The sequence below is a fragment of the Phenylobacterium sp. genome (assembly GCF_030693405.1).
In the GTDB taxonomy this organism is placed as follows: domain Bacteria; phylum Pseudomonadota; class Alphaproteobacteria; order Caulobacterales; family Caulobacteraceae; genus Phenylobacterium.
In genome coordinates this window covers 1-81,811 of sequence record NZ_JAUYAW010000009.1, presented here as the reverse complement: position 1 = coordinate 81,811, position 81,811 = coordinate 1, and the positions used below count along the sequence as shown (strand labels likewise).

Sequence of the window (81,811 nt, the reverse complement as noted above, 5' to 3'; positions counted from 1 at the left end):
CGCCTCGCGACCACTGGGGAATGCTCCCCGTGAATATGGGCGACAGGCACCTCGACCTTGGGGGGGCCTTCGGTGACCAGGGCGTTCATGGCGCTGCGGTCGAGCTTGTTCCACATGGCCGGGTCGAACATCCAGGTCCAGCCTTCGCCTGACCCGTCCTCCAGCGGCGCGCGCTTCAGGGATTTCCGCGCAATAAAGTCGGCGACGAACAGATGGCCGGCCGCCTGGGGCGGCATGAAGCGGAAGCGGGCGAGCGCCTGCTCCAGGGTCGCGTAGACCCGCTTGGGCCGGTCGGCGGTGGGGATGTTGCGCACCTGCTCCATGCGGCGCTCCATCTCCTCGCGCTCCTTGGGCGGCGGGCCGCCGAAGCCGGTGTCGACGAGGACGGCGGCGGCCATGCGCTCGGGGTGCCGACTGGCGGCGTAGAAGACCTGCGATCCGCCGAAGGAGTGGCCGATATAGATGGGCTTGCGGCCGCCCTCATAGAGTCCTGTGGCCTGCGCCACGGCTTCAGCGTCTTCGGCGAAATCCTGGAAGGCGTAGGTTTCGCGCCAGTCCGAGGCGCCCATGCCCGCCAGCGACATCGACGCCACCCGATAGTCCTCGGCCAGATAGGGGGCGATGAAGCTCCACCAGTCGGCATGGGCGCTGTTACCATGCACCAGGAGCAGGCCGGGCTTGCCCACCTCGCCCCAGGTCAGCACCTCGATCTGGGCGCCCATCGAGGTGACGAAGCTGCGTTCCGGCGCCTTGGCGATGACCGCCTCGAACCAGGCCGGAGCCGGCGGCTTCTCGCCCTTGAACGGCGCCAGAGGGGCCTGGATTTCCGGCGGCAGCTCCCCAGGCTTGGTGGGGACGGGACGGTCGTCATCGAACTCGGCGGCGGCGACGGCGGGGGTGGTCTTGCTCTGATCGGTCATGGGTTCAGGCCTGCCGCGCCTGGCGATCGCCCGGCGTCCGCTTGATGTTGCGCAGGCCCTTGAAGACGCCGGAGCCGGTCATCAGCAGCCGCTCGCCGCACCAGATCTTGCCCCGCACGGTGAAGATGTCGTCCTGCTCGGAGACGATCTCGCTGCCGCCCTCGACCCAGTCGCCCATCTGGGCGCCGGAGAGGAAGTCGGTGGTCAGGCGCACTGTCACCCAGCCGATCTCGCGCTGGTTGGAGATCACCCGGCCCCAGGCCATGTCGGCGAAACTCATCAGCATGCCGCCGTGGCAATTGTTCATGCCGTTGGCGTGATGCTCCTCCACGCGAAAGGCCATGATCTCGTTATTGGCCTCGTCCCGCTTGGAGTAGAAGGGGCCGACCGTGCGGCCGAAGCCGCGCTGCCAGAGGTTGATCACATAGCCGTCCGGAACGACGGCGGCCTGCAGGGGGGTCAGATCATCGGACATGCCCTGCTGACTAACGCCCGTTTGAAAAATGACAAGGCTTGAGGCGAGATTCGCCCCTTCACCACCCCAGGATCAGACCAGGGCCTCGAACTCGTCCACCAGACGTTCCAGCTGGGTCATGCCCGCCGCCCAGAAGGCCTTTTCCCGCGGATTCAGGCCGAAGGGGGCGAGGGCCTCGACGTAGGTCTTGGAGCCGCCGGCGGCAAGCAGGTCCTCGTAGAGCGGCGCAAAGCCCTCCGGATCTTCCCGGCGCTTCTCCATCAGGCCCCGCACCAGCAGGTCGCCGAACGCGTAGGCGTAGACATAGAAGGGGGCGTGGGCGAAGTGGCTGACATAGGCCCAGTAGTGCTCATAGCCGGCGTTCAGCTTGATGGCCGGCCCCAGGCTCTCGCCCATCACCGCCATCCAGATGGCCGAAATCTCCTCGGCGGAGACCTCGCCCTGCTGGCGGGCGGCGTGGAAGGCGGTCTCGAACTTGTGGAAGGCGATCTGGCGGACCACCGTGTTCAGCCCGTCCTCGATCTTGCCGGCCAGCAGGCCGCGGCGCTCGGCGTCGGTGGCGCCGGCCATCAGGCGCTCGAAGACCAGGCCTTCGCCAAAGATCGAGGCGGTCTCGGCCAGCGTCAGCGGCGTGTCGGCCAGCAGGGTGCCGAGCGGCGCGCACAGGGTCTGGTGAACCGCGTGACCCAGCTCATGGGCGAGCGTCAGCACGTCTCGGCGCTCGCCCATATAGTTCATGAACACATAGGGGTGCCGGTCGGCGCTGACCGGATGGGAATAGGCGCCCGACTGCTTGCCGGCCCGCGGGCGGGCGTCGATCCAGGGCTGGGTGAAGAAGGTCTGGGCGGTGTCGGCGAACCGGGGCGCGAGCGCGGAGAAGGACTCCAGCACCATCTCCTGGGCCTGGGGCCAGCTGTAGGTCCGGGGCGCCGCGGCGTCGAGGGGGGCGTTGCGGTCCCAGTAGTCCAGGCTCTTGCGGCCCATGACCTTGGCTTTCAGGGCGTAATAGCGATGGCTGACGGCGGGATAGGCTTCGGTCACGGCCTCCACCAGGGCCTCGACGGCGTCGGCGTCCACCTCGTTGGCCAGGTGGCGGGAGGCCGCGGGGCTCGGATATTTCCGCCAGCGGTCGTCCACCTGCTTTTCGTAGGCCAGGGTGTTGAGGCACAGCGCCAGCGTCGAGGTCCGCGCCTCCAGCGCCTTGGCCAGCCCCTGGGCGGCCTGTTTGCGGCGCGCGCCATCCGGATCTGACAGCCGGTTGAGCGTTTCGGGCAGGGTCAGGGTTTCGGAGCCGACCTTGGCGGTCAGCTTGGCGAGCGTCTCGTCATAGAGGCGCACCCAGTTGGCCACCCCTGGCCCCCGGTCGATCATAAGGCGCTCAAGCTCGGCGCTTAGCTCGTGGGGTCGCGAGAGGCGCACCCGCCGCAGCCAGGGCAGCCAGCGCCTAGCCGGGGCATGGGCGGTCAGGGCCGCGTCCAGCTCGGCCTCGTCCAGCTGGTTGATCTCCAGGGTGAAAAACAGGGTCTCGGCGCCGATCACCGCGGCCTTGGTGCGGAAGTCGCCCTCGAACTTGGCCCAGGCCGGATTGTCCCGCGCCGTGCTCGACGACAGGGAGGCATAGGCGCCGACGCCATAGAGGGCGTTGGTTCCCACCTCGTAGAGGGCGATGGTTTCGTCGAGCCGCCGGCCCAGGGTTTCGGGCTCGCCACGGGCGGCCACCAGCTTGCCCTGATAGGTCAGGAGCTCGGCGGCGGCCTTGCGCGCCTTGTCCAGGTCGGCCTCGATCTGCGGGTCGTCGCGACCGGCATAGAGGTCATCCAGGCGCCATTCGGGCAGGGTGTCGGTCTTGAGCGGTGCGTTCATGGGGGCGATCTAAGCACGCCAAGCGCCGGCCGCCACCTCCCCTTGGTCCAAGAATCTACAGGCGGGTCGTCGCCAGCAGGATCGAGGTCTCGGTGGCGGCGATGCCGGGGATGCAACGGATCTCGTCCAGGGCCGCGCTGAAGGCGGCCAGGCTGTCGGTGTCCAGCTCGGCCACCAGGTCCCAGCGGCCGTTGGTGGTGTGGACCGCCACCACCTCGGCGAAGCCCTGAAGGGCGCGCACCACCCGCGGACCGCCCTCGCCCTCCACCGAGATGGTCATGACCGCCCGCACTCGCTGGGCCTCCACATCGGGGCGGGTGCGCACGGTGAAGCCCTGGATCACGCCGCGCTGGCGCATCCTGTCGATCCGGTTCTGCACCGTGCCGCGGGAGACCTTCAGGCGCTCGGCCAGGCTCGCCACCGAGGCGCGGGCGTCGGCGCGCAGCAGGGTCAGGAGCTGGCGGTCGGTTTCATCCATGGCAGATCGTCACTCCAGGGCGCCATATCGGCAGAACGATCCGCACATCCTACAAGTCCTGCGCCTTTTCGCTATCACCGCCGCGCCTCATCCTCGGATGCAACCGTGACATTCCGAGGGAGGCGCGCATGGCGACCCCGCACTATCTGATGACCGATCCGGCCCATTTCGAGGTGTGCTACCAGATCAACCCGTGGATGGACCCCGCCCTCTGGCGGGCCGACGACAACGCCTGCGCCCGGGCCGCCGCGGGTTCCGACGCCCTGCGCCACGCCATTGAGGCGGCCGGCGGGGTGGTGGAGATGATCCCCGCCGAGGCCGGCCTGCCAGACCTGGTCTTCCCCGCCAATGCCGCCACCGTCCTGGACGGCCGCGCCCTGATGGCCCGCTTCGCCCACCCTGAGCGCCGCGGCGAAGAGGCGCCCTTCCTGGCCGCCTTCCAGGCCCTGCGCGACCGGGGCGTACTGCGCGAGGTGGCCGAACTGCCGCCTGGCGTGGTGCATGAAGGCGCCGGCGACGCCCTGTGGGATGGCGCCCGCGGCTGGTTCTGGGGCGGCCATGGCCAGCGCTCGACCCTGGCGGGCCTCGAGGCCCATGCGGACTTCTTCGGCCAGGAGGTGGTGGCCCTGGAGCTAGCCACCCCGCACTTCTATCACCTGGACACCTGCATGCGTCCGCTGGACGGCGGCCACATCCTCTACTACCCGCCGGCCTTCACCGAGCAGGCCCTGAAGACCCTGCGCGAGCGAGTGGCGCCCGACCTGCTGATCGAGGCCGACAAGGCCGCCGCCGAGGCGCTCTGCGTCAATGCGGTGAACCTGGGCGAGACCGTGATCATGGCCAAGGCGCCGCCGACCCTGCGGGCGGCCCTGGAGGCCCGGGGCTATCGCCTGGTCGAGGTCGATCTCTCCCCCTTCATCATGTCCGGCGGGGCGGCCTTCTGCATGACCCTGCGCCTGGATCTCACCTCCCACCCCCAAGCCGCGCTTGCGGCGGCTGAATGAGGCCTCCCATGACCGATCACGCCGTGCTCGATCGCCCCGCCCTGTCGACCCCGCAGGACTATATCGCCGCCGAGGCGCGGCTGGGGGCCCGCAACTACAAACCGCTCGATGTGGTGCTGAGCCGCGGCGAGGGGGTCTATGTCTGGGATGTGGAGGACAAGCGCTACCTGGACGGGCTATCGGCCTATTCGGCGGTCAATCAGGGCCATTGCCATCCGAAGATCCTGGCGGCCATGACGGAGCAGGCCGGCAGGCTGACCCTGACCAGCCGCGCCTTTCGCAACGACCAGCTGGCCCTGTTCTATGAGGAGATCTGCGCCCTGACCGGCTCCCACCGGGCCCTCCCGATGAACTCCGGCGCCGAGGCCGTGGAAAGCGCCCTGAAGGTGGCCCGCAAGTGGGGTTATGAGGTCAAGGGCGTGCCGGCCGGCCAGGCCGAGATCATTGTCTGCTCGGAGAACTTCCACGGCCGGACCCTGGCCATTGTCGGCTTCTCCACCGATGAGCAGGCCCGCGGCGGCTTCGGCCCCTTCGCCCCGGGCTTCAAGGTCGTCCCCTTCGGCGATGCGTCGGCTCTGGAAGCGGCCATTACCCCCAACACCGTCGCGGTCCTGGTCGAGCCGATCCAGGGCGAGGCGGGCGTCATCATCCCGCCGGCCGGATATCTGAAGACCGCCCGCGAGCTCTGCACCCGCCATGACGTCATCCTGATCCTGGACGAGATCCAGACGGGTCTCGGCCGCACGGGCAGGCTGCTGGCCGAGGAGCACGAAGGCATCGAGGCCGACCTCACCCTGGTGGGCAAGGCGCTGTCGGGCGGCTTCTACCCGGTCTCGGCCGTGCTTTCGAACGATGCGGTGCTGGGGGTGCTGAAGCCAGGCGAGCACGGCTCCACCTTCGGCGGCAATCCGCTCGCCTGCGCCGTGGCCCGCGCCGCCCTTAGGGTGCTGGTGGAAGAAGACATGATCGGCAACGCCGCCCGCGTTGGCGACCGCCTGCAGGCGTCCCTGGCCTCCATCCGCCACGACGCCATCAAGCAGGTCCGCGGCCGGGGCCTGATGCTGGCCGTCGAGCTGCATGCCGAGGCCGGCGGCGCCCGTCGGGTCTGCGAGAACCTCCAGCGGCGCGGCCTGCTGTGCAAGGAGACCCACGAGCACACCATCCGCATCGCCCCGCCCCTGGTGCTGACCCCGGCCCAGGCCGACTGGATCGCTGAGCAGTTCGAGGCGGCCCTGCGCGACCCCACCTAGCGGCTAGTCAGGCGCTCCTGGGTCCTGCGCCCAGGATGGCCGTTCCCCTCGCCGCGCGCCCTATTTCGCCCCAGCCACAGCCGGGGACGGGGTCGGCCCCTTCCTAGCCTCGGCCAGCACATAGGCGCGGATGTTCTCGGCCTCGGTGGGCGACAGGAAGCGGGAGAAGCTGGCCATGCCGCGGGGCGCCAGGGCCCCGTCGATGACCACCGACGACCAGTTTTCCGCCGACAGCAGCATCTGCGAGCGTTTCAGGTCCGGCAGGTAGCGGCCCGAGGCGTTGGCCCCATGGCAGACCTGGCAATACTGCTGGAAGCTCGCAAAGCCCGCCTGGGCGTTCCCGCGGGAGCTCACCCCCGTGAGGTCGAGCGGCTCGACCTCGGGAAGATCATAGGCCGGCGCGGTGGCGGTTCCCCCCAGCTTGAAGACCAGCAGACGGCCAGGCAGGCGCGAGCGGTCGGGCAAAAGGGCTGGCGAGGACAGGGCGCCGGCGCCGCCATAGCCGACCATCAGGGCCACATACTGCTCGCCGTCGATCTCATAGGTCGAGGGCGGGGCGATCACCCCGTTCACCGTCTCATAGGACCAGAGCTTAGTCCCGGTGGCCGCGTCATAGGCCGAGAAGGTCCCCTCGGCGGCCCCTTGGAAGACGAGACCGCCGGCCGTGGTCAGGACGCCGGCGTTCCAGAAGAAGGGATGTTCGACGGTCCAGCGCGCCTTCTGGGCCACCGGGTCCCAGGCGATCAGCTGCCCCTTCACCATGGCCTTCAGACCCGCCAGCTGAGCGGCGTCATCGGGCAGGGCGTTGGCCAGGAAGTCCGTGCCGACGTTCCAGGCGCCGGGCTGATGGCGATAATTGGCGTCATTCACATAGGCGAAGGGCACCACCTGGGCCGGGATATACACGAGTCCCGTCTGGGGGTTGAAGGCCATGGGATGCCAGTTGTGGGCCCCAAACGGCGCAGGGATCTGGAGTGAGGGCGCCTCGCGATAGCGGGCGCCGGGCGCCTCGATCGGACGGCCGGTGGCCTTGTCGACGCCGGTGGCCCAGGTGATCGGCACATAGGGCTCAGCCGAGATCAGCTCGCCCGTGGCCCGGTCCAGCACATAGAAGAATCCGTTCTTGGGCGCCTGCATCAGCACCTGGCGGGTCTGGCCCGCGATGGTCAGGTCCGACAGGATGATGTGCTGGGTGGCCGTATAGTCCCAGCTCTCGCCAGGCGTGGTCTGGTAGTGCCAGACGTACTGGCCGGTGTCGGGCTTGAGCGCCAGGATCGAGGAGACAAACAGGTTGTCGCCCTTCCCGTCCGACCGCTTCTCGTGGTTCCAGGGCGTGCCGTTGCCGACGCCCACATAGAGCAGGTCGAGCTTGGGGTCGTAGGCCATGGAGTCCCAGACCGTGGCGCCGCCGCCGGTGGCCTTCCAGCCTTCGCCGAACCAGGTGCCCGCGGCCTTCTCCGCCAGGATGGCGTCAGACGCCGCGCCGTCCGGCTGGCCATCAGGATTGGGGGCGGTGAAGAACCGCCAGACCAGGGCGCCGGTCTCGGCGTCATAGGCCGACAGATAGCCGCGCACCCCGTATTCCGCGCCGCCATTGCCGATCAGCACCTTGCCTTTCACCACCCGGGGCGCCCCGGTGATGGTGTAGGGCTTGGCGGTGTCGGTGGTCTGGACCGACCAGGCCTCTGCGCCGGTGTCGGCGTCCAGTGCGATCAGGCGGCCATCGAGGGCGCCCACATAGACCTTGCCGCCCCAGACCGCGACCCCGCGATTGACCACGTCGCAGCAGGCGTCGAAGGCCTTTTCGCCGGCCACCTTGGGGTCGTAGGACCATTTCAGCGCGCCGGTGGCGGCGTCAAACGCATAGACCTTGGACCAGGCCGTGGTGGTGTAGAGCACGCCATCCTTGATGATCGGCGTGGCCTCCTGGCCGCGGTCGGTGTCGAACTCGTAGGACCAGGCCAGGCCCAGCTCCCCAACCGATTCGGTGTTGATCTGGGTGAGCGGACTGAACCGCTGCTCGGAATAGGAGCGGCCATAGGAGAGCCATTCGGCGTTGGTCTCGGCGGCTTCCAGGCGGGCCTGATCCACGTCCTTGGGGCCGCCTCCCTCCTGGCAGGCGCTGAGCAGACCGGCGCAGGCGAGCGCGATCAGGGTGAACTTGAGTTTCATGGCGGCCCTCCCCGGCCTGGCCGTGTGTCCGGCCTTTTGAGATTCAGTATGGCCCCCTCGGGCGGTCTCGCAATCCTGGCCTTAGTGGGATGACCTTCGGGCCGGCCGGTCGGCGAAGGCGGCCGCCAGGGTCACGGCGAGGAAGGCGCCGATGGCCGAGACGCCCGTCCCCACCGGGTTTCCATCGGCCGGCAGCAGCATGGCGATGATCTGCAGGGCGACGAGAAAGCCGATGAACGCTGGGGCGGCGATAGGCCCCAGACCCTGGCGGCCGCGGCTCCAGGCCCAGGCGGCGCCGGCCATGGCGATCAGGCCGATCTCGACGGCCTGTTCCGGCACGGGATAGTCCCACAGGCCAAGGCCCACCTTGGGCCCGCCGAACCACAGGGCGAGATCGGGACGGTGGACCAGAAAATCCAGCAGCCAGTGGGAGAAGACCACAGCCCCCACCATCCCCGCCGCCGCCCAGGGCAGGCGCAGGACGAGCCGCGCGGCGAGGGCGCCCAGCACCGACCAGGCGGCCGCGGCGGGCAGGGAATGGGTGTAGGGCATGTGCTCGAGCACCAGGGCGCTGCCGGGCAGGTCCGGATCGACGGAGAATCGCTCCACCCCGGTGATGATCAGGGCGCCCCAGCCCACATCCACCAGCTGGGCCGCCAGCGCATAGGCCCAGAGCGGCCCGCGGGGCTCGACCGCCTTGGCGGCGATGGCGGCGGCGTAGTGGCCCACGAACATGATCGGTCCCTCCCCAGGGAGGTTCATCAGGGACCCGCGGTGGCCCATGGTCAAGCCTTGGCCGTTAACCCCTGACTCAGGTCTGCGAAACCCCGCCTTTACCGGCGACCTGTATCAATCCGTGACAAATGAGCCCCGCCCGGAGAGGTGGGCGTCCGGTACAGGTGGTGTCTTCAAATGACCAAGATGGTCCTTGTCGTCGATGATGATCCGACCCAGCGCAGGCTGATCCAGGCGGTCCTGGAGCGCGAAGGCTTCGCCGTGGCGCATGCCGAGTCCGGCGATGCGGCCATCGCCCATCTGATGGCCGGCGCCCGGGTCGACCTGATCCTGCTGGACCTGGTCATGCCCCGCCTTTCGGGTCAGGACACCCTGAAGGAGATGCGCGCCCGCGGCTTCCATCAGCCGGTGATCGTGGTCACGGCCCAGGGCAGCATCGACACAGTCGTCCAGGCCATGCAGGCCGGCGCCTGCGACTTCTTCGTCAAGCCGGCCAGCCCGGAACGGATCATCGTCTCCATCCGCAATGCGCTCTCCATGGGCGACTTGCGCGGCGAGGTGGACCGCCTGAAAAAGCACAAGACCGGCCGCTTCACCTTCGCCGACATGGTGGGGTCGTCAGCGCCGATGACCCTGGTCAAGCGCATGGGCGAGCGGGCGGCCAAGTCGACCATCCCGATCCTGATCACCGGGGAAAGCGGCGTCGGCAAGGAGGTCATCGCCCGGGCCCTGCACGGCGCTTCGGACCGGGCCGGCAAGCCCTTCGTCGCCGTCAACTGCGGCGCCCTACCCGAGAACCTGGTGGAATCCATCCTGTTCGGCCACGAAAAGGGCAGCTTCACCGGGGCCACGGACAAGCATCTGGGCAAGTTCCAGGAGGCCAATGGCGGCACCCTGTTCCTTGACGAGGTGGGCGAACTGCCGCTGGACATGCAGGTCAAGCTGCTGCGCGCCCTGCAGGAGAGCGAGATCGATCCGGTGGGGTCAAAGCGCTCGGTGAAGGTCGATGTCCGCATCGTCTCGGCCACCAACCGCGATCTCTCCCTGGCCGTGGCCGAAGGGCGGTTCCGCGAGGACCTGTTCTATCGCCTCAACGTCTTCCCGATCGAAGCGCCCGCCCTGCGCGAGCGCAAGGACGACATCCCGGCCCTGGTCGAGCACTTCATCCGCCGCTTCAATGTGGAGGAGGGCAAGAAGGTGGTGGGCTGCGCGCCCGAGACCCTGCAGCACCTAATGACCCACGACTGGCCAGGCAATGTCCGCCAGCTGGAGAACGCGGTCTATCGGGCCATCGTCCTGTCGGATTCGCCCTATCTGCAGCCCTTCGACTTCCCGGCCATCTCTGGCGTGGTCGCGCCGCCGCCGGAGACCGAGCCCGCCCCCCTGGCCGCTGCGGCCATCTCGCCCCAGGCCGCCCGCGAACTGATGGCCGAACTGCCCAAGGACGCCCCGGTGCGGATCCTGGATGAGCGCGGCCACCTGCGCACGCTGGAGGACATCGAGCGCGACCTGATCCAGCTGGCCATCGAAATCTATGCCGGCCACATGAGCGAGGTCGCCCGGCGCTTAGGGATCGGCCGCTCCACCCTCTACCGCAAGGTCCGCGAACAGGGCCTGGATGGGGTGATCGGCGGCGCCGACGACAGCGAGACTGAGGCGGCCTGAGACGGGGCCTCGAAATCCCCGATCTCGTCATGCTCGGCCTTGTGCCGAGCATCCCTGTCGGGGGCAGGCACAAGCGTCGCGAGGGATCCTGGGCACAAGGCCCAGGATGACGGCGTGGGGGCAGGACGCGCCGACGTCCTACTCTTCTGAATCCTCAGTATCACGCGGCTTACGGCCGAAGCCTCGCCTGACCATGGGCTTTTTCTCGCCCTTGGCCTTGGCCGAGATTTCCTTGAGCTTGCGGTGCTGCAGGGCTGAGAGCGCCTGGCCCGGCGCGCCCTTTTCAGGGTCGCCGAAGGCCCGCCCGTAGGTCTTCACCCGGTCTTCCACCGAACCCAGGAATTCGCCCTCCCATTCGGAGAGCTCCACGCCGGTGCGCGCGGCCTCACGCCGGGCGCGCTTGAGCGCGTTCAGCGCGGCCCGCTTGGCCTGGGCCCTTGGATCTGGGGGAGCCTTGCGCTTCAAATCTCTCCGAGCGCCGAGAGATAGAGGTCGAGGATGGCCTCTTCCTCCTGCCGCTTGGCGCGGTCCTGTTTGCGCAGGCGGACCACCTTGCGCAGCACCTTGACGTCGAAGCCGTTGCCCTTGGCCTCGGCGAAGACTTCCTTGATCTGTTCGGCGATCTCGGACTTTTCCAGCTCCAGGCGTTCAATGCGTTCGATGATGCTCTTCAGCTGCCCCTGAGCGGTGGTGTTGAGGATGTCGATGTGGGCGCTGTCGTCAGCCATGGGAAACGCGTCTTCCGAGTCGAGGGATGGTTTGAAGCGGCGGACCCTACCGCGCATCCGCGCCGAACGAAATCCGTCAGAGGCCGGTTTGGGGCCCGGAGGACACAGGTCCTCAGAGTAGGCCGTGGGCCTCAAGGGCCGGGCGAAGGGCGGCCGGGTCGGTGAAGTGGTGGGTCTGCAGGCCAAAGGCCTGGGCCGCGGCGATATTGGCCGCGCTGTCGTCCACGAACAGGATGTCGCCAGCCGCGTGGCCGAACCGCTCGCAGGCGATGGCGTAGATGCGCGGGTCAGGCTTGATCAGCTTTTCTTCGGCCGAAACCACATAGCCTTCCAGCCGCGCAAAGGCCGGGCTCATGGCGATGACCCCGTCGAACACCTCGTGGGACATGTTGGTCAGGCCAAACTGCGGCACGCCGGCCGCGTGCAGGGCCTCGATGGCCTGTTCGGTCTGCGGGATGGTTCCGGAGAACATCTCCCACCACCGGCTCTCCCAGGCGCGGATCTCCGCCTCGTACTCGGGAAAGCGCTCGATCAGGCCTTTGCGGTTTTCTGCGAAGGTGACGCCCAGGTCGTGGTTCACGTGCCAGACCATGGTGCAGACATGCGAAAGGAACCGGTCCAGTTCGGCCGGTTCCTGAAAAATCTTCGCATAGAGCGTGCGTGGATCCCAGCGGACCACGACATTGCCGATATCCCAGAGAACCGCCTTGGGCATCTCCGGGCGCCGGCCGCGCTTAGCCCTGCTTGGCTTTGAAGCGCGGGTCCGTCTTGTTGATGACGTAGACCACGCCCTTGCGGCGAACGAGCTTGCAGTCGCGGTGGCGCGTCTTCAGCGACTTCAGCGAGCTTCTGACCTTCATGAGCTTGTCATCGCGCGTCGCCGCGCGCCGTCCTTCAGAGGGTTACCAACAGAGCCGGCGCATATACGGGCCACGCCTTGCGGAGTCAACGGGGCGTGGGGCTATCGTCCGGTCTGGCTTGCGGCGCTGGCCCAAAGGCGCGAGGCTTCCTCCCATAAGAAAAAAGTCATGGGAGGATCATTCATTATGTCTGCGACCATTAATCCGAACGGAACCCTGAAGGGCAAGACAGCCCTGGTCACCGGGGCCAGCCGGGGCATCGGCGAGGCCATCGCCGCGCGCCTGGCCATGGAGGGCGCCAGGGTCGTCGTCTCGGCCCGCACCGCCCAGGAAGGCGAGAGCCGCCTGCCCGGCACGCTGGCCCATACGGTCGAGCGCCTGAAGGCCGCCGGCGCCGAGGCCGTCCTGGTCAAGGCCGACCTGGCCCAGGCCTCTGAGCGCGAACGGCTGGTGGAGGAGGCCGAGGCCGCCTTCGGCCCCATCGACATCCTGATCAACAACGCCGCCATCACCTATTTCATGCCGGTCCAGGACTTCACCGAAAAGCGCTTCAAGCTGATGATGGAGGTGCAGGTCTATGCGCCCTTCCACCTGGCCCAGCTGGTCATGCCCGGCATGCGCGCCAAGGGCTGGGGCTCTATCGTCAACATCTCATCCCCGGCCGGCATTCACCCGAAGCAACCCTATAGCGGCGGCCGCGGCGGCACGGTCTATGGCCTGTGCAAGGCCGCGCTTGAGCGGTTCACCACCGGCCTGGCGTCTGAGGTCCAGGGGGACGGGATTGCGGTCAATGTGGTCTCCCCGGGCCTCGTGGACACCCCTGGCGTCGCCGTCCACGGCCTGATCAACGAACAGACCAAGGACCGGGTGCAGCCCATCGAGTTCATCGCCGAGGCAGTCTATCAGCTGGCCAAGGCCGATGCGAAGACCATGACCGGCCGGGTGGACTATGCCGAGCCCCTGCTCAAGGAGCTGGGGATCAAGCCGTCCGAACTGGTCTAGCCGGCTTCCTCTAGTCGTCGAGAAGAGCCTGGAAGGCTGGCGAAAGCCGCTCTTCCAGGCCCTTTTTGGTATGGACCATAAACCGCGCCGGAATGCCGTGGGCCGCGCAGAGCGCCAGGCCCTCTTCTGCTCCCACCACCGACAACAGGGTGCACCAGGCGTCGGCGCGCATGGCCTCAGGGCCCAGCACGTTCACACAGGCCACGCCGCGCTCGCTGGGACGGCCGGTGCGGGGATCGAGCGTATGGGCCAGCCTGCGGCCCTCATGGATAATGTAGCGTCGGTAGTCCCCAGACGTGGCCACCGACAGGCCGCAGAGCGCCAGCACCACAGGCGACTGGCCCTCGACCTCGCCCTCCAGCCGCTCCAGCTCCACCCACCAGGGCAGGCCGTCGGGCTTAAGCCCCTCCCCGCGCAGTTCGCCGCCCACCTCCAGCAGGAAATGGCGGACGCCCAGGGCCAGCAGGGCGCGGGCGGCCTGATCCACCCCGAACCCCTTTGCGATGCCTGAGAGGTCCAGCGCCAGGCCCCCAGGCTGCCGCAGGCGCCGCGGTTGGGCCTCGAACGCCAGGCGCTCCCACCCGGCCCGCGCCAAGGCGGCCTCGATCAATTCGGGAGTCGGCGGCGCCTCCACCGGACCGGCGGGACCGAACCCCCAGAGGTCGGTGAGCGCGCCGATCGTCGGGTCGAAGGCCCCTTGGCCGAGGCGGGCCATCTCGAGGGCGCAGGTCATGACCTGAGCGAATCCCTCTGGCAGGTCCAGCCAGGCGCCCGCCGGCGCCCGGTTGAAGGCGCTGATATGGGAAGACAGCTCCCAGGGGCTCATCTCCGCCACCACGGCGTCCAGCCGTCCCTGGACCGTGCGGGCCAGGACCTCTGGCCCCAGGCCTGGCAGGGTGACGGCCTTCAGGGTCCAGGTCACGCCCATGGCGAGGCCTGACGCCTCCACGTCGAGGCCGCCCGGCGGCGGCGCAAGATCCGCCGGGAGACTTAAAGGTACAGCGACCCGGGCGCCCGGCGGCGGTGCGTGCAAGCGCCCTATTCCGGCAGGACTTCCAGGGTGCCCACATAGACCGCCATCCGCTCGGCGCCCTCAATGGAGCTCTTGCCGCCCCGCAGTTCGGCCTCCATCCAGTACATGCCGGGCTCCGGCCAGGTGATCTCCAGCAGGCCGTCAGCGGCGGTGGTCAGGGTCATCTCGCCCGGCTCATTGCGGTAGCGCCCTCCCCCGCGGATCACCGCCACCTCGACGCCCGCAGCCGGCTCGCCGTCCAGCAGCAGCCGGAACTGGGCCGTCTCGCCAGCGAACAGGTCATTGGGGTGGGTGACCGGCGCGAGCTCCAGGCCCTGGCCGGTGGGCTTGAGCGACTCCGTGGTCGGCTCGCCAGCGGTGGCGAAGGTTTCGATGCGGCGCTGGGAGTGGGTGATCTTCACCTCGGTGGCGCCGGCGGGAATCGCGGTGGCGAGATCGGCAGGCGCCCCGCGCCAGCGCTTCTGCTCGCCGCCCAGCTTGTAGGAGGCCATGACCCCGTCGCCGACGCTGGCGATGCGGTAGGTGCCGGGCTTGGAGAGCTGCACGTCGAAGGTCGTGCGGTACTTGCCGGTGGCCGCGTTCTGGTGCGTCACGGCCGCCCCGTCGGGACCGGTGATGACCAGGCCGTCCAGGCGCATGGGCACGTGCTCGAAGATGAACAGGTCATTGGAGACCGCGGCGTCGACCGTGATCCAGGGATCGGTCCCCGACAGCACCGTCATGGACGGCAGCAGCCATTGCCGGTGGGCGTGGGCGGCCATGGGGGCGGCCAGCATGGCGGTGAGCGCCGCAGCGGCGCAGAGGGGGCGAAGCAGGGTCTTCATGGCGCGTCTCTCCGGTCTCGGATGGGTTCAGGGCTTCAGGGTCAGCGCCACGGCGCCGAGTTCGCTCGACCCCTTGGCGTGGCCAGTCGCGGGGGCCTTGGGCGGCCATTGGAAGGGGATGCGGACCATTTCCCGGCCGCCGACTTCCCGGGCGGCCTCGACCACCAGATTGTACTGACCCGCTGGCAGGGTCCCCAGCGGCGCCTTGCCGCCGACGAACTTCACCTGATGACGGCCGGGCGCTTTGGTGGCGCCGCTGATCCCATCGGCGGGCAGGTCCATGGCGCGGCCGGCCCGGCGCCACCACTGGCGCATATCCTTCAGCCAGGTCTCGCCTTCCTGGTTCTTCAGCTTGAAGTCGTACCAGACCGCGAGCGTCTTCACCGCCGTCTGGTCGGGCGTCTCCACCCAGATGGCCACATAGGGGTTGTGGTACTCGGCCACCGAGAGGCGCGGGATTTCCACCGTAAGGTTCAGCTCGGCGGCGGCGGCCGGCGAGGTCATGAGACCGGTGAGAACGGCGGCGGAAGCAAGTCGGCGCATGGGGGCGATCTCGTCAGTGGATGAAGAGCAGGGCGAGCAGCAGGGGGATGACCAGGCCTGCCCCCACGAGGGGCCAGGTGGACCGGCGGGCGTGGGCGTGGAGCTGCAGGAGGATCAGGCCGGTGACGCAGAAGACCACGCAGCCGACGGCGAAGATGTCGAGGAACCACATCCAGGCCGTTCCGGTGTTTCGGCCCTTGTGCAGGTCGTTGAGGTAGGCGACCACGCCCCGGTCGGTGCGTTCGTAGATCGCCTCGCCCACAGCGGTGTCGAGGGTCAGCCAGGCGTCGCCGCCGGGGCGCGGCAGGGCGAGATAGAGCTCGCCCGGCGACCACTCCGGCTGGGCGTCAGCCGGCACCCGCACCTTCAGCGCCTCGCCGATCCAGGCCCGTACAGGCTGGGGCAGCGGCGCCTCCTCCGCCTCGGCGGCCTGAACCAGGGGAAGCAGGTCAGCGGGCAGGTCAGCTGTTCGCTCGGTCACCCGCGGCGTGGCCGGGATCGACCCGGCATGGTTCAGGGTGATGCCGGTGATCGCAAACAGCAGCATGCCGATCAGGCAGATGGCCGCACTGATCCAATGCCAGCGCAGAATCTGGCGCAGGAAGCCTGCGCGCCGCTGCGCCTTGCGCTTGGCGAGCGCCCGGGCCTGGGCGGCCTCAGCCCCGGCAGGCGCCGTCCCGAGGCTGACCTGCTCAGAAGTCGACATTCACCGACACCCAGAGCCGACGGGGCTCCTGCTGGATGGCGTATTCCCCGGCATAGGCCGTGGTCGCGCCGCTGGCATAGGGCAGGTAGTCCAGGAAGTCCTGGTCAAACAGATTGTAGATGGTGGCATTGATCCGGACCTTGTCGGCCACCTGATAGCTACCCCCCAGGTGGAAGAGGGCGTAGCCCTTGTAGTCCCCCAAAGCGGTCTGGGCGGCGCCCGCGCCGCGGTAGCGGTCGGAGCGCACCTCGCTCCGGACCCAGGCGTTCAGCTTGTCGGTGGCCCGCCAGCGAACCGAGCCGTTCAGCATGTGCTCGGGCGTATTGACCAGGGGCTGGCCGGCGGCTGGGCCACTCTTCTGCTCGCTGTCGGTGTAGGTGTAGTTGGCTGAAACGGTCCAGGCCTCGTTCAGGGCGTAGCGGCCGGCCGCCTCGACGCCGCGGGTCACCGCCTCGTCGATGTTCACCGTCTGGCCATAGAGATCGACCCGCGGGAAGCTCCCATAGTTCACGCAGCCGGGGCGATTGGGGCTGCCGGCGAACGAACAGTTGGGCAGGCCGGGACCCGAGGCGATCTTGTCTTCGAACTCGCTGTTGAACACCGTCAGATTGGCGCTGAAGCCGGCGCCATTGTCGAAATAGACGCCGATTTCGGCCGTAGTGCTGGTTTCCGGCTGCAGGGTCGGGGTTCCGATGGTCGGAACCGTACCCTGGGCGGTGAAGCCGGTGATGCCCGAGGCGATCTGGTCAAGGCGGGGGGTCTTGAACCCCCGGCTCACCCCGCCCTTCACGGTCCAGGCCTCGCTGGCCGTCCAGACGAGATAGGCCCTCGGGCTGGTCTGTCCGCCGAACTTGGAGTGGTCGTCGTGCCGGACGCCGACCGTGAGGGCCAGATTGTCCGCAAGCCGCCATTCGTCCTCGGCGAACACCGCCCACTGAGTGTGCTCATAGGTGTCGACGGCCACGCCATCGACCATCTCGGCCTCCCACCACTGACCACCGACCGTGAAGGCGTGACGGCCAATCTCGGTGGCGAGACGCGTGTTGAAGATCGTATTGGTCGCTTCCAGGGTGCGGGGATCGCCAGCGGTCTTGCCAGGCGTGCCAGGCGGAATGGTGCGGCCGATGGTGGTGGTGGTGTTGCGCACCAGGTCCGAGGTGATCAGGCCAATGGGCGAACGCCAGTCGTGGGCCAAGCCGTACTGCTCGCGTTCGAAGCGCAGCTCCGGGCCATAGCCGCCCTGGACCGTCCCGGTGCCCAGCTGGCTCTCGGCATTGTCATAGGTCTGCTCGGCCACATCGATGTCGAGCCAGAGGTCGTGTTCGGCCGCCGGGGCGAAGCTCAGCCGTCCGCCGATGGTCCAGACATCGGCCTCGACGGGGCTTGGCCCCCGCTTGGAGATTTCGACGGGCTGACCGATGGCGTTCACAAAGGACAGGTCGGAGGCCTCGCGCTTGAAGACGCTGCCGCGCAGGGCGAGTCCCAGGACATCAGCGACGATCGGGCCGTCCACATAGGCCTCCGCGCCGTAGGTGGCGCCGAACTGGTCGTCGCTCTGCAGGGTTCCCTGGACCGTGGTGGCCGCCCGCCAGCGATCGCCGATGCGCCGGGTGATGATGTTGACCACGCCGCCCATGGCGTCGGAGCCATGGAGGGTCGACATCGGGCCGCGCACCACCTCGATCCGCTCGATGGCCGAGGTGGGCGGCATGAAGCTGGTGGAGGTTTCGCCAAAGCCGTTGGGGGTGACATTGCCCGCCGCGTTCTGACGGCGGCCATCGACCAGAACCAGGGTGTAGTCGCTGGGCATGCCGCGGATGGAAATGTTCAGACCGCCGGTCTTGCCGACGCCGTCGCCCACATCGACGCCCTCCACGTCCGCCAGGGCCTCGGCGAGGCTGGAAAAGCGCTTGGTCTGCAGCGCCTCACGGGAAATCACGCTGATCGAGGCCGGGGCATCGACAATCTTGCGCTCGAAGGCCGAGGCGGTGACCACCAGCTGATCGACGTCCACCACATCGCTGGCCTGATCGGCGGCGCTGGGGGTCTGAGCGCTGGCCGCAGCAGCGGCGCCCAAGGTCAGACCCAGGGCGGTGGCGAAGAGACGACGGCGCGCGGCGCGCTGGAAACCGGACATGGAAGAAACCCCGAACTTGAGATTGGGTCGCAGTAACAAGGCCGAGAACGCCCCGCAACACAATTGCGACTAATTCTTATTCGGAGATTCGCGTTCTTTTTCGGTCTTCCGGAACTCCCGGCCCCGGCGGGCATTCTTCCTGCGCCGGTCAGGTCGTGATCCCCCCCACCGACCTGGCTGCAGCACCTTAAAGCCCCGGGCCCCTCAAGGTCCGGGGCTTTTCATTCGGCCCCCGCCTCATGGCGATTGAGGCCCGCAGCCAGGACCCCTATGGTTCGATGATGGATCGACGCTCCTTCCTCGTACTCGTCGTGGCCGGCTGCGCCGACCCGGCGACGGGCCTGACGCCGCAGCTGGCCCTGGGTCCGGCTGCGCCGACCCCTCACAACCCCGAGCCGGTGATCCCCCTGGCGCCCTCGGGAAGCCCGACCTTCGACGCCTGGCTGCGGAGCTTCTACATCAAGGCCGTCCGGGCAGGCCTGCCGTCGGACCTGCTCGATCGGGAGCTGGCCGGCCTTACCCCCAATGACCGCATCTCGGCGCTGGATTCTCGCCAGCCTGAGTTTTCCCGCCCGGTCAGCGACTACATCCGTGGCGTGGTCACCGATGATCGCATCGCCATCGGCCGCCGGCGTCGGGACGCCCTGCCCGCGCTCAGCCAGATCGAGGCCCGGCACGGGGTTCCGCAGAACATCCTGGTGGCGATCTGGGGCCTGGAATCCGGCTTCGGCGCCATTTTGGGCGACTTCGATGTGATCCGCGCCATGGCGACCCTGGCGGCCGATGGCCGGCGGCGGGAGTTCGCCGAGGACCAGCTGATGGCGGCGCTGAAGATCATCGGCTCGGGGGAATTTCCCCGCTCACGCCTGGTGGGCTCCTGGGCCGGCGCCATGGGCCAGACCCAGTTCATTCCGACCACCTTCCTGGCCACCGCCATCGACGGCGACGGCGACGGCCGCCGCGACCTCTGGAACTCGGCGCCGGACGCTCTGGCGTCCGCCGCCAACCTGCTGGCCAAGGCCGGTTGGCGGCGCGGGGAGAGCTGGCACCGGGAGGTGATCGCGCCCGGGGGCTTCGACTACGCCCTGACCGAAGGGCCGCGGGAGATCCCCGCCTGGTGGGCCGAGCGGGGAATCCGCACCGCCGATGGGCGCCCGTTCTCAGCGGCCGACCAGCAGGCGCCGGCCGAGCTGATCGCCCCGTCGGGGGCCGGGGGGCCGCTGTTCCTGGCCTTCCACAACCATTTCATGATCCGCCGCTACAACAACTCCACCGCCTATGCGCTCGGCGTCGGCCTGCTGGCGCAGCGCCTGGGCGGCGAGGGACAGTTGGTGCGTGACTGGCCGCAGGAAACCCCGCTGGCCCTCACCGACCGTAGCGACGCCCAGCGCGCCCTGGCCGTTCTGGGCTTCGATCCCGGGGCGCCGGACGGCATTGTCGGGACCAACACCCGCAAGGCCCTGCGGGCCTATCAGGCCAGTCGCGGCCTGGTGGCCGACGGCTATCTGTCTCTGGAGATGGTGCGGCGCCTGCGCGCCGAGGCCGCGGGCCAGCCCTGATCCGGCGCTAAGCTCAACGACTTGAGCGCGTTCCCTACTGGCCGGACTCGTCGCGCCGATCCAGCGTGGCCATGGCCGCATCGGCGCGGGTCGCCGGCTGGGGATCGGCGTTGCGCAGCTGCGGATTGCGGAAGGCGTAGTAGAGCAGGCCCACCATAATGGCGGCGTTCAGCGCAAAGGGCGCCCAGGCGATCAGCTGATAGAGCCAGACGAAGAACGGGGCCAGCACCACATTGACGCCGTTCACCGCGGCGATGGCGCCAGCGACCCGCGCCTGTTCGCCCATGTTCACCGCCAGGGACGACCCCGCCGTAAAGCCCGGGCGGGCGAAGCCAAAGCCCAGGCTGGCGATGGCGTAGCCCATGACCACCGCCCAGTAGTTGGGCGAAAGCGCCACGATCACATTGCCCACCGCCGCCACGGCGACCCCCCAGCGCAAGAGCTGGCGCGGGGTCATCTCGAACATGCGGATAATGCCCCACTGGGCCAGCAGGCCGGCCATGGCGCCGAACATCATGGCGATCGCGATGAAGCCCTGAGCGGCGGCCGGCGAGAGGGCCAGCTTGTCGATGATCAGAAAGCCGAGGGTCTGGCCCTGGGCGGTCTGGCAGGCGGCGACCAGGAAGCCATAGATCAGGAAGGGCGTGATGCGAGGGTCCCGCCACATGGGCGTTTCCTTGACCCCGGGATTGGCCTTGCGGACCTCGGCCTCAGCGTCGGTGCGCGCCCGGGTCTCGCCAGCGAAGGGGCTCTCCGGCAGGTAGCGGTAGACCACGATCAGCATGATCGCGGCGATCAGGGCGAAACCGAACAGGGGACCAGAGAGCCCCAGGAACGGCAGGATCAGCAGGGGCGCCAGGAACGGACCGATGACGGTGCCCAGGCCAAAGGCGCCGGCCAGGCTGGACATGGCCTGGGTCCGCTTCTCCGGCGCGGTATGCTCGGCCACATAGGCCTGTGTGGCCGGGTTGGAGGCTGCGCCGAACAGGCCGAACAGCGCCCGGGCGAACAGGAAGAAGACGAAGATCACCATGGGCGTCGCCCAATGGCGGAGACCCGCATTCACCACGAGGCCGCAGCAGACCATCGACACCATGAAACCGGTCAGGCCGACCAGCATCAGGGGCTTGCGCCCGTAGCGGTCCGACGCCCGCGCCCAGAAGGGCGAGGAAAAGGCCCACAGCAGCGCTGACAGCGAGAAGACCGCCGCCACCAGGGGGTCGGGGATGCCGATGGAGCGGCCGATCGCCGGCAGCACCGAGATCAGCCCCGTATTGCCCATCGCCGTCGCCAGGGACACGCCGAAGATGATCGCAAACGACCGCTTCGGCAGCACGACGGGCATGGGGGACGAGACTGACATCTGATCGCTGTTAATCCGGCCGGGCCACGCAGGCAAATTCCGTTTGCCGCTCACCGGCCATTAAACATTAACCCCGATGCTCCGGCAGGATTCGTCGGGGACCGTTCACCACCATGTTTCAGATCATCGGCCTGGTTCTGCTGTTCGCCATGGTGTTCGGCAGCTACATCCTCGCGGGCGGGAAAATGGGGATCATCCTGTATTCCCTGCCTTATGAGCTGATGGCGATCCTCGGCGCTGCAGTCGCCGCCTTCCTGATCGCCAACTCCATGGGGGTGATCAAGGCGGTGATGGGGGGCTTCGCCAAGGCCTTTGCAGGTCCGAAGTGGAAGGCGTCCGACTATCGCGACCTCTTGTCCCTGCTTTTCCTGCTGACCAAGACCATGAAGTCCAAGGGCGTCATCGCCCTGGAAAGTCACATTGAAAACCCGAGTGAGAGCACGATCTTCTCCCGCTACCCGAAGATCACCAAGGACCACTTCGCCGTGGACTTCATCTGCGACACCTTGCGGATGATGACTATGAACCTGGAGGACCCCCACCAGGTCGAGGACGCCATGGAGAAGCAGCTCGAAAAGCACCACCATGAGGCGCTCGCCCCGGCCGGCGCCCTGCAAACCATGGCCGATGGCTTGCCGGCCCTGGGGATCGTGGCCGCCGTGCTTGGGGTCATCAAGACGATGGGCTCGATCACCGAGCCGCCGGAGGTTCTGGGCGGGATGATCGGCGGCGCCCTGGTGGCACTTTCCTGGGCGTGTTCCTCGCCTATGGCATGGTGGGACCGATTGCGTCACGCCTCACCGCGGTCGTCGAGGAGGAGGGCTCCTTCTACAGGATCATTCAGGCGGTGCTCGTCGCCCACCTGCACGGCAACGCCGCCCAGATCTCGGTGGAAATCGGCCGCGGAAATGTGCCGTCCGCCGCCCAGCCGAGCTTCCTGGAGCTGGAAGAAGCCCTCTCGGCCATCCCCGCCGAGGCCTGATACCGGGGCCTGGCCCCTGAAAAACCAAGGCCCGCAGCCTGTGGGTAAAAAAGTGATCACGGCGGCGTGATTTGGCGCTTGCTCCCGAGGCGAACACCGGCATATTCCTGCACTGCGCAGCGATGCTGAAGCTTTTAGCCCCCGGGCCGATTGCGGCAGCCGCGCCAGGCGCAATCAACTCCATTCCAGGGGACCAGGGACATGACCTCCGAAATTCTTCGCAAGCTGCTCGTTGCCGGCGCCGCCGTCGCCGCTCTCTCCGTCGCCGCCTGCGGCCAGCCCGCTGAAACCGCCGACGAAGCCGCCGCGGAAGCCACCACCGAAGCCGCGACCGCCGAAGCCGCCGCCGACACGGCCGTTGACGCCGCCGCGACCGCCGACGCCGCTGCCGACGCCGCTGGTGAAGCTGCTGCCGACGCCATGGCCCCGGCCGCTGACGCCGCTGCCGCCCCGGCTGAAGCCCCGGCTCAATAAGCCATTCGCGAACGCCTCGGCGTTTTCGATGAAGGGCCGCCCTCCGGGGCGGCCCTTTTGCTTTGCGCCCTGTTGCCAGGGCCGCACCCGGCGCGCCAATGGTTCTGATGACCCCGCCGCCTGTCCCCTCGCCGACTGAGCCCTCCGCCTCGCCCCTGGTCCTCGACGCCGAGGGCCAGCCACGCTCGCGGCTCTATGGCGACATCTACTTCTCCACGCAGGACGGCCTCGCCGAATCGCGGGCTGTCTTCCTGCAGGGCTGTGGCCTGCCCGACCGCTGGGCGGGGCGGACCCGCTTCACCGTGGGCGAACTGGGATTCGGCACCGGCCTCAACATCCTGGCCCTGCTGGACCTCTGGCGACAGACGCGCCCGCCCGGCGGTCGGCTGCACATTTTCAGCATCGAAGCCCACCCTTTGAGCGCCGAGGCCGCCGCCGCGGTCCTGCGCGCCTGGCCCGAACTGGCCGATCTCACAGACCTGCTGCTCCCCCGATGGCCGGGGCAGGCCAAGGGCTTTCACCGGGTCGATCTGCCGGAGCTGGGGGCCACCCTCGACCTGGCGGTCATGGAGGTCGGGGCCGCCCTGAGCGCCTGGACCGGACAGGCCGACGCCTGGTTCCTCGACGGCTTCTCCCCGGCCCTCAATCCACAGATGTGGCGAGAGGAGGTGTTGGCGCTTGTGGCCGCCCGCACGGCGCCTGGAGGGCGACTGGCCACCTTCACCGTCGCCGGCGCGGTGCGGCGGGGTCTTGAAGGCCAAGGCCTGGTCGTCGCCAAGCGCCCGGGCCACGGCCGCAAGCGCGAACGGCTGGAGGCGTGGCGAGAAGACGCCCCCGTGGCGGCGACGCCCGCCCCACGGGTGGCGATCATCGGCGCCGGGATCGCCGGGGCGGCCATGGCGCGCGCCCTGCGGCTTGGCGGCGCCCAGGTCGAGGTCTTCGATCCTGGGGGGCCAGGACATGGGGCGTCCGGCAACCCGGCGGCCCTGGTCACCCCGCGCTTGGACGCCGGCCTGGGTCCTCTGGCTGGCCTGTTCGCCCAGGCTCTGACCCGGGCGCGGGATCTCTATTCGGAGGTTCCGGGCGCGGTCCTCGAGCGGGGGGTGATGCAACTGGCCCGCCAGCCCAAAGACCCCAGCCGGTTCGCCGCCATCGCGACCTCCGACCTCTTTGATCGCGGTACGCTCCAGCTTGCGGCGCGCGCCGAGGTCCGGCTTTGGACGGGGGAGGCGCAGGTCGATGGACTGGCGCAGCACGGCGCGCTGGTGGTCCGCCCGCAGGCGATTCTGTTGGCCTGGCTCGGAAAAACACGCCAGGAGGCCGCCGTGACGGTCTCGCCCTCCGAGGGGGGCTGGATCCTGGGCGGGGCCGATGACGAGATCCTGTGGCGAGGGGACGCGGTGGTGGTGTGCGCCGGTCCTGTAACCTCGCGTCTGGTCGCGGGCGCCCAGTTGCAGCCCGTGAGGGGCCAGATCTCTATTGCGCCTGGGGTCACGGCGCGGGCGGCGGCCTGGGGCGGCTATGTGGCCCAAGCGCCTGAGGGCCTGGTGTTCGGCGCCACCCATGATCGGGATGACAGCGCGATCGATCTCCGATCATCTGACCACGGAAGAAACCTGGCGACCCTCGCCGAGGCCCTGCCTGGGCTCGCCCGGCAGGCCGGCGGCGCGCGCCTTTCGGGTCGCGCCTCGGTACGCGCCGTGACGCCCGACCGTCTGCCCTTGGCCGGCCTGGCCGCGCCTGGGACGGCGGGGTTCTACCTGCTGTCGGGTCTGGGTTCGCGGGGCTTCTGCCTGGCGCCCCTGTTGGCGGAACATGTGGCGGCCAGGATCCTGGGCGCGCCCTCCCCCTTGCCGGCCGACATCGCCGAACTGATCGACCCTGACCGGTTTCGCAAACGGGCGCTGCGGCGCGGTGGTCGCCCGCCCGATTGAAACCATCTTCCGGCCCTAGGATTGTGGCTTGGCATAAGGCCGGCCCATGAGCCGGACCACAGGAGGCCCTGATGCGCAGCCGAGTCCTCGCCCTCACACTCTCCGCCCTGACCGTGACCGCCTGCGCCCCGACCGCCGCGCCTGGCGATCTGGCGGCGTCTGGCCAGACGGGTCAGGCAAGGGAGTGCTTCTTCACCCGCAATGTCAGCGGCTTCAGCGCGCCGGACGACGAGACCCTGTATCTGCGCGTCGGCGTGCGCGACGTCTACCAGATGCAGATGTTCTCCCCCTGCCCCGACATGGACTGGGCCCAGCGGCTGGCGGTGGTCTCCCGGTCCGGCTCCAGCGTCTGCCGCGGCATGGATGCGACCATCATCTCGCCAGGCCCCCTAGGCGAGCAGCGCTGCATGGTGCGCGCCGTCCGCAAGCTGACGCCCGCTGAGGTCGAAGCCCTGCCCCGGGGCAGCCGGCCGTGAGGGCGCCCCAGACCCTCTGACCAAAGAAAATCGGCGCCGCCCGGGGGCGACGCCGATGAGAGGTGCGAACCCGGCGGACAAGCCGCCGGGCTGCATGTCTGCGCCTTAGAAGCGCTGCTTGACGCCGATCTTGAAGGTCCGGCCGAGCGGGTTCCCGTTGGTGTAGTCGTAGTTGTACATCGACTGCACGAAGGGAGGATCGGTATCCAGGATGTTCTGGATGCCGGCGTTGATGGTGGTGTTCCAGGGCAGTTCGATCTGACCCGTCAGGTCGTGCTGCCAGAAGTCGTCGCTCTTGCCCACATTGATGAAGGTGGCCGAGGCGCGATCGTAACGGCAGGCGGCGCTGGCGCCGCTGGCCGGGCAGGGGGCGCCGATGATCTCGGTGCCTTCACGATACTGGACCTGGTAACGAACGTTCCAGGTTCCGCCATTGACGTTGACGAAGCCGGTCGCCCGCAGACGGGGGTAGGAATAGAATTCCCCGGTCAGCTCGTGGCGGCCGACCCGGTCCTGAGCCCGCTGAATGACCACATTGTCGGCCCCGAACAGGGTGAAGTCGCTGCGGTCATAGGTCAGCAGATAGGTGCCGTCGACACCCATGGAGACGCGGGCGTCAACCATGTCGGTGCCGAAGAAGTCGTCGAAGTCGTACTGCGCCTTGAAGTCGAGGCCCGAGGTCTTGGTCGAGGGACCGTTGACCACGAAGCGGCTGACATTGATCACGTTCGCCGGCGAGCAGGCGCCGTCGAAGATGAAGCGCGCGACGATGGCGGCGTTCGAGCAGTTCAGGGAGTCATAGATGGCCTGGGTGGGTTCCAGAACCAGCTCGTCCTCGAAGTCGAACTTGAAGTAGTCGACGGACGCCTTGAAGGCGCCGGTGTTGAGCAGCACGCCGAAGTTATAGGTCTTGGCGGTTTCCGGTTGCAGGCCCGGATTATTGTTGGTCACCACCGCGCGATAGCTGCCGCCGATGTTGGACACGCCCTTGCTGCTGCCCGGCGAGATCTGGGTCTGGCCAGGGGCGCGGAAGGTGGTGCCCGCCGAACCGCGGAAGGCGAGCCAGTCGGTGGCCTGCCAGCGGGCGGAGATCTTCGGGTTGGTGGTGGAGCCCACCTGGCCGCCGAACTCCTCGTGGCGGATCGCGGCGCTGACTTCGAAGTCGTCGGTGAAGGGCAGACGGACTTCGGCGAACAGGGCCTCGACGTCCCGGTCGACATCATAGTCTTCCTGGGCGCCGAAGAAGACGAACGGACCGACCGGGTCAGAGCAGATCGGCAGACCGTCATCGATGGAGTCGACGCAAGGGGTGGCCCGGACGTCGCCCAGGTTTTCCCAGTCATCCCGCGAACGGCTGTAGCGATACTGGCCGCCGGCCGCCCAGGCGATGTTGCCGCCGCCCAGCTCGATGCCGGTCTCACCGTTGAACACCAGGTCAGCCACCAGGATGTTGTTGGTGCCGACGTTGGTGTAGGTGCCGTAGAGCCACTCCACCAGGGCCGGATTGTTCCGAACCGCCGGATTGGCGCCGCCGCGATAGTAGGGGTTGGCCGCGCCGTTCACCGCGCTGGTGGCGATGCTGTTGGTGAAGGGGTTGAAGTACTGGCAGGGGCCGACGCCGGGGACGCCCGTGGCCGGGTTACAACCGGGACCGCCGAGACCATTGAGCGCATGCTGGATGCGGTTCACCAGCAGGTCGTTGGTCACGATGACGGATTCGGTCTCCATGTAGGTCAGAGCCGCATCCCAGCCGATGCCGTTCTCGAACTCACCCTTGAAGCCGCCGGAGACCCGGAAAGAGCTGTTCTGGATGTCCTGGTAGTCGGCGCCGTCGGGATTGGTCGGGTGACCGGCGTGGGCGATGGCGCGCCAGAAGGCCTTGGCCATCGTCACGCCGCCAGCCATGCCGGCGCACTGGGCGGCGGAGAGCGGGGCCGCGCACTGGGTGCGCAGGTCGATCAGACCCGGATGGGTGGCCGGCACGAAGTACGGAACCTGGCCGTTGAAGCCGGGGACCGCCGTCGAGCCCGAGGTGCCGCCCGCCGTCCGCGGGGTCGGGAACTGGGTGGTGAGGTTGGCCGGCGACAGGCGCTGGTTCGGCACATCGCTGCGCTTCCAGGCCACTTCCCCGTGGAAGGTGATGGTGTCGGTGACGTCGAAGTTCAGCTCGCCGTAGAGCTGGTAGTGATCTTCCTCGTTCACCAGATCGTTGAAGGCCGAGAACTGGAAGCGGCAGACGCTGCCGGTGGCGGTGTTGCTGGTGGGCACCACGCCCGCGGTCAGCTGGCCGCCAAGTTCATTACAGCCGTTGTCCCGGAAGAAGGTCGTGCCGCCAGGCGTGCCGTAATAGCCGGGGTTCGAGGAGCCCGACCAGCCGCCGTAGTAAACGGCGTCCATGGGCGTGCGGGCCCAGTCACGCTCGTTGATGTCCAGGCGCGAGCGGTGGCGGTAGCCGGCGGTCAGCAGGACATTGCCGCGGTCGAACAGGCTGCCCCAGGCGACATCGAGGGTGTAGTCGCCGTCGGAGCCATCCACGAACAGGTAGTCGGCGTCGATTTCGAAGCCGTTCAGGTCCTTGCGGGTGATGAAGTTCACAACGCCGCCGACGGCGTCGGAGCCGTAGGTGGCGGCCGCGCCGTCCTTCAGGATTTCCACCCGGCCGGTCGCGGCCGTGGGGATGAAGCCAAGGTCCTGACCACCGCCCTGGAAGGCGGCCTGGGTGGAGTCGGCCAGACGACGGCCGTTCATCAGGACCAGGGTCCGCGAGGCGCCGAGGCCGCGCAGGTTGATGGTCGCGGTGCCCGCGCCGCCGTTATAGCGGTTGCTTTCGCCGAGCGCGGATTGCGAGGCGCTGATGGTCTTGACCAGCTGGACGATGCTGGGCGAGCCCTGGCGCTCCAGTTCCGCCGCGCCGAGGACGTCCACCGGCAGGGCGGCGTCTTCCGGCGTGCCGGCGATGAATGAGCCGGTGACGACGACTTCCTCGACCACCGTCGGCTGAGCCTGGGCCGCGGCCGAACCGGCGGCTCCCATGGCCAGGGCGACAGCCATGACCGAGCCGCCGCAGAAATAGGTACGTTTCAACATTGGTTTCCTTCCCCCTCTTGGCGCCGATCCCCTTATGGCGTGGGGATTTTGACCCGTGAGCAAAAACGATCATCCGGCACCTTTTGCAAAAGCGCCAGAATTTTTTCAACGGGGAGACATATCCAGACTATTTGACCGTCATGCAAGTTTCTGTAGCGAAACCCTTACGGCTTAAGGGGTTGCGAGCGTACCCCGCCTTCTACAACCTTTGATGTAACCCCTTCCGACGTTACATTCGGGGGGCCCAGCGCGCCCGGCTTCCCTAAGGGCGCCCATTGAAGCGGGGCGTAACGCAGGCGATAGCGCCCCCTTTTTGACAATACCGTATTTTCTATAGCGACTCGGCGGGGGCTGGCGTCGCGCCAGGCCACGCCGCGCTTCACCGCCACGAATCAGGCCAAGACGCGCGCGTCACCGCCGACCGGCGACCCACTCCTCGGCCAGCACGGCGTAGAGATAGGTGTCCCGCCAGGCCCCGCGAAGCCGCCGATCCTGCCGAAAGCAGCCCTCCCGGCGCATGCCCAGCTTTTCCATCACCCGGTAGGAACCGGTGTTTCGGACGTCGCAGGTGGCGGCGATGCGGTGCAGGCCGAGCCGGAAGCCCAAGTCGATCATGGCCGCGGCCGCTTCGCTGACGATCCCCTGCCCCCAGAGATCGCGGCGCAGGACGTAGCCCATCTCGACGGCGGTGTTCGGAATGTCCCGCAAATGCAGGGCGATGGAGCCGACGACACGGGCCTCGGCCTTCAGTTCGATGGCCAGGGACAGGTCGAGACGGGGCCAGGTCGCCTGTTGCTCCAGAACCCGGGCCATGAAGGCGGCGGTGTCCTCGGGACTGTTGGGTCCCCAGGGCATGTACCGGGTCACCTCGGGATCGGACCCATAGGCGTGCACAGCCTCCGTGTCCTCCAGCCGGAAGTCCCGCAGGATCAGGCGTTCGGTCTCCAGGCTGTCAGGGCGTTCGGGCTGAGGCGCCAGATCGGCGGCGGGGGTGGTCACGTCTCTTCTCCAGGGGCTTGGGCCGCAGGGATCCGAGGACGAACGACCCCGGCCTTGCGGCGGGGGTCGGGGATCGATCTTGCGCTAGGCGCGCAGGCGAACGTCCGTACGACCCCGGGAGGGACGATAGGAACAATTGCCGCGGTGCGAAGCGAGGATCATGGCGCGCAGGCTAGCAGGGCCGCAGCCATCAGGCCAGCGCGCCAAGGGCGGCCGGCGGATGTAGGTAAGAAAGGGATGGTGGACGCGACAGGGATTGAACCTGTGACCCCCTCGATGTCAACGAGGTGCTCTCCCGCTGAGCTACGCGTCCATAAGGGCGGCCCCTTTTGGGGACGGGAAGGGCGGCGGTATAACGGGCGGCCCGCCCCTGTGCAAGGGCTGAAAGGCGCCCGCAGGGCCGACGCCTCAGGCGGCCATCATCCGCTCCACCTCGGCGACGATCTCGCGCAGGTGGATGGGCTTGGACAGGACCTTGGCCCCAGCCGGGGCGGCATCCCCGGCGGCCAGCGCCACGGCGGCGAAGCCGGTGATGAACATGATCCGCAGGGACGGATTGCGGGCGGCGGCCAGGCGGGCCACCTCGATCCCGTCCATGCCAGGCATGACGATGTCGGTCAGCAGCAGGTCCCAGTCCTGATCCAGAACCGAGGCCGCCTCCTCGCCATCGGCGCAGGCGCGCACCTCGAAGCCGGCGCGCTCCAGGGCGCGGGCCAGGAAGCCGCGCAGGGAGTCGTCGTCCTCGGCGAGAAGAATGCGGGGCATGGGCGATTCCAGGGCGTCGTCTTTCATGGAGCGACCATAGGGACGGCTTTGTAAATCCCCGATGAACCGCCCCACCTTTGACCAGGTCCGTTTGACCCCCGATCCGTTTGACCCCGCGCCCGGCGCATCGTCATATGCGCGCCATGTCCGCGGTCGAGCCCCTTGATGTCGCAGAGCCGGCCGCCCTGGCGCCGGCGGGCTTCGAGGTGCGCCGCACCGCGGAGCCCGGCGCCCCGCCCCGGACCCCCGTGATCTTCGCCTCGCCCCATTCGGGCCGGCTCTATCCGGACGACATGATGTCGGCGGCCAGGCTCGACGCCCAGGCCATCCGCCGCTCCGAAGACGCCTTTGTCGACCAGCTGGTGGACAGCGCGCCGCAGGCCGGAGCGGCCCTGATCACCGCCAACTATGCGCGCGCCTATATAGATGTGAACCGCGACGCCTTCGAACTCGACCCGGCCATGTTCGCCGACGCCCTGCCGGACTTCGCCCGCAGCCGCACCGCCCGGGTGGCCGCAGGCCTGGGCGCCATCGCCAAGGTGGTCTCCGAAGGCCAGGAGATCTATGCGCGCAAGCTGACCTTCGCCGAGGCCCAGAGCCGCATCGAAGGCGCCCACCGGCCCTATCATGAGGCCCTGAGCGGCCTGATCGCCGAGGCCCAGGCCGCCCATGGGGTCGCCATACTGGTGGACTGGCATTCCATGCCCTCCGCCGCCGCCAGGGCGGCCGGCGCCGGCGGCTGCGATATGGTCCTGGGCGACCGTTTCGGCTCGGCCTGCGCCAACGCCCTGACCCGACTGGCCGAGGTGGAGCTGGAGGCCCGCGGCTACCGGGTGGTGCGCAACACGCCCTATGCCGGCGGCTACACCACCGAGCACTATGGTCGCCCGGCCCGCAAGGTCCACGCCCTGCAGATCGAGCTGAACCGCGGCCTCTATCTAGACGAAAACACCCTGTCGCCGACCGCCGGCTTCGCCCGCCTGAAGGCCGACATCGCCGCCCTGACCGTGGCGCTGACGGCGCACGACTGGTCGGCGCTGCGCTGAGGCCGGCCCGTTCCGCGGCTAAAAAAAAGGCCGCGCTCGAAAGCGCGGCCAGTTCATTAGGGAGGAAACGCCCAGGAAGGGCAGAGACGTCCGGAGACGCCTCACGGTGAAAATCTACGGTGCGGCGCACAAAAGAACAAGGGATAAATTGTCGCAATTGCGAAGGTGAACCCCGATACGTCGGTTTCCCCTGTCTTTTCAACAGCCTGAGGGGTGACCATCACGCAAGATTTCGTATTGCAACGCACAAGTCGCGACCGCCCATCTGAGGGGTTGTCACCAGTTCGCGCTAGCCCTGGGGCGTCTTGTCCCCTAAAAGCCGCCGCTTCCGGAAAAGGTTTCCCATGTCGCTGCGCAACATCGCCATCATCGCCCACGTTGACCACGGTAAGACGACCCTCGTCGACCAGCTTCTCGCCCAGTCGGGCGTGTTCCGAGCCAATGAGGCGACCGTCGAGCGCGCCATGGACTCCAATGACCAGGAGCGCGAGCGCGGGATCACCATCCTGGCCAAGTGCACCAGCGTGCTCTGGAACGGCAAGGCCGGCGAGACGCGGATCAACATCATCGACACCCCTGGCCACGCCGACTTCGGCGGCGAGGTGGAGCGGATCCTCGGCATGGTGGACGGCTGCGTCCTGCTGGTGGACGCCGAAGAGGGCGTCATGCCCCAGACCAAGTTCGTCCTGGGCAAGGCCTTGAAGATGGGCCTGAAGCCCATCCTCTGCCTGAACAAGGTCGACCGGCCGCACGCCGATCCCGACCGCATCCTGAACGACGCCTTCGACCTGTTCGCCGCCATGGGCGCCACCGACGAGCAGCTGGACTTCCCGCACATCTACGCCAGCGGCAAGAACGGCTGGGCGACCCTGGACATGGCCCAGCCCAATGACACGCTGGCCCCCCTGTTCGACATGATCGTCGAGCACGTGCCCGAGCCCAAGGCCGTGGCCCGGGCCGATGCGCCGTTCCAAATCCTGTCGGTGCTGATCGAAAGCGATCCCTTCCTAGGCCGCCTGCTGACCGGGCGCATCGAGTCGGGCAAGGCGACGCCGGGCCTGGCCATCAAGGCCCTGTCGCGGGACGGCAAGGAAATCGAGCGCGGCCGCATCACCAAGGTGCTCGCCTTCCGCGGTCTGAAGCGCCAGCCCATCGACGACGCCGAAGCCGGCGACATCGTCGCCATTGCGGGCCTGTCCAAGGCCACCGTGGCCGACACGCTGTGCGCGCTGGACGTGACCGAGGCCCTGCCGGCCCAGCCCATCGATCCGCCGACCATCTCCATGACCGTCTCGGTCAATGACAGCCCCCTGGCCGGCCGCGAAGGCGACAAGGTCCAGAGCCGCGTCATCGCCGCTCGCCTGCTGAAGGAGGCGGAGTCCAACGTCGCCATCCGGGTGACCGAAACCGCCGAAAAGGACGCCTATGAGGTCGCCGGCCGCGGCGAACTGCAGCTCGGCGTGCTGATCGAAGGCATGCGCCGCGAAGGCTTCGAACTGTCCATCAGCCGTCCCCGCGTGGTCTTTCAGAACGATCCGGAAACCGGCGAGCGTCTGGAGCCCATCGAAGAGGTGATGATCGACGTGGATGACGAGTTCTCCGGGATCGTCATCGAAAAGCTCTCGGCCCGTAAGGCCGAGCTGAAGGACATGGGCCCCTCGGGCGCCGGCAAGACGCGGATCAGCCTGATGGCGCCGTCCCGCTCGCTGATCGGCTATCAGGGCGAGTTCCTCACCGACACCCGCGGCTCGGGCGTGCTGAATCGCGTGTTCAGCCACTATGAGCCCTACAAGGGCGCCATCGACGCGGGCCGTAAGGGCGTGCTGGTGGCCAATTCCGACGGCGAGACCGCCGCCTTCGCCCTGTGGAACCTGGAAGACCGCGGCACCATGTTCGTCGGCGCTGGCGAGAAGACCTATCAGGGCATGATCATCGGCGAGAACGCCCGGGCAGACGACCTGGACGTCAACCCGATGAAGGCCAAGCAGCTGACCAACGTCCGGGCCTCGGGCAAGGATGAGAGCATCCGCCTCACCCCGCCGCGCCGCCTGACCCTCGAACAGGCCATCGCCTATATCGAGGAAGACGAACTGGTCGAGGTGACGCCCAAGAACATCCGCCTGCGCAAGAAGGTCCTGAACCCGAGCTTCCGCAAGAAGCGCGTCAAGGAAGACTAGCGCTCCAGCCCGTCAGGGCTCCAGGATCGTTCCATGCCCGACGCTGTGTTCGCCGCCCTGCCGACCACCATCTTCGAAGAGATGAGCGGCCTGGCGCGGGCGCATGGGGCGATCAATCTCGGCCAGGGCTTTCCCGACGATCCGGGGCCAGAAGTCCTGCGGCGCCGGGCGGCTGAGGCGGTGCTGGACGGCTACAACCAGTATCCGCCCATGGCCGGCCTGCCGGAGCTGCGGGCCGCGGTCGCCGGCCACTATCGCCGGACCCAGGGGCTTGAGTTCGATCCGGCCAGCGAGGTCGTGATCACCTCGGGCGCCACCGAGGCCCTGGCCGCAGCCTTCCTGGCCCTGATCGAACCCGGCGATGAGGTCATCGTCTTCCAGCCCCTCTATGACGCCTATCTGCCGTTGATCCGACGGGCCGGCGGCGTGGCTAAGCTCATCTCGCTGTCCCCGCCCCACTGGCGCTTGACCGCCGCCATGCTGGAGGCGGCGGTCACGCCAAAGACCCGCTTCGTGGTGCTGAACAACCCGGTCAATCCCACGGGCGTGGTGGTCCCCGACGAGGACCTGGCCCAGCTGGCGCGGCTCTGCGTGGCCCACGACCTGATCGCCATCTGCGACGAGGTCTGGGAGCAGGTGGTGTTCGCGCCCGCCGTCCATCGCCCGCTGATGGCCTATCCCGGCATGGCCGGGCGCTGCGTCAAGATCGGCTCGGCGGGCAAGATGTTCGGGCTGACCGGCTGGAAGGTAGGCTTTGTCTGCGCCGCCGCACCTCTGGCCCGTCACCTGGCCAAGGCCCACCAGTTCCTGACCTTCACCACCCCGCCCAATCTGCAGGTCGCCGTGGCCTTCGGTCTGGAAACCCTGGATGACTGGTGGACAGAGATGCCCGCCACCCTGGCCGCCAGCCAGCAACGCCTGGCCGAGGCCCTGACCCGAGAGGGATTTGCGGTCCTGGCCTCTCAGGGGACCTACTTCCTCAATGTGGATCTGGCGGCCTCGGGCGTTGAAATGGGCGACCGCGACTTCGCGCGTCTGGCGGTCGAGCAGGCCGGCGTCGCCACCATCCCCGTCTCTGCCCTCTACGAGACTGATCCCGTGACCACAATCCTGCGACTATGCTTCGCCAAGGCCGACGCCACCCTGCAAGAGGGCTCACATCGGCTGGCCCGCGCCCGCGACCTGGCGCACCGCCGATAATTATACCCGGGTATTATTGACGCGAATTTTTACCCGGGTCATAAAGCGGGCATGTCCCTCACCGCTGTTCCCAACCTCGACTCCGCAGCCGTTTCCTCGGCCCTCCGCGCCGCCTTCGGCAAGGCTGAGACATCCCCGCTGTCGCCGGTGACGGGCGGTCTCTCTGGCGCCCGCCTCTTTCGCCTAGAGGCCGAAGGCTTCCCTTGGCTTCTGCGCATAGATGGCGCGCGCGACGTGTTCCGCGATCCGGTCCGCTGGCATCAGTGCATGCACATCGCCGCGGAGGCCGGGCTGGCCCCGGCTGTGCGGCATGCCGACCCTGACAGCGGCGTCACTATCACAGCCTTTGTGGAGGGCCGCCCCCTCGCCGAGGGCTACGAGGTCCCGAGGGCGACGATGATCTGCGCCGCTGGCGATCTGGTGCGCCGGCTCCATGCGACTCCGCCCTTCCCGCCGCTGGTCGACTACATGGATGGCATGGCCGCCGTCATCGGCGAGCTCCGCACCACAGGTCTCATCGCAGAGGGGGCGCTTGAAACGGAGCTCGCTGGCTATGACGCCCTCGACCGGGCCTATCGTGGCCTGCGCCCGGAACAGGTCTCGAGCCACAACGACCTCAACCCCCGCAACATCCTGCATGATGGGGTGAAGCTCTGGCTGATCGACTGGGAGTCCGCTTTTTTGGCAGATCGCTATGTGGATCTGGCGAGTTTGGCCAATGTCATGGTTCGTGACGTCACCGAGCTTGACCTCCTGACGGCCGCGTATTTCGGGCGCGCGGCCACCGAGGCCGAAGTTGCGCGTCTCTTCCTCGCGCGGCAGGTGAACCACGTCTTCTATGGCGTGATGTTTCTCTCTGGGGCGGCGGCTGAGCGGCCCGGAGCACGGATCGCCCCAGAAGCCGTCGAAGCGGACCTGGCCGATATCCACCAGGCTCTGTCAGAGGGGCGCTTTGAACTCGACGCCTGGGAAGGTCGGCTCGCCTACGGCCTCGCCAGATTGAGGGCGGCGGGAAGCAACCTCGCCAGCCCGCTCTTTGCCGAAGCCGTCAGGCTGGCGCGGTAGGTTGAGCGACACGCTCCATATAGACGTCGAGGTCGTCGCGGCCGGTGACCACGAAGCCCCGCCGGTCATAGAGGCGCTGGGCGTCGCTCTGGCGCAGGACCGTCAGGATCACCCGCGCGCCGACCGCGTCCGCCTCGGCCAGCAGGCCGTCCAGTATGGCGCTGCCCAGGCCCCGCCCCTGCCAGCGGGGGTCGAGATAGAAGTGTTCCAGCTTCAGCACGCCGGGCTCCACCTCGTAGAAGGCGACGCAGCCCGCCGTCTCCCCCTCCACCTCGATGAGTCGGGTGGTCTCCGGTCGGTAGGTGTCGGCGAACCAGGCCCGCGCCCGATCCGGATTGAAGCGGCCGATGCGGTTGAAGCTCTCGGCCATGACCGTCAGGCGCAACTCGGTCAAGGCCGAAAGGTCACCGGCCTTCGCCGGGGCGAATGCGAAGGCCGGGACGCTCATGATCAGCAGGTGGCGCCGCCGTCGACCACGATGGCTTGGCCGGTCATCCAGCCGCCGGCCTTGGAGGCCAGGAAGACCGCTGCGCCGGCTATGTCGTCGGGCTCGCCCAGGCGGCGCAGGGGGTTGTTGGCGCTGGAGCGCTTCTCGGCTTCTGGGGTGTCCCACAGGGCCTTGGCGAAGTCGGTCTTCACCAGGCCCGGCGCGATGCAGTTGACGCGGATATTGTCCGGGCCCAGCTCGACGGCCAGGTTGCGGGCCAGCTGGAAGTCGGCGGCCTTGGAGATGTTGTAGGCGCCGATGCCGGTGGAGCCGCGCAAGCCGCCGATGGACGAGATGATGATCACCGCCCCGTCCTTGCGCTCGCGCATCTGCGGCGCGGCCATCTGGATCAGCCAGTTGTTGGCGATGATGTTGTTGTCGAGAATCTTACGGAAGGCGTCGTCGCCGATCCCCGCCATGGGGCCGAAATAGGGATTGGTGGCGGCGTTGCAGACGACGATATCGATCTTGCCAAAGGCCTTGTTGGTCTCGTCCACCAGACGCTGCAGATCCTCCTTCGACGAGATCGAGGCCGGCACGGCGATGGCGGCGCCCGGGTGCTTCTCATTGATGGCCGCGGCCACCTCGTCGCAGGGCCCGGCCTTGCGCGAGGAGATCACCACCTTGGCGCCATGATCGGCCATGCGCTCGGCGATCGCCTTGCCGATGCCGCGGGAGGATCCGGTGATCACGGCCACCTTGCCGGTGAGATCGAACAGTTCCATGGCGCGTCTTTCCCAGAATGAAATGCTTGTTTGAATGGCCGCCATTTGCGGCGCCCCTCAAGGCGGGGTCAAGCCGCGGCCTGGGGCTTCAGGCGCAGAGGGGGCGGCCGCCCATGTCCAGGTGGAAGTGGTCCAGATGGGCCTCGTTGTAGTCGGGCGACAGGGTGGTCAGGAACACCTTGCAGGCCCCGTCCCGGACCTGCCTCAGGAAGACGCCCTTGGGCCCGGGATCGTCCCAATGGTCCTTGAGCCGCACCACCTGTCCGTCGGCCAGCCGGAAGCCCGAGACGTCCAGGGCGTTGGCGCTGGCGTGCTCGCTGGGGGGACCGGCCTGCTGGTTGTAGATTCGCCGGCAGGAGAAGGAGCCGAAATGCTCCACCGCCACCACCGCCTGGCCCAGGGTTTCGAAGGCGGCGGTCTGCACCACCTGCCGCTCCCAGATGGCCACGGCCAGCGCCTGCTTGCAGGTCATCACCGCATCGGCCGGCGCCAAGGGGGCCATGCCACCGGTGAACTGGATGGCGTCCTTCACCGAACAGAAGCCGTCCTCGGTCTCCGGCGCGATCTGATAGGTCAGCCCGCCCTTGGCCAGCACGGCGCGGCAGGCCGCCACATCCTGGCCGGTGCGGGCGGCCTTGGCCTTGGTGGCTGCCCCGACGGGATCGATGACGCTGAGGGGCTTCCAGGGCAGATGTTCGTCAGGAATGGCCCGCTCGGCCACCAGGACCAGGGCGGCGACCAGCACCCAGAGGACGGCCAGTCCCACCACGCGGGCCACCAGGGTCTGGCGCCGCGCATGGTTTTCCACCTGCGGGTGACGGGGAACGCGATAGCCGGCCATGAACTTTCGGTAGGACGCCTGGGACTGTTCCGGACCTTAACCGCAGCGCCAGGCCGACGCGACCACAAGGTTCGCCCCTTGGACCGCCCCCCGCACCGCCATCTCAACGACAGATGCCAAACCGCCCAAAATCTAGATGCAGGTGATCGGCATGGGCGGCGTTGTAGTCCGGGCTGAGCACAGCGCGGAAATAGTCGCAGGCGCCGGTGCGCAGGGCCCGCATCAGGGTTCCGCGATCGTTCTCATCGTTGAAGTCGCCGATGACGCTGAGCCGCCGGCCATCCTCCAGCACGATAGCCGCCACATCCAGGGCGTTGGCGCTGGCGTGCTCGCTGCGGCGGCCCTCGCTGCGGCCATAGACGTTGCGACAGGAGAAGACCCCATAGTGCTCGACCCGGGCGACCTCGGTCTCCATCACCGCCTTCGCCGCCGGATTCAGCACATGGCGGTCCCAGAAGGCGTAGGAGAGCGCCACCGGACAGGTCATGACCGGGGCCGCAGGCGCCAGCGGCGTCACCCCGCCCCGCAGGCGAAGGGTGTTGGTCAGAGGACAGTCGCCGGTCAGCCGGTCCGGCTCGTCGGTAAAGTCCACCCCGCCGGCGTCCAGAACTTCCCGGCAGAGCAGGGGGTCGCTGGCGGCGCGGTGGAACTTCACCGCTGTGGCCAGGCCCGGGGGATCGTCCAGCCGCAGGGGCTTCCAGGGCAGGTCCTGGGGCGGGGCGAAGGCGTCGATGACAACGGCCAGGACGATCCCCACCAGGGCGGCGTCCAGCAGAAAGGCCCAGAGGCCGCCGAAGGCGAGGGCTTCGGCCGAGGCCGGCTTGAGTTGGGGGAGCCAGGGAGGACGCGTCACGAATTGAGCAACGGCCAGGAATGGCCCAGGTTCAAGGGGCGGTGCAATTCGGCGCCCGCGCCGCCTCAATGTGGCTATGGTCGGACCGGAGCAGACGGGGGAATTCCATGGGACTTCTGAGCAAGGCGGCGCTGGGGGCCGGGGTCGCCCTTGGGGCGCTCATCGCCGTCGTGGCGGTGCGCACCGCCCTCTATGAACCCCCGGTTCCCGCGGTGGCGGCGGATCTGGAGCTGGCCGCGGCCCCGGCCTTCGACCTACAGGCCGCCGCCAGACGCCTCGCCCAGGCCATCACCTTCCAGACGGTCAGCCACCAGGACGCCGCCGACAATCAACTGGCCGAGTGGGACGACCTGCACGCCTGGCTGCAGGCGACCTATCCCCGCGCCCACGCCGCCATGAGCCGCGACGTCGTGGCCAGCCACACCCTGGTCTATACCTGGGCGGGCTCCGACCCAGCCCTGGACCCCATCGTCCTGATGGCCCACCAGGACGTGGTGCCCGCCGACGCCGCTGAGGGTTGGACCCATCCGCCGTTCGAAGGGGTCATCGCCGACGGGGCGGTCTGGGGCCGCGGGGCCGTCGACGACAAGGGCTCGCTGATCGGCCTGTTCGAGGCGGTGGAGACCCTGACAGCGGCCGGCTTCCAGCCCCGCCGGACGGTGATCCTGGTCAGCGGCCATGACGAAGAGGTCGGCGGCGGCGGCGCAGCCGCGGCCAATGACCTGCTGAAATCACGGGGTCTTTCGGCCCAGTTCGTCCTTGATGAGGGCCTGCTGGTGGTCGCCGACAATCCCCTCACCGGCGGCCCGGCCGCCCTGATCGGGGTGGCGGAAAAGGGCTATGCGACCCTCGTAGTCACGGCATCGTCCGAGGGCGGACATTCCTCCGCCCCGCCGCCGCAGACCGGCGTCTCCACCCTGGCCCGCGCCGTCACCCAGATCACCGAGCGCCCCTTCCCCCTGCGCCTTCAGGGACCCGGCGCCGACATGCTGCATGTGCTGGGGGCGGGGTCGGGCCTGCCCATGCGCGCGGCGCTCGCCAACACGTGGGCCACCGAGCCGCTGATCGTGCGCCAGATGGCCGCCACCCCGGCCGGCGCGGCCCTGCTCCACACCACGATTGCGCCGACCATGCTGCAGGGCAGTCCAAAGGAGAATGTCCTGCCGCGGGACGCCCGGGCCTGGATCAACTACCGCATCGCCCCGGGCGACACCTCGCAGGATGTCCTGGAACGGGCCAAGGCCGCTGTCGGCGACCTGCCGGTGACCTTCGCCTGGGCGCGCCCGCCGCAGGAGCCCTCGGCGGTCTCCTCCACCGACTCTGAGGGATGGAAGGTGATTTCCGCCCTGGCCGCCGACGTCACCGGCGCGCCCGTGGCGCCGGGCCTGGTCACCGCCGGCACCGACAGCCGATTCCTCGCCGAGGTGGCGCAGGACACCTATCGCTTCCAGCCGATCACGCTGAGCATGGCCGAGACGGCGATGATCCACGGGGTTGATGAACGCATGACGCTCACCAATCTGGAACGAATGGTGCAGTTCTATGCGCGGCTGATCGCGACAGCGGCGCGCTGACCCCTTGCGGCGGGGCGCTGCAAGTCGCACGTTCCGCCCCACTGATGAATCTAGGAGAGCGTAATGGGTTTCCGTCTCGAAGATGAAGACGACGACGATAAGGGCCGCCTTCCCGACATGCCGATGAGCGCCGGGCCGGTGCAGAACGCCCTGTTCAAGTCGCGCACCGTCCTCATCTTCGGCGAGATCGACATGCGGCTGGCCGAGCGCGTCTCGGCCCAGCTGCTGGCCCTGGCCTCGGACGGCAAGGGCGACATCAAGGTCTTCGTCAATTCCCCCGGCGGCCACGTGGAAAGCGGCGACACCGTCCACGACATGATCCGCTACTGCGGACCGCAGGTGAAGGTGATCGGCACCGGCTGGGTGGCGAGCGCCGGCGCGCACATCTTCCTGGGCGCCACCAAGGAAAACCGCTTCTGCCTACCCAACACCCGCTTCCTGCTGCACCAGCCCATGGGCGGCGTGCGGGGCCAGGCCTCGGACATTCAGATCGAGGCCGAGGAGATCGTGAAGATGCGCGAGCGGGTCAACCGCATCATCGCCCGCGAGACCGGCCAGCCCTATGACAAGGTGGTCACCGACACCGAGCGGAACTTCTGGATGAACGCCGAGAAGGCCGTCGAGTACGGGCTGGTCTCGAAGGTCATCGAGAACGCGACGGCGGTCTGAGATGGGCCCCTGGTGGAAGGGGGCGGTGGTCTACCACATCTACGTCCGCAGCTTCTTCGACAGCGACGGCGACGGCCATGGCGACCTTGCGGGCGTCATGGCCAAGCTGGACTATCTGAAGAGCCTCGGGGTCGATGCGATCTGGCTCTCTCCCATCCACCCCTCGCCCAATCGCGACTGGGGTTACGACGTCTCAGACTATGACGACGTTCACCCCGACTATGGCTCGGTCGCCGACTTCCAGGCCCTGACGGAGGCCGCCCACGCCCGCGGCCTGAAGGTGCTGCTGGACGAGGTGCTGTCGCACACCTCCGACGAGCACCCCTGGTTCGCCGCCAGCCGCGACGAGGGGGCTGGCGGCGACAAGGCCGACTGGTATGTCTGGGCTGATCCGGCCGAAGACGGGACAGCGCCCAACAACTGGCTGAGTGTTTTTGGCGGCCCAGCCTGGGCCTACCAGCCGGCGCGGCGCCAGCACTATCACCACAAGTTCCTACGCCAGCAGCCCAAGCTGAACTGGCGCCAGCCCCAGGCCAAGGACGCCGCCCTGAAGGTGCTCGACACCTGGCTCGCGCGTGGGGCTGACGGCTTCCGGCTGGATGTGGCCAACGCCTTTCTCCACGACGACGCCCTGACCGACAATCCGGCCGTCCCGCCGGCCGAGCGCACCAAGGCCGACTGGGGCCACGCCAGCGACATGCAGCGGCACCTGTTCGACTCCAACCTGCCCGAGAACATCCCCCTGCTGGACGAGGTCCGCCGCCGGGTGGAAGCCCACGGTCCCGACCGTTTCGTCTTCGGCGAGTTTTCGGAGGAAGAGGAGCGCTGCGGCGCCTATTGCGCCCCCGATGAGGGGCTGCATTCGGCCTATACCTTCGTCCTGCTGAAGGCGCGGCGGATGGCCGCCCAGGTGTTCAAGGACCACTACCAGACCCTGGGCGCCCATCCGGGCCACTGGCCGACCATCTCGTTCTGCAACCACGACGTCGCCCGCACCGCGACCCGGTTTGGCGGGCCAGACGCCGGAGCGCCGGTGGCCAAGCTGATGCTGGCCCTGCTGATGGCCCTGCGCGGCACCATACTGCTCTATCAGGGCGAGGAGTTGGGGCTGCCTGAGGCCGAACTCTCTCGCGGCGAGCTGCGCGATCCGGTGGGGGATCTCTACTGGCCCATCGCCAAGGGCCGCGACGGCGCGCGCACCCCCATGCCCTGGCAGTCTGAAGCCGCCCATCTGGGCTTCTCCAACGGGTCGGCCTGGTTGCCGGCCGCCGAGACCCACCGCCCGCTGGCGGTGGACCGGCAGGAGCTGGATCCCAAGTCCACCCTGGCCTTCGCCCGCCAGATGATCACCCTGCGCAAGGCCTCCCGGGCCCTGACCCACGGGGAGATCGAATTCCTGGAGACGCCCGAGCCCATCCTGGCCTTCCTGCGCCGCCATGAGGGACAGACCGTGGCCTGCGTCTTCAACATGAGCGGCCGCACCGCCCGGGCCGAACACCCGAGCCTGACGGGTGGCGAGATGCTGCCGGTCGCTTCAGGGATCTGCGAGGCGCTCCCGGGCGGGCTGGCCCTGGGTCCCTATGCCTGCCGGTTCCTCAAACATCCCTCATGACAGGTGCGGGGCGCTCAAAGCCCCGCTAGAAGACGCCATGGCCGAAGGCGACAGCAAAACCTCCCCCGCGAAAGGGCCCCGCTTCGGTGAGGGCTTTCTCACCGACATCTGGTACTTCGCCGCCCTGTCGTCGGACTTGAAGCCCGGCAAGCTGCAGCGCTTCGAGATCCTGGGCGAACCGATCCTGATCGGCCGGGGCCGTAAGGGTGAGGCCTACGCCGTGCGCGACATCTGCCCCCACCGGGCTGCGCCCTTGTCGGCCGGCAAGCTGACCGCCGAGGCCGATGGGCGCGAAAGCGTCGAATGCCCCTATCACGGCTGGCGCTTTGGCCTGGACGGCGCCTGCACCGCCATTCCCTCCCTGGTGGCCGACCAGGCCATGGACGTCAGCAAGATCAAGGTCCGGCGCTTTCCGGTGCGCGAGAGCCAGGGCCTGGTCTTCATCTGGATCAGCGCCGATCCCCGGTTCGACGGGGAGCCAGACATCGATCCGCCGGTGTTCCCGGGCGTCGTGGGCGGCAAGCCCAAGCTGGTCGACCGCATGACCTTCGACGCCCATATCGACCATGCGGTGGTGGGCCTGATGGACCCGGCGCACGGCCCCTATGTGCATCAGCAATGGTGGTGGCGTTCGGCCAAGAGCCAGCACGAGAAGTCCAAGCCCTTCGAGCCCCGGGAGGCTGGCTTCGCCATGGTGCGGCATGAGCCCTCCAAGAACAGCCGAGCCTACGCCATCCTCGGCGGCCAGCCGCTGACGGAGATCACGTTCAGGATCCCAGGCCTGCGCTGGGAGCATGTGACCGTGGGCAAGCGCCAGGTCCTGTCGCTCACCTGCCTGACGCCGCTCAACGCCAGCCAGACACAGATCACCCAGATCGTCTGGTCCGACCATCCGGCCTTCTGGTTCCTGCAGCCGCTGATCGCGGCCGGCGCCCGGGCCTTCCTGCGGCAGGACGGCGACATGGTGAACCTGCAGAACGAGGGCCTGCGCTACGACACGAGCCTGCTGTGGATCGACGACGCCGACCGCCAGGCCAAATGGTACCAGCAGCTCAAGCGCGAATGGGCCCAGAGCCGGCGGGAGGGCCGCGCCTTCGTCAATCCGGTGGAGCCCGCCCGCCTGCGGTGGCGCAGCTAGGGCTCGGCGCCGGCAGCTAAGCGGCCTCGGCCGGCTGCCCGATCAATTGGATGGGGGCGAAGCCCCCCTGGATGCTCCAGTTGATCCGCGCGCCCAGTTGGGCGGCCAGACTCATGGGATCGGCCCGCTCGAATGGCGCCGAGGCCGCCTGGGTATGGGTCAGGGTGAGCTGCAGGATCGGATGGCGCTCATAGAGCCCGGTCTGGGGATCGCGCAAATCGCCGTTCACAACTACCTCGACGGCGTCCAGAGGCAGGAAGCCCAGCATCTCGACGGCGAACCTCAGGGCCACGGCGCAGACATTGGCGCCCTGCATCTGATGACGACGCCCCGTCGGGGCCTTGCGGAACACCGCCCGGCCCTGGGGCAGGCGTTCCGCTTCTTCGGCCGGCATCTCGGCCAGGTCCAGGGCCTCGATCTGGATCTGGAAGCTGCCCTTGGCGGGGGAAGCGAAGCGGAACCGCGAGACAGCGCCATAGACCTCGCCGAGGCGGGTGTGCTCGGCGAGGGATTCGTTGATCGTGCGCATGTCGAGTTCCGCCAGCTTGCAGGCGAAATCGATCTCTACATTGTGGGCCTGGGCGTCCCGCCAGGCGGCGCGATAGGCCTGCTCGTCCTCGCTCGCGGCCTCCGCCACCCGGGCGGCAAGCTGCCGACGTTTTTCCCGGTCCGAACCGAACAGCTGGGCCAGCCAGCCCGGACGATAGGCGTGAAACGCCTGACGGGCCTCGGCTTCCCGTTCATGGGTGCGCACGATGTTGATTCGGGGGCGGGCGGCCACCGTCGCCCAGTCCCGCGGGCGGTAGGGGACGCGGTGGCACTGGATCAGGCTGGCGACCCTGGAGGCCAGCGCCTCGGCCTCGGCGGCGGGGCCGAGACGGCCGTCGACGGTGTCGCCGAACCGCGCCTGCTCCGCCTTGGCTTGCGCCGCACGCTTTGCCTCGCGCTCGATCCGGTCCATGGTGACCTCGATCGACTGATCGGGACGCATATCGTCCATTCCACTCTCCTGCCATCACCCGCTCTCCGGCGGCTTCCGGGCCATAGTCGAATAACTGCGTTATCGAGCCTTTAATGCCCTCATTCCGAAATTCCGGCGTCGAGATCGCTTTCGACGATCTGCCGCCCCAGGGCGACGTCGCCCGCACCATGATCCTGGTCCATGGCTTCGCCTCCAACCGCAAGGAAGGCTGGCGGCGAACTGGCTGGTACGCCGCCCTGGAACGGCGCGGGACCCGTTGCGTGGCGCTCGACCAGCGCGGCCATGGGGAGAGCGAAAAGCTCTATGATCCTGAAGCCTACGGGCGAGAGATCCTGGGTGGCGACGTGGTCGCCCTGATCGATCATCTGGGGCTCGAGCGCGTAGATGTGTTCGGTTATTCCATGGGGGCGAGGACGGCTCTGGCGGCCGCCCTGGCCGCCCCCGACAGGATCGGCCATCTGATCCTGGGGGGCGTCGGCGAACGCCTGCTTGAGCCGCGGGTGGAAGGCGCGCCCACCGACGCCATGAGCCAGGCCATGCTGGCCGAGGATCCTGAGACCATCAGCCATCCGATGCTGCGCAGCTTCCGCCATTTCGCCGATGAGCAGGGGGAGGACCGCCGCGCCCTGGCGGCCTTCGTTCAGGCGAAGAATCCGCCCCTGGACGTGGAAGCCATGGGCCGGCTGGAGGCGCCGGTTCTGGTGGTGGCCGGCCAGCGCGACGACGGGGCCGGCGATCCGGACGGCCTGGCCCGAGCCTTTCCCAACGGGCGCGGAATCACGGTCGTGGGCTGCGACCACTTCTCGGCCATTCCCCACGCCCTGACCAAGGCCGCCACCTTCGACTTCCTGGACGGGATGCTCGATGATCCCTTCGGCGACCGCTTCTAGGGGTCGGCGGGTCGCTTAGCGCCCCAGCGCGTAGGGGCCGCCGCGCTCGATGGCCGCCTTATAGGCCGGCCGCGCGTGCAGACGGTCGAGCCAAGCCTCGGCGTTAGGGTATTTCGGCAGCAGGCCAAAGGCCCGGGCGACCTCGCCCACGAAGCTCATCTGGATGTCGGCTCCGGTCAGGGCCTGGCCCAGCAGGTAGTCCCGGCCGGCCAGGGCCTGGTCGACATAGGACATGTGGTTGTCGATCTCGCTGGCGATCCGGCCGTGCAGCGGTCCGCCGGCCTCGCCCAGGCGCATGACGTACATCTGCAGCATCAGGGGCAGCATGGCCGAGCCCTCGGCATAGTGCAGCCACTGGAGATAGTCCTCATATTCGGGCGCCCCCACCGGGGGCTGCAGCCGGCCGGCCCCATGGTGGCGGATCAGATAGTCGATGATGGCGCCCGACTCGTGGATCGTCGCGTCCCCATCGGTGATCACCGGCGACTTGCCCAGCGGATGGACCGCACGCAGCTCGTCCGGGGCCAGGCGGGTCGTCGCATCGCGGGCATAGGCCTTGATCTCATAGTCCGCCCCCAACTCCTCGAGCAGCCAGAGGATGCGCTGCGAACGGGACTCATTGAGATGGTGAACGGTGATCATGGCGGCTCCCAGGTTTGGCTTACATCGTATAGGGGTCGGGATTGAACGTCGACAGGCCGGGCGGAGCGCGATCCATGACCCCTGAACTACCGACCGATTCCGTAGGCCGCCTGCAGGCCGCCGCAGAGGCCGCCGAGGCCTGCCTCGTCGAGGCCAAGGGGGCGCTCACCGTCCGGTTCTCGCCCGACGGCCGACTCGACCGCCATGCCCTGGACGCCGGCCAGCATGCGGCCCATGGACTGGCCTGGGCGGCCGCCTATGTGGAGACCCTGCGCCAGACCGCCGCCTGGGCCGGCGAGCTCGCCGCCGCGGGCGCCCTGGACGAGGCGAGCCTGCGGCCCGCCCTGCTGCTGGCGCACGAATATCTGAGCCAGCTGGCCGGCGGCCTGCCCATGAGCCAGGGAGAGATGGTCCGCCCCGCAGACCTCGGTTTCGACTCCGCCCGTCTCGCCCCGCTGATCGCCGAGCTGGCCCCCCACGCGACATCTTCAGCCAAGGCCCGCATCGTGGCCCTGTTGGAGGCCGCCCGGGGTCAGCCGTCCCTGGAGGCCAGCGGCCTGGACGAGACCCATCAGGCGATCAGCCAGCAGTTCTGCGACTTCGCCCGGGAAAAGATCACCCCTTACGCCCATGGCTGGCATCTGCGCGACGAGCTCATCCCCCTGCCCCTGATCGAGGAACTGGCCGCCCTGGGCGTGTTCGGTCTCACCCTTCCAGAGGCCCATGGGGGCGCGGGGCTCGGCAAGGTGGCCATGTGTGTGGTCTCCGAGGCCCTGTCGCGGGGCTATATCGGCGTCGGCTCCCTGGGCACGCGTTCGGAGATCGCCGCTGAGCTGATCCTGGCCCACGGGACGGACGATCAGAAGGCGCGGCTGCTGCCGGCCATCGCCTCGGGCGCCGTACTGCCCACAGCGGTCTTCACGGAACCGGAGGCGGGCTCAGACCTGGCGTCCCTGCGCACCCGGGCTGTGCGCCAGGATGGCCAATGGAAGGTGACCGGCGCCAAGACCTGGATCACCCACGCCGCCCGGGCCGACCTGATGACCCTGCTGGTGCGCACCGATCCCGACAGCCGCGACCATCGGGGCCTGTCCATGCTGCTGGCGCGCAAGCCGCGGGGGACCGATGAGGCGCCCTTCCCCGCCGAAGGCATGAGCGGGGGGGAGATCGCCGTCATCGGCTATCGCGGCATGAAGGAATACGAGATCGCCTTCGACGGTTTCGCGGCGCCGGAGGCCGATCTGCTGGGCGGCCGGGAGGGACAAGGCTTCAGCCAACTGATGGCGACCTTCGAGTCGGCCCGGATCCAGACCGCCGCCCGGGCCATCGGCGTGGCCCAGAACGCCCTGGACCTGGCCCTGGACTATGGCCTGTCGCGTCGGCAGTTCGGCCAGTCCCTCACCCACTTCCCTCGGGTTTCCGACAAGCTCGCCATGATGGCCGCCGAGATCCTCGGGGCGAGGCGCCTGGCCTGGTACTCGGCCCGGGCCAAGGATGCGGGGCGGCGCTGCGACCTTGAGGCCGGCATGGCCAAGCTGACGGCGGCCCGCATCGCCTGGGCCTGCGCTGACAACGCCCTGCAGATCCATGGGGGAACCGGCTTTGCAGTGGAACAGCCGGTCAGCCGGCTGCTGGCCGACGCCCGCATCCTGAACATCTTCGAGGGCGCCGGCGAGATTCAGGCTCAGGTCATCGCCCGACGCCTGCTCGAAGGCGCCAACTGACCTGTCTTCGGGGTCAGGCCGCGGCGGCTGTGGGGGCGAAACCCCGGGCGACCAGGGCGATCTGGCGCTCCATGATGGCGCTCATCTGCTCCGGCCCCGCCTGCTCCCAGGCCGCCAGCCGGTAGTTCCAGGCATAGGCCGCCATGAGCGTATCGACGATCAGCGGAATGTCCGCGTCATCGGCCACTTCGCCCCGGTTGCGTCCGTCGGCCACACAGTCGTGGATCATGCCCCGAAGCCGGGGATTGCGCCCGTAGGGCACCGAATCCGACCCCGGACGCCAATTATAGGCCGCCGCGATATGGGCCAGAAACAGCGGCGTGCGCCGGGTCTCAAAGGCATAGTGCAGGGCGAAGATTGAGGACAGCCGATCCACCACCGTGCCCCTCAGGTGCGGGGTGATCCGGTCAAGCTCGGCGTAGAGGTCCTCCAGCCGGTCGAGCATCACCTGGCTGAGCACCTCGGCCTTGGAGGCGAAGCAGGTGAAGACGCTGCCGACCGCCACGCCTGCCCGGGTGGCGATCTCGCGCACCGTCGTCTCTTCGTAGCCGACCGTCTCGAACAGGTCCCGGGCGGCGTCGAGCACGCGTCGGCGCGTCGCCTCCTTTTGCGTCTGGCGTAGGTTCAATGTCCCCCCAAGCGCGCTCTGACGGCGCGTCCTGTTGTGCTTCCCGCCAGCAGGAGACCCGGCAAGCCCGTCCGTAGCAAGCCACTTTCCCTGAGGGGAGACCATCTGTCCTGGCCCTAGCCGCGACGCGCCCCAGCGAGGATCACCCGGATCTGGTCGCGGGAGCGGGCCTGCAAGGCCTCAAGGCTCCAGCCGCCGAAAACCGCCTGCGGGTAGTTGGCCAGATAGTTGTCGAACAGCATCTGGCTGCGGAGCTTGATCTCACACTCCTGGGACAGCTCGCCACGCTCGACCCCGAGGGCCAACTGCTCGGCGAACAGCTCGATAGTGTCCTGCATGGTCGGCAGGGCCCGCAGCGCCTGCCCATCCTCGCAGGACCAGGAGAGGCCCAGCGCGGCCCGGACAAGGGGCATCTGGCCGCGATAGAAGGCGTAGCCGGCGCTGAACGCCTTCAGCAGCGCGTCATCGACGGTGCGACCGCGCACCGCAGCGTCCGACATGGCGACCAGCACCGCGTCGAAATCAGATGTCATGATCTCGCGGAACAGCTCGGACTTGTCGGCGAAGTTGGCGAAGACCGCGCCGGTGGACATGCCTGCCGCCGCGGCGATGTCGCGGATCGTCGCGCCTTCGTAGCCCTGGGTGCTGAACAGCTCCCGGGCCGCGGCCAGCACCTTGGCCCGGGTCTGCTGCTTGGCGAGCGCCCGGCGGGTGGGCATGCGGACGCGGGTTTCGGCGTGACCTTCGACCTCAGCGACGTGCTTCATCGGTATTTCAACTCCAGCTTGCCGCGGCGGGGGAGACCATCGGCGCATGCGCTACGGCGCGCCGCCCGGTCGGGGACGGAGCGCGGAACGCGGGTAGGGGCTCTCGATGCAACTCACCAGGGCGCGGCCGGAGACGGCGCTTTCGGCGAATGCGTTCAACAACCCGTGTCTCAGTTCATGGGCTCGAGGGGATATCCGAAATATGTCGAGCTTGGGGCGCGACCGGTTGTCGCAAGGGAAATGTATGCAGATACGGCATGTTAAGACTGAAATTTGCGCGAAGCCGGCGCGCGAGCCATTGAACCAGACTCAGTGAATTTGATCAACCAGCTTCGCGACTGCGAGGCGAAATCACCTTCGTGCAATTCGCCGACAAAGTCCTACATTTCCATCAAGCTCAAGCATCACGATAACAGGCCATGACACAGATCTTCGCCCTGCTGATCCCCGCGACCCTGCTCGCTGTCACGCTCACCCTGGGGGTGGGCATCTATGCGCTGTTCCGGGGGGGCGATTTCGGTCGGTCCTACTCGAACAAGCTGATGCGCCTGCGCGTGGTGCTGCAAGCCGCCGCCGTCGTGATCCTTGTGACCGCCGTGTGGTGGCGCAACACCTACGGCGGCTGAGCCGGCCATGGTGGTCCTGAACCGAATCTACACCCGGACCGGCGACGCCGGCCTGACCCGCCTGGCCAATGGGGCCGAGGTCTCCAAGACCGATCTGCGGGTCGAGGCCTACGGGTCTGTCGATGAGACCAACGCCTGCCTGGGGTTGGTGCGCCTGCACACGGCCGAGGACACCCTGCTCCACGCCATGCTTGAGCGGATCCAGAATGATCTGTTCGACCTGGGCGCCGATCTGGCCACTCCCCCGACGCCGGGGGAGGACCCTGATCGTGTCCTGCGCGTGACCGAGGGCCAGGTGACGCGCCTGGAGCAGGAGATCGATCAGATCAACGCCGATCTGTCGCCGCTGACCTCCTTCGTGCTGCCTGGCGGGACGCCCGCGGCCGCGGCCCTGCATCAGGCCCGCACGGTCTGCCGCCGGGCTGAACGCACGGCGGTGAGCCTCGCCCAGACCACGCAAGTCGCTGACCCGGCCCTGAAATATCTGAACAGACTCTCGGACCTGCTGTTCGTCGCCGCCCGGCGGGCCAACGCCCAGGGGGCGCTGGACGTCCTCTGGCGGCCCGGGGCGACCCGTGGCTGACGACGCCCTAAGGGGCCGGCGCCGTCTTTTCGGCCTCGGCCTGGGCGGCGGCGGCGGCCGCTTCAGCCGCCTTGCGCTCGGGAATGGTCCGGCCGGTGATGTCGGAGATCAGCACGGGGCGGGCGCAGACCCGGCCATCGGGATCCCACCAGTCGCCCTGCGCCTCGCACCGCTCGGCGGGCCAGACCACATAGGCCTGGTAGGCGAAGATGCCGACCAGGGAGAGGACGAAGACACCCAGGAAAACGAGTTTCAGGCGATCGATGATGCGGCTCATCGGATGGCTCATATTCGGGCTTTTTCTCCCTGGCTAGGGTCGACATTGGCGCAAAATGCCCCATGTCCCTGACTTGCAAACCGCGCGGGAAACGTTATGCCCCGTGCGTCCCATTCTTCCGCAATGCGAATTTGAGGCTTTCATGAAGGTGTTGGTCCCGGTCAAACGGGTGATCGATTACAACGTCAAGCCCCGGGTGAAGTCCGACGAAACCGGCGTGGACCTCGCCAACGTCAAGATGTCCATGAACCCCTTCTGCGAGATCGCCGTCGAAGAGGCGGTCCGGCTGAAGGAAAAGGGCGTGGTCACCGAGGTGGTCGCGGTCTCGATCGGTCCGGCTCAGGCCCAGGAAACCCTGCGTACGGCGCTCGCCATGGGCGCTGATCGCGCCATCCTGGTGCAGACCGACGCCGATCTGGAGCCCCTGGCCGTGGCCAAGGTGCTCAAGGCCGTCATCGACGAAGAGTCCCCGAACCTGGTGGTCATGGGCAAGCAGGCCATCGACGGCGACAACAACGCCACCGGCCAGATGCTCTCGGCCCTGCTCGGCTGGCCCCAGGCCAGCTTCGCCTCCAAGCTGGAAGTGTCCGGCGACAAGGCGACCGTCACCCGTGAAGTGGACGGCGGCCTGCAGACCATCGAGGCGCCGCTGCCGGTGATCATCACCGCCGACCTGCGCCTGAACGAGCCGCGCTATGCGTCTCTGCCGAACATCATGAAGGCCAAGAAGAAGCCCCTCGATACCAAGGACATCGCGTCCTACGGCGTCGACACGGCGCCCCGCCTCAAGGTGGTCAAGGTCGCCGAGCCGCCGAAGCGCGGCGGCGGCATCAAGGTCGAAACCGCGGCCGACCTGGTCGCCAAGCTCAAGAATGAAGCGGGGGTGCTCTAATGGCCGTTCTCGTCATCGCCGACCAAACCGGCGGCGCGCTCAGCGACAACACCCATAAGACCGTCTCGGCCGCCAAGGCCATCGGCGGCGATATCGACATCCTGGTCACAGGCAAGGACTGCAAGTCCGCCGCCGAGGCCGCCGCCAAGATCGAAGGCGTGCGCAAGGTCTTGCTGGCCCAGAGCGACGACCTCGGCCATGGCCTGGCCGAAGCTGTCGAGGCCGCAGTGGTTCCGCTGATGGGGGGCTATGACGCCGTCCTGACCCCGGCCACCTCGCAGGGCAAGAACTTCTCGCCCCGCATCGCGGCCAAGCTCGACGTCTCGCACATCTCCGACATCGTCGAAGTGGTGGACGCCTCGACCTTCGTGCGGCCGATCTATGCCGGCAACGCCCTGGAGACCGTTCAGTCCTCCGAGGCCAAGAAGGTCATCACCGTCCGTCCGACCGCCTTCAAGGCGGCCGGCGAAGGCGGCTCGGCGGCGATCGAGGACATCGGCGCCGGCGACGGCGCGGGCGCCACCAAGTTCGTGACCGAAGAGATCGTGAAGTCGGAACGTCCGGAGCTGACCGGCGCCAAGATCGTGGTCTCCGGCGGCCGCGCCATGGGCTCGGCCGAAGAGTTCCAGAAGGTGATCGAGCCCCTGGCTGACCGTCTGGGCGCCGCCGTCGGCGCCAGCCGCGCCGCGGTGGACGCCGGCTACGCGCCGAACGACTATCAGGTCGGCCAGACCGGCAAGGTGGTCGCGCCGGAGCTCTACATCGCCATCGGCATTTCGGGCGCCATCCAGCACCTGGCCGGCATGAAGGACTCCAAGATCATCGTCGCGATCAACAAGGACGGCGATGCGCCGATCTTCCAGGTCGCCGACTATGGCCTGGTGGCCGACTACAAGGCCGCCGTGCCGGAGCTGATGTCGGCCCTCGGCTGATCGACCGCCCGGCCGGGAGATCACCGGCTTACGACTTGCGAGGCGGCGCCCCCGGGCGCCGCCTCGTTTCGTTTGCAAGTGCGGCTTTGGCGCCACAAGGGGCGCCCCCTTCACATTGCGGCGCAACATAAAGACCTTGGCGGGGCCGCCGTCGCCCATGTTAGAAAGCCGTCACAGACCAGAGGCGGCCTAAAAGGCGGCCCGCAGATTTGGGGCGAATGGACATGGTTGAGATCAGATCGGTGGGCGTGATCGGCGCCGGCCAGATGGGCTCCGGCATCGCGCATGTCTGCGCCCTGGGCGGCTACGACGTGCTGCTGCATGACGTCAGCCCCGAGCGGATCGAGGCGGGCCTGGCCCATATCGACCAGGCCATGGCACGTCAGGTCTCCCGCGGTCTGATCGACGCGGCCGCCAAGGACGCGGCCATGGCCCGCATCAAGCCCGCCGCAGAGCTTCAGGCCGTGGGCGGTTCGGACCTGGCCATCGAGGCCGCCACCGAGAACGAAGAGGTCAAGAAGTCGATCTTCCGGGCCCTGTCGCCCCATCTCGGTCCCGATACGCTGCTGGCCTCCAACACCTCGTCCATCTCCATTACGCGCTTGGCCTCGGCCACAGACCGGCCCGAGCGGTTCATCGGCCTGCACTTCATGAACCCGGTGCCGCGCATGAACCTCGTGGAGATCATCCGCGGGATCGCCACCGGCGCCGAGACCTACGAGACCGCCGTCAACTTCGCCCGGTCTCTGGGCAAGACCACAGCCAATGCCGAGGACTTCCCCGCCTTCATCGTCAATCGCGTCCTGGTCCCGATGATCAATGAGGCGATCTACACCCTGTATGAGGGCGTGGGCACGGTGGAGGCCATCGATACGGCCATGAAGCTCGGCGCCAACCACCCCATGGGGCCGCTGGAACTCGGGGACTTCATCGGCCTGGACACCGTCCTGTCGATCATGAACGTCCTCTATGACGGCCTGGCCGATTCCAAGTACCGTCCGTGCCCGCTGCTGGTGAAATATGTCGAGGCCGGCTGGCTGGGCCGCAAGGCGGGCCGCGGCTTCTACGATTATCGCGGCGAAAACCCCGTCCCCACCCGCTAGGGCGCCGCGTCCTGCGGCCATTTCGCGCCCAGCCTGGGCGCAATCGTTAATCCGTTCGACTTGCGCCCCCGGCGTGACCGATACTGCGAGACGATTCGAACAGGCGGGTTCATGCGAAGGCTGACGCTTGCGCTGCTCTGCGGCGCCTATCTCTGTCTGGCGCTGATCATCGCCCTTTCGCTGTGGCGGAACGGTGGCGGCTGGGGCGCGGGCGTCGCCGCCCTTGTGGGTGGGCTGGGCCTGGCCTTCGCCTTCCACGGCCTGATCGAGCACGCGCTGACCGCCACGGGCCTGCGCGGCGAGATCGCCGCCCTGCGCGACGCCCATCGCATCCTTATCGACCAGGTCGAGAAGGTCGACGCCCGCCTGTCCCAGGTGGTGGAGACCGTCACCGACGACGCCCTGCGCCGCTCCGAGGAACTCTCCACCGAGGTTCACATGCTGGAGGATCTGGTCCAGCGCATGGGCCAGCGGCTGGAGGAGCGGGTGACCGCCCCGCCGGTCCATACCCGGCCCGGACATGACCACCGGCGCGAGGCCGCCCTGCTGGAGACCGTCCGCGGCGCCCTGGCCGACAACCGGGTGGATCTCTATCTGCAGCCGGTCGTGGCCCTGCCCCAGCGCAAGACCATCTTCTACGAGAGCTTCTCGCGCCTGCGCGACGAGAGCGGCCGGGTGCTGATGCCGGCCGAATATATCAGCGTGGCCGAGGCTGAGGGCCTGATGACGGCCATCGACAACCTGCTGCTGTTCCGCTGCGTCCAGATCGTCCGGCGCCTGGCCAAGCAGGACCGCAAGGTCGGCATCTTCTGCAATGTCGCGGCCACCAGCCTGGGCGACGAAAGCTTCTTCCCGCAGTTCCTCGACATGCTGGCGGCCAATCGTGACCTGGCCGGCGCCCTGATCTTCGAACTGGGCCAGAGCGCCTTCGAAGGTCGCGGCTCGGTGGAGGCGCGCAACATGGCCAAACTCGCCGACCTCGGTTTCCGCTTCTCCCTCGACAAGGTCACCGACCTGGACTTCGACCTGCAGGATCTGGCGCGCTCGGACGTGAAGTTCGTGCGGGTCGGCGCCCAGATGCTGCTGGACGAGATGGTCGAGCTGGACGGCCGACTGGTGCTGAAATCCCTGCCCGACCTCGCCGCCGAGGACTTCTGTCAGCTGACCCGCCGCTATGGGGTCGAGGTGATCGTCGAAAAAGTGGAGAGCGAGCGGCAGATCGTCGACCTGCTGGAACTGGAGGTCGGCTACGGCCAGGGTCACCTGTTCGGCGAGCCGCGCCCGATCCGCGAAGCCGTTCTGGCCGAGGCCGATCCCCCCGCCGATTTCCTGCGCCAGGGCCTGCGCCGGCGGGCCGGCGGCCGGGGCTGAAGCTTACCGCCGCACACCTCGATTGACCGCGGAGCCGGCGACCTTTACCGCCGCAGGCCATGAGCACGCCGCAGACGCCCCAGGGCCTTTCCGACCTTATCGACCACTATGACGTCCTGCTGAGCGACGTCTGGGGCGTCATCCACAATGGCCGCGAGAGCTTTCCGGCCGCCTGTGCGGCCCTGGCCCGCTGGCGGGCCGAGCGGGGACCGGTGATCCTGATCTCCAACTCGCCGCGTCCCTCGGCCGATGTGGTGGCCCAGCTGGACGCCCTGGGCGTGCCGCGGGACTCCTGGTCAGCCTTCGTCACCTCCGGCGACGCCACCCGCCTGCTGCTGGCCGAGCGGGCGCCCGGACCCGCCTGGCGCCTGGGCCCCGACCGGGATGCCCCGCTCTATGAGGGCCTCGGCCTGTCCTTCGAGAGCCTTGAGAAGGCGGCCTTCATCGCCTGCACTGGCCCGATCGATGACGAGACCGAGGGTCCCGGCGACTATCAGGACCGGTTCGAAGGCGCCGCGGCCCGCGGGCTGGAGATGGTCTGCGCCAATCCCGACATCGTGGTCCAGCGGGGCGACAGGCTGATATATTGCGGCGGCGCGCTGGCCCAGCTCTACGAGACCCTCGGCGGCAAGGTGGTCATGGCCGGCAAGCCGCATGCGCCGATCTATGAGCTGTGCGTCGCAGAGGCCGAGCGCCTGACGGGCGGTCCGGTCGCGCGCTCGCGGATGCTGTGCATCGGCGACGGGGTGGCCACCGACGTCAAAGGCGCCAACGCCCAGGGTCTGGACGTCCTGTTCATCGCCGCCGGCATCCATGGGGGCGAGACGATCACCCCTGAGGGCCTGGACGCCGCCGCCGTCGAATCCCTGCTGCGCCAGGAAGGCGCCCAGGCGCGCTGGGCCATGGCCGACCTGGCTTGGTAGCCCGAGCGGTCGCCGCGCCTCGGCGTCAGGACGCGCTCTGACCCACCGGCGCCTGCGGCGGCGGGGGGACCGGATCAGCCGGCGTCTGGTCGCAGGCGGCCAGTAGGATCAGGGCCGCGGCGGCGCCGATCAGCGTCTTGCACATTTCCATCGCTCTCCCCATTGGAAGCCTGTCGGGGCCATCTTCGGCGCAGATCGCGGCCCCCGTGCAGCTCAAGCGCCTTCGCATTGGGCAGGGTTGCGTCTATGCAGGGCCAAAAAGGGGAGCGTTTCCTTGCCGGGACTATTCTTCGAGGACCTCAGTCTGGACCAGAGCGCACAGATCGCCCGCACGGTAAGCGCCGCCGATGTGGAGGCCTTCGCCGCCGTCTCCGGCGACGACAACCCCCTGCATCTGGATGAAGCCTATGCGGCGACCACGCCGTTCAAGCGCCGCATCGCCCACGGCATGCTGACCGGCGCCTATATCTCGGCGGTGCTGGGCTCGCGCCTGCCAGGCCCCGGCGCCGTCTATGTCTCCCAGACCCTGCGCTTCCGCAGGCCCGTGGGCCTTGGCGATGAAGTGACCACCACCGTCACGGTGCGCGAATTGGATCCCCGCAAGGGCCACGCCACCTTCGCCACCGTCTGCACCGTCGCGGGCAAGACCGTGGCCGACGGCGAGGCTGTGGTCCTCGTGCCCAAGCGGGACGCCTGACCGATGCGTGTGATCAAGGGATGGAAGGGCCTGATGGCCCGGGACCGTGGCGCGGCCATTGCGCTCGGCAATTTCGACGGGGTCCACCGCGGCCACCAGCAGGTCATCGCGCTGGCCGCCAAGGCCGCTCACGAGATCGGCGCGCCCCTGGGGGTCATCAGCTTCGATCCGCACCCGCGGCAGATCTTTGCGCCCAATGCGCCAGCATTCCGACTGATGCGGCCCGGCCAGCAGGCCCGCGCCCTTGAGGCCCTGGGGGTGGACCTGTTCTACGTCTTGCCGTTCGACCAGGAGATGGCCAGCCTGACCGATCGCGACTTCGCCCAGCAGGTCCTGCATGAGGGTCTGGGGGTGCGGCACGTGGCGGTGGGCTTCGACATCTCCTTCGGCAAGGGCCGCACAGGGAGCCCCGCGACCATGAAAGACTATGGGCAGGACTTCGGCTTCGGCGTCTCGGTCGCCGCCGCCGTGGCCGATGACAGCGGCGAGAAATACTCCTCCACCGGCGTACGGGACGCCCTGCGGGACGGCCAGCCCGAGGCCGCCGCCGCCATCCTGGGCCGGCCCTTCGCCATCGAAGGCGTCGTCCAGCGCGGCCGGCAGTTGGGCCGCGAACTGGGCTTCCCCACCGCCAATGTGCAGGTGGACGACTATGTCCAGCCGAGGTTCGGCGTCTACGCCACCCGCACCCGCCTGCCCGATGGGCGCGAGGTGCCCGGCGTGGCCAATATCGGGGTCAATCCCACGGTGGGAGAAGTGGCCCCGGTGCTGGAGGTCTGGCTGTTCGACTTCGATGAGGACATCTACGACCAGACCATCGAGACCGATCTGATCACCTTCCTGCGGCCGGAACAGAAGTTCTCAAGCCTCGAGGTCATGGTCGAACAGATCCGGCGCGACGCCGCCCAGGCCCGCCAGATCCTCATCCCCGACTTCTGAGGCGCGCCTAAAGGGCTCGCTCGCTGCGCGACGGTCTGCTAGGACCGCCCCATGACGAGGGGCCGCAAATCCTTGCGAATTACACGCCCGGCGTGACGCCGCCGGAGCCTATGATCCAGCGCGCGCCGGGACCTGTCCGCCCTCCTCCGCCTCCGACTTGGATGAAAAATCCCATGGCCGACGACGCTGAAAAGCGCACCGCTTCCCCCGAAACTGCGGGACGCGACTATCGCGAGACCGTCTTCCTGCCCCAGACCGACTTCCCCATGCGCGCAGGCCTGCCGCAAAAGGAACCCCAGATCCTGGCCAAGTGGGACGAGATCGGCCTGTACCATGCCGCCCGCAAGGCGCGGCAGGCGCAAGGCGCGCCGCTGTTTGTGCTGCACGACGGCCCGCCCTACGCCAATGGCGCCATCCATATCGGCCACGCCCTGCAGAAGACCCTGAAGGACTTCGTGGTCCGTTCGCGCTTCGCCATGGGCTACGACGTGGACTTCGTGCCCGGCTGGGACTGCCACGGCCTGCCCATCGAGTGGAAGATCGAGGAGGAGCTGCGCAGCAAGGGCCGCCGCAAGGACGAGGTCTCCAAGGCCGAGTTCCGTGAGAAGTGCCGCGCCTATGCCGGCCAGTGGATCGACGTCCAGCGGGACGGCTTCAAGCGCCTGGGCGTCCTGGCCGACTGGGAGAACCGCTACGCCACCATGGACTATGGCAGCGAGGCGGCCATCGTCGCGGAGTTCCACAAGTTCGTGGCCTCGAACCAGCTCTATCGCGGCTCAAAGCCCGTGATGTGGAGCCCGGTGGAGCGCACGGCTCTGGCCGACGCCGAGGTGGAGTATCACGACCACGTCTCCCCCACGATCTGGGTGAAGTTCCCGGTGACGCAAGGCTCCGACGCCGCCCGCGGGGCCAGCGTCGTGATCTGGACCACCACGCCGTGGACCATCCCGGCCAACCGAGCGATCGCCTATAACGAGTCCATCGCCTATGGCGCCTATCAGGTGGAGGCCCTGGAAGAGGGGCTGGAGTTTGAGCCCTGGGCAAAGCCGGGCGACAAGCTGATCGTCGCCGACAAGCTGGCCGAGGAGGTCTTCAAGGCCGCCAAGATCGGCAAGTGGCGCAGGATCGAGACCATCGACTGCCAGGGCATGGTCTGCGCCCACCCGCTGGCGGCGCTGGACAGCCATTATGGCTTCTCCGTCCCCCTGCTGGCCGGCGATCATGTGACCGAAGAGGCCGGCACGGGCTTTGTCCACACCGCGCCGGGCCATGGCGCCGACGACTATGTGGTCTGGATGTCCCACGGCCATCGGGAGATCCCCGAGACGGTGGACGCCGACGGCGCCTACTATCCCCATGTGCCCCTGTTCGGCGGGCTGAAGGTCCTGGAGACCGAGGGCAAGAAGGCCGGCAAGTTCGGTGCGGCCAATCCGGCGGTGATCGAAAAACTCATCGAAGCCGGCGGCCTGCTGGCCCGCGGCCGGCTGGAGCATTCCTATCCGCACTCCTGGCGCTCCAAAGCGCCGGTGATCTTCCGCAATACGCCCCAGTGGTTCATCCGCATGGACGAGCCCCTGGACACCCCGCATCACGGGGGCCGGACCCTGCGCGAGACGGCGCTCGAGGCCATCGAGGCCACCGCCTTCTATCCCGAGGCCGGACGCAACCGCATCCGCACCATGGTGGAAAGCCGGCCGGACTGGCTGATCAGCCGTCAGCGGGCCTGGGGCGCGCCGCTGGCCATGTTCGTCGACAAGGAGACGAACCAGCCCCTGCACGACGAAGAGGTCAACGCCCGCATCATCGCGGCCATCGCCGCCGAAGGCGCCGACGCCTGGTTCACCCGTCCGGTCACCGACTTCCTGGGCGCCCATGATCCGGATCGCTACGAGAAGGTCGAGGACATCCTCGATGTCTGGTTCGACTCCGGCTCCACCCACGCCTTCACCCTGGAAGGCCGGGAGGACACCCGCTGGCCCGCCGATCTCTATCTGGAAGGGTCAGACCAGCACCGCGGCTGGTTCCAGTCTTCGCTGCTGGAAAGCTCCGGCACCCGCGGCCGCGCCCCCTACAACGGCGTCCTCACCCATGGCTTCACCATGGATGAGAACGGCGAGAAGATGTCCAAGTCCAAGGGCAACACCGTCGATCCCAACCAGGTGATCAAGGAGTCCGGGGCCGAGATCATCCGCCTTTGGGCGGCCATGGTCGACTATTCCGACGACCAGCGGATCGGCAAGACGATCCTGGCCACCACCGCCGACGCCTATCGCAAGCTGCGCAACACCCTGCGTTATCTGCTGGGGGCGCTCGCCGGCTACGACGCGGGCGAGGCCGTGGCGCTGGAAGACATGCCGCCGCTGGAGCGCTACATCCTGCACCGGCTGCAGGCGCTGGATACCGAGGTCCGCGACGCCTATGCCGGCTACGCCTTCCAGGACGTGATCCGGCCGCTGATCGCCTTCTGTCAGGAGGACCTTTCGGCCCTGTTCTTCGACGTGCGCCGCGACGCGCTCTATTGCGACCAGGCCACGGCGCTCCGCCGCCGGGCCGCCCGCACAGTCATGGATCTGGCCTTCGAGCGCCTGACCGTCTGGCTGGCCCCGCTCATGCCCTTCACGACCGAAGAGGCCTGGACGCTCCGCTTCCCTGAGGCCGGCTCCAACGCCCTGCGGGTCTTCCCGGAGACCCCTTCGGCCTGGGCCTGCCCGGAAGAGGCCGCCCGATGGGCCAAGGTGCAGGCGGTGACCGCCGTGGTCACCGGCGCCCTGGAGGTGGAACGCCGCGAAAAGCGTCTGGGCGCCGCCCTTGAGGCCGCGCCGGTGGTCCATATCAGCGATCCGGCCCTGCTGGCCGCCTTCGAGGGTCTGGATGCGGCTGAGGTGTTCCGCACCAGCCAGGCGACCCTGGTCGCAGGCGAAGGCCCCGCCGGCGCCTTCCGCCTGGCCGACAGCCCCGCCGTGGCCGTGGAGCCCCTGCGGGCGCAGGGCCGCAAATGCGCCCGCTCCTGGCGGATCCTGCTCGAGGTGGGGGATGATCCCCGCTATCCCGACCTGTCCCTGCGCGACGCCGAGGCCGTGGCGGCCTGGGACGCCGCCCATGGCGCAGCCTGAGGCGCCCCGGACATGACCGCCTCGCCCCTGATCAATCGTCACGGCTGGACCGCCTATGGACTGGCGCTGGCGGTCATCGTGCTGGACCAGCTGTCCAAGCACTGGATCCTGTTCGTCTATGACCTTCCTACCCGGGTGAGCGAGCAGGTGGTCGGCCCCTTCTACCTGACCATGGTCTGGAACCAGGGGGTCAGTTTTGGCCTGTTGCGGGCCGACCAGGACCTGGGCCGCTGGCTGCTGGTGGCCTTTTCCGTCCTGGTGGCCATCGCCCTGGCGATCTGGGCGCAGCGGGGCGACCGCACCCTGATGGCCCTGGCGCTCGGCCTGGTGATGGGCGGCGCCGTCGGCAACGCCATCGACCGGGCGCGGTTCGGCGCCGTCGTCGACTTCATCGATGTCTCCAGGCTCTACTTCCCGTGGGTGTTCAATATCGCCGATGCGGCCATCTCTGTGGGGGTGGTCCTGCTACTGCTCGATGGCTTTCGCCGCGACGCCAAGACCTAAGGGCGTTGGCGCCGGGCCTGTGTTTGCGCTAATGCAATGGACTTTCCGGCCGGGGGCGGCCTTTGGGAGCGTTTCGTCATGACCCTCAACCGCGTGATCCTCGCCGGCGCCCTGGTTGCGGCCGTCGGTCTGGCCGGCTGCAGCTCCACCCGCCAGGCCCTTGGCATGACCAAGGTGACCCCTGACGAATTCCGGGTCGTCACCAAGGCCCCGCTGGTGGTGCCCCCTGACTATTCCCTGCGTCCGCCGGCGCCTGGCGAGCCGCAACCCCAGGAGCTGCGCCCCGAAAGCGCGGCCCGGGCGGCCCTGGTGGGCGAGCGCGAAGGCCTCAACCGCAGCCAGGGTGAACAGGCCCTGGTGGCCAAGGCCGGCCTCGCCGGCGCCGACCCGCTGATCCGCTATGTGGTCGACGACGAGTTCGGCGACATCGCCCACAAGGACAAGGGCTTCGCCGACCGGGTGATGTTCTGGCGGGGAAGCGCCGCCCCGGCTCAAGCCGGCGGTCCCGACCTGTCCGGCCCCGTGGACGCCGAGGCTGAGCAGGCCCGGATCAACGCCATCACCGGCGGCGGCAATGTCGTGATCCGCCGCGACGCCGGCAGCCGCATCAAGCTGCCGGGCCTCTAAGCGCAGGCGTCAGTCCTCGGCTGGCGTGCGAATCTCGTAGCCCAGCGCGCCCAGGCGATCGAGCACACCCCCCTGCGCCAGCAGGGGGCGCAGCTGCACCACCGCTATGCTGTGCCCTGGCCGCCTGAGGGCGGCCACGATGGCGGCGGTCTGGTCGGCCTTTAGCCGGGCGTCCAGGTCCGCAGCCCCAGGCGCCGCCGCGATGCACCGCTCATAGCTCCGCTCGCCCCCCAGGGCCTCGCGCACGCGGCCCCAGGCCCAGGCCCGGGCCGCAGCCTCGGCTGAAGCCGGGCCCGCCTCTACAGCCGCCAGGGCTTCCACAACGCAGGCCCGCTGAGCCGCCGCCGGCGTGCGCACCACGGCGGCCAGCAGGGGGGCGGCGTCATAGGTCTTGGCCTCCACACGGATCCCCCGCGACGCCGCCATCCGTCCGATGGTCTTGGCCGGATCGGCCGCCGTCAGCCGGGCGGCGTCTCGATAGTCGCTGACCAGCAGCAGGGCTGCAGCCATGCCGTTGCGCGTCTTGTAGCGGTCGGCCTCTTGCCCGGCACGGGTGCGGGCGGCGACGAAGCGCGCCTTCAAGGCGCCCTCCAGGGTCTCCTCAAAAGGGGCGGAGGACCGCAGGCGCACCAGGCTGACCACCGCGCCCGGCGCCGTCAGCAGGTTCACGCTGGCGTTGTTGAACGGCAGGATGACCAGATTGGCCCCCTCCAGACGCCGCTCCAGCACGCTCGGGTCCCAACCGGAGCCCTTCGGGATCACCGAGGGCACCCCCATCACATAGACGGTGGAGTCCCCGTCCGAGACCCGCCACCAAGCGGGGCCGATCTCGCGCGCGGTGACCACCAGCTCCTCCACCAGGACCGCGTCGGGGTCTTCGAGCAGGCCGGGCGGCGCCTGAGCCACCGCGCCAACGGGGGTGGCCAGAAGCAGCAGTCCGCAGAGGAGCGCAGTCAGGCGCATTATGTCTTTCCTCAAGAGCCGCCCCCGCAGCCTGAATCGTCCTATAACGCCTTTTGGACCCAGGCTCGAACATGCGCATCCATCGCCTTCCCCCCGAAACCGTCAACCGCATCGCCGCCGGCGAGGTGGTCGAGCGGCCGGCCAGCGCCATCAAGGAGTTGGTCGAGAACGCCCTGGACGCCGGGGCGCGACAGATCGAGGTGCAGGTGGACGGCGGCGGCCTGTCCCGCATCCTGGTGGCCGATGACGGCTTTGGCCTTTCGCCGGACGAACTGCTGCTGGCGGTCGAGCGCCACGCCACCTCCAAGCTCCTGCCCGACGACGCCGGCGACTATGACCTGCTGCGTATCGCCACCCTGGGCTTCCGGGGCGAGGCCCTGCCGTCCATCGGCTCGGTGGCCAGGCTCTCCATCACCAGCCGCGCGCGCGGCGCCTCTGACGCCCACGCCCTGCGGGTCGACGGCGGGGCGATGGGCCAGGTGTCGCCGGCCGCCTTCCCCGGCCCCCACGGGGCGCGGGTGGAGGTGCGCGACCTGTTCTACGCCACACCGGCCCGTCTGAAGTTCATGAAGTCCGAGCGGGCCGAGGCCATGGCCATCGCCGAGGAGATCAAGCGCCAGGCCATGGCCCATGAAGCCGTCAGCTTCAGCCTGGAGATCGACGGGCGAAAGGTTCTGCGCCTGCCCGCCGAGCCGGAGGGCGATGTGGGCCGGCTGGCCCGCCTCTCGGCCATCATGGGGCGGGAGTTTTCCGACAACGCCCTGCTGATCGATCATGTCCGCGAGGGCGTGCGCCTGTCGGGCTATGCCGGTCTGCCGACCCTGAACCGCGGCAACGCCGCCCACCAGTACCTGTTCGTCAATGGCCGGCCGGTCCGCGACCGCCTGCTGCAGGGCGCCCTGCGCGGCGCCTATGCCGACTTCCTGGCCCGCGACCGCCATCCGCTGACGGCTCTGTTCCTGGAGCTCGATCCAGCCCTGGTGGATGTGAACGTCCATCCGGCCAAGGCCGAGGTGCGCTTCCGCGACCCGGCGCTGGTGCGCGGTCTGATCGTCGGCGGCCTGCGCCACGCCCTGGCCGGCGCCGGACACCGGGCCTCGACCACCGTGGCCGCCGACGCGCTGCAAGGCCTGCGGCCTGGCATGACGCCCGCGCCCGCCTATCGCCCTGGACCCTCGGCCCAGGGCTTTTCCAGCTGGAGCGGCGGCGGCTGGGGTCCGGCCCTCGCCCAGGCGATCCCGGGCCTCAGCGAAACCTCCGCCCGCCACGAGCCGGCCTACCAGCCGCCATCCCCGGGCGCGTCTGGCTTCGCCGAGGGCCACCTGGCCCCCGCCCCGGCGCCGGACATGGTGGACTATCCCCTGGGCGCGGCCCGGGCCCAGGTGCACGAGACCTATATTGTCGCCCAGACCCGCGACGGCGTGGTCATCGTCGACCAGCACGCGGCCCATGAGCGGCTGGTCTATGAAAAGATGAAGGCTGAGATGGCGGTCGGCGCCGTCGCCCGTCAGGCCCTGCTGATCCCCGAGGTGGTCGAGCTGGACCCGGCCGAGGCCGAACGGGTCGTGGCCCGGGCCGAGGAGCTGGCGGCGCTCGGCCTCATCATCGAGCCCTTTGGCGCGGGCGCGGTGCTGGTCCGCGAGACGCCGGCCCTGCTGGGGACGACGGATGCGGCAGGCCTGGTGCGCGATATCGCCGACGACCTGGCCGAGACCGACCAGGCCCTGGCGCTGAAGGAACGTCTGGCGGAGGTCTGCTCCACCATGGCCTGCCACGGCTCAGTCCGGGCCGGCCGACGGCTGACGGCCCAGGAGATGAACGCCCTGCTCCGCCAGATGGAGGCCACCCCCCATTCGGGCCAGTGCAACCATGGCCGCCCCACCTATGTGGAGCTCAAGCTCGCCGACATCGAGCGGTTGTTCGGCCGGCGCTGAGTCTGCTAGCCTCCAGGTCTCTGGAAGAGGGTTTTATGTCTCCCGTTGTGATGAGCCGCCGAGCTTGAGTCATCGGGGCGGACGTGTTGAACGTCCGGCCGGGTTTCAGGCGCGAATCCCGCAGTCTGCGTCGCGTCGGCGCGCGGACGGCATGGCTATGCCTGACCACCGGACGACCTTCCTTGAACATTCCCAAACCGCAGCAAAGGACGCTGCACGCCCTCGCCCAGGGGGCCATTCTTCGCCCTGTCCGCGACGACCGCGGCCATATCATCGACGTCGACTGCATCACCGGAGAGGGCTGGCGCCTGACCGATTGCGACCTGACCGTCTTCAAGGCCCTGCGCCGGCGGGGCTTCATCGCCAGTCGCAATGGCGGGCCCTACCGGATCACCCGGGAGGGCCTGGTGAACCTGCGCAGCCGGCAGGACAACCGGACAACCTCACGCCTCTGGTGAGTATTTCAGGAAATGGACGCGCGCGGCGCCGTAGTCGCGGGCGTCCAGCTCCTGGAAGCCTGTGAGCGCAGGCGGCGGCTCGCTCGCCCCCCGCTCCCAGACGATCACCGCGTCTGGCGCCAGCCAGCCCCCCTCCGCCAGGGACGGCAGGCAGGCCTCGCCCAGGCCCTTGCCATAGGGCGGGTCCAGGAAGGCCAGGTCGAAGGCTGGCCCGTCCGCTCCCGGGCGGACCCCCAGCTGGGTGGCGTCGCGGCGGTGGACCCGCGTGCGACCGAACAGGCCCATGGCGTCCACATTTTCCCGGATGGCGCCGCGGGCGTCCTCGTCGGTCTCCACGAACAGACAGAACTTCGCCCCGCGAGACAGGGCCTCGAAGCCCAGCGCCCCTGAACCGGCGAACAGGTCGATGACCCGGAGATCCCGCAGGCCCTCGGACCAGGGGGCGTGCTCGAGGATGTTGAAGATCGCCTGGCGGGCGCGATCAGAAGTGGGGCGCGTGTTCACCCCCTGCGGCGCGACCAGGCTCTTGCCGCGGAACTCTCCCGAAACAATCCGCACAGCCTAGCCCCGGGACTTGGGTCCACGGGGGCCGCCCGGCCCGCGGGAGGGACCGCCAGGGCGCGGACCGCCGCGGGGCGGACCGGCCGGACGCTCACCCTTGCCGCCGGCGTGGGGCTTGCGCTCGGACGACGACTTGCCGCCCGGCTGAGCCTTGCCAGGGGCGGGCCTTGGCCGCGGGGCGTCCGATCCCGCCGCCCGGGGCCGGTCGGAGGACGGGCGCTCGCCCTTGCCGCCCTGGGGACGCGGCGATGAGGCGCGCGGCCGCTCAGACTTGGCCCCGTCCGGTCTGAGTCCCTCGGATCTGGCCGCAGCCGGCTTCGCCCGGTCCGGCCGGCGGCGACCCTCGCCCGCCCGTTCGGGGGCCGGACGCGCGCCCTTGGGGCGGTCGGCTTGAGCCCGTTCGGGACGCGCGTCCCTGGGGCGATCAGCGGCGGGACGTTCAGGGCGTGAGCGGTCGGGGCGGGCGGTCCGGTCAGCCCGTTCGGCGCTGGCCGCGGTCGCCCGGGCGGCCTGGACACGGGCCTTGTTGATCATCACCCGGCCCTCGGCCAGGGCGGCGTCCCGGCCGCTGACCTTGGGCGCAGGCTTGGCCTTGGGGGCGCCCTTGGGCCGCACGGTGATCTTGGCCTTGGCCCAGCCGGGCTTGTAGGCCTTCTTTTCCACCGGCTTAGCCTCGACCCGCTCCACCTCGGCGGCGGCGCGTCGGGCGGCGCCGGCGGCGCGGTTGCGCTTGGGCGGCGAATAGGCCGGCCGGTCGCCCTTGGGCATGTCCTCAGGCGAGATGAAGCCCGCGAACTGCTCACGCAGCACCCGGGGACCGACCTCCTCGATTTCGCCGGCCTCCAGCACACCCAGGGCCAGCGGCCCGTAGGAGAGGCGGATCAGCCGGTTCACCTGCAGCCCCAGGGACTCCAGCACCCGCCGGACCTCCCGGTTCTTGCCTTCGGTCAGGGTCAGGCTGATCCAGACATTGGCGCCCTTGGCGCCTTCCCGGGCCTTGTCGATGCGGGCCTCGATGGGACCGTAGCGGACGCCTTCGACGGTCACCCCATCCTTCAGCCCGTCCAGCTTATCCTGGGTGATGCGGCCGTGCGCCCGGGCGCGATAGCGGCGCTGCAGGCCGGTGGACGGCAGCTCCAGGGCCCGGGCCAGCGCCCCGTCATTGGTGAGCAGCAGCAGGCCTTCGGTGTTCAGGTCCAGCCGGCCGACGGAAATCAGGCGGGGCAGGCCCTCGGGCAGGGTCTCGAACACGGTGGAGCGGCCGGCCGGATCGGAATGGGTGGTCACCAGGCCCGCTGGCTTGTGATAGCGGAACAGGCGGGCCGGCTCGCGGTCGTCCACGACCTCGCCGTCTACGGTGAGGATGTCGTTCGCCTCGACCTTGACCGCGGGCGTGGTCAGGACTTGGCCGTTCAGCGCTACGCGGCCGGCCTCGATCAGGCGCTCGACTTCCCGGCGCGACGCGACGCCGGCGCGGGCCAGGGCTTTGGCCACGCGTTCGCCGCCGCCCTCGGCCCCGTCGGGCGCGGTGGGGTCGTGGGCGTCTGGGGCTTGACCGGAGGGGGGGCGGGGAGTTCGTTGCCGTTCGTGGACCATGATCAACGCACCATGCGCATCGCCCTGCGCGCCGCGCAAGACGCCGCCGCACGCGGGGAAACCCCTGTGGGCGCCTGTGTGGTCGATCCGGCCACCGGCGAGGTGATCGCCGTCGGCGCCAATGGCCCTATCGGGACCCATGATCCCACCGCCCATGCCGAGATCGTCGCCCTGCGCGAGGCCGCCCGCAAGCTGGGCAATTACCGGCTGACCGGCCTGACCCTGGTGGTGACGCTGGAGCCTTGCGCCATGTGCGCCGGCGCCATCAGCCATGCCCGGATCGGCCGCCTGGTGTTCGGCGCCGACGACCCCAAGGGCGGGGCGGTCGTCCATGGCCCGAAATACTTCGAGCAGCCCACCTGCCACTGGCGGCCTGAAGTCACCGGGGGGATCCTGGCGGCGGAAAGCGCCGACCTGCTCCGCAGCTTCTTCCGCGCCCGGCGGGGCAAGCCTGCGCCAGGAGCGCCCGAGACGGCTTAGGCGCCGCCCACCTTGCCAAGGCCCCCTGCCCGGTCGGATGATGGCTCCCATAAGAATTCGAACATTTTAGGGAGACGACCATGGGATTGCTCGACGGAAAAGTGGCCATTGTGACCGGGGCCGGCGGCGGCCTGGGCGAGGCCTACGCCAAGCTGTTCGCCAAGGAAGGCGCCAAGGTGGTGGTCAATGACCTGGGCGGGACCCGCGACGGGTCGGGCGCCGACCGCAGCGCCGCCCAGAAGGTGGTCGACGAGATCAAGGAGGCCGGCGGCGAGGCCGTTGCCAATGGGGACGATGTCTCCACAGTCGAAGGGGGCGAAAACATCCTCAAGACTGCGCTCGACGCTTACGGCAAGATCGACATCCTGGTCTGCAACGCTGGCATCCTGCGCGACAAGACCTTCGCCAACACGTCTGAGGCTGACTGGGACCTGGTGGTCAAGGTCCACCTGAAAGGCACCTATTGCTGCGCCTGGCCGGTGTGGAAATGGATGAAGGACAACAACCATCCCGGCGTGATGGTGCTGACCTCGTCCACCTCGGGCCTCTATGGCAATTTCGGCCAGGCCAATTATGGGGCGGCCAAGGCGGGCATCTATGGCCTGATGCGCGTGCTCTCCATCGAGGGCCGCAAGTACGGCATCCGCGTCATGGGGCTGGCGCCGGGCGCGTTTACCCGCATGACGTCCGACCTGCCCGGCCGCCAGGGCAAGGAGCCCGATCCCATGAGCCTGCCGGAGAACATCGCGCCGGGCGTGCTCTACATGGTCTCGGATCTCGCCGCCGACCATTCCGGCAAGGTGCTGGGCGTCTCCTCCCGCGGGGTGCGCGAGATCAAGATGGTCCAGACCGACGGCTTCAACCCGGGCAAGCCCTACACCGCCCAGGACGTGGCCAAACACGCCGAAGAGGTGTTCTTCCCCGCAGCGGCCGAGCGCACCGCCGCCAGCGCCTAAGGGCGGCGCGGCGAGACCTTGCGTCCTTCGAGGCTCGCTCACGCTCGCACCTCAGGATGAGGGAGGTGGGTTCAGGCTGAAACCTGTCAGTCCGCCCTCACCCTGAGGCGCCCGCAGGGCCTCGAAGGACGAAGGCGGCGGCGGCGCGCGCCCCCACATCCAAGCCGTCATGGTCGGGCTTGACCCGACCATCCATGAACACCGGCTCGCTCCAGTGTGCATGAGCCCTCGGATCAAGTCCGAGGTTGACGGGGGTTGAGGTGGGATCAGTATCCCGCCAACCGCGCATCCAGCTGCGCCCGGACGGCCGGCCACTCCTCGGCCAGGATGGAGAAGACCACCGTGTCGCGGATGCGGCCGGTCCAGACGACGCGATGCTGGCGCAGGATGCCCTCCTGCACGGCGCCCAGCTTCAGGACCGCGGCGCGGGAACGGTGGTTGATGGCGTCGACGTTCAACTGCACCCGGCGGGCCCCGGCCTCGAAGGCGTAGTCCAGCATCAGCCGCTTGGCGGCCGGGTTCACCGCCCCGCCCCGGTGGTCGGGGTGGTAGTAGGTGCCGCCGATCTCGACGGAGGCGTTGACGCTGTCGGGGCCGATATAGCTGGTCATGCCGACGCAGAGGTCACCTACCAGCACGGCGAAGGGAATCCAGCTGCCGTCAGCGGCCTGGGCCGCCATCCGGTCCCAGCCAGCGTCGAAATGCTCCGGCGCCATGGAGTGGGGATAGAGGTCGCGCCACACCGCAAGGTCGGCGGCGCAGGCGGCCTGCAATTCCGCGCGATGGCGTTCGGCCAACGGCTCCAGCCGAACATGCTGGTTGTGCGAATTCCGGGCTTCCAGATGCATTTCACCCCCTGTGACGCAACGACGCGAAGAATCTTTCACCGACCCCCTTGCCTTTGGCCATGGGGGGATTATCTCAGCCTGGCCCTTTTGGGCGTTTCCTCCCTATACCTTTCGAGCCGCGCCCTTCATGGACGCGGCTCTTTTTTTGTCTTCAGCCCCCGGCCAGAAGGCGCAGGCCCTGGATGAGGAAGCCAGCGCCTAGGGCGGTGAAGATCCAGCGACGCCAGCGGCGGAAGTGGTCCTCGGAGATGGCGTCCAGGAACCGTCGTCCCAGGGCGGCCCCGAGCACGGCGGCGACGACTGCGCCAGCCACTAGCGCAAGGCCGAGGCCCTCCCCGTCAGTGTCGATTGCGAACAATGCGCCGCCATAGAAGATCAGCTTCGCCAGATGGGCGAAGACCTGGAAGGCGGCCTTAGTGCCGATCACCTCGTGGCGGTTGAGCGAGCTGCGGACCAGGAAGAGCTCGCTCAAGGGACCTGACACGCCGACGGCGAGCGCCATGACGGTGGCCAGAAAGCCCCCGGCCACGGCGTGGGTGGGCCGCGCGGCGTCCAGGGGGATGAGGCGCGGCGGGACCCAGACCAGGATGGGCAGAAGCCCCATGCCGATGAACACCGCGGCCTTGGAGGGCTGGAAGGCGACGAAGGAGAGCAGCGCCATGCTGGCGACGGCGCCGAGGCCGAACCATCCCACGGTGCGGTAGCGCACGTGCCGGGCGTTGAACCCGGCCCTGGCGAGGTTGGACGCCAGCTGCGCCGCCCCGTGCAGGGCCAGCGCCGCGCTCACCGGCAGGATCAGGGTCAGCACAGCCATCAGCAGTGAGCCGCCGGCCATGCCCAGCAGGCCTGATATGGCCGAAGCGGCGAAGACCGCGGCCAGGACCAGGCCGATGCTCAGCCCGCTCAAGCGCCGGCCGCCAGGAGCTGGGCGGCCTGAATCAGGTAGAGGATGCCGACCGCGGTGACGATCCAGCGGGTCCAGCGCTTGAAGTTGACGTCGCTCATCTTCTCCAGGATCAGGCCGCCGCACCAGGTGCCGGCCATGGACAGCGGAATGGCCAGGGCGAACAGCCAGAGCGGCGGCATGTCGGCGGCGCGTCCGGACCCGCCTGCGAGCAGCAGAGGCGTCCCATAGACGAGGATCTTGGCCAGGTGGGCGAAGACCTGAGTGGCGGCCTTGGTCGCCACGATGGCGTGGCGGGTGAGCTCGGTGCGGACGAAGAAGATGTCCAGCAGGGGGCCGGCGACGCCCGCCATCAGGTTCAGGCCCGTGACCAGGAAGCCCGAAGCAAACGCCTGGGGCGGCCGGGCGGCGTCCAGCTTCAGCCAGCCCTGCGGCAGCCAGGTCAGCCAGGGGACGAGGCCCAGCATCAGGAACAGGAAGGGCTTGGACGGCGTGAAGGCCGCCAGGGACACCAGCACCCCGGCGATCAGGGAGGCCAGCGCATACCAGCCGACAATGTCCCAGCGGACGTGGCGCCTATGCAGGATGGCCCGCCAGCCATTGGCGACCAGCTGCAGAATGCCGTGGGTGACGAAGGCCGCTGAGACCGGCAGGACGAGCGCCAGGGCGCCCATCAGCACCAGGCCGCCAGCCATACCGAAGACGCCCGACAGGGCGGCCGTCGCAAAGGCGGACGCCAGAATGAAGATCGCAATAGGTAGGGTCACGAGGGGTAGCCTCCAGTTGAGCGGCCGGCCCCGAACGGCGGGCACAGGCCGCCGCCGGGAAACGGTCCGCAGCGCGTCGCGCGCGGGACGGAGCTGGCGCTGCAAGCCTCATTGGGCGAGCGCCTTGTAAAAGACGGTGGTGGCCTCGGGCCGACCGTCTGTGGAAAGGGCGAATTGCGGGATGACGCCGACGCGGACCCAATCGCCGCGGGCGTAGAGGCGTTCGGCGTCACCGCCGGTGACGGTGTCGAGCACCAGGAGCGTCAGGCCCATGTCCCGGGCGGCCGCCTCGGCCTCGCGCAGGAGACCTGCGCCCACGCCCTGGCGGCGGGCCCGGGGATGGACCAGCATCTTGGCCACGTCGCCGCGATGGGGCTGGTTCTCTGGGCCGGCCGGGATCACCTGGACCACGCCGCAGAGGCCGGTCTCGTCCTCGCCGACGATGATGGCGCGACCGTCGTCGGCGCCGAGTTGCCCGGCCCACCACTGGCTGGCGCGATCAGGCTCAAGGCCCGCCAGAAACGACACCGAGGCGCCGCCGGCCACGCAGACCGCCAGCAGCTCGCCCAGCGCGTCCGCATGGGCCCGGGCTTCAGCGGCGGTCAGGCGGCGGAATCGGATCGGCAGGCTCATGGCCAACCGCATACACCCGCAGAAGCTTGACCGCCAGAAAGCCGAAAGGCCCCGGCGGTGACGCCGGGGCCTTGGGGTCTAACGTCCAGTTTAGGCCTCGCGAGCCTAGTTCCGGAACACCGCCGCCGTGGACGGATCCTGGGGCATTTCGCGGTATTGGCGCAGCTCGTTGCGGCCGACCACCATGTGGTGGACCTCATCGGGGCCATCGGCCAGGCGCAGGGTGCGGGTGGAGGTGTACATCCGCGCGAGCGGCGTCTTCTGCGAGACGCCGGTGGCGCCGTACATCTGGATCGCCTGGTCGATGATCTGGCAGACCCGCTCAGGGACCATGGCCTTGACCATGTGAATCCAGATGCGGGCTTCCTGGCGGTCCAGCACGTCCATGGCCTTGGCGGCCTTGAGCACCATCAGACGCATGGCCTCGATCTCGATGCGGGCGCGGCTGACGATTTCCACATTGCCGCCCAGCTGGATGATCGGCTTGCCGAAGGCCTCGCGGGTCAGGCCGCGAGTGACCATCAGGTCGAGCGCCTTCTCGGCCTGACCGATGGCGCGCATGCAGTGGTGAATCCGGCCGGGGCCCAGGCGCAGCTGGCTGATCTCGAAGCCGCGGCCTTCGCCCAGCAGCATGTTCGAGGCCGGCACGCGGACGTTGTCGAACACGATGTGCATGTGGCCGTGCGGCGCGTCAGGATCGCCAAACACGTTCATCGGCCCGACCACCTTCACCCCGGGGGTGTCCATGGGGACCAGGATCTGCGACTGGCGCAGGTGGGGCGGGCCCTCGGGGCTGGTCTGCACCATGGTGATCATCACCTTGCAGCGCGGGTCGCCGGCGCCGGAGATGTAGTGCTTCTCGCCGTTGATCACGTACTCGTCGCCTACCAGGGTGGCGCGCATGCGGATGTTCTTGGCGTCGGACGAGGCCATGTCCGGCTCGGTCATGGCGAAGGCCGAGCGGATCTTGCCTTCCAGCAGCGGCTTCAGCCACTTTTCCTTCTGCTCAGGCGTGCCGACGCGCTCGAGGACTTCCATGTTGCCGGTGTCAGGCGCGGCGCAGTTCATGGTTTCCGAGGCCATCGGATTCTTGCCGAGCTCGACGGCGATATAGGCGTAGTCGAGGTTGGACAGGCCCTCGCCGGTCTCGGCGTTGGGCAGGAAGAAGTTCCACAGGCCCTCGGCCTTCGCCTTGTCCTTGGCGGCTTCGAGGACTTCCAGCTGGCCCGGCGCATAGGACCAGATGTCGGTCTTGCCCTCGCCCAGACGATGAAACTCCACCGACATGGGCTGGACCACCTCTTCGATGAACCGCTTCACATGGTTCAACAGGGGCACCGCCTTATCGGAGATGCGAAGGTCGTTCAGCGCGTCCTGCGGGTTCAGCGCGAAGCTGGATTGGGCTTTTTCGGCGGCGATGTTCATCGTGGTCCTCCCGGGGACATGGGCGTTGAAGCGGGGCGCCGGGGGCCGGCCGCAGGGGGCCAGGACGCGCCCGGATCGATCTCTTCCCCACCATTGGCGCAGAATTGCTGAAAATCAAACGCCTGTTCGTCTGGGGGGCCTAAAAGGCGTTCAAACATTTGTTTGAACGGAAGGCGCGGCCCATGGATTTCGAATATTCGGCACGGCAGAAGGCTCTGATCGCCCGGGTCGAGGCCTTCATGGCCGAGCATGTGATCCCGGCGGTCCCGCTCTATGAGGCCCAGCAGGCGCAAGGGGAGCGGTGGAAGGTCCTGCCGGTGATCGAAGAGCTGAAGGCCAAGGCCAGGGCCGCCGGGCTCTGGAACATGTTCATGCCGCCGTCCTCCGGCGTCGCCCATGTGGACGACAGCTTCGTCTTCGAGGGCGAGCAGCTGACAAATCTGGAATACGCCCCCATCGCCGAGATCACGGGACGGGTCGAGTTCGCCTCAGAGGTGTTCAACTGCTCGGCGCCGGACACCGGCAATATGGAAATCCTCAACCGCTATGGGACCCTCGCCCAGAAGGAGCGTTGGCTGCGCCCCCTGATGAACGGCGAGATCCGTTCGGCCTTCCTGATGACCGAGCCCCAGGTGGCCTCCTCGGACGCCACCAATATCGAGACCCGTATCGTCCGCGATGGGGACCATTATGTGATCAACGGCCGCAAGTGGTGGTCCTCTGGCATGGGCGATCCCCGCTGCAAGGTGGCCGTGGTCATGGGCAAGACCGACCTGGAAGCGCCGCGCCACCAGCAGCAGAGCCAGGTCCTGGTGCCCATGGACGCGCCGGGCGTGAAGATCGTGCGGATGCTGCCGGTGTTCGGCTATGACGACGCCCCCCATGGCCATGCCGAAGCGGTGCTGGAGAATGTCCGGGTGCCCGTGCATGAGGCCCTGCTGCTGGGGGAAGGCCGCGGCTTCGAGATCAGCCAGGCGCGCCTGGGGCCGGGGCGGATCCACCATTGCATGCGCACCATCGGGGCGGCCGAGGTCGCCCTCGAGAAGATGTGCCGCAGGCTCAAGAGCCGCACCGCCTTCGGCAAGGCGATCTCCGAGCACTCGGTCTGGGAAGAACGCATCGCCCGGGCCCGCATCGATATCGAGATGACCCGCCTGCTCTGCCTGAAGGCCGCCGACATGATGGACAAGGCCGGCAACAAGGTCGCCCGGCTGGAGATCGCCATGATCAAGGTCCAGGCCCCGACCATGGCGCTCAAGGTCATCGACGACGCCATCCAGGCGCACGGCGGCGCAGGCGTCACCAGCGATTTCGGCCTGGCCAAGGCCTATGCCGGCCAGCGCACCCTGCGGCTGGCCGACGGCCCTGACGAGGTTCACAACCGGACCATCGCGAAGATGGAATTGGCCAAGTATGGCGACCTGCAGGCGAAGCTTGCGGCCGAGCAGGACGCCCAGCGCGTGCCCGTGGGCTCACGCTGAGACCTGGCTCGCACGCGGGAGAAACGACTGGGGGCTCAGGCCACCCAGTCGTGCTTCAGCCGCCGGGCGCCGATGACGAACAGGGCCGAGGCCACCAGATAGAAGGCCAAGCCCGAATAGATGGCGTAGCGCAGGGATTCCTCACCAAACCTCGGGGTCAGGGCGTCGGACACCGCGCCGAAATACCAGGTGCCCAAACCCAGCCCGATCAGGTTGTTGACGAACAGGAAGCAGGCCGAGGCCACCGACCGCTGCGCCACTGGCACCAGATGCTGGACCGCAGTGATCACCGGTCCCAGCCAGGCCAGGTTCAACCCCTGGGGGATGATGAACAGCACGAAGGCCAGGGCCAGGGACTGGGACTGGATGGCCATGAAGAAGCACGGCAACGCGATCAGGAAGGCGGCCGCCGGCACCAGCAGATAGGCGGCCGGGCGCTTGGGACCGAGCCGGTCGCCCAGCCAGCCACCGGCCCAGACGCCGATCACCCCGCCCACCAGGGTGATGATCCCCAGGAAGATGGAACGGTCCACCAGGCTCATGCCCAGGCTGCGCTCGAAGAAGGAGGGCAGCCAGAAGGCCACCCCGTAGCCGCACACCGACGAGGCCGCCGCCCCAAGCGAGATCAGCCAGAAGCTGGGCTTGCGCAGCAGCAGCGCCACCGCGCCGGGGGGTGGGGCGGCCGGGGCCTGTTCGGCGAGCGGCGGAACAGGGGCGGCCGCCGGTTCGTCCTGGGCGCCGCGCCGGGGCTCCTTGACGATCAGGCGGAAGATCGGGGCGAAGGCGATCCCGGCCAGGCCGACGATGATGAAGGCCGCCCGCCAGTCGATGGCATGGGCGATCAGGCCGCCGAACAGGATGCCAAGGGCCGAGCCGATGGGGATGCCGAAGGAATAGGCCGCGAGCGCCCGGGCCCGCTGGGACTTGGGGAAGTAGTCGGCGATCAGGGAATAGGCCGGGGCCACGCCGCCGGCCTCGCCGATCCCCACACCCATCCGGGCGAGGAACAGGGTCCAGAAGCCGGTGGCGAAGCCGCACAGGGCGGTGAACCCACTCCACAGGGCCAGCGCCCCGGTCATGATCCAGGTGCGGCTCCAGCGGTCGGCGAGCCAGGCCACCGGAATGCCCAGGCCCGTATAGAAGAGGGCGAAGGCCAGCCCGCCCATCAGGCCGAGCTGGCTGTCGGTGAGGCCGAGTTCGGCCTTGATCGGCCCGGCCAGGATTCCGAGGATCTGGCGGTCGAGGAAGTTGAACGTATAGGCGACGATCAGCACGCCAAGGACGGTGACCGGATAGCGGCTCGGCCGGATCCCGAAGGGGGGACGGGCGGCGGCGTCGGGGGAGGTGTCCATCAGAGCTCCGCAAAACAGACGAAGGCCCGGCCCCCAAAAGGAGCCGGGCCGCTAAGCTCTACTAGAACTTGGCTTCGAGGGAGAGGGTCACCGTCTGCGGCGGCCCGTAATAGGCGGTGATGGAGTTGGCGAAGAGGCCGCCGGGGAAGTTGTAGCCCCCGATCCGGTAGGCCTCGTCGCCGAGGTTCTTGCCGTGCAGGCCCACCCGGTAGCGCTCGCTTTCCGAAGTCCACACCAGGCTGGCGTCATAGAGCCAGTAGGCGCCCTGATCGAGCCTCGACGGGATCTCGAACATGGAGAAGGACGAGCGGTAGGAGGCCGACGGGATGAAGCTGATCTTGCCCTTGTCGCCCAGGTCGCGCTGGTAGGTCAGGCTGAAGGCGCCGGTCCATTCCGGAGTGTTCTGGAACACCCGGCTGTTGGCGAAGTCCTCCACCCGGCCCGTCAGCGGGTTCAGGGCGCGGTATTCGTCAAACTCCGCCTTGATATAGCCCAGGGCGAAGTTGGCGCTGAGGTCCGGAGTCAGATAGGCGACGCCCTCCACCTCGGCGCCCGACATGTGAGATTCGCCGACATTGAGCACCTGGCTGGCGATGGAGGCGCCCACCGGGGTCTGCAGGGTGACCTGCTGGTCCTGATACTGGGCGTAGAAGACCGCCGTGTTCAGGCTCAGGCGCCGGTCGAAGAAGTAGCCCTTCAGACCCGCCTCGTAGGAGTCCACCGTCTCGGGCGCATAGCCGTCCCGGGAGGTGGGCGTGAGGATGGCGTCGGCGCGCATGTCGAAGCCACCGGACTTGAAGCCCTGGCTATAGGAGGCGTAGCCGGTCAGCTCAGAGCCAAAGTCGTAGCTGACGCTGACCCGGGGGGTGAACTTCTCGTAGCTGTCGGTGCTGGTGAAGTTCGACCGCACCAGGCCCGGCGTGGCCAGGGGATTGCCGAACAGGGGCGAACGGATGCCCGTAAAGTTCTGGCGATAGACCACGCCGGTCTTTTCGTCCCGGGTGTAGCGGCCGCCCACCGACAGGGTCAGCGCCTCGGTCAGGTCGAAGCTCACATCGGCGAAGGCCGACCAGCTTTCGGTGTCCACATGGCCGGCCGTGGCGATGGTCAGCGCCGCCTGGCTCAGCACGGTGTCGAAGGCGCCGGCCGCTGTGGCGTTCAGATAGAACAGACCGCCCACCGCCTGCATCCGGTCGCCCGAATAGAGCAGCTGCAGTTCCTGGGTAAACTGGTGGTCGCTGTAGCGGGCCGGGATGTCCAGGAAGGGGGCCGGCAGGGTGTCGAAATCGATCTCGCCCGCGGTCTCGCCGGCGCGATAGGCCGAGATCGACTTGAAGGTCAGGGAGTCGCTGGCCGACCATTCGCCCAGCAGCGAGACGCCGCGGCTCTCCACCCGGTTCTTGTCGCCGGCGCCGGCCCGGGTGTCATAGACGTTGGGCAGGACCTCGCCGCCAGGGATCGGCTGGTTCAGGGCGTTGAAAGCAGCCACTTCGCGGTGACCGTGGCGGGGATTGGACCGGTCGGTGACGATGTCGCCGGCCAGGCGGAAGAAGAGGTCCGGGGTGGGTGAAAACTCCACCGTGGCCCGGGCCGCGGCCACGTCCTTGTTATAGTGCTCGGCGCCGGTGGTCAGGTTGGTCCCATAACCGTCCCGGTCGAAGCTGGCCCAGGTCAGGCCGACGCCGAGGCTGTCGCTGACCATGCCCTTGGCCGAGCCGATGAAGTCGCGCTGGTTGTAGGAGCCGAGCTGGCCCTTGAACCGCATCTCCGGCTCGCCGTCGATCTTGGCGGTCACATACTTGATCGCCCCGCCGATGGTGTTGCGGCCATAGAGCGTGCCCTGGGGTCCGCGCAGGACCTCCATCCGCTCAATGTCGAAGATGTCCAGTACCGCGCCCTGCGGACGGGCGATGTAGACGTCGTCCACATAGAGCCCGACCCCCGGCTCAAAGCCCCACAGGGGATCCTGCTGGCCGACCCCGCGGATGAAGGAGATCAGGGTGGAGTTTGAGCCCCGGGCCACCTGAACGGTGAGATTGGGGGTCGATTGCTGCAGGGTGGTGATGTCGGCCGCGCCGGTGGCCTCAAGGCGCTCGCCGGTGACGGCGGTGACGGCGACGGGAACGTCCTTGACGGTTTCCTCGCGCCGGCGGGCGGTGACCACCAATTCCTCGACCACGGAGACCCCCTGTGCGGGGGCCTGGGCGGCGGCGGCGCCTGGAATGGCCGCCATCGCCGCGCTCGCCAGGAGCGCAGCCTTCAAGATGGACTTCATTTTATCCTCCCCAACGCGCCGCTTTGTGAGGTGCGACGTCGCATAAACTCACCAGCTGGTGAATTAGCGCGAGTGTGCCTTTAACCGTGGCCATTACGCCAGGGCTCAATTGGGCCGGCCCGCCGATTTTTTGGCGAGTTGGTGAATTTCCGCAACACCCCCGTTCGCAGCGGGTCAGGCGCGGCGTCGGACCACGGTCTCAAGGCCCGCAGCGCAGTAGGCGAACAGGCGCTCGCGCACCGCCTGCAGGTCCGACGAGCGGCACAGGCCATCGGACAGCTGATCGATGCGCCCGGTCTCCGACAGGGCCAGCATCATCGCCCCGGTGAGGAACTGGTAGCACCAGTAGAGGTCGTCGATCTCGGCCTCGGGCAGGGCGGCCTTCAGGGTGTCGATCAGCCTGTGCACCACGGGATCGAAGAAGCGGTGCATGGTCTCGCCGCCCCAGGCCGGGGTGTTGTTCACCAGGGCCACCAGGCGGAAATAGTTCTTCCAGCCCGGATCCTGGGTCATGGAGCGGTCCAACAGCGGGCCTATGAAGGCTTCGATCACCCCTTCGACCTTCAGATCGTGGGGATGAGCCGCCTGATAGGCGGCCATGGCCTCCAGCCGCTCACGGTTGAGGATCTCGGCCCGGCGGGCGAAGACCGCATCGAACAGCTCGCGCTTGGCGCCGAAATAGTAGTGGATCAGGGCGGTGTCGACGCCGGCCTCGGTCGCCACCTGGCGCACGGTGACGCCATAGAAGCCGTGCCGGGAGAACAGCTCCTCGGCGGCGTTCAGTATGGCTTCGCGCAGATCAGGGCCCTGGCCCTTGGGCCTGCGCCCCCGGGCCGGCCCCGCGGTGGCGGTTGATTTCCCCATGATCGGCGCAGTGGAGGACGCCGGCGGCCTGCAGGTCAAGCGCCGGGGTGGAGAGTCCGCGCAAGGCGCCTCAGAAGGTGGCCGGCCGCGTGAGGGCGAACAGGCTGAGCACGCCAGCCAGGGCCATCAGGGCGGGAAGGACTTTGAAGAGCTTGACCATAGGTCACAGATAGGCACGGCCATGGCGCCTATCCAGTTAAGCTTCCGACAGAATTCCTGGCGGCCGCCCCAGTCCGACTTAAGCGTCAATCGCTCCGGCGAAGCTTGACTCCGCAGGCCGTCCTTCCTAATTCCAGGCCGCGTTAGCACTCGGGGTCGGCGGCTGCTAATATGCGCCGACCGCGTGAGCTGGCCTCATCGCAATTCCAATAGTTCCGAATGGAGCAAGACCAAAATGGCGTTTCGTCCTTTGGGAGACCGCGTCCTCGTGCGGCGTGTCGAGGAAGAACAGAAGACCAAGGGCGGGATCATCATTCCCGACACCGTGAAGGAAAAGCCGCAGGAAGGCGAAATCATCGCCGTCGGCCCCGGCGCCCGCGATGAAAGCGGCAAGGTCCAGCCCCTGGACGTCAAGACCGGCGATCGCATCCTGTTCGGCAAGTGGTCGGGCACCGAGATCAAGCTCGAAGGTGAAGACCTGCTGATCATGAAGGAAAGCGACGTCCTGGGCGTCCTCGACTAAGACCCCGGCCCCTCGCCGACCCGGCCCGCCGCAAGGCGGGTGAAGACATACGGCCAAGGCGCGCGATCCGGGATGATCCCGACGCTGCCCTTCGCCTCCAAGGAAAGAAGAAGAAATGGCTGCGAAAGACGTCTATTTCTCCGCTGACGCCCGCGACCGCATGCTCCGCGGCGTCAACACCCTCGCCAACGCCGTGAAGGTGACCCTGGGCCCCAAGGGCCGCAACGTGGTCATCGAAAAGTCCTTCGGCGCCCCGCGCTCGACCAAGGACGGCGTGTCGGTGGCCAAGGAAATCGAACTGGCTGACCGCTTCGAGAACCTCGGCGCCCAGCTGATCCGCGAAGTCGCGTCGAAGACCAACGACAAGGCCGGCGACGGCACGACGACCGCGACCGTTCTGGCCCAGGCCATCGTGGTCGAAGGCCTGAAGTCGGTGGCCGCCGGCATGAACCCGATGGACCTGAAGCGCGGCATCGACAAGGCCGTCGCCAAGGTCATCGAAGAGATCAAGGCGACCTCCAAGAAGGTCTCGGCCAATTCCGAGATCGCCCAGGTCGGCACCATCTCGGCCAATGGCGACACCGAAGTCGGCGAGATGATCGCCCGCGCCATGGACAAGGTCGGCAACGAAGGCGTCATCACCGTCGAAGAAGCCAAGACCGCCGAGACTGAACTCGACGTCGTCGAAGGCATGCAGTTCGATCGCGGCTACCTGTCGCCCTACTTCATCACCAACGCCGACAAGATGGAGGCCGATCTCGAAGAGCCTCTGATCCTGCTCTACGAAAAGAAGCTGTCGACCCTGCAGCCCCTGCTGCCGGTGCTTGAAGCCGTGGTCCAGTCGGGTCGTCCCCTGCTGATCATCGCCGAGGACATCGAAGGCGAGGCCCTGGCCACCCTGGTGGTCAACAAGCTGCGGGGCGGTCTGCGCGTCGCCGCCGTCAAGGCGCCGGGCTTCGGCGATCGCCGCAAGGCCATGCTGGAAGACATCGCCATCCTGACCGGCGGCCAGCTGATCAGCGAAGACCTGGGCATCAAGCTCGAAAACGTCTCCCTCGACATGCTTGGCAAGGCCAAGAAGGTCACCATCACCAAGGACGACACCACCATCGTGGACGGCTCGGGTGAGAAGGAAGGCATTGAAGGCCGCATCAGCCAGATCAAGCGCCAGATCGAAGACACCACCTCGGACTACGACAAGGAAAAGCTGCAGGAACGTCTGGCCAAGCTGGCTGGCGGCGTTGCGGTCATCCGCGTCGGCGGCTCCACCGAGGTCGAGGTGAAGGAACGCAAGGACCGCGTCGACGACGCGCTCAATGCGACCCGCGCCGCGGTTGAAGAAGGCATCGTTCCCGGCGGCGGCGTCGCTCTCCTGAAGGCTTCCAAGATCCTGGACGGCTTCAAGGGCGACAATGACGACCAGGAAGCCGGCGTCGCCATCGTGCGCCGCGCCCTGCAGGCCCCGATCCGCCAGATCGCCGAAAACGCCGGCGTCGAAGGCTCGATCGTCGTCTCCAAGGTCCTGGAAAACAGCTCGGCCACCTTCGGCTTCAACGCCCAGACCGAAGAATATGTCGACATGGTCCAGGCTGGCGTCATCGACCCGGCCAAGGTCGTCCGGACGGCTCTGCAGGACGCGGCTTCGGTCGCCGGCCTGCTGATCACCACCGAAGCGGCCATCGTTGAAGCCCCGAAAAAGGGCGGCGGCGGCGCCGGCGGCGGCATGCCCGACATGGGCGGCATGGGTGGCATGGACTTCTAAGTCCAAGCGAACCCAAGCTTTCTCAAGACGAGAAGGGCGGAGCCTCACGGCTCCGCCCTATTTCTTTGGTCGGCCGGGCCGCGCCGCCGGGCTTAACGTCCGGCCTCGTCGCGGATCAGCATGTGGCCGACCCAGCTGGTGAGACCGGTGACGACGGCGGCCACCAGGCCCGGCCACAGACCGTCCACCGTGAAGCCCTGCAGCATCACCGCCACCAGGCCGATCATGG

The 81,811-nt window shown here is 68.3% G+C and carries 76 protein-coding genes, 1 tRNA gene and 1 pseudogene; 38 read left to right on the top strand and 40 right to left on the bottom strand.

Going from position 1 to position 81,811, the window contains the following annotated elements; all coding sequences use genetic code 11:
• The 4 genes from Q8N19_RS01365 to Q8N19_RS01350 form a co-directional block, all read right to left on the bottom strand.
• The coding region (locus Q8N19_RS01365; protein WP_305587850.1) for an alpha/beta fold hydrolase at positions 1-920 on the bottom strand (920 nt) is incomplete at its 3' end.
• 4 nt (positions 921-924) lie between these two features.
• Positions 925-1,395 (bottom strand): PaaI family thioesterase, encoded by a 471-nt coding sequence (locus Q8N19_RS01360; protein ID WP_305587849.1) that lies wholly within the window; start codon positions 1,393-1,395, stop codon positions 925-927.
• A 72-nt stretch (positions 1,396-1,467) separates the two neighbouring features.
• A complete protein-coding gene (locus Q8N19_RS01355) occupies positions 1,468-3,258 on the bottom strand; it encodes a M3 family oligoendopeptidase (RefSeq protein ID WP_305587848.1) in 1,791 nt (596 codons plus the stop codon).
• 55 nt (positions 3,259-3,313) lie between these two features.
• A complete protein-coding gene (locus tag Q8N19_RS01350; RefSeq protein ID WP_305587847.1) occupies positions 3,314-3,736 on the bottom strand; it encodes an Lrp/AsnC family transcriptional regulator in 423 nt (140 codons plus the stop codon).
• Positions 3,737-3,864: 128 nt separating this feature from the next.
• Here Q8N19_RS01350 and Q8N19_RS01345 point away from each other — a divergent pair, with 128 nt between their 5' ends.
• Positions 3,865-4,740, top strand: a complete 876-nt coding sequence (locus tag Q8N19_RS01345; protein WP_305587846.1) for a dimethylarginine dimethylaminohydrolase family protein — start codon at positions 3,865-3,867, stop codon at positions 4,738-4,740.
• A gap of 8 nt (positions 4,741-4,748) precedes the next feature.
• The gene (gene rocD, locus Q8N19_RS01340; protein WP_305587845.1) at positions 4,749-5,990 is read left to right on the top strand and encodes an ornithine--oxo-acid transaminase; all 1,242 of its coding nucleotides are present in this window, start codon (positions 4,749-4,751) and stop codon (positions 5,988-5,990) included.
• A gap of 60 nt (positions 5,991-6,050) precedes the next feature.
• Here rocD and Q8N19_RS01335 read toward each other — a convergent pair whose 3' ends face one another.
• Entirely contained in the window at positions 6,051-8,162 is a 2,112-nt protein-coding gene (locus Q8N19_RS01335; RefSeq protein ID WP_305587844.1) for a PQQ-dependent dehydrogenase, methanol/ethanol family, read from the bottom strand.
• 81 nt (positions 8,163-8,243) lie between these two features.
• Positions 8,244-8,924, bottom strand: a complete 681-nt coding sequence (locus tag Q8N19_RS01330; RefSeq protein ID WP_305587843.1) for a hypothetical protein — start codon at positions 8,922-8,924, stop codon at positions 8,244-8,246.
• Between the two features lie 150 nt (positions 8,925-9,074).
• Here Q8N19_RS01330 and Q8N19_RS01325 point away from each other — a divergent pair, with 150 nt between their 5' ends.
• Positions 9,075-10,562, top strand: a complete 1,488-nt coding sequence (locus tag Q8N19_RS01325) for a sigma-54 dependent transcriptional regulator (protein WP_305587842.1) — start codon at positions 9,075-9,077, stop codon at positions 10,560-10,562.
• Positions 10,563-10,700: 138 nt separating this feature from the next.
• On the opposite strand, the gene Q8N19_RS01320 is transcribed toward Q8N19_RS01325, so the two are convergent.
• The 4 genes from Q8N19_RS01320 to ykgO form a co-directional block, all read right to left on the bottom strand.
• The gene (locus Q8N19_RS01320) at positions 10,701-11,027 is read right to left on the bottom strand and encodes a hypothetical protein (protein WP_305587841.1); all 327 of its coding nucleotides are present in this window, start codon (positions 11,025-11,027) and stop codon (positions 10,701-10,703) included.
• On the bottom strand, positions 11,024-11,290 hold the full coding sequence (locus Q8N19_RS01315; protein ID WP_304712916.1) for a DUF2312 domain-containing protein: 267 nt from the start codon (positions 11,288-11,290) through the stop codon (positions 11,024-11,026). The genes Q8N19_RS01320 and Q8N19_RS01315 overlap by 4 nt, the downstream gene beginning before the upstream one ends.
• 112 nt (positions 11,291-11,402) lie before the next feature.
• A complete protein-coding gene (locus tag Q8N19_RS01310) occupies positions 11,403-12,005 on the bottom strand; it encodes an HAD-IA family hydrolase (protein ID WP_305587840.1) in 603 nt (200 codons plus the stop codon).
• 19 nt (positions 12,006-12,024) lie between these two features.
• Entirely contained in the window at positions 12,025-12,150 is a 126-nt protein-coding gene (gene ykgO, locus Q8N19_RS01305; RefSeq protein WP_056023006.1) for a type B 50S ribosomal protein L36, read from the bottom strand.
• A 186-nt stretch (positions 12,151-12,336) separates the two neighbouring features.
• On the opposite strand from ykgO, the gene Q8N19_RS01300 reads away from it, so the two are divergent.
• Positions 12,337-13,152 (top strand): SDR family NAD(P)-dependent oxidoreductase, encoded by an 816-nt coding sequence (locus Q8N19_RS01300; protein ID WP_304756375.1) that lies wholly within the window; start codon positions 12,337-12,339, stop codon positions 13,150-13,152.
• 10 nt (positions 13,153-13,162) lie between these two features.
• Here Q8N19_RS01300 and Q8N19_RS01295 read toward each other — a convergent pair whose 3' ends face one another.
• Genes Q8N19_RS01295 through Q8N19_RS01275 form a run of 5 tightly spaced genes read right to left on the bottom strand, consistent with a single transcriptional unit; the run spans position 13,163 to position 18,395 of the window.
• Positions 13,163-14,185: an FAD:protein FMN transferase gene (locus tag Q8N19_RS01295; RefSeq protein ID WP_305587839.1), complete on the bottom strand. Its 1,023-nt coding sequence runs from the start codon at positions 14,183-14,185 to the stop codon at positions 13,163-13,165.
• Between the two features lie 5 nt (positions 14,186-14,190).
• Entirely contained in the window at positions 14,191-15,009 is an 819-nt protein-coding gene (locus tag Q8N19_RS01290; RefSeq protein ID WP_305587838.1) for a DUF4198 domain-containing protein, read from the bottom strand.
• A gap of 27 nt (positions 15,010-15,036) precedes the next feature.
• Entirely contained in the window at positions 15,037-15,552 is a 516-nt protein-coding gene (locus Q8N19_RS01285; protein ID WP_305587837.1) for a DUF2271 domain-containing protein, read from the bottom strand.
• Positions 15,553-15,565: 13 nt separating this feature from the next.
• Positions 15,566-16,258 (bottom strand): PepSY-associated TM helix domain-containing protein, encoded by a 693-nt coding sequence (locus tag Q8N19_RS01280; protein ID WP_305587836.1) that lies wholly within the window; start codon positions 16,256-16,258, stop codon positions 15,566-15,568.
• Entirely contained in the window at positions 16,245-18,395 is a 2,151-nt protein-coding gene (locus Q8N19_RS01275) for a TonB-dependent receptor domain-containing protein (protein WP_305587835.1), read from the bottom strand. The genes Q8N19_RS01280 and Q8N19_RS01275 overlap by 14 nt, the downstream gene beginning before the upstream one ends.
• A gap of 239 nt (positions 18,396-18,634) precedes the next feature.
• Between Q8N19_RS01275 and Q8N19_RS01270 the strand changes: the two genes are divergently transcribed.
• A complete protein-coding gene (locus Q8N19_RS01270; RefSeq protein WP_305587834.1) occupies positions 18,635-19,954 on the top strand; it encodes a lytic murein transglycosylase in 1,320 nt (439 codons plus the stop codon).
• Between the two features lie 34 nt (positions 19,955-19,988).
• Here Q8N19_RS01270 and Q8N19_RS01265 read toward each other — a convergent pair whose 3' ends face one another.
• Positions 19,989-21,317: an MFS transporter gene (locus Q8N19_RS01265; RefSeq protein WP_305587833.1), complete on the bottom strand. Its 1,329-nt coding sequence runs from the start codon at positions 21,315-21,317 to the stop codon at positions 19,989-19,991.
• A gap of 113 nt (positions 21,318-21,430) precedes the next feature.
• On the opposite strand from Q8N19_RS01265, the pseudogene motA reads away from it, so the two are divergent.
• The 4 genes and pseudogenes from motA to Q8N19_RS01245 all read left to right on the top strand — a co-directional run bounded on the left by motA (position 21,431) and on the right by Q8N19_RS01245 (position 25,183).
• Positions 21,431-22,299: pseudogene (gene motA / locus Q8N19_RS01260) on the top strand (flagellar motor stator protein MotA).
• 201 nt (positions 22,300-22,500) lie between these two features.
• Positions 22,501-22,773 carry a hypothetical protein gene (locus Q8N19_RS01255; RefSeq protein ID WP_305587832.1) on the top strand — a complete coding sequence of 91 codons (273 nt, stop codon included), beginning with the start codon at positions 22,501-22,503 and terminating at the stop codon, positions 22,771-22,773.
• A 98-nt stretch (positions 22,774-22,871) separates the two neighbouring features.
• Entirely contained in the window at positions 22,872-24,707 is a 1,836-nt protein-coding gene (gene mnmD, locus Q8N19_RS01250) for a tRNA (5-methylaminomethyl-2-thiouridine)(34)-methyltransferase MnmD (RefSeq protein WP_371133763.1), read from the top strand.
• Between the two features lie 71 nt (positions 24,708-24,778).
• Entirely contained in the window at positions 24,779-25,183 is a 405-nt protein-coding gene (locus tag Q8N19_RS01245) for a DUF6491 family protein (protein ID WP_305587830.1), read from the top strand.
• Between the two features lie 105 nt (positions 25,184-25,288).
• Here Q8N19_RS01245 and Q8N19_RS01240 read toward each other — a convergent pair whose 3' ends face one another.
• The 4 genes from Q8N19_RS01240 to Q8N19_RS01225 all read right to left on the bottom strand — a co-directional run bounded on the left by Q8N19_RS01240 (position 25,289) and on the right by Q8N19_RS01225 (position 30,034).
• A complete protein-coding gene (locus Q8N19_RS01240) occupies positions 25,289-28,270 on the bottom strand; it encodes a TonB-dependent receptor domain-containing protein (RefSeq protein ID WP_305587829.1) in 2,982 nt (993 codons plus the stop codon).
• Between the two features lie 411 nt (positions 28,271-28,681).
• Entirely contained in the window at positions 28,682-29,269 is a 588-nt protein-coding gene (locus Q8N19_RS01235) for a GNAT family N-acetyltransferase (protein WP_305587828.1), read from the bottom strand.
• Positions 29,270-29,507: 238 nt separating this feature from the next.
• Positions 29,508-29,582 (bottom strand) — tRNA-Val (locus Q8N19_RS01230).
• 95 nt (positions 29,583-29,677) lie between these two features.
• Positions 29,678-30,034 carry a response regulator gene (locus tag Q8N19_RS01225; protein WP_305587852.1) on the bottom strand — a complete coding sequence of 119 codons (357 nt, stop codon included), beginning with the start codon at positions 30,032-30,034 and terminating at the stop codon, positions 29,678-29,680.
• Positions 30,035-30,177: 143 nt separating this feature from the next.
• Between Q8N19_RS01225 and Q8N19_RS01220 the strand changes: the two genes are divergently transcribed.
• The 4 genes from Q8N19_RS01220 (at position 30,178) to Q8N19_RS01205 (ending at position 35,522) form a co-directional block, all read left to right on the top strand.
• Positions 30,178-31,080: an N-formylglutamate amidohydrolase gene (locus Q8N19_RS01220; protein WP_305587851.1), complete on the top strand. Its 903-nt coding sequence runs from the start codon at positions 30,178-30,180 to the stop codon at positions 31,078-31,080.
• 344 nt (positions 31,081-31,424) lie between these two features.
• Positions 31,425-33,257 (top strand): translational GTPase TypA, encoded by a 1,833-nt coding sequence (gene typA / locus Q8N19_RS01215; RefSeq protein ID WP_305587827.1) that lies wholly within the window; start codon positions 31,425-31,427, stop codon positions 33,255-33,257.
• A 33-nt stretch (positions 33,258-33,290) separates the two neighbouring features.
• A complete protein-coding gene (locus tag Q8N19_RS01210) occupies positions 33,291-34,457 on the top strand; it encodes an aminotransferase (protein ID WP_305587826.1) in 1,167 nt (388 codons plus the stop codon).
• A 51-nt stretch (positions 34,458-34,508) separates the two neighbouring features.
• Positions 34,509-35,522 (top strand): phosphotransferase, encoded by a 1,014-nt coding sequence (locus Q8N19_RS01205; protein WP_305587825.1) that lies wholly within the window; start codon positions 34,509-34,511, stop codon positions 35,520-35,522.
• Here Q8N19_RS01205 and Q8N19_RS01200 read toward each other — a convergent pair.
• The 4 genes from Q8N19_RS01200 to Q8N19_RS01185 form a co-directional block, all read right to left on the bottom strand.
• The gene (locus Q8N19_RS01200) at positions 35,506-35,970 is read right to left on the bottom strand and encodes a GNAT family N-acetyltransferase (protein WP_305587824.1); all 465 of its coding nucleotides are present in this window, start codon (positions 35,968-35,970) and stop codon (positions 35,506-35,508) included. The two genes, Q8N19_RS01205 and Q8N19_RS01200, sit on opposite strands and share 17 nt — an antisense overlap.
• Positions 35,971-35,972: 2 nt before the next feature.
• The gene (locus Q8N19_RS01195; protein WP_305587823.1) at positions 35,973-36,734 is read right to left on the bottom strand and encodes an SDR family oxidoreductase; all 762 of its coding nucleotides are present in this window, start codon (positions 36,732-36,734) and stop codon (positions 35,973-35,975) included.
• An 88-nt stretch (positions 36,735-36,822) separates the two neighbouring features.
• Positions 36,823-37,575: an extensin family protein gene (locus Q8N19_RS01190; RefSeq protein WP_305587822.1), complete on the bottom strand. Its 753-nt coding sequence runs from the start codon at positions 37,573-37,575 to the stop codon at positions 36,823-36,825.
• Between the two features lie 103 nt (positions 37,576-37,678).
• Positions 37,679-38,428 carry an extensin family protein gene (locus Q8N19_RS01185; protein WP_305587821.1) on the bottom strand — a complete coding sequence of 250 codons (750 nt, stop codon included), beginning with the start codon at positions 38,426-38,428 and terminating at the stop codon, positions 37,679-37,681.
• A 107-nt stretch (positions 38,429-38,535) separates the two neighbouring features.
• Between Q8N19_RS01185 and Q8N19_RS01180 the strand changes: the two genes are divergently transcribed.
• The 4 genes from Q8N19_RS01180 (at position 38,536) to Q8N19_RS01165 (ending at position 43,421) form a co-directional block, all read left to right on the top strand.
• The gene (locus tag Q8N19_RS01180; RefSeq protein WP_305587820.1) at positions 38,536-40,002 is read left to right on the top strand and encodes a M20 family peptidase; all 1,467 of its coding nucleotides are present in this window, start codon (positions 38,536-38,538) and stop codon (positions 40,000-40,002) included.
• A 63-nt stretch (positions 40,003-40,065) separates the two neighbouring features.
• On the top strand, positions 40,066-40,671 hold the full coding sequence (locus Q8N19_RS01175) for an ATP-dependent Clp protease proteolytic subunit (protein ID WP_305587819.1): 606 nt from the start codon (positions 40,066-40,068) through the stop codon (positions 40,669-40,671).
• Position 40,672: 1 nt separating this feature from the next.
• Complete coding sequence (locus Q8N19_RS01170) at positions 40,673-42,283, top strand: alpha-amylase family glycosyl hydrolase (RefSeq protein ID WP_305587818.1); 1,611 nt, start codon at positions 40,673-40,675, stop codon at positions 42,281-42,283.
• A gap of 37 nt (positions 42,284-42,320) precedes the next feature.
• Complete coding sequence (locus Q8N19_RS01165) at positions 42,321-43,421, top strand: aromatic ring-hydroxylating dioxygenase subunit alpha (RefSeq protein ID WP_305587817.1); 1,101 nt, start codon at positions 42,321-42,323, stop codon at positions 43,419-43,421.
• Positions 43,422-43,437: 16 nt separating this feature from the next.
• Here Q8N19_RS01165 and Q8N19_RS01160 read toward each other — a convergent pair whose 3' ends face one another.
• Positions 43,438-44,421: a hypothetical protein gene (locus Q8N19_RS01160; RefSeq protein WP_305587816.1), complete on the bottom strand. Its 984-nt coding sequence runs from the start codon at positions 44,419-44,421 to the stop codon at positions 43,438-43,440.
• Positions 44,422-44,495: 74 nt separating this feature from the next.
• Here Q8N19_RS01160 and Q8N19_RS01155 point away from each other — a divergent pair, with 74 nt between their 5' ends.
• Entirely contained in the window at positions 44,496-45,293 is a 798-nt protein-coding gene (locus tag Q8N19_RS01155) for an alpha/beta fold hydrolase (RefSeq protein ID WP_305587815.1), read from the top strand.
• Positions 45,294-45,308: 15 nt separating this feature from the next.
• On the opposite strand, the gene Q8N19_RS01150 is transcribed toward Q8N19_RS01155, so the two are convergent.
• Positions 45,309-45,935: a glutathione S-transferase family protein gene (locus Q8N19_RS01150; RefSeq protein ID WP_305587814.1), complete on the bottom strand. Its 627-nt coding sequence runs from the start codon at positions 45,933-45,935 to the stop codon at positions 45,309-45,311.
• 74 nt (positions 45,936-46,009) lie between these two features.
• Between Q8N19_RS01150 and Q8N19_RS01145 the strand changes: the two genes are divergently transcribed.
• Positions 46,010-47,659, top strand: a complete 1,650-nt coding sequence (locus tag Q8N19_RS01145; protein ID WP_305587813.1) for an acyl-CoA dehydrogenase family protein — start codon at positions 46,010-46,012, stop codon at positions 47,657-47,659.
• 13 nt (positions 47,660-47,672) lie between these two features.
• On the opposite strand, the gene Q8N19_RS01140 is transcribed toward Q8N19_RS01145, so the two are convergent.
• Positions 47,673-48,287 carry a TetR/AcrR family transcriptional regulator gene (locus tag Q8N19_RS01140; RefSeq protein WP_305587812.1) on the bottom strand — a complete coding sequence of 205 codons (615 nt, stop codon included), beginning with the start codon at positions 48,285-48,287 and terminating at the stop codon, positions 47,673-47,675.
• Between the two features lie 116 nt (positions 48,288-48,403).
• The gene (locus tag Q8N19_RS01135; RefSeq protein WP_305587811.1) at positions 48,404-49,054 is read right to left on the bottom strand and encodes a TetR/AcrR family transcriptional regulator; all 651 of its coding nucleotides are present in this window, start codon (positions 49,052-49,054) and stop codon (positions 48,404-48,406) included.
• 419 nt (positions 49,055-49,473) lie between these two features.
• Here Q8N19_RS01135 and Q8N19_RS01130 point away from each other — a divergent pair, with 419 nt between their 5' ends.
• Positions 49,474-49,680, top strand: coding sequence for a twin transmembrane helix small protein (locus tag Q8N19_RS01130; protein WP_305587810.1), 207 nt, complete (start codon positions 49,474-49,476; stop codon positions 49,678-49,680).
• 7 nt (positions 49,681-49,687) lie between these two features.
• The gene (locus Q8N19_RS01125; protein ID WP_305587809.1) at positions 49,688-50,263 is read left to right on the top strand and encodes a cob(I)yrinic acid a,c-diamide adenosyltransferase; all 576 of its coding nucleotides are present in this window, start codon (positions 49,688-49,690) and stop codon (positions 50,261-50,263) included.
• A gap of 7 nt (positions 50,264-50,270) precedes the next feature.
• Here the strand turns inward: Q8N19_RS01125 and Q8N19_RS01120 are convergent, their stop codons facing one another.
• On the bottom strand, positions 50,271-50,540 hold the full coding sequence (locus Q8N19_RS01120; RefSeq protein WP_305587808.1) for a hypothetical protein: 270 nt from the start codon (positions 50,538-50,540) through the stop codon (positions 50,271-50,273).
• Positions 50,541-50,682: 142 nt separating this feature from the next.
• Here Q8N19_RS01120 and Q8N19_RS01115 point away from each other — a divergent pair, with 142 nt between their 5' ends.
• The 10 genes from Q8N19_RS01115 to Q8N19_RS01070 all read left to right on the top strand — a co-directional run bounded on the left by Q8N19_RS01115 (position 50,683) and on the right by Q8N19_RS01070 (position 61,641).
• Positions 50,683-51,432 (top strand): electron transfer flavoprotein subunit beta/FixA family protein, encoded by a 750-nt coding sequence (locus Q8N19_RS01115; protein WP_305587807.1) that lies wholly within the window; start codon positions 50,683-50,685, stop codon positions 51,430-51,432.
• Positions 51,432-52,364, top strand: coding sequence for an electron transfer flavoprotein subunit alpha/FixB family protein (locus Q8N19_RS01110; protein WP_305587806.1), 933 nt, complete (start codon positions 51,432-51,434; stop codon positions 52,362-52,364). The genes Q8N19_RS01115 and Q8N19_RS01110 overlap by 1 nt, the downstream gene beginning before the upstream one ends.
• A 224-nt stretch (positions 52,365-52,588) precedes the next feature.
• A complete protein-coding gene (locus Q8N19_RS01105) occupies positions 52,589-53,467 on the top strand; it encodes a 3-hydroxybutyryl-CoA dehydrogenase (RefSeq protein ID WP_305587805.1) in 879 nt (292 codons plus the stop codon).
• 111 nt (positions 53,468-53,578) lie between these two features.
• Positions 53,579-54,838: an EAL domain-containing protein gene (locus Q8N19_RS01100; RefSeq protein WP_305587804.1), complete on the top strand. Its 1,260-nt coding sequence runs from the start codon at positions 53,579-53,581 to the stop codon at positions 54,836-54,838.
• 59 nt (positions 54,839-54,897) lie between these two features.
• Complete coding sequence (locus Q8N19_RS01095) at positions 54,898-55,761, top strand: TIGR01459 family HAD-type hydrolase (protein WP_305587803.1); 864 nt, start codon at positions 54,898-54,900, stop codon at positions 55,759-55,761.
• A gap of 274 nt (positions 55,762-56,035) precedes the next feature.
• Positions 56,036-56,458 (top strand): MaoC family dehydratase, encoded by a 423-nt coding sequence (locus tag Q8N19_RS01090; RefSeq protein ID WP_305587802.1) that lies wholly within the window; start codon positions 56,036-56,038, stop codon positions 56,456-56,458.
• Positions 56,459-56,461: 3 nt separating this feature from the next.
• Positions 56,462-57,397 (top strand): bifunctional riboflavin kinase/FAD synthetase, encoded by a 936-nt coding sequence (locus tag Q8N19_RS01085; protein WP_305587801.1) that lies wholly within the window; start codon positions 56,462-56,464, stop codon positions 57,395-57,397.
• A gap of 173 nt (positions 57,398-57,570) precedes the next feature.
• Entirely contained in the window at positions 57,571-60,510 is a 2,940-nt protein-coding gene (gene ileS / locus Q8N19_RS01080) for an isoleucine--tRNA ligase (protein ID WP_305587800.1), read from the top strand.
• A 12-nt stretch (positions 60,511-60,522) separates the two neighbouring features.
• Positions 60,523-61,014, top strand: a complete 492-nt coding sequence (lspA, locus tag Q8N19_RS01075) for a signal peptidase II (protein WP_305587799.1) — start codon at positions 60,523-60,525, stop codon at positions 61,012-61,014.
• A 78-nt stretch (positions 61,015-61,092) separates the two neighbouring features.
• Complete coding sequence (locus Q8N19_RS01070; protein WP_305587798.1) at positions 61,093-61,641, top strand: DUF3035 domain-containing protein; 549 nt, start codon at positions 61,093-61,095, stop codon at positions 61,639-61,641.
• Positions 61,642-61,650: 9 nt separating this feature from the next.
• Here the strand turns inward: Q8N19_RS01070 and Q8N19_RS01065 are convergent, their stop codons facing one another.
• The gene (locus Q8N19_RS01065) at positions 61,651-62,604 is read right to left on the bottom strand and encodes a TraB/GumN family protein (protein WP_305587797.1); all 954 of its coding nucleotides are present in this window, start codon (positions 62,602-62,604) and stop codon (positions 61,651-61,653) included.
• Positions 62,605-62,675: 71 nt separating this feature from the next.
• Here Q8N19_RS01065 and mutL point away from each other — a divergent pair, with 71 nt between their 5' ends.
• Both mutL and Q8N19_RS01055 read left to right on the top strand, forming a co-directional pair.
• On the top strand, positions 62,676-64,538 hold the full coding sequence (gene mutL / locus Q8N19_RS01060; protein WP_305587796.1) for a DNA mismatch repair endonuclease MutL: 1,863 nt from the start codon (positions 62,676-62,678) through the stop codon (positions 64,536-64,538).
• A gap of 182 nt (positions 64,539-64,720) precedes the next feature.
• Positions 64,721-64,996, top strand: a complete 276-nt coding sequence (locus Q8N19_RS01055) for a YjhX family toxin (RefSeq protein ID WP_305587795.1) — start codon at positions 64,721-64,723, stop codon at positions 64,994-64,996.
• On the opposite strand, the gene rsmD is transcribed toward Q8N19_RS01055, so the two are convergent.
• Together rsmD and Q8N19_RS01045 are read right to left on the bottom strand one after the other, a co-directional pair.
• Entirely contained in the window at positions 64,982-65,554 is a 573-nt protein-coding gene (gene rsmD / locus Q8N19_RS01050; protein ID WP_305587794.1) for a 16S rRNA (guanine(966)-N(2))-methyltransferase RsmD, read from the bottom strand. The genes Q8N19_RS01055 and rsmD overlap by 15 nt on opposite strands.
• 3 nt (positions 65,555-65,557) lie before the next feature.
• Complete coding sequence (locus Q8N19_RS01045) at positions 65,558-67,051, bottom strand: pseudouridine synthase (protein ID WP_305587793.1); 1,494 nt, start codon at positions 67,049-67,051, stop codon at positions 65,558-65,560.
• A 93-nt stretch (positions 67,052-67,144) separates the two neighbouring features.
• Here Q8N19_RS01045 and tadA point away from each other — a divergent pair, with 93 nt between their 5' ends.
• Both tadA and Q8N19_RS01035 read left to right on the top strand, forming a co-directional pair.
• The gene (gene tadA, locus Q8N19_RS01040; protein WP_305587792.1) at positions 67,145-67,633 is read left to right on the top strand and encodes a tRNA adenosine(34) deaminase TadA; all 489 of its coding nucleotides are present in this window, start codon (positions 67,145-67,147) and stop codon (positions 67,631-67,633) included.
• A gap of 80 nt (positions 67,634-67,713) precedes the next feature.
• Positions 67,714-68,589 carry an SDR family NAD(P)-dependent oxidoreductase gene (locus Q8N19_RS01035; RefSeq protein ID WP_305587791.1) on the top strand — a complete coding sequence of 292 codons (876 nt, stop codon included), beginning with the start codon at positions 67,714-67,716 and terminating at the stop codon, positions 68,587-68,589.
• Positions 68,590-68,855: 266 nt separating this feature from the next.
• Here Q8N19_RS01035 and Q8N19_RS01030 read toward each other — a convergent pair whose 3' ends face one another.
• From Q8N19_RS01030 to Q8N19_RS01010, 5 genes are all read right to left on the bottom strand, one after another.
• Positions 68,856-69,437 carry a GNAT family N-acetyltransferase gene (locus Q8N19_RS01030; protein ID WP_305587790.1) on the bottom strand — a complete coding sequence of 194 codons (582 nt, stop codon included), beginning with the start codon at positions 69,435-69,437 and terminating at the stop codon, positions 68,856-68,858.
• Between the two features lie 151 nt (positions 69,438-69,588).
• Positions 69,589-70,344 (bottom strand): sulfite exporter TauE/SafE family protein, encoded by a 756-nt coding sequence (locus Q8N19_RS01025; RefSeq protein WP_305587789.1) that lies wholly within the window; start codon positions 70,342-70,344, stop codon positions 69,589-69,591.
• Positions 70,341-71,108, bottom strand: a complete 768-nt coding sequence (locus Q8N19_RS01020; RefSeq protein WP_305587788.1) for a sulfite exporter TauE/SafE family protein — start codon at positions 71,106-71,108, stop codon at positions 70,341-70,343. Before Q8N19_RS01020 ends, Q8N19_RS01025 begins: the two co-directional genes overlap by 4 nt.
• Positions 71,109-71,216: 108 nt before the next feature.
• Entirely contained in the window at positions 71,217-71,741 is a 525-nt protein-coding gene (locus Q8N19_RS01015) for a GNAT family N-acetyltransferase (protein WP_305587787.1), read from the bottom strand.
• Positions 71,742-71,846: 105 nt separating this feature from the next.
• Positions 71,847-73,166, bottom strand: coding sequence for an acyl-CoA dehydrogenase family protein (locus tag Q8N19_RS01010; protein ID WP_305587786.1), 1,320 nt, complete (start codon positions 73,164-73,166; stop codon positions 71,847-71,849).
• Between the two features lie 182 nt (positions 73,167-73,348).
• Here Q8N19_RS01010 and Q8N19_RS01005 point away from each other — a divergent pair, with 182 nt between their 5' ends.
• On the top strand, positions 73,349-74,647 hold the full coding sequence (locus Q8N19_RS01005; protein ID WP_305587785.1) for an acyl-CoA dehydrogenase family protein: 1,299 nt from the start codon (positions 73,349-73,351) through the stop codon (positions 74,645-74,647).
• Between the two features lie 35 nt (positions 74,648-74,682).
• Here Q8N19_RS01005 and Q8N19_RS01000 read toward each other — a convergent pair whose 3' ends face one another.
• The 3 genes from Q8N19_RS01000 to Q8N19_RS00990 form a co-directional block, all read right to left on the bottom strand.
• On the bottom strand, positions 74,683-75,999 hold the full coding sequence (locus Q8N19_RS01000; RefSeq protein WP_305587784.1) for an MFS transporter: 1,317 nt from the start codon (positions 75,997-75,999) through the stop codon (positions 74,683-74,685).
• Between the two features lie 61 nt (positions 76,000-76,060).
• Complete coding sequence (locus tag Q8N19_RS00995) at positions 76,061-78,274, bottom strand: TonB-dependent receptor (RefSeq protein WP_305587783.1); 2,214 nt, start codon at positions 78,272-78,274, stop codon at positions 76,061-76,063.
• A gap of 174 nt (positions 78,275-78,448) precedes the next feature.
• Entirely contained in the window at positions 78,449-79,138 is a 690-nt protein-coding gene (locus Q8N19_RS00990; protein WP_305587782.1) for a TetR/AcrR family transcriptional regulator, read from the bottom strand.
• A gap of 394 nt (positions 79,139-79,532) precedes the next feature.
• On the opposite strand from Q8N19_RS00990, the gene groES reads away from it, so the two are divergent.
• Complete coding sequence (groES, locus tag Q8N19_RS00985; RefSeq protein WP_293321778.1) at positions 79,533-79,820, top strand: co-chaperone GroES; 288 nt, start codon at positions 79,533-79,535, stop codon at positions 79,818-79,820.
• A gap of 115 nt (positions 79,821-79,935) precedes the next feature.
• The gene (groL, locus tag Q8N19_RS00980) at positions 79,936-81,582 is read left to right on the top strand and encodes a chaperonin GroEL (RefSeq protein WP_305587781.1); all 1,647 of its coding nucleotides are present in this window, start codon (positions 79,936-79,938) and stop codon (positions 81,580-81,582) included.
• The last annotated feature ends 229 nt before the right edge of the window (positions 81,583-81,811 follow it).

Coding starts and splice junctions, on each gene's coding strand:
- Q8N19_RS01310 (WP_305587840.1), bottom strand. CDS start 12,005: ATGCCCAAGGCGGTTCTCTGGGATATCGGCAATGTCGTGGTCCGCTGG.
- Q8N19_RS01100 (WP_305587804.1), top strand. CDS start 53,579: ATGCGAAGGCTGACGCTTGCGCTGCTCTGCGGCGCCTATCTCTGTCTG.
- Q8N19_RS01300 (WP_304756375.1), top strand. CDS start 12,337: ATGTCTGCGACCATTAATCCGAACGGAACCCTGAAGGGCAAGACAGCC.
- mutL (WP_305587796.1), top strand. CDS start 62,676: ATGCGCATCCATCGCCTTCCCCCCGAAACCGTCAACCGCATCGCCGCC.
- Q8N19_RS01195 (WP_305587823.1), bottom strand. CDS start 36,734: ATGGAACTGTTCGATCTCACCGGCAAGGTGGCCGTGATCACCGGATCC.
- Q8N19_RS01110 (WP_305587806.1), top strand. CDS start 51,432: ATGGCCGTTCTCGTCATCGCCGACCAAACCGGCGGCGCGCTCAGCGAC.
- groES (WP_293321778.1), top strand. CDS start 79,533: ATGGCGTTTCGTCCTTTGGGAGACCGCGTCCTCGTGCGGCGTGTCGAG.
- Q8N19_RS01245 (WP_305587830.1), top strand. CDS start 24,779: ATGCGCAGCCGAGTCCTCGCCCTCACACTCTCCGCCCTGACCGTGACC.
- ykgO (WP_056023006.1), bottom strand. CDS start 12,150: ATGAAGGTCAGAAGCTCGCTGAAGTCGCTGAAGACGCGCCACCGCGAC.
- Q8N19_RS01130 (WP_305587810.1), top strand. CDS start 49,474: ATGACACAGATCTTCGCCCTGCTGATCCCCGCGACCCTGCTCGCTGTC.
- Q8N19_RS01015 (WP_305587787.1), bottom strand. CDS start 71,741: ATGAGCCTGCCGATCCGATTCCGCCGCCTGACCGCCGCTGAAGCCCGG.
- Q8N19_RS01265 (WP_305587833.1), bottom strand. CDS start 21,317: ATGTCAGTCTCGTCCCCCATGCCCGTCGTGCTGCCGAAGCGGTCGTTT.
- Q8N19_RS01355 (WP_305587848.1), bottom strand. CDS start 3,258: ATGAACGCACCGCTCAAGACCGACACCCTGCCCGAATGGCGCCTGGAT.
- Q8N19_RS01360 (WP_305587849.1), bottom strand. CDS start 1,395: ATGTCCGATGATCTGACCCCCCTGCAGGCCGCCGTCGTTCCGGACGGC.
- ileS (WP_305587800.1), top strand. CDS start 57,571: ATGGCCGACGACGCTGAAAAGCGCACCGCTTCCCCCGAAACTGCGGGA.
- lspA (WP_305587799.1), top strand. CDS start 60,523: ATGACCGCCTCGCCCCTGATCAATCGTCACGGCTGGACCGCCTATGGA.
- Q8N19_RS01035 (WP_305587791.1), top strand. CDS start 67,714: ATGGGATTGCTCGACGGAAAAGTGGCCATTGTGACCGGGGCCGGCGGC.
- Q8N19_RS01135 (WP_305587811.1), bottom strand. CDS start 49,054: ATGAAGCACGTCGCTGAGGTCGAAGGTCACGCCGAAACCCGCGTCCGC.
- typA (WP_305587827.1), top strand. CDS start 31,425: ATGTCGCTGCGCAACATCGCCATCATCGCCCACGTTGACCACGGTAAG.
- Q8N19_RS01170 (WP_305587818.1), top strand. CDS start 40,673: ATGGGCCCCTGGTGGAAGGGGGCGGTGGTCTACCACATCTACGTCCGC.
- Q8N19_RS01330 (WP_305587843.1), bottom strand. CDS start 8,924: ATGAACCTCCCTGGGGAGGGACCGATCATGTTCGTGGGCCACTACGCC.
- Q8N19_RS01190 (WP_305587822.1), bottom strand. CDS start 37,575: ATGGCCGGCTATCGCGTTCCCCGTCACCCGCAGGTGGAAAACCATGCG.
- Q8N19_RS01220 (WP_305587851.1), top strand. CDS start 30,178: ATGTCCGCGGTCGAGCCCCTTGATGTCGCAGAGCCGGCCGCCCTGGCG.
- Q8N19_RS01280 (WP_305587836.1), bottom strand. CDS start 16,258: ATGTCGACTTCTGAGCAGGTCAGCCTCGGGACGGCGCCTGCCGGGGCT.
- Q8N19_RS01030 (WP_305587790.1), bottom strand. CDS start 69,437: ATGCATCTGGAAGCCCGGAATTCGCACAACCAGCATGTTCGGCTGGAG.
- Q8N19_RS01155 (WP_305587815.1), top strand. CDS start 44,496: ATGCCCTCATTCCGAAATTCCGGCGTCGAGATCGCTTTCGACGATCTG.
- Q8N19_RS01180 (WP_305587820.1), top strand. CDS start 38,536: ATGGGACTTCTGAGCAAGGCGGCGCTGGGGGCCGGGGTCGCCCTTGGG.
- Q8N19_RS01270 (WP_305587834.1), top strand. CDS start 18,635: ATGGCGATTGAGGCCCGCAGCCAGGACCCCTATGGTTCGATGATGGAT.
- Q8N19_RS01120 (WP_305587808.1), bottom strand. CDS start 50,540: ATGAGCCGCATCATCGATCGCCTGAAACTCGTTTTCCTGGGTGTCTTC.
- rocD (WP_305587845.1), top strand. CDS start 4,749: ATGACCGATCACGCCGTGCTCGATCGCCCCGCCCTGTCGACCCCGCAG.
- Q8N19_RS01290 (WP_305587838.1), bottom strand. CDS start 15,009: ATGAAGACCCTGCTTCGCCCCCTCTGCGCCGCTGCGGCGCTCACCGCC.
- Q8N19_RS00995 (WP_305587783.1), bottom strand. CDS start 78,274: ATGAAGTCCATCTTGAAGGCTGCGCTCCTGGCGAGCGCGGCGATGGCG.
- Q8N19_RS01115 (WP_305587807.1), top strand. CDS start 50,683: ATGAAGGTGTTGGTCCCGGTCAAACGGGTGATCGATTACAACGTCAAG.
- Q8N19_RS01160 (WP_305587816.1), bottom strand. CDS start 44,421: ATGGACGATATGCGTCCCGATCAGTCGATCGAGGTCACCATGGACCGG.
- Q8N19_RS01165 (WP_305587817.1), top strand. CDS start 42,321: ATGGCCGAAGGCGACAGCAAAACCTCCCCCGCGAAAGGGCCCCGCTTC.
- Q8N19_RS01065 (WP_305587797.1), bottom strand. CDS start 62,604: ATGCGCCTGACTGCGCTCCTCTGCGGACTGCTGCTTCTGGCCACCCCC.
- Q8N19_RS01200 (WP_305587824.1), bottom strand. CDS start 35,970: ATGAGCGTCCCGGCCTTCGCATTCGCCCCGGCGAAGGCCGGTGACCTT.
- mnmD (WP_371133763.1), top strand. CDS start 22,872: ATGGTTCTGATGACCCCGCCGCCTGTCCCCTCGCCGACTGAGCCCTCC.
- Q8N19_RS01210 (WP_305587826.1), top strand. CDS start 33,291: ATGCCCGACGCTGTGTTCGCCGCCCTGCCGACCACCATCTTCGAAGAG.
- Q8N19_RS01000 (WP_305587784.1), bottom strand. CDS start 75,999: ATGGACACCTCCCCCGACGCCGCCGCCCGTCCCCCCTTCGGGATCCGG.
- Q8N19_RS01285 (WP_305587837.1), bottom strand. CDS start 15,552: ATGCGCCGACTTGCTTCCGCCGCCGTTCTCACCGGTCTCATGACCTCG.
- Q8N19_RS00990 (WP_305587782.1), bottom strand. CDS start 79,138: ATGGGGAAATCAACCGCCACCGCGGGGCCGGCCCGGGGGCGCAGGCCC.
- Q8N19_RS01010 (WP_305587786.1), bottom strand. CDS start 73,166: ATGAACATCGCCGCCGAAAAAGCCCAATCCAGCTTCGCGCTGAACCCG.
- Q8N19_RS01095 (WP_305587803.1), top strand. CDS start 54,898: ATGAGCACGCCGCAGACGCCCCAGGGCCTTTCCGACCTTATCGACCAC.
- Q8N19_RS01345 (WP_305587846.1), top strand. CDS start 3,865: ATGGCGACCCCGCACTATCTGATGACCGATCCGGCCCATTTCGAGGTG.
- Q8N19_RS01150 (WP_305587814.1), bottom strand. CDS start 45,935: ATGATCACCGTTCACCATCTCAATGAGTCCCGTTCGCAGCGCATCCTC.
- Q8N19_RS01240 (WP_305587829.1), bottom strand. CDS start 28,270: ATGTTGAAACGTACCTATTTCTGCGGCGGCTCGGTCATGGCTGTCGCC.
- Q8N19_RS01070 (WP_305587798.1), top strand. CDS start 61,093: ATGACCCTCAACCGCGTGATCCTCGCCGGCGCCCTGGTTGCGGCCGTC.
- Q8N19_RS01175 (WP_305587819.1), top strand. CDS start 40,066: ATGGGTTTCCGTCTCGAAGATGAAGACGACGACGATAAGGGCCGCCTT.
- Q8N19_RS01205 (WP_305587825.1), top strand. CDS start 34,509: ATGTCCCTCACCGCTGTTCCCAACCTCGACTCCGCAGCCGTTTCCTCG.
- Q8N19_RS01125 (WP_305587809.1), top strand. CDS start 49,688: ATGGTGGTCCTGAACCGAATCTACACCCGGACCGGCGACGCCGGCCTG.
- Q8N19_RS01145 (WP_305587813.1), top strand. CDS start 46,010: ATGACCCCTGAACTACCGACCGATTCCGTAGGCCGCCTGCAGGCCGCC.
- Q8N19_RS01225 (WP_305587852.1), bottom strand. CDS start 30,034: ATGCCCCGCATTCTTCTCGCCGAGGACGACGACTCCCTGCGCGGCTTC.
- Q8N19_RS01350 (WP_305587847.1), bottom strand. CDS start 3,736: ATGGATGAAACCGACCGCCAGCTCCTGACCCTGCTGCGCGCCGACGCC.
- Q8N19_RS01085 (WP_305587801.1), top strand. CDS start 56,462: ATGCGTGTGATCAAGGGATGGAAGGGCCTGATGGCCCGGGACCGTGGC.
- Q8N19_RS01325 (WP_305587842.1), top strand. CDS start 9,075: ATGACCAAGATGGTCCTTGTCGTCGATGATGATCCGACCCAGCGCAGG.
- Q8N19_RS01335 (WP_305587844.1), bottom strand. CDS start 8,162: ATGAAACTCAAGTTCACCCTGATCGCGCTCGCCTGCGCCGGTCTGCTC.
- Q8N19_RS01105 (WP_305587805.1), top strand. CDS start 52,589: ATGGTTGAGATCAGATCGGTGGGCGTGATCGGCGCCGGCCAGATGGGC.
- Q8N19_RS01315 (WP_304712916.1), bottom strand. CDS start 11,290: ATGGCTGACGACAGCGCCCACATCGACATCCTCAACACCACCGCTCAG.
- groL (WP_305587781.1), top strand. CDS start 79,936: ATGGCTGCGAAAGACGTCTATTTCTCCGCTGACGCCCGCGACCGCATG.
- Q8N19_RS01255 (WP_305587832.1), top strand. CDS start 22,501: ATGACCTCCGAAATTCTTCGCAAGCTGCTCGTTGCCGGCGCCGCCGTC.
- Q8N19_RS01275 (WP_305587835.1), bottom strand. CDS start 18,395: ATGTCCGGTTTCCAGCGCGCCGCGCGCCGTCGTCTCTTCGCCACCGCC.
- Q8N19_RS01005 (WP_305587785.1), top strand. CDS start 73,349: ATGGATTTCGAATATTCGGCACGGCAGAAGGCTCTGATCGCCCGGGTC.